This is a genomic window from Sphingomonas sp. BT-65 (genome assembly GCF_026107375.2).
Lineage (GTDB): Bacteria > Pseudomonadota > Alphaproteobacteria > Sphingomonadales > Sphingomonadaceae > Sphingomonas.
On sequence record NZ_JAPCIA010000002.1, the window covers coordinates 331837 to 444625 of the forward strand.

General features: G+C 67.8%; 111 protein-coding genes and 2 tRNA genes (2 of these 113 running past the window's edge). 64 read left to right on the top strand and 49 right to left on the bottom strand.

The annotated features are described in order from the left end of the window. Both OK349_RS16190 and OK349_RS16195 read left to right on the top strand, forming a co-directional pair. Positions 1 to 736, top strand: the 3' portion of a protein-coding gene (locus OK349_RS16190) for a LacI family DNA-binding transcriptional regulator (protein WP_265118943.1). Its footprint begins 269 nt before the window's first position; the window shows 736 of its 1005 coding nt (coding positions 270–1005); the start codon falls outside the window, past its left edge; the stop codon is at positions 734 to 736. A gap of 170 nt (positions 737 to 906) precedes the next feature. Beyond that, positions 907 to 3519, top strand: coding sequence for a TonB-dependent receptor (locus tag OK349_RS16195; RefSeq protein ID WP_265118944.1), 2613 nt, complete (start codon positions 907 to 909; stop codon positions 3517 to 3519). A 52-nt stretch (positions 3520 to 3571) separates the two neighbouring features. Here the strand turns inward: OK349_RS16195 and OK349_RS16200 are convergent, their stop codons facing one another. Beyond that, a complete protein-coding gene (locus OK349_RS16200; RefSeq protein ID WP_265118945.1) occupies positions 3572 to 4387 on the bottom strand; it encodes an aspartyl/asparaginyl beta-hydroxylase domain-containing protein in 816 nt (271 codons plus the stop codon). A gap of 181 nt (positions 4388 to 4568) precedes the next feature. Between OK349_RS16200 and OK349_RS16205 the strand changes: the two genes are divergently transcribed. Next, a complete protein-coding gene (locus OK349_RS16205) occupies positions 4569 to 7475 on the top strand; it encodes a M16 family metallopeptidase (protein ID WP_265118946.1) in 2907 nt (968 codons plus the stop codon). 29 nt (positions 7476 to 7504) lie between these two features. Here OK349_RS16205 and OK349_RS16210 read toward each other — a convergent pair whose 3' ends face one another. From OK349_RS16210 to OK349_RS16220, 3 genes are all read right to left on the bottom strand, one after another. Continuing rightward, positions 7505 to 8824, bottom strand: a complete 1320-nt coding sequence (locus OK349_RS16210; protein WP_265118947.1) for an NAD(P)/FAD-dependent oxidoreductase — start codon at positions 8822 to 8824, stop codon at positions 7505 to 7507. Positions 8825 to 8874: 50 nt separating this feature from the next. Further along, the gene (locus OK349_RS16215) at positions 8875 to 10674 is read right to left on the bottom strand and encodes an AMP-dependent synthetase/ligase (RefSeq protein ID WP_265118948.1); all 1800 of its coding nucleotides are present in this window, start codon (positions 10672 to 10674) and stop codon (positions 8875 to 8877) included. Positions 10675 to 10766: 92 nt separating this feature from the next. Continuing rightward, entirely contained in the window at positions 10767 to 11744 is a 978-nt protein-coding gene (locus OK349_RS16220; RefSeq protein WP_265118949.1) for a quinone-dependent dihydroorotate dehydrogenase, read from the bottom strand. Positions 11745 to 11985: 241 nt separating this feature from the next. Between OK349_RS16220 and OK349_RS16225 the strand changes: the two genes are divergently transcribed. From OK349_RS16225 to OK349_RS16270, 10 genes are all read left to right on the top strand, one after another. Then, on the top strand, positions 11986 to 12837 hold the full coding sequence (locus tag OK349_RS16225) for a helix-turn-helix domain-containing protein (RefSeq protein WP_265118950.1): 852 nt from the start codon (positions 11986 to 11988) through the stop codon (positions 12835 to 12837). A 112-nt stretch (positions 12838 to 12949) separates the two neighbouring features. Then, on the top strand, positions 12950 to 13369 hold the full coding sequence (locus OK349_RS16230; protein ID WP_265118951.1) for an SUF system Fe-S cluster assembly regulator: 420 nt from the start codon (positions 12950 to 12952) through the stop codon (positions 13367 to 13369). Beyond that, positions 13369 to 14832 (top strand): Fe-S cluster assembly protein SufB, encoded by a 1464-nt coding sequence (gene sufB, locus OK349_RS16235; RefSeq protein WP_265118952.1) that lies wholly within the window; start codon positions 13369 to 13371, stop codon positions 14830 to 14832. The genes OK349_RS16230 and sufB overlap by 1 nt, the downstream gene beginning before the upstream one ends. Positions 14833 to 14956: 124 nt before the next feature. Then, positions 14957 to 15319, top strand: coding sequence for a hypothetical protein (locus OK349_RS16240; RefSeq protein ID WP_265118953.1), 363 nt, complete (start codon positions 14957 to 14959; stop codon positions 15317 to 15319). A 44-nt stretch (positions 15320 to 15363) separates the two neighbouring features. Beyond that, a complete protein-coding gene (locus tag OK349_RS16245; protein ID WP_265118954.1) occupies positions 15364 to 15822 on the top strand; it encodes a hypothetical protein in 459 nt (152 codons plus the stop codon). A 37-nt stretch (positions 15823 to 15859) separates the two neighbouring features. Then, positions 15860 to 16603 (top strand): Fe-S cluster assembly ATPase SufC, encoded by a 744-nt coding sequence (gene sufC, locus OK349_RS16250; protein ID WP_265118955.1) that lies wholly within the window; start codon positions 15860 to 15862, stop codon positions 16601 to 16603. 4 nt (positions 16604 to 16607) lie between these two features. Then, positions 16608 to 17690: a SufB/SufD family protein gene (locus tag OK349_RS16255; RefSeq protein ID WP_265118956.1), complete on the top strand. Its 1083-nt coding sequence runs from the start codon at positions 16608 to 16610 to the stop codon at positions 17688 to 17690. Continuing rightward, positions 17687 to 18898 carry a cysteine desulfurase gene (locus tag OK349_RS16260; RefSeq protein WP_265118957.1) on the top strand — a complete coding sequence of 404 codons (1212 nt, stop codon included), beginning with the start codon at positions 17687 to 17689 and terminating at the stop codon, positions 18896 to 18898. Before OK349_RS16255 ends, OK349_RS16260 begins: the two co-directional genes overlap by 4 nt. Further along, a complete protein-coding gene (locus OK349_RS16265; protein ID WP_265118958.1) occupies positions 18895 to 19359 on the top strand; it encodes an SUF system Fe-S cluster assembly protein in 465 nt (154 codons plus the stop codon). The genes OK349_RS16260 and OK349_RS16265 overlap by 4 nt, the downstream gene beginning before the upstream one ends. Beyond that, positions 19359 to 19715: a HesB/IscA family protein gene (locus OK349_RS16270; protein WP_265118959.1), complete on the top strand. Its 357-nt coding sequence runs from the start codon at positions 19359 to 19361 to the stop codon at positions 19713 to 19715. Before OK349_RS16265 ends, OK349_RS16270 begins: the two co-directional genes overlap by 1 nt. Before the next feature lie 141 nt (positions 19716 to 19856). Here the strand turns inward: OK349_RS16270 and OK349_RS16275 are convergent, their stop codons facing one another. Together OK349_RS16275 and OK349_RS16280 are read right to left on the bottom strand one after the other, a co-directional pair. Continuing rightward, positions 19857 to 20276 (bottom strand): VOC family protein, encoded by a 420-nt coding sequence (locus tag OK349_RS16275; RefSeq protein ID WP_265118960.1) that lies wholly within the window; start codon positions 20274 to 20276, stop codon positions 19857 to 19859. After that, entirely contained in the window at positions 20276 to 21274 is a 999-nt protein-coding gene (locus OK349_RS16280; protein ID WP_265118961.1) for a 2-hydroxyacid dehydrogenase, read from the bottom strand. Before OK349_RS16280 ends, OK349_RS16275 begins: the two co-directional genes overlap by 1 nt. Positions 21275 to 21371: 97 nt before the next feature. Between OK349_RS16280 and OK349_RS16285 the strand changes: the two genes are divergently transcribed. Next, on the top strand, positions 21372 to 21860 hold the full coding sequence (locus OK349_RS16285; RefSeq protein ID WP_265118962.1) for an SH3 domain-containing protein: 489 nt from the start codon (positions 21372 to 21374) through the stop codon (positions 21858 to 21860). A 105-nt stretch (positions 21861 to 21965) separates the two neighbouring features. After that, the gene (locus OK349_RS16290) at positions 21966 to 24287 is read left to right on the top strand and encodes a glycoside hydrolase family 127 protein (protein ID WP_265118963.1); all 2322 of its coding nucleotides are present in this window, start codon (positions 21966 to 21968) and stop codon (positions 24285 to 24287) included. On the opposite strand, the gene OK349_RS16295 is transcribed toward OK349_RS16290, so the two are convergent. Further along, a complete protein-coding gene (locus tag OK349_RS16295) occupies positions 24284 to 25471 on the bottom strand; it encodes an acetyl-CoA C-acyltransferase (protein WP_265118964.1) in 1188 nt (395 codons plus the stop codon). The genes OK349_RS16290 and OK349_RS16295 overlap by 4 nt on opposite strands. Before the next feature lie 73 nt (positions 25472 to 25544). On the opposite strand from OK349_RS16295, the gene OK349_RS16300 reads away from it, so the two are divergent. From OK349_RS16300 to OK349_RS16310, 3 genes are all read left to right on the top strand, one after another. Beyond that, entirely contained in the window at positions 25545 to 25799 is a 255-nt protein-coding gene (locus tag OK349_RS16300; RefSeq protein WP_265118965.1) for a hypothetical protein, read from the top strand. A gap of 170 nt (positions 25800 to 25969) precedes the next feature. Beyond that, the gene (locus OK349_RS16305) at positions 25970 to 26713 is read left to right on the top strand and encodes a prepilin peptidase (RefSeq protein ID WP_265118966.1); all 744 of its coding nucleotides are present in this window, start codon (positions 25970 to 25972) and stop codon (positions 26711 to 26713) included. Between the two features lie 5 nt (positions 26714 to 26718). Beyond that, a complete protein-coding gene (locus OK349_RS16310; protein WP_265119303.1) occupies positions 26719 to 28125 on the top strand; it encodes a coniferyl aldehyde dehydrogenase in 1407 nt (468 codons plus the stop codon). Here the strand turns inward: OK349_RS16310 and OK349_RS16315 are convergent. From OK349_RS16315 to OK349_RS16325, 3 genes are all read right to left on the bottom strand, one after another. After that, on the bottom strand, positions 28122 to 28817 hold the full coding sequence (locus OK349_RS16315; protein WP_265118967.1) for a glutamine amidotransferase: 696 nt from the start codon (positions 28815 to 28817) through the stop codon (positions 28122 to 28124). The two genes, OK349_RS16310 and OK349_RS16315, sit on opposite strands and share 4 nt — an antisense overlap. Positions 28818 to 29012: 195 nt before the next feature. Then, complete coding sequence (locus tag OK349_RS16320; protein ID WP_265118968.1) at positions 29013 to 30416, bottom strand: NAD(P)H-dependent flavin oxidoreductase; 1404 nt, start codon at positions 30414 to 30416, stop codon at positions 29013 to 29015. Between the two features lie 61 nt (positions 30417 to 30477). Next, complete coding sequence (locus OK349_RS16325; RefSeq protein ID WP_265118969.1) at positions 30478 to 31608, bottom strand: glycosyltransferase; 1131 nt, start codon at positions 31606 to 31608, stop codon at positions 30478 to 30480. Positions 31609 to 31738: 130 nt separating this feature from the next. Between OK349_RS16325 and OK349_RS16330 the strand changes: the two genes are divergently transcribed. Beyond that, positions 31739 to 32428 (top strand): dihydrofolate reductase family protein, encoded by a 690-nt coding sequence (locus tag OK349_RS16330; RefSeq protein WP_265118970.1) that lies wholly within the window; start codon positions 31739 to 31741, stop codon positions 32426 to 32428. Between the two features lie 29 nt (positions 32429 to 32457). Here the strand turns inward: OK349_RS16330 and OK349_RS16335 are convergent, their stop codons facing one another. Beyond that, positions 32458 to 33333, bottom strand: coding sequence for an alpha/beta fold hydrolase (locus OK349_RS16335; RefSeq protein WP_372340580.1), 876 nt, complete (start codon positions 33331 to 33333; stop codon positions 32458 to 32460). 18 nt (positions 33334 to 33351) lie between these two features. On the opposite strand from OK349_RS16335, the gene OK349_RS16340 reads away from it, so the two are divergent. From OK349_RS16340 to OK349_RS16355, 4 genes are all read left to right on the top strand, one after another. Continuing rightward, positions 33352 to 34743, top strand: a complete 1392-nt coding sequence (locus tag OK349_RS16340) for a protein adenylyltransferase SelO family protein (protein WP_265118971.1) — start codon at positions 33352 to 33354, stop codon at positions 34741 to 34743. A 59-nt stretch (positions 34744 to 34802) separates the two neighbouring features. After that, positions 34803 to 36218: a succinylglutamate-semialdehyde dehydrogenase gene (gene astD, locus OK349_RS16345; protein ID WP_265118972.1), complete on the top strand. Its 1416-nt coding sequence runs from the start codon at positions 34803 to 34805 to the stop codon at positions 36216 to 36218. Positions 36219 to 36295: 77 nt separating this feature from the next. Next, positions 36296 to 36466 (top strand): hypothetical protein, encoded by a 171-nt coding sequence (locus tag OK349_RS16350; RefSeq protein ID WP_265118973.1) that lies wholly within the window; start codon positions 36296 to 36298, stop codon positions 36464 to 36466. Between the two features lie 103 nt (positions 36467 to 36569). Next, entirely contained in the window at positions 36570 to 36740 is a 171-nt protein-coding gene (locus tag OK349_RS16355) for a hypothetical protein (protein ID WP_265118974.1), read from the top strand. A gap of 272 nt (positions 36741 to 37012) precedes the next feature. Here the strand turns inward: OK349_RS16355 and OK349_RS16360 are convergent, their stop codons facing one another. Then, positions 37013 to 37984 carry a helix-turn-helix domain-containing protein gene (locus OK349_RS16360; protein WP_265118975.1) on the bottom strand — a complete coding sequence of 324 codons (972 nt, stop codon included), beginning with the start codon at positions 37982 to 37984 and terminating at the stop codon, positions 37013 to 37015. A 133-nt stretch (positions 37985 to 38117) separates the two neighbouring features. On the opposite strand from OK349_RS16360, the gene cobA reads away from it, so the two are divergent. Genes cobA through OK349_RS16385 form a run of 5 tightly spaced genes read left to right on the top strand, consistent with a single transcriptional unit; the run spans position 38118 to position 42046 of the window. Continuing rightward, complete coding sequence (gene cobA / locus OK349_RS16365) at positions 38118 to 38915, top strand: uroporphyrinogen-III C-methyltransferase (protein WP_265118976.1); 798 nt, start codon at positions 38118 to 38120, stop codon at positions 38913 to 38915. Beyond that, positions 38912 to 39208, top strand: a complete 297-nt coding sequence (locus OK349_RS16370) for a DUF2849 domain-containing protein (protein ID WP_265118977.1) — start codon at positions 38912 to 38914, stop codon at positions 39206 to 39208. The genes cobA and OK349_RS16370 overlap by 4 nt, the downstream gene beginning before the upstream one ends. A 1-nt stretch (position 39209) precedes the next feature. Then, positions 39210 to 40841, top strand: coding sequence for a nitrite/sulfite reductase (locus OK349_RS16375; protein WP_265118978.1), 1632 nt, complete (start codon positions 39210 to 39212; stop codon positions 40839 to 40841). Further along, positions 40834 to 41286: a DUF934 domain-containing protein gene (locus OK349_RS16380; protein ID WP_265118979.1), complete on the top strand. Its 453-nt coding sequence runs from the start codon at positions 40834 to 40836 to the stop codon at positions 41284 to 41286. The genes OK349_RS16375 and OK349_RS16380 overlap by 8 nt, the downstream gene beginning before the upstream one ends. Beyond that, the gene (locus OK349_RS16385) at positions 41279 to 42046 is read left to right on the top strand and encodes a phosphoadenylyl-sulfate reductase (RefSeq protein WP_265118980.1); all 768 of its coding nucleotides are present in this window, start codon (positions 41279 to 41281) and stop codon (positions 42044 to 42046) included. Before OK349_RS16380 ends, OK349_RS16385 begins: the two co-directional genes overlap by 8 nt. A 3-nt stretch (positions 42047 to 42049) precedes the next feature. Here OK349_RS16385 and OK349_RS16390 read toward each other — a convergent pair whose 3' ends face one another. Then, the gene (locus OK349_RS16390; RefSeq protein WP_265118981.1) at positions 42050 to 42718 is read right to left on the bottom strand and encodes a hypothetical protein; all 669 of its coding nucleotides are present in this window, start codon (positions 42716 to 42718) and stop codon (positions 42050 to 42052) included. A gap of 98 nt (positions 42719 to 42816) precedes the next feature. Between OK349_RS16390 and OK349_RS16395 the strand changes: the two genes are divergently transcribed. The 3 genes from OK349_RS16395 (at position 42817) to OK349_RS16405 (ending at position 45379) form a co-directional block, all read left to right on the top strand. After that, entirely contained in the window at positions 42817 to 43650 is an 834-nt protein-coding gene (locus OK349_RS16395; protein ID WP_265118982.1) for a hypothetical protein, read from the top strand. 143 nt (positions 43651 to 43793) lie between these two features. After that, positions 43794 to 44045 carry a hypothetical protein gene (locus tag OK349_RS16400; RefSeq protein WP_265118983.1) on the top strand — a complete coding sequence of 84 codons (252 nt, stop codon included), beginning with the start codon at positions 43794 to 43796 and terminating at the stop codon, positions 44043 to 44045. Positions 44046 to 44089: 44 nt separating this feature from the next. Further along, positions 44090 to 45379 carry a L,D-transpeptidase scaffold domain-containing protein gene (locus OK349_RS16405; RefSeq protein WP_265118984.1) on the top strand — a complete coding sequence of 430 codons (1290 nt, stop codon included), beginning with the start codon at positions 44090 to 44092 and terminating at the stop codon, positions 45377 to 45379. A 248-nt stretch (positions 45380 to 45627) separates the two neighbouring features. Here the strand turns inward: OK349_RS16405 and OK349_RS16410 are convergent, their stop codons facing one another. Next, entirely contained in the window at positions 45628 to 47142 is a 1515-nt protein-coding gene (locus tag OK349_RS16410) for a replicative DNA helicase (protein WP_265118985.1), read from the bottom strand. A 95-nt stretch (positions 47143 to 47237) separates the two neighbouring features. On the opposite strand from OK349_RS16410, the gene OK349_RS16415 reads away from it, so the two are divergent. The 5 genes from OK349_RS16415 to dcd are packed head-to-tail and all read left to right on the top strand — an operon-like array spanning position 47238 to position 49788. After that, complete coding sequence (locus tag OK349_RS16415) at positions 47238 to 47720, top strand: UPF0262 family protein (protein WP_265118986.1); 483 nt, start codon at positions 47238 to 47240, stop codon at positions 47718 to 47720. Positions 47721 to 47736: 16 nt separating this feature from the next. Further along, the gene (locus OK349_RS16420; RefSeq protein WP_265118987.1) at positions 47737 to 48411 is read left to right on the top strand and encodes a GH25 family lysozyme; all 675 of its coding nucleotides are present in this window, start codon (positions 47737 to 47739) and stop codon (positions 48409 to 48411) included. Then, positions 48408 to 48857, top strand: coding sequence for a cytidine deaminase (locus tag OK349_RS16425; RefSeq protein WP_265118988.1), 450 nt, complete (start codon positions 48408 to 48410; stop codon positions 48855 to 48857). The genes OK349_RS16420 and OK349_RS16425 overlap by 4 nt, the downstream gene beginning before the upstream one ends. Then, positions 48854 to 49219, top strand: a complete 366-nt coding sequence (locus tag OK349_RS16430; RefSeq protein ID WP_265118989.1) for a VOC family protein — start codon at positions 48854 to 48856, stop codon at positions 49217 to 49219. The genes OK349_RS16425 and OK349_RS16430 overlap by 4 nt, the downstream gene beginning before the upstream one ends. Before the next feature lie 14 nt (positions 49220 to 49233). Then, a complete protein-coding gene (dcd, locus tag OK349_RS16435) occupies positions 49234 to 49788 on the top strand; it encodes a dCTP deaminase (RefSeq protein ID WP_265118990.1) in 555 nt (184 codons plus the stop codon). A gap of 42 nt (positions 49789 to 49830) precedes the next feature. On the opposite strand, the gene OK349_RS16440 is transcribed toward dcd, so the two are convergent. The 5 genes from OK349_RS16440 to OK349_RS16460 all read right to left on the bottom strand — a co-directional run bounded on the left by OK349_RS16440 (position 49831) and on the right by OK349_RS16460 (position 52941). Further along, positions 49831 to 50193 (bottom strand): tetratricopeptide repeat protein, encoded by a 363-nt coding sequence (locus OK349_RS16440; RefSeq protein WP_265118991.1) that lies wholly within the window; start codon positions 50191 to 50193, stop codon positions 49831 to 49833. 206 nt (positions 50194 to 50399) lie between these two features. Then, on the bottom strand, positions 50400 to 50828 hold the full coding sequence (locus tag OK349_RS16445) for an ExbD/TolR family protein (RefSeq protein ID WP_265118992.1): 429 nt from the start codon (positions 50826 to 50828) through the stop codon (positions 50400 to 50402). A 24-nt stretch (positions 50829 to 50852) separates the two neighbouring features. Then, positions 50853 to 51332, bottom strand: coding sequence for an ExbD/TolR family protein (locus tag OK349_RS16450; protein ID WP_265118993.1), 480 nt, complete (start codon positions 51330 to 51332; stop codon positions 50853 to 50855). Positions 51333 to 51418: 86 nt separating this feature from the next. Continuing rightward, a complete protein-coding gene (locus OK349_RS16455) occupies positions 51419 to 52201 on the bottom strand; it encodes a MotA/TolQ/ExbB proton channel family protein (protein ID WP_265118994.1) in 783 nt (260 codons plus the stop codon). A 62-nt stretch (positions 52202 to 52263) separates the two neighbouring features. After that, positions 52264 to 52941 carry a TonB family protein gene (locus OK349_RS16460; RefSeq protein WP_265118995.1) on the bottom strand — a complete coding sequence of 226 codons (678 nt, stop codon included), beginning with the start codon at positions 52939 to 52941 and terminating at the stop codon, positions 52264 to 52266. A 308-nt stretch (positions 52942 to 53249) separates the two neighbouring features. Between OK349_RS16460 and OK349_RS16465 the strand changes: the two genes are divergently transcribed. Further along, on the top strand, positions 53250 to 54005 hold the full coding sequence (locus OK349_RS16465; RefSeq protein ID WP_265118996.1) for a hypothetical protein: 756 nt from the start codon (positions 53250 to 53252) through the stop codon (positions 54003 to 54005). 35 nt (positions 54006 to 54040) lie between these two features. After that, positions 54041 to 54439, top strand: coding sequence for a YbaY family lipoprotein (locus OK349_RS16470; protein ID WP_265118997.1), 399 nt, complete (start codon positions 54041 to 54043; stop codon positions 54437 to 54439). 18 nt (positions 54440 to 54457) lie between these two features. On the opposite strand, the gene OK349_RS16475 is transcribed toward OK349_RS16470, so the two are convergent. Then, entirely contained in the window at positions 54458 to 54829 is a 372-nt protein-coding gene (locus tag OK349_RS16475) for a dihydroneopterin aldolase (protein WP_265118998.1), read from the bottom strand. A 70-nt stretch (positions 54830 to 54899) separates the two neighbouring features. Beyond that, positions 54900 to 55532: a glutathione S-transferase family protein gene (locus OK349_RS16480; RefSeq protein WP_265118999.1), complete on the bottom strand. Its 633-nt coding sequence runs from the start codon at positions 55530 to 55532 to the stop codon at positions 54900 to 54902. Positions 55533 to 55631: 99 nt separating this feature from the next. Here OK349_RS16480 and OK349_RS16485 point away from each other — a divergent pair, with 99 nt between their 5' ends. The 4 genes from OK349_RS16485 to OK349_RS16500 are packed head-to-tail and all read left to right on the top strand — an operon-like array spanning position 55632 to position 58557. Further along, positions 55632 to 56165 carry a GNAT family N-acetyltransferase gene (locus tag OK349_RS16485; protein ID WP_265119305.1) on the top strand — a complete coding sequence of 178 codons (534 nt, stop codon included), beginning with the start codon at positions 55632 to 55634 and terminating at the stop codon, positions 56163 to 56165. A 12-nt stretch (positions 56166 to 56177) separates the two neighbouring features. Then, a complete protein-coding gene (locus OK349_RS16490; RefSeq protein WP_265119000.1) occupies positions 56178 to 56741 on the top strand; it encodes a DUF1285 domain-containing protein in 564 nt (187 codons plus the stop codon). Continuing rightward, complete coding sequence (locus OK349_RS16495; RefSeq protein ID WP_265119001.1) at positions 56738 to 57355, top strand: CoA pyrophosphatase; 618 nt, start codon at positions 56738 to 56740, stop codon at positions 57353 to 57355. The genes OK349_RS16490 and OK349_RS16495 overlap by 4 nt, the downstream gene beginning before the upstream one ends. Beyond that, positions 57355 to 58557 carry a CCA tRNA nucleotidyltransferase gene (locus tag OK349_RS16500; protein ID WP_265119002.1) on the top strand — a complete coding sequence of 401 codons (1203 nt, stop codon included), beginning with the start codon at positions 57355 to 57357 and terminating at the stop codon, positions 58555 to 58557. The genes OK349_RS16495 and OK349_RS16500 overlap by 1 nt, the downstream gene beginning before the upstream one ends. Here the strand turns inward: OK349_RS16500 and OK349_RS16505 are convergent. The 3 genes from OK349_RS16505 to OK349_RS16515 form a co-directional block, all read right to left on the bottom strand. Then, on the bottom strand, positions 58503 to 60242 hold the full coding sequence (locus tag OK349_RS16505; protein WP_265119003.1) for a putative bifunctional diguanylate cyclase/phosphodiesterase: 1740 nt from the start codon (positions 60240 to 60242) through the stop codon (positions 58503 to 58505). The genes OK349_RS16500 and OK349_RS16505 overlap by 55 nt on opposite strands. A gap of 65 nt (positions 60243 to 60307) precedes the next feature. After that, complete coding sequence (gene parC / locus OK349_RS16510) at positions 60308 to 62554, bottom strand: DNA topoisomerase IV subunit A (protein WP_265119004.1); 2247 nt, start codon at positions 62552 to 62554, stop codon at positions 60308 to 60310. 42 nt (positions 62555 to 62596) lie between these two features. Next, on the bottom strand, positions 62597 to 63520 hold the full coding sequence (locus OK349_RS16515; protein ID WP_265119005.1) for a LysR substrate-binding domain-containing protein: 924 nt from the start codon (positions 63518 to 63520) through the stop codon (positions 62597 to 62599). Between the two features lie 113 nt (positions 63521 to 63633). On the opposite strand from OK349_RS16515, the gene OK349_RS16520 reads away from it, so the two are divergent. The 4 genes from OK349_RS16520 to OK349_RS16535 all read left to right on the top strand — a co-directional run bounded on the left by OK349_RS16520 (position 63634) and on the right by OK349_RS16535 (position 68034). After that, entirely contained in the window at positions 63634 to 63813 is a 180-nt protein-coding gene (locus OK349_RS16520) for a hypothetical protein (protein WP_265119006.1), read from the top strand. A 431-nt stretch (positions 63814 to 64244) separates the two neighbouring features. Continuing rightward, a complete protein-coding gene (locus OK349_RS16525) occupies positions 64245 to 64916 on the top strand; it encodes a hypothetical protein (protein WP_265119007.1) in 672 nt (223 codons plus the stop codon). Positions 64917 to 65020: 104 nt separating this feature from the next. Continuing rightward, positions 65021 to 65800, top strand: a complete 780-nt coding sequence (purC, locus tag OK349_RS16530; protein ID WP_265119008.1) for a phosphoribosylaminoimidazolesuccinocarboxamide synthase — start codon at positions 65021 to 65023, stop codon at positions 65798 to 65800. Positions 65801 to 65961: 161 nt separating this feature from the next. Beyond that, positions 65962 to 68034 carry an amidohydrolase family protein gene (locus OK349_RS16535; protein ID WP_265119009.1) on the top strand — a complete coding sequence of 691 codons (2073 nt, stop codon included), beginning with the start codon at positions 65962 to 65964 and terminating at the stop codon, positions 68032 to 68034. 11 nt (positions 68035 to 68045) lie between these two features. Here the strand turns inward: OK349_RS16535 and OK349_RS16540 are convergent, their stop codons facing one another. After that, positions 68046 to 68195 (bottom strand): hypothetical protein, encoded by a 150-nt coding sequence (locus tag OK349_RS16540; RefSeq protein ID WP_265119010.1) that lies wholly within the window; start codon positions 68193 to 68195, stop codon positions 68046 to 68048. Positions 68196 to 68336: 141 nt separating this feature from the next. Here OK349_RS16540 and purS point away from each other — a divergent pair, with 141 nt between their 5' ends. Continuing rightward, positions 68337 to 68567 (top strand): phosphoribosylformylglycinamidine synthase subunit PurS, encoded by a 231-nt coding sequence (gene purS / locus OK349_RS16545; protein ID WP_265119011.1) that lies wholly within the window; start codon positions 68337 to 68339, stop codon positions 68565 to 68567. Further along, positions 68564 to 69229: a phosphoribosylformylglycinamidine synthase subunit PurQ gene (gene purQ / locus OK349_RS16550; protein WP_265119012.1), complete on the top strand. Its 666-nt coding sequence runs from the start codon at positions 68564 to 68566 to the stop codon at positions 69227 to 69229. Before purS ends, purQ begins: the two co-directional genes overlap by 4 nt. A 244-nt stretch (positions 69230 to 69473) precedes the next feature. On the opposite strand, the gene OK349_RS16555 is transcribed toward purQ, so the two are convergent. Beyond that, the gene (locus OK349_RS16555; RefSeq protein WP_265119013.1) at positions 69474 to 69806 is read right to left on the bottom strand and encodes a hypothetical protein; all 333 of its coding nucleotides are present in this window, start codon (positions 69804 to 69806) and stop codon (positions 69474 to 69476) included. Beyond that, entirely contained in the window at positions 69807 to 70529 is a 723-nt protein-coding gene (locus tag OK349_RS16560) for a queuosine precursor transporter (RefSeq protein ID WP_265119014.1), read from the bottom strand. A gap of 79 nt (positions 70530 to 70608) precedes the next feature. Between OK349_RS16560 and OK349_RS16565 the strand changes: the two genes are divergently transcribed. Beyond that, positions 70609 to 70685 (top strand) — tRNA-Arg (locus OK349_RS16565). A gap of 16 nt (positions 70686 to 70701) precedes the next feature. Here the strand turns inward: OK349_RS16565 and OK349_RS16570 are convergent. The 3 genes from OK349_RS16570 to OK349_RS16580 all read right to left on the bottom strand — a co-directional run bounded on the left by OK349_RS16570 (position 70702) and on the right by OK349_RS16580 (position 75335). After that, entirely contained in the window at positions 70702 to 73545 is a 2844-nt protein-coding gene (locus OK349_RS16570; protein WP_265119015.1) for a TonB-dependent receptor, read from the bottom strand. A 108-nt stretch (positions 73546 to 73653) separates the two neighbouring features. Next, complete coding sequence (locus OK349_RS16575) at positions 73654 to 74616, bottom strand: FecR family protein (RefSeq protein WP_265119016.1); 963 nt, start codon at positions 74614 to 74616, stop codon at positions 73654 to 73656. Positions 74617 to 74741: 125 nt separating this feature from the next. Next, positions 74742 to 75335 (bottom strand): RNA polymerase sigma factor, encoded by a 594-nt coding sequence (locus OK349_RS16580; protein WP_265119017.1) that lies wholly within the window; start codon positions 75333 to 75335, stop codon positions 74742 to 74744. A 259-nt stretch (positions 75336 to 75594) separates the two neighbouring features. Here OK349_RS16580 and OK349_RS16585 point away from each other — a divergent pair, with 259 nt between their 5' ends. From OK349_RS16585 to OK349_RS16600, 4 genes are all read left to right on the top strand, one after another. Next, positions 75595 to 76599 carry a phytase gene (locus OK349_RS16585; protein WP_265119018.1) on the top strand — a complete coding sequence of 335 codons (1005 nt, stop codon included), beginning with the start codon at positions 75595 to 75597 and terminating at the stop codon, positions 76597 to 76599. A 200-nt stretch (positions 76600 to 76799) separates the two neighbouring features. Further along, positions 76800 to 77465 carry an RBBP9/YdeN family alpha/beta hydrolase gene (locus tag OK349_RS16590; protein WP_265119019.1) on the top strand — a complete coding sequence of 222 codons (666 nt, stop codon included), beginning with the start codon at positions 76800 to 76802 and terminating at the stop codon, positions 77463 to 77465. 43 nt (positions 77466 to 77508) lie between these two features. After that, positions 77509 to 78342 (top strand): diacylglycerol/lipid kinase family protein, encoded by an 834-nt coding sequence (locus tag OK349_RS16595; RefSeq protein ID WP_265119020.1) that lies wholly within the window; start codon positions 77509 to 77511, stop codon positions 78340 to 78342. Beyond that, entirely contained in the window at positions 78339 to 79103 is a 765-nt protein-coding gene (locus OK349_RS16600) for a metallophosphoesterase family protein (protein ID WP_265119021.1), read from the top strand. Before OK349_RS16595 ends, OK349_RS16600 begins: the two co-directional genes overlap by 4 nt. Positions 79104 to 79161: 58 nt before the next feature. Here the strand turns inward: OK349_RS16600 and OK349_RS16605 are convergent, their stop codons facing one another. The 7 genes from OK349_RS16605 to OK349_RS16635 form a co-directional block, all read right to left on the bottom strand. Beyond that, on the bottom strand, positions 79162 to 82701 hold the full coding sequence (locus OK349_RS16605; RefSeq protein WP_265119022.1) for an autotransporter domain-containing protein: 3540 nt from the start codon (positions 82699 to 82701) through the stop codon (positions 79162 to 79164). A gap of 327 nt (positions 82702 to 83028) precedes the next feature. Beyond that, on the bottom strand, positions 83029 to 83562 hold the full coding sequence (gene rpsI / locus OK349_RS16610; protein WP_265119023.1) for a 30S ribosomal protein S9: 534 nt from the start codon (positions 83560 to 83562) through the stop codon (positions 83029 to 83031). Next, positions 83562 to 84041 (bottom strand): 50S ribosomal protein L13, encoded by a 480-nt coding sequence (rplM, locus tag OK349_RS16615; protein ID WP_265119024.1) that lies wholly within the window; start codon positions 84039 to 84041, stop codon positions 83562 to 83564. The genes rpsI and rplM overlap by 1 nt, the downstream gene beginning before the upstream one ends. Positions 84042 to 84168: 127 nt before the next feature. After that, positions 84169 to 85017 carry a hypothetical protein gene (locus tag OK349_RS16620; RefSeq protein WP_265119025.1) on the bottom strand — a complete coding sequence of 283 codons (849 nt, stop codon included), beginning with the start codon at positions 85015 to 85017 and terminating at the stop codon, positions 84169 to 84171. Beyond that, a complete protein-coding gene (gene cutA / locus OK349_RS16625) occupies positions 84993 to 85307 on the bottom strand; it encodes a divalent-cation tolerance protein CutA (protein WP_265119026.1) in 315 nt (104 codons plus the stop codon). Before cutA ends, OK349_RS16620 begins: the two co-directional genes overlap by 25 nt. Beyond that, positions 85304 to 86329, bottom strand: coding sequence for a COX15/CtaA family protein (locus OK349_RS16630; protein WP_265119027.1), 1026 nt, complete (start codon positions 86327 to 86329; stop codon positions 85304 to 85306). The genes cutA and OK349_RS16630 overlap by 4 nt, the downstream gene beginning before the upstream one ends. A 52-nt stretch (positions 86330 to 86381) precedes the next feature. Further along, the gene (locus tag OK349_RS16635; protein WP_265119028.1) at positions 86382 to 87158 is read right to left on the bottom strand and encodes a DUF3011 domain-containing protein; all 777 of its coding nucleotides are present in this window, start codon (positions 87156 to 87158) and stop codon (positions 86382 to 86384) included. Positions 87159 to 87287: 129 nt separating this feature from the next. Here OK349_RS16635 and OK349_RS16640 point away from each other — a divergent pair, with 129 nt between their 5' ends. Beyond that, positions 87288 to 87671, top strand: coding sequence for a MerC domain-containing protein (locus OK349_RS16640; RefSeq protein WP_265119029.1), 384 nt, complete (start codon positions 87288 to 87290; stop codon positions 87669 to 87671). A gap of 140 nt (positions 87672 to 87811) precedes the next feature. Beyond that, positions 87812 to 88285, top strand: a complete 474-nt coding sequence (locus tag OK349_RS16645; protein WP_265119030.1) for a Fur family transcriptional regulator — start codon at positions 87812 to 87814, stop codon at positions 88283 to 88285. Between the two features lie 7 nt (positions 88286 to 88292). Here OK349_RS16645 and OK349_RS16650 read toward each other — a convergent pair whose 3' ends face one another. Continuing rightward, the gene (locus OK349_RS16650) at positions 88293 to 88892 is read right to left on the bottom strand and encodes a TetR/AcrR family transcriptional regulator (RefSeq protein WP_265119031.1); all 600 of its coding nucleotides are present in this window, start codon (positions 88890 to 88892) and stop codon (positions 88293 to 88295) included. A gap of 76 nt (positions 88893 to 88968) precedes the next feature. On the opposite strand from OK349_RS16650, the gene OK349_RS16655 reads away from it, so the two are divergent. The 4 genes from OK349_RS16655 (at position 88969) to OK349_RS16670 (ending at position 95665) form a co-directional block, all read left to right on the top strand. Continuing rightward, on the top strand, positions 88969 to 89565 hold the full coding sequence (locus OK349_RS16655) for an NAD(P)H-dependent oxidoreductase (protein ID WP_265119032.1): 597 nt from the start codon (positions 88969 to 88971) through the stop codon (positions 89563 to 89565). A gap of 110 nt (positions 89566 to 89675) precedes the next feature. Continuing rightward, positions 89676 to 91601, top strand: coding sequence for a 1-deoxy-D-xylulose-5-phosphate synthase (dxs, locus tag OK349_RS16660; protein WP_265119033.1), 1926 nt, complete (start codon positions 89676 to 89678; stop codon positions 91599 to 91601). A gap of 92 nt (positions 91602 to 91693) precedes the next feature. After that, positions 91694 to 91951, top strand: a complete 258-nt coding sequence (locus OK349_RS16665) for a hypothetical protein (protein ID WP_265119034.1) — start codon at positions 91694 to 91696, stop codon at positions 91949 to 91951. 288 nt (positions 91952 to 92239) lie between these two features. Beyond that, positions 92240 to 95665, top strand: coding sequence for a YadA family autotransporter adhesin (locus OK349_RS16670; RefSeq protein WP_265119035.1), 3426 nt, complete (start codon positions 92240 to 92242; stop codon positions 95663 to 95665). A gap of 54 nt (positions 95666 to 95719) precedes the next feature. Here OK349_RS16670 and OK349_RS16675 read toward each other — a convergent pair. Next, positions 95720 to 95794 (bottom strand) — tRNA-Val (locus tag OK349_RS16675). Between the two features lie 202 nt (positions 95795 to 95996). Beyond that, positions 95997 to 96374: a cell cycle two-component system response regulator CpdR gene (cpdR, locus tag OK349_RS16680; RefSeq protein WP_265119036.1), complete on the bottom strand. Its 378-nt coding sequence runs from the start codon at positions 96372 to 96374 to the stop codon at positions 95997 to 95999. A gap of 147 nt (positions 96375 to 96521) precedes the next feature. Between cpdR and OK349_RS16685 the strand changes: the two genes are divergently transcribed. Continuing rightward, a complete protein-coding gene (locus tag OK349_RS16685; RefSeq protein ID WP_265119037.1) occupies positions 96522 to 97361 on the top strand; it encodes an N-formylglutamate amidohydrolase in 840 nt (279 codons plus the stop codon). A 318-nt stretch (positions 97362 to 97679) separates the two neighbouring features. Here the strand turns inward: OK349_RS16685 and OK349_RS16690 are convergent, their stop codons facing one another. Together OK349_RS16690 and OK349_RS16695 are read right to left on the bottom strand one after the other, a co-directional pair. Next, positions 97680 to 98462: a SapC family protein gene (locus OK349_RS16690; protein WP_265119038.1), complete on the bottom strand. Its 783-nt coding sequence runs from the start codon at positions 98460 to 98462 to the stop codon at positions 97680 to 97682. A 31-nt stretch (positions 98463 to 98493) separates the two neighbouring features. Further along, on the bottom strand, positions 98494 to 99939 hold the full coding sequence (locus OK349_RS16695) for an FAD-binding oxidoreductase (RefSeq protein ID WP_265119039.1): 1446 nt from the start codon (positions 99937 to 99939) through the stop codon (positions 98494 to 98496). A 78-nt stretch (positions 99940 to 100017) separates the two neighbouring features. On the opposite strand from OK349_RS16695, the gene OK349_RS16700 reads away from it, so the two are divergent. The 3 genes from OK349_RS16700 (at position 100018) to OK349_RS16710 (ending at position 102232) form a co-directional block, all read left to right on the top strand. Beyond that, positions 100018 to 100497 (top strand): hypothetical protein, encoded by a 480-nt coding sequence (locus tag OK349_RS16700; RefSeq protein ID WP_265119040.1) that lies wholly within the window; start codon positions 100018 to 100020, stop codon positions 100495 to 100497. Between the two features lie 89 nt (positions 100498 to 100586). After that, positions 100587 to 102032 (top strand): DEAD/DEAH box helicase, encoded by a 1446-nt coding sequence (locus OK349_RS16705; RefSeq protein ID WP_265119041.1) that lies wholly within the window; start codon positions 100587 to 100589, stop codon positions 102030 to 102032. Next, on the top strand, positions 102029 to 102232 hold the full coding sequence (locus tag OK349_RS16710; protein ID WP_265119042.1) for a DUF1289 domain-containing protein: 204 nt from the start codon (positions 102029 to 102031) through the stop codon (positions 102230 to 102232). The genes OK349_RS16705 and OK349_RS16710 overlap by 4 nt, the downstream gene beginning before the upstream one ends. Here OK349_RS16710 and OK349_RS16715 read toward each other — a convergent pair whose 3' ends face one another. Beyond that, positions 102233 to 103099, bottom strand: a complete 867-nt coding sequence (locus tag OK349_RS16715) for an S-methyl-5'-thioadenosine phosphorylase (protein ID WP_265119043.1) — start codon at positions 103097 to 103099, stop codon at positions 102233 to 102235. Beyond that, positions 103096 to 104508, bottom strand: coding sequence for an amino acid permease (locus OK349_RS16720; protein ID WP_265119044.1), 1413 nt, complete (start codon positions 104506 to 104508; stop codon positions 103096 to 103098). Before OK349_RS16720 ends, OK349_RS16715 begins: the two co-directional genes overlap by 4 nt. A 118-nt stretch (positions 104509 to 104626) precedes the next feature. Here OK349_RS16720 and OK349_RS16725 point away from each other — a divergent pair, with 118 nt between their 5' ends. After that, on the top strand, positions 104627 to 105139 hold the full coding sequence (locus tag OK349_RS16725) for a rhodanese-like domain-containing protein (RefSeq protein ID WP_265119045.1): 513 nt from the start codon (positions 104627 to 104629) through the stop codon (positions 105137 to 105139). Positions 105140 to 105313: 174 nt separating this feature from the next. Here the strand turns inward: OK349_RS16725 and OK349_RS16730 are convergent, their stop codons facing one another. From OK349_RS16730 to OK349_RS16750, 5 genes are all read right to left on the bottom strand, one after another. Further along, positions 105314 to 107371, bottom strand: coding sequence for a glycoside hydrolase family 97 protein (locus OK349_RS16730; RefSeq protein ID WP_265119046.1), 2058 nt, complete (start codon positions 107369 to 107371; stop codon positions 105314 to 105316). Positions 107372 to 107399: 28 nt separating this feature from the next. Then, positions 107400 to 109025 carry an alpha-amylase family glycosyl hydrolase gene (locus tag OK349_RS16735; protein ID WP_265119047.1) on the bottom strand — a complete coding sequence of 542 codons (1626 nt, stop codon included), beginning with the start codon at positions 109023 to 109025 and terminating at the stop codon, positions 107400 to 107402. Then, on the bottom strand, positions 109022 to 110827 hold the full coding sequence (locus OK349_RS16740; protein ID WP_265119048.1) for an alpha-amylase family glycosyl hydrolase: 1806 nt from the start codon (positions 110825 to 110827) through the stop codon (positions 109022 to 109024). The genes OK349_RS16735 and OK349_RS16740 overlap by 4 nt, the downstream gene beginning before the upstream one ends. Next, complete coding sequence (locus OK349_RS16745; RefSeq protein ID WP_265119049.1) at positions 110824 to 112350, bottom strand: tryptophan halogenase family protein; 1527 nt, start codon at positions 112348 to 112350, stop codon at positions 110824 to 110826. The genes OK349_RS16740 and OK349_RS16745 overlap by 4 nt, the downstream gene beginning before the upstream one ends. A 62-nt stretch (positions 112351 to 112412) precedes the next feature. Next, on the bottom strand, positions 112413 to 112789 hold the final stretch of the coding sequence (locus OK349_RS16750; RefSeq protein ID WP_265119050.1) for a TonB-dependent receptor. 2461 nt of this gene lie beyond the right edge of the window; only the last 377 of its 2838 coding nucleotides appear in the window; its start codon lies beyond the right edge, outside the window; its stop codon occupies positions 112413 to 112415.

Below are 112789 nucleotides of genomic sequence, written 5' to 3' on the forward strand. Positions count from 1 at the left end.
GCTCGGCTACCGGCTGCTGATCCAGCCGGTCGAGGCCGCCTCGCCCGACCTGGTGCAGGAAATCGCCGCGCTGATCGACGAGACGCATCTCGACGGCCTGATCCTGTCGCCGCCGGTCACCGAATCGGCCGAGCTGCTGGCCGAGCTCGATCGCCGCAACCTGCCCTATGTGCGGATCGAGCCGGGCTTCCGCCGCGAGGAGGGCCGCTCGACCACGATCGACGACGTCGCCGCCGCGCACGAGCTCACCAATCATCTCGCCGGTCTCGGTCACCGCGCGATCGCGTTCATCACCGGCCCCGAAACGCATATTTCGTCGGTCGAGCGTCTCGAAGGCTATCGCGCCGCGCTCGATGCGCACGGCGTCGCCTTCGATCCGGCGCTGGTCGTCGCAGGCGACTACAGCTTCCAGTCGGGGCGCGAGGCTGCGCGGCGGCTGCTCGCCGGCGCGTCGCGCCCGACCGCGATCTTCGCCGGCAACGACGACATGGCCGCGGGCGCGCTCGCGGTCGCGCATGAGCTCGACATCGGCGTGCCCGATGAGCTGTCGATCGCCGGGTTCGATGATTCCGATCTCGCCGCCGCGGTGTGGCCACCGCTCACCACCGTTCGCCAGCCGGTGCGCGAGCTCGCCTGGGCGGCTGCCGACCTGCTGCTCTCGGACTCGCGCCCCCGCGACCGGCTGACGCTCGATTATAGTCTCATCGTCCGCGCCAGCACCGGCCCGGCGCGCTAGTCTCCCGCCGCCGCCCGCCAGAGATGTTGTAGGACATCTCCTTGACACGCGCCGGGGTTTGTAGGACAACTCTGATGACACCGGTGTCTAAGCCGGGTTGAATCGGGCAAAGCCCGCGCGATAGCGTTCGCCTGTTGCGGCGGCTGCACGCGAAATTGGGGAGGAGACGCATGAACACCACCAAGCTGCTCAAGGCAGGCACCGCGGCACTCGCGCTGACGGCCGCTTTCGCCGTCACGGCGCCCGCCGCCGCGCAGCAGACCGCACCGTCGCCGCCTCCGGAGGAGGAAACCGAAGAGATCATCGTCAGCGGCATCCGCGCCTCGCTGCAGCAGGCCGCGGAGGTCAAGCGCGACGCGTCGCAGGTGATGGACGTGATCACCGCCGAGGATGTCGGCAAGCTCCCCGACGCCAACGTCGCCGAGGCGCTCCAGCGCGTCACCGGCGTGCAGATCACCCGCGTGTTCGGCGAAGGTCAGTCGGTCTCGGTGCGCGGCCTCCAGCAAGTCCGCGTCGAAGTCGATGGCCGCACCCTGCTCGGCTGGTCGGCGCGCCTGTCGCCGCCGGAGAATGACCAGCTCGGCCGCTCGTCGGGCCTCGATTCGGTCCCCTCCTCGCTGTTCGGCCGGCTCGAGGTGCGCAAGTCGCCGCTCGCCAGCCAGGCTGAGGGCGGGCTCGGCGGCACCGTCAATCTCGTTACCCCCAAGCCGCTGTCGTTCAAGGAACCGACCATCTCGGTACGGGCGCAGGGCGTCTATTCGGAGAATAGCGAAAAATTCGAGCCGGCGATCACCGGCTTCGCCACCACCAAGTTCCTCGACGGCCGGCTCGGCGTGATGATCGCGGGCGAGTATCAGAAGCGCACCTCGACCAACCAGACATTCGAACGCAACAACTTCCTCAACCGCACCTATACCGGCACCGGCGGCGGCGTGTTCGCGACCCCGGTGCTGCTCCAATATGAGCAGTTCGTGGTCGATCGCTCGCGGCTCGGCCTCAACGGCGCGGTGCAGTTCGAGGTGACGCCCGAGTTCACGCTCACCGCCGACGCGCTCTATTCGGAGCTCACCACTGGCCGCCGCCAGGACTTCTTCGCCTTCCGCCTGCCCACCGGCACCAACCCGGTCGCCAATCGCGTGGTCGAGAATGGCGCGGTGGTCGCGGGCACCGCCAACGGCACCGTCACCACCGCTGGCCAGATCCGCAACGAGCCCACCAAAAGCTATCTCTACGGCCTCAACGGCAAGTACGAGAAGGACGGGCTCAAGATCGAGGCCGACGGCTATTACAGCAAGGGCACGATCGACCAGACGATCCAGATCATCACGCTCCAAGCGACCGCTGCAGTGCCCGGCACCTTCGATTTCCGCGGCAACACCATTCCCTCGCTGACGCTCGGCGGCACCTTCAACCCGACCAGCTATGCCTCCTATAACCCGGCGAACAACGGCGTGCGCAGCAACCGGCTGATCGGCCTGCTCGAGGAATGGACCGGCAAGCTCGATCTCTCCTACGAGTTCGACAGCGGGGTCACACTGGCGATGGGCGTGCGCTACACCGACCTGCACGCGCGCTCGAACGCCTATCGCAGTCAGGTGACGCCGACCCGCGCCGAGATCGAACCCTTTCTGCGGACGATCGGCACGGGCGAGTTCCTGCCTGACATCCCGGGCAGCTTCCCGCGCAGCTTCCTCACCACCGCGCCGACCTTCGACTATGTCTTCACCCGCGCGCAGGCGGCCGAGCCCAATCCCAATCCCAACGACCGCTCGGCGCTGCTGCCCAATCTGCAGCGCGACTATGACTTCAGCGAGCGGACGCTGGCGGGCTACCTCATGCTTTCGGGCGAGGGTGAGATCGCCGGCATCCCCTATCGCGCCAATGCCGGCGTGCGCATCGCGAGCACGCGGCTGTCGGTCGATTCCTATGTCAATGTCGGCACGGTCAGCACGCTGCGGACCGACAAGAACCGCTATACAAACGTGCTGCCCAGCGCGAACATCGCGTTCAATGTCACCGACGATTTCCTGATCCGCATCTCGGGCTCGCAAACGATGCAGCGTGCGTCGATCGCCGATCTCGCGCCGTCGACCTTCTTCAACGCCACCAACCTGTCGGTCACTGGCGGCAACGTCAATCTCGAGCCGCCGATCTCGACTCAGGCCGATATCAGCTTCGAATATTATACCGGCAAGAGCTCGCTGATCTCGGGTGCGCTGTTCTACAAGGACGTCAAGGACTTCATCGCCAGCTTCGTCACCACCGGCGTCGACCTGACGCTCGACCCGCAGGGCCGCGAGCTGGTCTTCTCGCGCCCCGAGAACCTCGCCAGCGCGAAGATCAAGGGCTTCGAGGTCGGCATCCAGCAATTCTTCGACTTCCTGCCTTCGCCGCTCGATGGGCTCGGCATCATCGCCAACTACACCTATTCGGACTCGCAGGATAACGCCGGCTTCCCGCTCGTGGCGGTGTCGAAGAACAGCTACAATCTCGTCGGCTTGTTCGAGAAGGGTCCGATCTCGGCGCGCGTCGCCTATAATTACCGCGACGAGGCGGTGTTCGAATTCTCGGAAGGCCGGCCGAGCTTCATCGGCCCGCGCTCGCAGCTCGACGCGCAGATCGGCGTCGATCTGACCAAGAACATCGCGCTTTCGTTCCAGGCGCAGAATTTGATCCCGGACGACTCGGCAACCACCGAGTACAGCGCGGCGGGGCCCGTGGCGCTCAACAGCTATGCACTGTCGGAGCGGCGCTATTCGATCGGCGTTCGCGCCAAGTTCTGACGGCGGAGGCAGGCCGCCCGGGCTTGGGAACCGGGCGGCCACCCCACCGCAACTACATCTCCCGCGCCCTCATCGCCGCGTTCCAGCGCATCACGTTCGCGCGCGCCTCCTGCACGAAGGCCGAGCGGCGGACGATGCCGAGAAAGGCGTCGGCGACCCATTTGCCCGGCTGGCGCAGCGGGCGGCGCACCTGGACCAGCAGCACCACGCGCGTGCCCGGCGTGTCGTTCCACACCTCATGGTCATAGGTGTCGTCGAACAGCAGCGTCTCGCCCTCCGCCCAGCGCACGATACGGTTCCGCACGCGCATCCGCGCGTCGCCGTCGCGCGGCACGCTGAGGCCGAGATGGCAGGTCAGCAGTCCCTTGGTTACCCCGCGATGCGCCGGGATGTGGGTGCCCGGGGCGAGGATCGAGAAGAAGGCGCTGTTGAGCTCGGGGATCTGCGCGACCACCGATCGCGTCACCGGGCAGCGGTCGAGATTCTCCTCGATCGAATAGCCATAGCCCCACAGGAAGAAGGAACGCCACTTGTTCACCGGCGCGATCGCGCGGTGGTCGGGCGAGATGCTCGCGAGCGCGGGCGATCTGCCCTCGCAGGCCAGCGCCTCGTCGCGGATCGCCTCCCAATTGTCGCGCAGCAGCTCGGTCCAGCCGAACTCGCGCACGTCGAGCACCGGCGCGTTCGAGACCAGCGAGGACGCGCCGATGATCCGGTCGAAGACACCGCGCAGCTGCTTGCCGACGCGGATCAGCAGCGGGCGCTTGATGGCGTCGGCGAACACGGCGCCAGCCGGAGCGACGCCGAAATCCGGCACGCGCACCGCTTCCGCGGTCTCGTCACGCCTGATCGCTACGCCTTCCCGCACGCCACACCTCGACCCCATATTTGCCACCGGCCGGGACTCGCCGGACCGCGCGACGATCCGGCTAGCCGGCGCTTGGGCCCAAATCGTGGCGAAACCGGGCCAAAGCCGTGCAGTCGCTCAAGAATTGCGGCGTGATCACCGCGGCTGGCGATGAACCGCGAAGCACGCTAAATAGCACGCGATGGCCCTGTACCCGCGCGTCAAGCAACTCGCCCTTCCTCTCCTCGTCGCCGCAGCCGCCGTGCCTGCCCTGGCACAGGTCGCTGCCCCGGCGCCCCAGAACGCACCCGCGCCGGTCGCGGTCGACAAGGCGCCTTGGCTCTATAAGGGCAGCGATGTCCCGCAGGACCCCGAATGGCGCTTCGGCACGCTGCCCAACGGCCTGCGCTACGCCGTGCGCAAGAATGGCGTGCCGCCCGGCCAGGTCTCGATCCGCCTGCGCATGGATGTCGGCGCGCAGATGGAGCGCGAGTCGGAAATGGGCTTCGCGCATTTGCTCGAGCACCTCTCGTTCCGCGGCTCGGCCAAGGTGCCCGACGGCGAATCGAAGCGTGAGTGGCAGCGGCTCGGCGTCACCTTCGGCTCGGACAGCAACGCCAGCACCACGCCGGTCTCGACCACCTACAAGCTCGACCTGCCCGACGCGAAGGAAGCGAGCCTCGATCGATCGATGATGATCCTCGCCGACATGATGTCGGCGCCGAGCCTGACGCCCGAGGCGCTCAATGCCGAGCGCCCCGTGGTGCTCGCCGAACAGCGCGAGCGGCTACGCCCGCAGACGCGGTTCGAGGATGCGCAGCGCCAGCTGTTCTTCGCCGGCCAGCTCTTCGCCGAGCGCCCGGTGATCGGCACGGTCGAGACGCTCAATGGCGCCACTGCGGAGGCCGTCCGTACGTTCCATCAGCGCTGGTACCGACCCGAACGCGCAACGCTCGTGATCGTCGGCGACATGGACCCCGCCTTGTTCGAAGCGCAGATCGCCAAGCATTTCGCGGCATGGCAGGGCGTCGGGCCCAACCCGGTGACGCCCAGTTTCGGCAAGCCCGATCCGGCCAAGCCCAAGAGCGCGGCGATCGTCGAACCGACGCTCCCGCCCGTGGTCTCGATGGCGGTGCTGCGGCCCTGGACGGTGTTCCAGGACACGGTGAAGTTCAACCAGGAGCGGATGGTCGATTTCGTCGCGGTCCGCATCATCAACCGCCGCCTCGAAAGCCGCGCGCGCGCTGGCTCCTCCTATATCGGGGCGAGCGCCGACCTGTCGGACGCGGTGCGTTCGGCCAACGTCACCTCGATCCAGGTGCTGCCGATCGGCGAGGACTGGGAGAGCGCGGTCAAGGAAGTGCGCGCGGTGATCGCCGACGCGCTCACCACCGCGCCGACTCAGGTCGAGATCGACCGCGAGGTCGCCGAGATTGACGCACAGATGCGCAATTCGGTCGCCACTGCGCCGGTCCAGGCCGGCTCGCGCCGCGCCGACAATCTGGTCGAGGCGGTCGACATCAACGAGGTGACGACCAGCGAGCAGGAGAGCTACAACATCTTCAAGGGCGCGGTTGACGCGAAGATGTTCACCTCGGACCGCGTGCTCGCCGCGACCAAGCGCATCCTGCAGGGCGACGCCACCCGCGCGATCGTCACCACCCGCACCCCCGACGACAATGTCCAGACCAAGCTCGCCGCCGCGCTCGAGGCCGATGTCTCGGGCCTCGCCGGCAAGCGCAACGCCGCGCGCAACGTCACCTTCGATTCGCTGCCCAAGCTCGGTGCGCCGGGCAAGGTGGTCGAGCGCGTCGTCGCCGTCGCCGACCCCAAGATCGAGCGCGTGCGCTTCGCCAATGGCGTCAACCTGATCCTCTTCCAGAACCCCGGCGAGGTCGGCCGCGCCTATGTCTCGGTGCGCTTCGGCCGCGGCATGCAGGGCATCCCCGCGGGCAGGCAAACCCCTGCCTGGGCGGCCGACATGGCGCTCGTCGCCAGCGGCATCGGCAAGCTCGGCCAGGAGGAGATCGACCAGCTCACCGGCAACCGCCAGATCGGGCTCAGCTTCGGTATCGGCGACGACGCCTTCACCTTCGCCGGCCAGACCTCGCCCGGCGACCTTCACGACCAGCTCAAGCTGATCGCGACCAAGCTCCAGTCGCCCGGCTGGGACCCCAAGCCGATCGCGCGCGCCCGCGCGGTCGCGGTGTCGGGCTATGCCGCGATGTCGTCCTCGCCCGACGCGGTGATCGGCCGCGACCTCGAACGGCTGCTCCACGACGGCGATCCGCGCTGGGGCATGCCCGACCTCAAGGGGATCGAGGCGCTCAATCCCAAGGACTTCCGCGCCTTCTGGGAACCGTTGCTCGCCAGCGGTCCGATCGAGGTGCAGATCTTCGGCGACATCGACGTCGAGAAGGCGATCGAGGCGGCGCGCGTCACCTTCGGCGCGATGAAGCCGCGTCAGCCCGCACCGGTGATCTCGCCCGACATGCGCTTCCCGTCGCACACCCCCCGGCCGATGGCGCTCACCCATACCGGCCAGCCGGACCAGGCCGCGGCGGCGATCGCGTGGCAGGCCGGCGGCGGCGCGGACAATATCAGCGAGGGCCGCAAACTCGAGATTCTCGCCGCGATCATGCGCGACCGCATCCTCGACCGCATCCGCTCGGCCGAGGGCGCGAGCTATTCGCCGACGGTGATCAGCCAGTGGCCGGTCGGGCAGCCCGGCGGCGGGCGCATCATGGCGATCACGCTGATCCCGCCCGACCGCACCGAGCTGTTCTTCCGCGTCGCGCGCGAGATCGCCGCGGACCTCATCGCCAAGCCGGTCGACACCGACGAACTGCGCCGCGCGCTGGTGCCAACCGCGCAGATGGTCGTGCGCCGGTCGAGCGGCAATCCGTTCTGGATGCAGCAGACCGAGGGCGGCACGCTCGATCCCCGGCGCTTCGCCGCGATCAACACGATCGCGCGCGACTATGGCGGCACCACGCCAACGGAGATCCAGATGCTGGCGGCGAAGTACCTCGCCCCGCAGAAGGACTGGTCGCTGGTGGTGCTGCCCGACGCAAAGCCGGCTGCGACGACCCAGGCCGGCGGGAGGTAGCTTCCGCCCGGCCTGGCCAGACCACAACGTCAGTGAAGCTTGAGCCGGGGCCGGATGATCGCGTTCACCCGGCCCAGCAGGATCAGCGCCGATCCCTTGAGCCAGCCATGGATCGCGATCAGGTGCATGCGGTAGAGCGAGGTATAGACGAAGCGCGCCAACCGCCCTTCGATCGCCATGCGCCCGCCGACCAGATTGCCCATCAGGCTGCCCACGGTCGAGAAGCGGCTGAGCGACACCAGCGAGCCATGATCGTGATAGACGAAGTCGCGTAGCGGCTTTCCCGCCTGGATCGCCACCAGGTTGCGGAACACCGCCGAGGCCATCTGGTGCGCCGATTGCGCGCGTGGCGGCACCGGCTGAGTCGCGCCGGGCAGGACGCACCAGGCGCAGTCGCCGATCGCAAAGATGCGGTCGTCCGTGACGGTCTGGAGCGTCGGGCGGACGATGAGCTGGCCGTTCGGCGCGCGCTCCAACCCGTCATCCACGGCGGCGAGCGGCGCGGCCTTCACCCCGGCCGCCCACACGCGCAGGTCGGCGGGAATGCGCGCGCCTGACGCGAGCAGCATCGCATCCCCCGTCACCTCGGTCACGCGCGTATCGGTGAGCACGGTGACGCCCAGCGCCTCCAGCTCGCGGTGCGCCGCCTCCGCCAATCGCTCGGGGAGCGCGGGCAGGATGCGCGGCCCCGCCTCGATCAACGTCACGCGCAGCCTTTGCTCGTCGAACACTTCCAGCCCATAATGCCGCAGCGCGCCCGCGGCATTGAACAGCTCGGCGGCGAGCTCGACCCCCGTGGCGCCGCCTCCGACGATCGCGATGTCGACATGCGCGTCGCTTGCCGGATCGTCGACCATCGCGCGCGACACGCGCAGGCAGTGATTGAGCAACTTGTTGCGGAAACGGTCGGCCTGGGGCCGCTCGTCGAGGAAGATGCAATGCTCGCGCGCGCCCGGCGTGCCGAAATCATTGCCCACCGATCCGATCGCGAGCACCAGATAGTCGAAGCGCAGCCGGTGCCGCGCGATCAGCTCGCTGCCGTCCTCGTCGAGCAGCGGCGCGATGACGATCTCGCGCGCGCCGGGATCGATTCGCTCGAGCGTGCCGAAGAAGAAGCGATAGCCCCAGCGGTGGCAGTGGCTGCGATAGCCGACCTCGTCGAGATTGGCGTCGAGCGAGCCGGCCGCGACCTCGTGCAGCAGCGGCTTCCAGACATGCGTGCGGTTCTTCTCGACCAGGATGATGTCATGGTCGCGGCGGCCATAGCGCGCGCCGATCCGCCGCGCGAGCTCGAGCCCGCCCGCGCCCCCGCCCACGATCACGATCTGGGTCTTGCGCGTCGCCGTCATCGTCGCCCCCGGATGCCATCGCCGTGGCCGCCCGTGCGGGCCGCGCCGGCCTAGTTCTTGTACAGCGCGTCGAGCCGCTCGCCATAGACGCGCTTGAGCACGTGCCGCCGGATCTTGAGGCTCGGCGTCAGCTGCTCGTTCTCGATCGAGAAGGGCTCGTCGGCCAGGATGAAGCGGCGGATGCGCTCGATCACCGACAGGTCCTTGTTGACCCGCTCGACCGCGGCGCCCACCGCGGCGCGATAGTCATGGTCCTGGCGCAGCGCGGCGAGGTCGCACCGGGCCGCGTTCTTCGCGCACCATTCCTGGGTCCATTCGGGATCGGGCACGATCACCGCGGTCATATATGGCTTGCGGTCGCCCGCGATCATCGCCTGCATGATCTCGGGCTGGAGGGTCAGCATGCCCTCCACCTTCTGCGGCGCGACATTGTCGCCCTTGTCGTTGACGATGATGTCCTTCTTGCGGTCAGTGATCTTGATCCGGCCCTTCTCGTCGATCATGCCGATGTCGCCGGTGTGCAACCACCCGTCCTTGAGGACGCGGTCGGTCTCCTCCTGGTTGCGCCAGTAGCCGTGCATCACCAGCTCGCCGCGGACCAGGATCTCGCCGTCCTCGGCGATCTTCAATTCGACGCCTTCCAGCGGCGGCCCCACCGTGTCGTGCTTGAGGCCGACCTTGGGCCGGTTGCAACTGATCACCGGCGCCGCCTCGGTCTGACCATAGCCCTGCAGGAAGGTGAGCCCGAGGCTCTCGAAGAATACCCCCACTTCGGGGTTGAGCGGCGCGCCGCCCGATACCATCGCCTTGATCCGCCCCCCGAAGCGCTTGGCGAGCTTGGGCTTGAGCGTCGCCTTCAGGAACAGGTTCATCGGCTGGTCCCAGATCGGCACCCCGCCCGCCGCCTTCTTGCCGCCGATCGAGACCGCTCGGTCGAGCAGGAAGTTGGCGAACTTGCCCTGCTTCTCGACCTGCTTGGTGATCCGCGTGCGCAGCACCTCGAACAGCCGCGGCACCACCACCATGATCGTCGGGCGTACCTCCTCGATGTTCGAGGCAAGCTTGTCGAGGCCCTCGGAGTAATAGATCTCCGCGCCCAGCCCGATCGGGAAATGCTGGCCGCCGGTATGTTCATAGGCATGGCTCAGCGGCAGGAACGACAGGAACACCTCGTCTCCCCAGCCGAAATCCTCGCTGATCAGCGAACAGCAGCCCTCGCAATTGGTGAGGATCGCGCCGTGATGCTGCATCACGCCGCGCGGGCTTCCCCCCGTGCCGCTGGTGTAGATAATGCAGGCGAGATCGCCGCGCTGCGCCTTGTCTGCTTCCGCAGCCGCGACCGTCACATCGGCCGCATTGTCCGCGATCAGCGTCTTCCAGTCGTGGAACTCGATCGCGCCGGGCTGGCCGATGCGCATCTCCTCGATCCCGATCACGGTATGGCTGTGGCTGCCGGTCGCGCGCAGCACTGCGGGCAGCAGCGTCTTGGCCAGCTTCCCGCTCGACACGATCGTCATCGACGCGGCGGAATTGTCGAGGATGTGCTGGTGATCGCGCTCGGTATTGGTGGTGTAGGTCGGTACGGTCACCCCGCCCGCCGCCATGATCGCGAGATCGCTGATGCACCATTCGGGGCGGTTCTCGCTCACCAGCATCACCCGGTCGCCCGGCTTCAGCCCGAGCTTACGCAGCGCCGCCGCCAGCGCCGCCACCTGGCGCGCCGTCTCGGCCCAGCTGGTGGACACCCATTTGCCGCCCGATTTGGCCCACAGGAACGGCGCATCGCCCTTCTCGCGCGCCCGCGCGAAGAACATCTGCACCAGATTGTCGAACCGTTCGAGCTTGCGCATCCCTGTCCCCAACTCCCCAGCCGCGGGTTCGTGCCCGCGCGCGTTTGAAGCGAGAGCCTAGCGGCCCCGCGGACAAGCGCAATGCCGCTACGTTACAGCCGCTTGAGGATGCGCCGCACCAACCCGGGCCCTTCATAGACCAGCGCCGAATAGAGCTGCACCAGCGCCGCCCCCGCCTCGAGCCGCGCCAGCGCCTCCTCCGGTGAGTCGATCCCGCCCACCGCGATCACCGGCAGCTGCCCGCCGCTCGATGCCAGCGCCTCGGCGAGCTTCGTCCGCGCCAGCGCTTTGAGCGGCGCGCCCGACAGTCCGCCCGTCTGCGTCGCCTGTGCCGAGCGCAGCGTAGCGGGCCGCGAGATCGTGGTATTGCCCACGATCAGCGCGTCGATCCCATTGTCGATTGCTGCGCGCACCGCGTCGTCGAACCCCTGCGTGTCGAGGTCAGGCGCGACCTTGAGGAACAATGGCACCCGTCGGCCTTCCACCATCCGCGCCACATTCGACGCAGCCAGCAACTCGTCGAGCGCTGGCCGTGATTGCAGGTCGCGCAAACCCGGCGTGTTGGGCGAGCTGACGTTGATCGTCACATAATCCGCAACTCGCGCCGCCTTGCCCACGCCCAGCGCATAGTCCGCCACGCGATCGTCGCTGTCCTTGTTCGCGCCGACATTGATGCCGAGCACGCCCGCACGCCTGGCCTTCTTCACCCGCTCCAGCGCCGCGTCGATCCCGCCATTGTTGAACCCCATGCGGTTCACCACCGCGCGATCCTCGGCCAGCCGGAACAGCCGCGGCTTGGGGTTGCCGCTCTGCGGCCGCGGGGTCAGAGATCCGATCTCGACCGCGCCGAAGCCAAGGCCGAACAGCCCCGCAATCGCTTCCCCATCCTTGTCCATCCCCGCCGCGAGCCCCACCGGATTGGGGAATTCGATCCCCGCGATCGTCACCGGCCGCACCCGCGGCACCGCGCCCATGCCCCCGGCGATCGTCAGCGCGCGAATCGTCAGCCGGTGCGCGCGTTCGGGGTCGATCGCGAACAGCGCCGGACGCAGCAGGCCGTAAGCACTCATCAGATTATTCTGCATTGCAATATTTGCATGTTAAAACCTTGTAGCAATGTCGAATTTCTCCAAGACCGAATCGGCGCGCCGAGTCTAGAAGATCCATGCGACCTGAGGAGCTTCAACAGGGGCTTCTGATACTAAGCTCGGCGGGAGTCACCTCCCGCCGAGTATTTTCCCCTGTTCTTTAGGCGCTTCCCCTTGCGAAGGAACGAGCGTACCCTGCGACTGCCGCAGTTGGGGACGTTCGATGACAGCGGTTCAACTTGAATACGCAGTGCCGACGGCTGGGATCGCCGATCTGATCACGCTGTTCTATCACTTCCGTGCGGATGTCCCCGTGCTGGAGGACACCGAGCGCGCGGACCATGCCCAACTCCGCTTCCGCATCTCGGAGGGCGCCACCGAATACCGCATGCCCGACGGCAGCACGCAGGTCGCGCCGCCGATCCATGTCATCGGCCCGACCAGCGGCGCGATGCAGGTCAAGGTGGTCGGCCCGGTCCACGCCTTTGGCTGCGGAATCACACCGGCGGGCTGGGCGGCGCTGATCGGCAACGACGCATCGACCATGTTGAACTGCGTGTTCGACGCCCGCGACCTGTTCGGCCCCGCCGTCGACGACACGCTGGCCCGGATCGCGCGCGCGCCCGATACGCAGGCGATGGTCGCCATCGCGGAAGAGCTGATCGCGAGCCTGGCGCGCGCGGATTCGCCCGACGCCGCCTTCGTGCGGCTGGTGGACACTTGGCTGGCCGCATGCGCCTCGCCCGAGATCGACGCCCTGACCGCCGTCACGGGCCTCTCGCACCGCCAGGTCGAGCGCAAGTGCAAGGCGCTCTACGGCGCGCCGCCCAAGCTGCTCGCGCGCAAATATCGCGCGCTCAAGGCGGCGGTGGCGTTCGCCGAACGCAAGGCGACGCTCGACGAACTCCTCCAGCGCGGCTTCTACGACCAATCGCACCTCATCAACGAGATGAAGCAGTTCACCGGCTGCACCCCGCGCCAGCTCCAGGAGCAGCCCGGGCTGCTCGCACAGCTCACCATCTCGCAGCGCAGCGCCCTGCAGGGCCAGGTCAATCCGCTGATCAGCGACACCTGAACTTGCCCGGTCCACCAGCAAAGCGCGGGTTGACGCCGCGGGTCGCCGCGCCCACATGGCAATCGGAACGAATCATTCCGATTTGAGAATTGTTCGCAACTGCGAAGGACGAATGCGACTCTCGGCCCAGACAGATTACGCCGTCGTGATGCTATCCGCCGCCGCACGGCATTGCGGCGTCAGCGGGCGGCTCAACGCGACGCTGCTGGCCGACGAGACCGGCTTGCCGCTGCCGACAGTGCAGAAGCTGGTCAGCCGCCTCTCCGCCGCGGGCCTCATCGAATCCGCGCGCGGCACTGGCGGCGGCTTCCGCCTCGCGCGTCCGCCCGCCGCGATCAGCCTTGCCGACATCGTCGAAGCGATCGAGGGGCCGATCACCCTCACCGCCTGCGTCGATCACGGCCGCCACGATTGCTGCATCGAGCAGAGCTGCCGCGTGAAGCCGCACTGGAACGCGGTCAACGGCGCGGTCCGCTCGACGCTCGCCGGCGTCACCCTCGCCACCCTCTCGACCCAGCCGGAACCCGCCTGATGGCCACCAAGAATGCCGAGGCGCTCGCCGCCGCCAACAAGAAGTACGAATGGGGCTTCAGCTCGGACATCGAGCAGGAGTTCGCCCCCAAGGGGCTGTCCGAGGATACAGTCCGCTTCATCTCGGCCAAGAAGGGCGAGCCCGAATGGATGCTGGAGTGGCGGCTCAAGGCCTATCGCCACTGGCTGACGATGACCCCGCCCGACTGGGCCAAGCTCAACATCCCGCCGATCGACTATCAGGACGCCTATTATTACGCCGAGCCCAAGGCAAAGCCCAAGCTCGGCAGCCTCGACGAGGTCGATCCCGAGATCCTGCGCGTCTATGAAAAGCTCGGCATCCCGATCGAGGAGCAGAAGGTGCTCGCGGGCGTCGAAGGCTCGCGGAAGGTCGCGGTCGACGCGGTGTTCGACAGCGTCAGCGTCGCCACCACCTTCCGCGAGGAATTGAAGGCCGCGGGCGTCATCTTCCTCTCGATCAGCGAAGCGATCCGCGAATATCCCGAGCTGGTGAAGAAATGGCTCGGCAAGGTCGTGCCGCAGCACGACAACTACTTCGCCACGCTCAACAGCGCGGTCTTTTCCGACGGCACCTTCGTCTACATCCCGGAGGGCGTGCGCTGCCCGATGGAGCTGTCGACCTATTTCCGCATCAATGCCGAGAATACCGGCCAGTTCGAACGCACGCTGATCGTCGCCGACAAAGGCGCGTACGTCTCGTACCTCGAAGGCTGCACCGCGCCGATGCGCGACGAGAACCAGCTGCACGCCGCCGTGGTGGAACTGGTCGCGCTCGACGATGCCGAGATCAAATATTCGACCGTCCAGAACTGGTATCCGGGCGACGAGAACGGCGTCGGCGGCATCTATAATTTCGTGACCAAGCGCGCGCTCTGCCAGGGCAAGAACTCAAAGGTCAGCTGGACCCAGGTCGAGACCGGCAGCGCGATCACCTGGAAATATCCGTCCTGCGTGCTCGCGGGCGAGAACAGCGTCGGCGAATTCTATTCGGTCGCGGTGACCAACAACCGCCAGCAGGCCGATACCGGCACCAAGATGATCCATCTCGGCAAGAACAGCCGCTCGACGATCATCTCCAAGGGCATCAGCGCGGGCCGCAGCGACAACACCTATCGCGGCCTCGTCCGCGTCGGCCCGACGGCGGAGAATGTCCGCAACTTCACCCAGTGCGACAGCCTGCTGCTCGGCGACCAGTGCGGTGCCCACACCGTGCCCTATATCGAGGTGCGCAACCCCTCGGCCCAGATCGAGCATGAGGCGACCACCAGCAAGATCAGCGAGGACCAGCTCTACTACGCGATGCAGCGCGGGCTAGATCAGGAGGCCGCGGTCGCGCTGATCGTCAACGGCTTCGCCAAGGAGGTGCTCCAGCAGCTCCCGATGGAGTTCGCGGTCGAGGCGCAGAAGCTGCTCGGCATCAGCCTCGAAGGGAGCGTGGGGTGATGCACACCCCTCCCTTCACCCGTCACCCCGGACTTGTTCCGGGGTCCAGCTTTCCTTGCTCGATGCTGTCGCCCGTGGCGCACTGCACCCCGGAACAAGTCCGGGGTGACGCGTGGGGGACGTGATGCTTGCGCTCCTGCTCCTCCTCGCCGTTCCCCAAGCGTTTGCGATGACGCCGCTTCCTGCCGAGATGGAGCCGCATCTCGAGCGATATGGACGTTGCCTTCAGGACGCGATGGAGAGCAGGCAGGCGGAATTGCACCCGGATTCGCAACCCTCTCGCGCGGCCGCGCTCTTCGGTCAGGCGAGGGCGTCATGCGCGCAAGTTCGCAGCGAGGCGATCGAGGGCTCGTTGAAGGGGTTGGCCAGCAATGTGGCCTTCGCCGATGCCGCTAAGCGCAAGGCGTTCGTGATCGAGCGTTTCGATGGTGCCGAGGCATTGCTGAAAGCGAGTTATGCCGGGGAGTTCGACCCCGACAAATGGTAGCTTCAATCACTTCGCTGCCGCTGTTGCTGTTTGGTCTTCAAACTGTGTCAGCTACCGCGCCCCCTGCGGCCGAAGAATATGAGGAAGTGGTCGTCACCGCGACCGCGGGGCGTGTCGCGCTCGTGTTCGACAAGGCCACCGACGGTCGCCTGATCAACTGCCGCGTGTTCAAGTCGAGCGGCGTCGCCACGGTCGATGCCCGCGCCTGCACCGCGCTGCCCGACTGCGTGACCTCGACCAAGGGCCAGCAATTCTGCGGCAAGGGCAACATCGCGCTGGTCGCGGTCGAACCCAAGGCGAAGCCGGACGAACCCAAGCTCGGCCTCGGCGCCACGCTGAGGCCCGAGCCGCCCAAGACGCCAGCCGTCGGCCCGCTGGTCGCCGGCCAGACGGACGACGACGCCAACCGCCTCGGCAAGCTCCCGCCCCCGCCGCGCGACAACACCACCGAACCCTCGATCCGCTTCGGGGCACCCGCGGCGACCGAAGACAAGCCGCAATGATCCCCGCCGATCCAATTTCCGGAAAGCACGACCGCACATGCTCGTAATCGACAACCTCCACGCCGAAGTCGACGGCAAGCCGATCCTCAAGGGCCTCTCGCTCAGCGTGAACGCGGGCGAGGTGCATGCGATCATGGGCCCCAATGGCGCGGGCAAGTCCACGCTCGGTTATGTCCTCGGCGGCCGCCCCGGCTACGAGGTCACTGAGGGTTCGGTCAGCTTCGACGGTCAGGACCTGCTCGAGCTCGAACCCCACGCGCGCGCCGCCGCCGGCCTGTTCCTCGGCTTCCAGTATCCGGTCGAGATCCCCGGCGTGTCCAACGTCCAGTTCCTGCGTGAGAGCCTCAACAGCCAGCGCCGCGCGCGCGGCGAGGCGCCGCTGTCGGGCGGCGATTTCCTCAAACTCGCCCGCGCCCAGGCCGCGGCGCTGGAAATGGACGCCGAGATGCTCAAGCGCCCGGTCAATGTCGGCTTTTCGGGCGGCGAGAAGAAGCGCAACGAGATGGTCCAGATGGGCATCCTCAACCCGCGCTTCGCGGTGCTCGACGAGACCGATTCCGGCCTCGACATCGATGCGCTGCGCATCGTCGGCGAGGGCATCAACCGCATCATGCGCGCGCCCGACAAGGCGGTGCTGCTGATCACCCATTATCAGCGCCTGCTCGATTACGTGAAGCCCGACGCGGTGCACATCCTCGCCGACGGCCGCATCGTGAAGACCGGCGGTCCCGAACTCGCGCACGAGCTGGAGCGCGAGGGTTACGCGCAGGTGGCGGCCTGAGGCGATGAGCACGCTCACCCTTCCCTCCCCGCGCGAGGAAGCGTGGCGCTGGAGCGACCTCGACACGCTCCGCGCCGCCGCCGAGACTGCGCCCGCCGCGACCGGAATCGACCCCGCCGCGCTGTTCCTCGACATCGCGGGCCCGCGCTTGCTGTTCGTCGACGGTGCGTTCGAGCCAGCCCATTCGCGTCCCGGCCCGGTCCAGCTCACCCGGCTCGCGATGACCGGCGATCATCCGCTCGGCCAGCTCGCGCAGGGTGAAGGCTGGGTGCTGCGCCTCGATACCACCGCCGCGACCGACCCCATCCAGATCGTCCATCTCGGCACCGGCGGCGAGAACCATCTCCCCGCCCGCATCGACATGGCTGACGACGCCGTCGCCACCGTGGTCGAGACCTATGCCGGCCATGGCTGGGCCAACCGCCTGCTCCACGCCTCGCTCGGCAAAGGCGCACGCCTGATGCGCGCCGTCCGCCTGCTGCAGGACGAAGGCTTCGTCTCGATCCGCGACGAAGCGCAGATCGGCGAGGCGGCGAGCTATGTCTCCACCTTCCTCGGCGCCGGCGGCATGGGCAGCCGCATCGACGGCTTCCTCCGCCTCGACGGCATCGGCGCCTATGCCGAGATGGGCGGCGCCCTCCTCACCCGCGCCGAGCAGAAGCAGGAAGCGGCCGTCGCGGTCCACCACGCCGCGCCCGAGGGCACCAGCCGCCAGGTCTGGCGCGCGGTCGCCGCCGACGCCTCGACCGCCAGCCTCGCCGCCCGCGCCGAGGTCGCGCGCCATGCGCAGAAGACCGACGGCGAACAGTCGCTGCGCGGCCTGCTGCTCAAGCGCACCGCGACCGTGAACCTGAAGCCTGAGCTCGAGATCTTCGCCGACGACGTGAAATGCGCGCACGGCGCCACTGTCGGCGAGCTCGACGCCAGGGCGCTGTTCTACATGCAGTCGCGCGGCATCCCCGAGCCGCAGGCCAAGGCGCTGCTCACCCGCGCCTTCGTCGCCGACGCGCTCGACCGGATCGGCGACGAAGCGGTGCGTGAGGCCTTCGCTGCCGACGCGGAAACCTGGCTGGAGGCAGCATCGTGACCGTCGCCACCGACACCCGCCCGCTCGACCTGCTCGCCGATTTCCCGGCGATCCCGCAGGGCTGGGCCTATCTCGACACCGCCGCGACCTCGCAAAAGCCGCAGCCGGTGATCGACGCGATCACCCGCGCCTATGACACGACCTACGCCACCGTGCATCGCGGCGTGTACCAGCGCTCGGCCGACATGACCCTCGCCTACGAGGCCGCGCGCCGCCGTGTCGCGCGCTTCATCGGCGGCCAGGAGAACGAGATCGTGTTCGTGCGCGGCGCGACCGAGGGCATCAACCTCGTCGCGCAAAGCTGGGCGGGCACCAATCTCGAGCCCGGCGACCGCATCCTGCTCAGTCAGCTCGAGCATCACAGCAACATCGTCCCCTGGCAGATGGTCGCCGAGCGCACCGGCGCCGCGATCGACGTCGTCCCGCTCACCGCAGACCACCGCATCGATCTCGACGCGATGGCGGCGATGCTCACGCCGCAGCACAAGCTGGTCGCGCTCGCCCATGTCTCGAACGTGCTCGGCTCCGTCCTCGATGCAAAGCGCGCCGCCGCGATCGCGCATGGCGTCGGCGCGAAGCTTCTCCTCGACGGCTGCCAGGCGGTGCCGCGCCTGCCTGTGAACGTCGCCGAGCTCGACTGCGACTTCTACGTTTTCTCGGGGCACAAGCTCTACGGCCCGACCGGCATCGGGGTGCTGTGGGGCCGCTACGACCTGCTCGACGCGATGCCCCCCTATCAGGGCGGCGGCTCGATGATCGACCGGGTGACCTTCGCCAGGACCACCTACGCCCCGCCCCCCGGCCGGTTCGAGGCGGGCACGCCGCACATCGTGGGCGTCGTCGGGCTCCACGCCGCGATCGACTATGTCGACTCGATCGGCCTCGATCGCATCCATACGCACGAAACCGCATTGGTCGCAAAGACCCGCGAGGCGCTCACCGGACTCAACAGCGTCCGCGTGTTCGGCCCGCACGACAGCGCCGGCATCGTCAGCTTCGAGGTCGAGGGGGTGCATCCCCACGACGTCGCCACCATATTGGACGAAGGCGATGTCGCGATCCGCGCTGGCCATCACTGCGCGCAGCCGCTGATGGAGGCGCTGGGAGTGACGGCCACCGCGCGCGCCAGCTTCGGCGTCTACAATGGCGCGGCGGACATCGACGCATTGGTCAAGGGTATCGAACGAGTGACGAGGATCTTCGGGTGAACGAGGCAGGCAAGATCGAGGTCGAGGAAGTGTCGGCGGTCACCCCGCCGCCAAAGGCGCGCGTGGAAGACGTGCGCGAGACCTTCGAGCGCAAGCGTGACTATCTCGACGGCTTCCTCTCGCAGAAGCCCGCGAACCTCCCCGCCGGCGAGCCCGGCGGCGCGACCTACGACGCGATCATCGATGCGCTCAAGGAGATCTACGATCCCGAGATCCCGGTGAACATCTACGACCTCGGCCTGATCTACAATGTCGAGGTGACGAACGACGGCCATGCGGTGGTGACGATGACCCTCACCACCCCGCACTGCCCGGTCGCCGAATCGATGCCGGGCGAGGTCGAGCTGCGCGTCGGCGCCGTCCCCGGCGTCGGCCATGCCGAGGTCAACCTTGTCTGGGATCCGCCCTGGGACCCGCAGAAGATGAGCGACGAGGCCAGGCTCGAACTGGGGATGCTGTGATGACCGATGTGAAGACCCGCGCCCGCCCCGCCGCGATCCTGCTGACCCCGGCCGCGGAAGCGCGCATCACCGACCTCATGTCGCGCGCGCCGGCGGACGCGATTGGCGTCAAGCTCTCCACCCCGCGCCGCGGCTGCTCGGGCCTCGCCTATTCGGTCGACTATGTGACGGCCGCCAACCCGATGGACGAGCGCATCGACACCCCGGGCGGCACGCTGTTCGTCGACGGCGGCTCGGTACTCTACCTGATCGGCTCGACGATGGACTGGGTCGAGGACGATTTCGCCGCCGGCTTCGTGTTCGAGAACCCGAACGCCAAGGGCGCATGCGGCTGCGGCGAGAGCTTCACTGTCTGAAGACGCTCCCAAGTCCACTGCAGCACGCAACGCGGCAATCACCGCCGCGGTGCTGCTCGTGCCCGGCGGCTTCATCCTCGGCGGCCTGCTGGTCGCGCGTGCGCTGAAGAAACGGCGCGAGGCGAAGGACGGCCAAGCGACTTAGGTCGCGAACAATTGCCCGATATCGCGGAACGCCTTGAACTCCAGCGCATTGCCCGCGGGATCGAAGAAGAACATCGTCGCCTGCTCGCCGGGTTTCCCCTCGAAGCGGATATGCGGCTCGATCACGAACTCGGTCCCAGCGCTACGCAGCCGATCCGCCAGCGCGTGCCACTCGTCCCAATCGAGGACCAGCCCGAAATGCGGCACCGGCACCGCGTCGCCATCGACCGCGTTGCGCGTCCGCACACCCGCACCCTCACCCTTGTGAAGCACCAGCTGGTGCCCGCGCAGGTCGAAGTCGATCCAGTGCCCCGGATCCTCGCGCCCCTGCGGGCAGCCGAGCAGCTCACCATAGAAGGCGCGGCCCGCTTCCAGATCATCGACGGGGATCGCGAGGTGGAACAAGGGCGTCGTCATCACATCCATCCTTCCAGCACCTGATCGGGCGGACGATGGCCGTCGGCCCAGAAGCGGATATTGGCGATCACCTTCTCGCCCGTCGCCTGGCGCCCCTCATAGGTCGCCGAGCCCATATGCGGGGTCATCACGACATTGGGCAGCGCCAGCAGCCGCGGGTCGATCTGCGGCTCGAACCGCCACACGTCGAGCCCCGCCCCGGCCAGCCGCCCCGCCTCGAGCGCATCGACCATCGCCTCCTCGTCGACGATCCCGCCGCGCGAGGCGTTGATGAGATAGACCTGGGGCCCGAGCAGCCCGATCCGCCGCGCGTCGATCAGGTCGCGGCTCTCGTCGTTGAGCGGCGTGTGGATCGTCAGGATATCGATCGCCGCCAGCATTGCATCGAGGTCATCGTGCCAGGTCGCCTCGAACTCGGCCTCGACCATTTCGGGCAGTCGGTGACGGTTGTGATAGTGGATCGACAGCCCGAACGCCCGCGCGCGCCGCGCCACCGCCTGGCCGATCCGCCCCATGCCGACGATGCCGAGCCTCTTGCCGCCAATGCGGTGGCCGAGCATCCCGCCCGGCGACCAGCCCTTCCACTGGCCCGACCGCACCAGCTTCTCGCCCTCCGCCAGCCGCCGCGGCACCGCAACGATCAGCGCCATCACCATGTCGGCGGTGTCCTCGGTCAGTACGCCCGGGGTGTTGGTGACGACGATTCCCCGCGCCCGCGCCGCCTTGAGGTCGATATGGTTCACGCCCGCGCCGAAATTGGCGATCAGCTTCAATCGCTCGCCCGCGCCCGCGATCAGTTCGGCATCGATCTGGTCGGTCACGGTCGGCACCAGCACGTCGCAGTCCGCCAGCGCCGCCGCAAGGCTCGCGCGGTCCATCGCCGCGTCCGACTGGTTGAGCTGCGTATCGAACAGTTCGCCCATCCGCGCCGCGATCGCATCGGGCAGTTCGCGGGTGACGATCACCCGGGGCCGGGCGGGTCGGGACGGCTGTGCCATGCCGGTTCGATTGGCCCGCGTGGCCGCGCCAGTCAACGGTTGATGCGGCGCACGCCCCGGCCCTAGAGTGACGTCACGAAGTTCAGCGGGGGAAATGATGCGGTTGCGGACGGTGCTCGGAATGGTGATCGCGATGACGCTCGGCGTCGGCGCCATTGCCGAGGCATGGGCCCAGCAGCGCAAGCCGCCCTATTTCGCCTCGATCAGCGCCGGCAAGGCCTATATGCGCACCGGCCCCGGCCGCAACTATCCCGCCAGCTGGCTCTACCAGCGCGCCGATCTGCCGGTGAAGGTGGTCGAGGTCTATAACGACTGGCGCAAGGTCGAGGACCCGGACGGCACCCAAGGCTGGGTGCTCGCCACGCTGCTCTCCGCCCAGCGCACGGCGATCGTGGTCGGCGCGGTGGTCGAGATGCGCGACGATCCGCGCTTCAACGCCCGCATCAACTGGCGCGCCGCGCCCGGCGTGGTCGGCCGCATCAGCCGGTGCCAGCGCGGCTGGTGCTGGTTCGACGTCAAGGGCCGCGGCGGCTATGTCGAGCAGAACCGCATCTGGGGCACCGATCCGGGCGAAGAGGTGCCCTAGCACTTATTTACTCCGACAAATAGTTGCAGCAACGCTTCCATGCAGCTAGCCTGATTCTCGCGCGGCCGTCCGCAATCAAGGGGGCGCAGCAGGAGCAGGGTGCATATGATCGATGGCTGGACTCGGCGGCGCGCGCTCGGCGCCGGTGTCGCGCTGGGCTTCGTACCGGCGGCCGCGCGGGGAGCGGAAAGCCAGGCGGTTCACGCGGAACCGTTCCCGCTTCGCCAGGTCCGCCTCAAGCCATCGGTCTTCCGGACCGCGGTCGAAGCCAACCAGCGCTATCTCCTTTCGCTCGATCCCGATCGTTTCCTTCACAATTTCCGCGTCGGGGCGGGATTGCCTCCGAAAGGGGCAGTCTATGGCGGCTGGGAGGCGCGCGGCATCGCCGGTCATTCGCTCGGCCATTACCTGAGCGCGCTCGCCCTCACTTATGCCCAGACCGGCGACGCGCGGTTCCGCGATCGCGCCACCTATGTCCTGGCCGAGCTGCGCGCGGTCCAGGCGCGCCACGGCGACGGCTATGCCGGCGGCACCACCGTCGAGCGCGACGGCAAGATGGTCGATGGCAAGATCGTCTATGAGGAGCTGCGCCGCGGCGAGATCCGCTCGACCGGCTTCGCGCTGAACGACGGCTGGGTTCCGCTCTATACCTATCACAAGGTGTTCGCGGGGGCGCTCGACGCGCATTTGCACGCCGGGGTCGCCGACGGCCTGCATGTTGCGATCGGGCTCGGCGACTATCTCGGCAGGATCGTCGAGGGTCTGGACGACGCACAGGTCCAGACGATCCTCGCCACCGAGCATGGCGGCCTGGTCGAATCCTATGCCGAGCTCTACCGGGGCACCAACGACCGCCGCTGGCTGAGGCTGGCGGAGCGGATGCGGCACCGCGCGATCGTCGACCCGCTGGAGGCCAGCCGCGACGAGCTCGCCGGCAAGCACGCCAACACCCAGATCCCCAAGATCGTCGGCGAGGCGCGGCTGCATGAGCTGACCGGTGCGCTCGGCCCCGGACGCGCCGCGCGATTCTTTTGGGACACCGTCACGCGCGACCACAGCTATGTGATCGGCGGCAATTCGGATCACGAGCATTTCGGACCGCCGCGCAAGCTCGCCGGCCGGCTCGACCAGCAGACCTGCGAGGCTTGCAACAGCTACAACATGCTGCGCCTCACCCGGCATCTCTATGGCTGGAACGGCGATGCGGCCTATTTCGACTTTTACGAGCGCGCGCACCTCAACCACATCATGAGCCAGCAGGATCCCGCGACAGGGATGTTCACCTATTTCACCGCGCTCGCGCCGGGGATGGGCCGGGTTCATTCCAGCCCGACCGAGGATTTCTGGTGCTGCGTCGGCTCGGGCATGGAGAGTCATGCCAAGCATGGCGAGAGCATCTACTGGAAGCGCGGCGGCGCGGTCGCGATCAACCTCTATTACGCCTCGACCCTGCGCGCGCCGGAAGCACATCTCGACATCGACACCGCCTTTCCGCTGGACGACGCGGTACGGATCACCGTGGTGAAGCCGCCGGCCAAGCTCGCCCTGCGCGTACCCGGCTGGTGCCGCGCACCGCGCTGCCGCGTCAACGGTCGTGCGGCCGGGGTGCGCGAGGACGGCTATCTGATGCTCGCCGGCCTCGAGGCAGGCGACCGGATCGATCTCTCGCTGCGGATGCCGCTCCGCGTCGAAGCGATGCCCGACGATGCGAACCTTGTCGCATTCCTGAGCGGCCCGCTCGTGCTCGCCGGCAATGTCGGGCCAACCACGGCGCCATGGGAGGGAGTGGATCCGGCGCTGGTCACCGACCGTGCGCAGCCCGATCTGGTTCACCGCGGCGAACTGCACTCCTATCGGCTCGGTAGCCAGGGCCGGCCGGGCGACCTCGTCCTCACGCCCTTCTTCGCGCAGCATCACAACCGCACCGTCGTCTATTTCCGCCGCTTCAGCACCGCCGGATGGCCAGCGCAGGCGGCCGTCTGGGAGCAGGTCGCGCGCGAACGCGCCGAGCTCGCGGCGCGCACGGTCGACATCATCCGGCTTGGCGAGCAGCAGCCCGAAATCGACCACGGTTTCGCCGACAATGGCGGATCGGGAACCGTGCCCCATATCACCGAGCGCCACCGCCGGGTGAACAAGGGCGGGTTCGAGTTCGATCTCGCGACCGCGCCGGGGCCGCTCGCGCTCCAGGTCACCTATGGCGGACGCCAGCGTGACAAGGATTTCCGCATCCTGGTGGACGGCCGCCTGCTCGCGCGGGAACGGTTGCCCGGCGAACCGACCGTCGCGCGCAACCTCAAGACCTATACGCTGCCCGCGGACCTCGTGCACGGCAAGCAGAAGTTGCGCGTGCGGTTCGAGGCCGATTCCTGGGATCAGGCCGAAGTCTATAGCGTCCGCCTGATGCGCGTGCGCGATCCGGCCTAGTTCAGCAGCTCCACCGCCATCGCCGTCGCCTCGCCGCCGCCGATGCACAGCGAGGCGAGCCCGCGCTTCTGCCCGCCATTCTGCAGCGCCGCGAGCAGGGTCGCGAGGATCCGCGCCCCGCTCGCCCCGATCGGATGCCCCAGCGCGCACGCCCCGCCATTGACGTTGAGCACGTCGTGCGGGATCGACAGGTCGCGCATCGCGATCATCGCCACCGCCGCGAACGCCTCGTTGACCTCGAACAGGTCGACATCGCCGATGCTCCAGCCGGCCTTGTCGAGCGCCTTCTGCATCGCGAACACCGGCGCGGTGGTGAAGCGTGCAGGGAGATGCGCGTGCGCCGCATGCGACACGATCCGCGCCACAGGGTCGAGGCCAAGCTTCTCGGCGACCGACAGCCGCGTCAGCACCAAAGCCGCGGCGCCGTCGGAGATCGACGAGGCATTGGCCGCGGTGATCGTGCCGTCCTTGGCGAAGGCGGGCTTGAGCGTCGGGATCTTGGCGGGATCGGCCTTGGCCGGCTGCTCGTCCTTGTCCACCGTCACCACGCCCTTGCGGGTCTTGATCTCGACCGGAACAATCTCGCGGTCGAACCCGCCCGATTGCTGCGCCTTCTGCGCGCGCATCAGGCTGGCGATCGCGAAGTCGTCCTGCGCCTCGCGGGTGAACTGATATTCGGTCGCGATCTCCTCGGCATAGGTGCCCATCGCGCGGCCCGGCTCATAGGCATCCTCGAGCCCGTCGAGGAACATATGGTCGAACAACCGGTCATGCCCGATCCGCGCCCCGCTGCGGTGGCGCAGCGACAGGTAGGGCGCGTTGGTCATACTCTCGAGCCCGCCCGCGACGAGCAGGTCGACCGACCCCGCGGCGAGCGCCTCGGCACCCATGATCGCGGCCTGCATGCCCGATCCGCACATCTTGTTGACCGTGGTCGCCTCGACATGGTCGGGCAGCCCGGCCTTGCGCGCCGCCTGCCGCGCCGGGGCCTGGCCGAGACCCGCCGGCAGCACGCAGCCCATGTAAATGCGCTCGACCGCCTCGCCCTTGAGGCCCGCGCGCTCGACCGCCGCGCCCACCGCCGCGGCGCCGAGATCGATCGCGCTCGCATCCGACAGCGCGCCCTGCATGCTCCCCATCGGGGTGCGGGCGTAGGAGACGATGACGACAGGATCGGTGGACATGAAAGCCTCTCCGCGAGTTTGACGTTGGCCGCGATCTAGGCGCGGGATACCGCAAATGCAAAAAGGAGGCGACATGCCGCTATTCGACATCCTCAGCTGGTTTGCCTCGATCACCGGCATCGTCGCCGCATTCATGGTCGCGCTCGACAGCGGCCGCCGCATCACCGGCTGGGGGTTCGCGCTGTTCGTCCTGTCCAGCATCGCCTGGATCGGCGGCGCGCTGATGAGCGACGACGAGCCGCTGCTGTCACAGAACCTGGTGATGTTCGGGATCAACATCTTCGGCGTCTATCGCTACCTGATCCGCAAGAAGCCGGTTGATGCGTGATGCCGTCCCTCTTCGTCACCCCGGACTTGTTCCGGGGTCCACCGGTCGGCAGGCACAACCGGTGAGCATCTCGCGAAACCCGATCCGCGAAAATCTCAGGACGATGGACGAGCGGAGAAGTGGACCCCGGAACAGGTCCGGGGTGACAGAAGCCACGCGAGTGTGTGCCGATGCCTGACTGGGCCTGGCCGCTCACCCTCGCCATCCTCGGCCTGATCTTCGGCAGTTTCATCGCGACCGTCGCGCTGCGCTGGCCCGGAGGACGCAGCGCCTTGCGTGGGCGTTCTGAATGCGATTCCTGCCGCAAACCGCTGCGCGCGCACGAGCTGGTGCCGCTGCTCAGCTTCGCGCTCCAGCGCGGCCAGTGCCGGGCGTGCGGAGCCGCGATCCATCCGGGGCATGTCGCGGTCGAGCTCGCCGGCATGCTGGTGGGCGTCGCGGCGGGACTGGTCGCGCCGGGCTGGGAGGGCGTCGCGGGCGCGGTATTCGGCTGGCTGCTGCTCGCGCTCGCCGCGCTCGATCTCGCCGCCTTCTGGCTGCCCAACGCGCTCACCGGCCTGCTCGCGCTGGCGGGAATCGTCGACGGCCTGTTCTTCGATCCCGGCTGGGTCGACCGCATCCTGGGCGGGCTGATCGGCATCGGCCTGCTCTACCTCGTCGCCTTCACCTATCGTCACATCCGTGGGCGCGAAGGGCTGGGCGGCGGCGACCCCAAGATGTTCGGCGGCATCGGCCTGTGGCTCGGCGCGACGATGCTCGCCCCGGTGCTGCTCGCCGCCAGCCTCACCGGCCTCGCGGTCGCGCTGGCGGTGCGCATCTCGGGCCGCGAAATAAGGATGACGAGCCGCCTCCCCCTCGGCACATTGCTCGCGATCGCCGCCTTCCCGGCGTGGCTCTATCAGGTGGGACTATGAGCGAGATGCGCGAGATCCTCGACCGCCAGCGCGCGGCGTTCATGGCCGAGCTTCCCGTCTCGATCGCGACCCGCAAGGACCGCCTCCGCCGCGCCGCGGCGATGCTCAAGGACAATGCTGCCCGCTTCTGCGACGCGCTCAGCGAGGATTTCGGCCATCGCAGCCCGCGCCAGTCGATGATCACCGATATCGTCGCCTCGACCTCCCCGCTCCGCCACGCCGAAAAGATGGTCGCGCGCTGGGCGAAGCGCGAGAAGAAGCCGGTGCTGTTCCCGCTCGGCCTGCTCGGCGCGCGCGCCTGGGTCGAGTATCAGCCCAAGGGCGTGGTCGGCATCATCTCGCCATGGAACTTCCCGGTGAACCTGGTGATGTCGCCACTCGCCGGGGTGTTCGCTGCGGGCAACCGCGCGATGGTCAAGACCAGCGAGTTCACCCCCGCCACCGCGGCTTTGTTCGAGGAACTGGCACCGAAGTTCTTCGACGCGACCGAGCTCGCCTTCATCAGCGGCGGCCCGGACGTCGGCAAGGCCTTCTCCGCCCTCCCCTTCGACCATCTCCTGTTCACCGGCGCGACCGGGATCGGCCGCCACATTCTCCACGCCGCCGCCGACAATCTGACCCCGGTGACGCTCGAGCTCGGCGGCAAGTCCCCCGCAATCCTCGGCCGCTCGGCCAATCTCGCGCAAGCGACCGAGCGCGTGGCGATGGGCAAGATGCTCAACGCCGGCCAGATCTGCATCGCGCCCGATTACCTCATGGTCCCCGCCGAGCAGGAGGCCGCTGCGGTCGACGGCCTCGTCCGCGCCGCCTCGGCGATGTACCCCAGCCTGCTGGCCAACCCCGACTATACCGCGATCGTCAACGACCGCCATTTCGAGCGCCTCACCGCTGCGATCGACGACGCCCGCGCCAAGGGCGCCGAGGTGATCGCGGTCAACCCGGCCAACGAGGACTTCGCCGCCTCCAACGCGCGCAAACTCCCGCTCCACATCATCCGCAACCCCACCGACGAGATGATTGTGATGCAGGAAGAGATTTTCGGCCCGGTCCTCCCGGTCCGCAAATATGACAGCATCGACGGCGCGATCGCCGAGGTGAACCGCCGCGACCGCCCGCTCGCGCTCTACTATTTCGGGTCGGACGAGACCGAACGCCGCCGCGTGCTCGACCGGACGATCTCGGGCGGAGTCAGTCTCGACGACACGATCTTCCATGTCAGCATGGAGGAGCTGCCGTTCGGTGGGATCGGCCCGTCGGGCATGGGCGCCTATCACGGCGAGCCGGGCTTCCGCACCTTCAGCCATGCCAAATCGGTGTTCAAACAGTCGAAGCTCGACGTCGCCAAGCTCGGCGGTCTCAAGCCGCCCTACGGCAAGCGAACCGACGCCGCGATCAAGCGCCAGCTCGGCTAGAGCCCGCGCAGCCACTCCGCGATCATCGCCCGCCCCGCCGCCACCGCATCCGGCCCGAGCCGGTCGTGCTGGCCGCGCAGCTCGCCGACCGTCAGCCCGGCCTGCCCGACATAGTCGTCGGCGCCGTCGAGCCACTCCTCGAACCGCGGATCCTCGCCCATCTCGGCGTGGAACTGGAGCGCGAGCAGCTCGGGCCCGCGCCGGAACGCCTGGTGTGCATAGCTGGTGGTCGACGCGAGCAACTCGGTTCCCCCGGGCAGCGGGAAGGTATCGCCGTGCCAGTGGAGCATCGGCACGTCCGCGACATGCCGCAGCGGTGATTCCGCGCCCGCCGCGTTCAGCGCGACCGGCGCGAAGCCCACCTCCTTGACCGGCCCGGCATGGACCTTGGCGCCCATCGCCGCCGCGATCATCTGCGCGCCGAGGCACACGCCGATCGTTGGCAGCCCGAGCGAGATGCGGCTCGCCAGCCGGTCGACCTCGCAGTCGATCCACGGATGCGCGTCGCGTTCGTATACACCCATCGGCCCGCCCATCAGGATCAGTAAATCGGGCGTGTTGAAGTTGACGCGCGCGAAGTCCGGATCGGTCACGTCGATCCGGTCGAGCACATAGCCCGCCTCCTCCACCGGCTGGCGGAACCCGGCGATGCCCTCATAGGGCGTGTGGCGGATGATGAGTCCCTTCTTCATGCCGCCAGCCTAGCCAGCGTCACGAATGTCCGGAACCCAATCCCTGCTTTAGCCGCCGAAATCTCAACCCTCTCCCGTCACCTCGGCCCTGTGCCGGGGTCCACCGGGCGGCAAGCGATGGACGAGAGGCTCACGCGCATCATGCGCGGCATCGTGGACCCCGGCACAGGGCCGGGGTGACGAAACGAGTGCGGATCAGTCCCCGGTGAGGATGCGGTCGACCAGCTGCTTCACCGTCGGCACGAAGCCGTTCGAATAGAAGGGGTCGCGCTTGAAATTATACGCGGAATGCCCCGCGAACATCAGGTTCCGGTCGGTGTCGCCGCCATGTGCGATGTCCTGCAGCGTCTTCTGGATGCAGAAGCTGCGCGGATCGGCGAGGCGCCCGGTCGAGTTGGTCTCGGTATCCGCCCAGGACGAGAAGCTGCACTGGCTGAGGCAGCCCATGCAATCGGCCTGGTCCTTGCGGATCACCTGGCGCTCGTCGGTGTTGACGAAGATCAGCGTATTGTCGGGCGTCTTGAGCGCTTCGGTATAGCCGAGCCCGACCCATTCGCGCGCGCGCAGCAGGTCGTTGCGCGTCACCCAGAAATTCCTGCCCTTCACCCCGGCATCGAGCTGGAACGTATGGTCGCCCGCTTCCTCGGTCGAATAGGGGATCTGGCGCTCGGAGCGGGATTCGAGGTTGCGCAGGAACGGGTTGCGCACCGCCGAGGAATAGAAGCCGGTCGGCGAGAAGCGGTGGAGGAGCACGTCACCCTCCTCGATCTCCATCAGCTTGGCCTTCCAACCCTCGGGGATCGGGCTCTCCCGCGTCAGCAGCGGCCGCGTGCCGAACTGGAAGGCGATCGTGCCGAGCTCGGGATTGTCGATCCAGTCGTTCCAGTCGCGCAGATACCAGACGCCGCCCGCCATCACGATCGGCACGTCGTCGCTGATCCCGCCCTCGCGCATCACCGCGCGCAGCTCCTTCACGCGGGGATACGGATCCTGCGGCGCGCGCGGATCCTCGGCGTTGGACAGGCCGTTATGCCCGCCCGCCAGCCACGGGTCCTCATAGACCACCGCCGCCAGCCACTCGCTCGCCTTCGAATAGGCCCGCTTCCACAGCGCGCGGAAGGCGCGACCCGAGCTCACGATCGGGAGATAGTTGACGCCATAGGACGCAGCGATCTCCGAAAGCTTGTAGGGCATGCCCGCACCGCAAGTGACGCCCGCGACCATGCCGCGCGTCCGCTCGAGCACGCCGTGCAGCACGCGCTGCGCGCCGCCCATCTCCCACAGCACATTGATGTTGATCGCGCCCTTGCCACCCGCAATCTCGAACGCGCGCTTGACCTGCTGCACCGCGCCTTCGACGGCGTAGGCGATCAGCTCCTCGTGCCGCTCGCGCCGGTTCAGCGCCTTGTAGACTTGCGGGATGATCTTGCCCTCGGCGTCATAGCTGTCGGCATTGACCGCGCTCACCGTGCCGATCCCGCCCGCCGCTGCCCAGGCGCCGGCCGAGGCGTGATTGGTCGCCGCGACCCCCTTGCCGCCCTCCACGAGAGGCCAGACTTCCTGACCATTGTAGATGATCGGCTTCAAACCCTTGAACAACGCGTCCCTCCGGAAAAATTCGCGCGACTCTAGCCGCGATACCCCCGCTTAGCGAGGAGAATCAGCCCAACGCCCCTGGGCGTCCCACGGCGCCGGCATAGAGCGCGGCATAGGCGGCGATCATCGCCTTCTCGTCGAACAACGCACGAGCACGCGCCTGGTTCGCCTTGCCGACGATCGCGCGCGCCTCGGGATGCGCGGCGAGCGTCTCGATCCGGTCGCGCAGATGCACCGGATTCCAGTCGTCGGCGATCGCCGGGAGGTTCTCCGGCGCGATCATCTGCGCGACGTCGCCGACCGGGGTCGAGGCGATCGGCAGCCCCGCCGCCATCGCCTCCATCACCGCGATCGGCTGCTGCTCGCTCTTGGACGACAGCGCGAAGATGTCGAACAATCCCATGTAGCGGTGCGGATCGGGCAGGAAGCCCGGCAGCAGCACGGTCTTCTCCATTCCCATATTGTCGATCGTGTCCTGGATCGCCCCGCGCTCCGGCCCCTCGCCGACGATCACGAGCTGCGCGCGGCTCTTCATCCCGCCCATCGCGCGCACCAGCATCGGCAGGTCCTTGACCTCGCGCAGCCCTGCGAGCGTGCCGACCACCGTGTGCCCCGGCAGCCGCTTGAACCCCGGGATCGCGCGCGTGTCGGGCTTCTTCGCATAGGCCGCGACGTCGATGCCGTTGGAGATGCGGTGGATGCGCTCGCGCGGCTGCTTCCACGCCTTGACTGCGACGCGCTCGAGCAGATGCGAGGGCACGACCAGCGCCTGCGCCGCGCCGAGTGCGATACGGCGATACATGTTGCGCACCGGATTGAGGCGCATCGCCTCGTCGGCGTTGAACCCGTCCTCGTGATGGATCACCGGCGGCAAATTCTTGGCGAACACGCGCTTCGCCATCACTCCGTCGATCGCGCCCCAATTATAGGTCAGGACGAGGTCGAACTTGGCCATGAACCGGGCGATCGCCTCGTAGCGCGCGACCGAAGGCTTGCCGGTCAGCGGCGGCGGGTTCTGCGCGATCTCGTAACGGATGCCTTTGGCGATCGCGTCGCGCGCGCCATAGGCGCCGTCGACGCCCGAGACGATGACGTGGCTCGCGCGATCGCCGAACGCGTTCATCAGCCGGACGGCGCGCGCTTCCTTGCCGCCCAGGTCGAAGCTCGAATGGAGATGGAGGATACGGATGGCCATGCTGGGCGCGCTGCTTAGCGCCCAAATCCGCGCTGCGCGAAAATTTTTTGCGGCCGTGTCGATTCCGCCGCGCCCCGCTCGTCGTCAAGGTGACAGCGCATCATGGCGCTGGTGACCAAGGAGAAGAACCATGCGCAAGATCATTGCAGCCGCCTTTGTCAGCCTCGATGGGGTGATGCAGGCACCGGGCGCACCGGAGGAAGACCCGACCAGCGGCTTCGAGCATGGCGGCTGGCTGGTGCCGCATTTCGACGAGACCACCGGCGCGGCGGTGGACGAGATGTTCGCGCGCCCGTTCGACCTGCTGCTCGGCCGCAAGACCTATGACATCTTCGCCGCGCACTGGCCGCACTTCCCGACCGATCCGGACGCGGAAGGCTATGACGAATTGAACGCAGCGATCGCCCTACGCTTCGACGCGATCACCAAATATGTCGCCAGCCGCTCACAGCCGGCGCTCGACTGGCAGAACAGCGAGCTGCTCGGCCCCGACGTCCCGGCCGCGCTGCGCGAACTCAAGCGGCAGGACGGTCCCGACCTGCTGACCCAGGGTTCGAGCGAGCTGCTCCAGACCCTGCTCGCCGAGGACCTGGTCGACGAGCTGCGCCTGATGATCTTCCCGATCGTGCTCGGCAAGGGCAAGCGGATGTTCGGCGAAGGCGCGCAGCCGGCGGGTTTCCGCCTCGTCAAGTCGGCCGTATCGCCGAGCGGTGTGATCATCGCCGCCTATGAACGCGCCGGTGCAGTGGAGACCGGCTCCTTCGCCATGGAAGAGCCGACGCAGGCCGAGCTCGAGCGCCGCGCGAAGCTGGAGGACTGACCGATGGAGGGGCGGGAGTTCCTGCCCCTTCAGCTCACCTTGGCGAGCAGCCGATCGATCCCCGCCACGGCCTCGGGCTCGCCGAGGCTGGGCGCGTGACCGGTCTCCGGCACCGTCACCAGATCGCATGCCTTGGCCCGCTTACGCATCGCGTCGGCGGTAGCGGCGGAGAGGATGTCGGAGCGGTCGCCGCGCACTACCAGCAGCGGCTTGTCCTTGAGCCCGTCGAACGCCCGCCACATGTCCGGACCCGCCTCGTTGCCCGGCACGCGGAACGGCTCGGCGATCTTCATGTCATAGTCGAGCACGATGCGCCCGGCACTGGTCAGCCGATAGAGGCGCTTGGCCATCGCCAGCCAGTCCTCGATGTCATAGCCGGGATAGACGTCGCCATTCGCCTCGGCCAGCGCGCGCGCGGCGTGCATCCAGGTCGGGTGCCAGTTCGCCTTGCCGACATAGCCGCGGATGCGCCCGAGCCCGAGCGGGTCGATCTCCGGCCCGACATCGTTGAGCACCGCGCCCGCGATCCGTTCGGGATGAGTCGAGGCCATCAGCATCGTCAATATGCCGCCGAGCGAGGTCCCCACCGCGACGAACCGCTCGAGCTTGAGCTCCACGACCAGCGCCTCCAGATCCTGGAGATAGGTCAGCGGCACATAGGTCATCGGATCCTTGGCATAAGCGCTCTCGCCGCGACCGCGCAGATCGACCGCGATCACGCGCCATTCGCCCGCGAGCCGGTCCGCCAGCGCCGCATAGTCGCGCGCATTGCGCGTGAGGCCGGGGATGCAGAGCAAAGGCGGCTTGCCGTCCCCGCCGGGATAGTCGCGATAATGCAGCCGCAGGCCGTCGCCCGACCACCAGTAACCGTCGGTATAGTCGGGCAGGTTGCGCGCGGTCGCCATCGCCCCCCATATCGCGCCATGGCCGATTTCCCGCAAGCGCCGTCCTACCGGCCGGATCCCGCGATCCTGAAACTCGGCGAAACCTTCTACGACCCGGTCACAGCGGCAGACTTCCCGCAGACCCGCCTGCGCTTCCGCAACGACCGCGCCGCCGCGGAAATCGGACTGGACCAGCTCGACGACGCGGCTTGGCTCCGCCACTTCGCCCGGTTCGAGCCGCTGCCCGGCAACCTGCCCCAGCCGCTGGCGCTGCGCTATCACGGCCACCAGTTCCGCGTGTACAATCCCGAGATCGGCGACGGCCGCGGCTTCACCTTCGCGCAGATGCGGCGCGGCGACGGCGCGCTGCTCGAGCTCGGCACCAAGGGATCGGGCCAGACCCCCTACAGCCGCTTCGGCGATGGCCGGCTGACACTCAAGGGCGGGGTGCGCGAGGTGCTCGCGACCGAGATGCTCGAGGCGCTCGGCGTCGAGACCTCGCGCAGCTTCTCGCTCATCGAGACCGGCGAGGCGCTGCAGCGCAACGACGAGCCCTCGCCCACCCGCTCGGCCGTGCTGGTGCGGATGAGCCGCAGCCATATCCGCATCGGCACCTTCCAGCGGCTCGCTTATTTCAGCGACGCGGCGAGCATGCGCCGGCTGGTCGACTGGTGCCTCGCCGAGCTGTTCGGCGTCGAACCCGCGGCGAACCCGGTCGCGCAGTTCTTCGGACTGGTGGTCGAACGCACGGCCCGCCTCGCCGCCAGCTACATGGCCGCCGGCTTCGTCCATGGCGTGCTCAACACCGACAATATCAACGTCACCGGGGAGAGCTTCGACTATGGCCCGTGGCGCTTCGCCCCCAGCTTCGATCCCGCCTTCACCGCCGCCTATTTCGACCATGCCGGGCTCTACGCCTTCAGCCGCCAGCCCGACGCGATCCTGTGGAACTGCGCCCAGCTCGCGGTATCGCTGCGCCTGATCAGCGAGGCGCCACCGCTGATCGAGCGGCTGGAGCAGTTCGAGCAGCATTATCGCGAGGCCTATCCCCCTCCACTCCTGCGCCGGCTCGGCCTCCGCATGCGCGATGGCGAGGCCGGATGGCGGCTCAAGGACGCGATCGACGAGGCGCTGATCGCGACACAATGGTCGATCGACCGCTTCTTCTTCGACGCCTTTGGCGGCGCGCTGCCTGCAAGCTACGGCGCTGAATGGGACGGGGTGCGCGACGCCCTCGCCGAGCACGATCCCGTCCCGCAAGGCCGCAGCCACCCCTATTTCGCCGGCGGCGAGCCCTGTTCGATGCTGATCGACGAAGTCGAGGCGATCTGGTCGGCGATCGACCGCGACGACGATTGGCGCCCGTTCAACACCAAGATCGCGGCGATACGGCAGATGGGCGGAGCCCTCGATACGGGTAAGGTGGAATAGTCGCGTTACTTGGTGCTAGAGCGTGCCCCATCTCAGGGGGCCAGCCAAAGAAAGAACGAATGCCCGCATCGGAAATCATCTCGACCGAGCCCGCCACCGGCGCGGTGCTGTGGCGGAGGGAAATCGGCGACGTCGATGCCGAGGTCGCCAAGGCGCGCGAAAGCTGGGCCGACTGGGCCGCGCGCCCGCTCACCTACCGCATCGAGGCGCTGCGCCGCTTCGCCAATGTCGTCCGCCAGAAGTCCGACGCCTTCACCGACGTGATCGCGCGCGAGACCGGCAAACCGATCTGGGAGGCGCGCAGCGAGGTCGACACGGTGATCGCCAAGGTCGACATCTCGGTCTCGGCCTTTTCCGAACGCACCGGCCAGCGCCGCATCGACGCGCCGATGAACACCCGCCTCGCGCTGCGCCACAAGCCGCACGGCGTGCTCGCAGTGCTCGGGCCGTACAACTTCCCCGCACATCTGCCCAACGGCCACATCGTCCCCGCGCTGCTCGCCGGCAACGCGGTGGTGTTCAAGCCGTCGGAGAAGACCCCCGCCACTGGCGCCTTCCTGGTCGAATGCTTCCACGCCGCGGGCATTCCCGAAGGGTGCATCCGCCTGCTGATCGGCGGCCCGGACGAGGGCAAGGCGCTCGCCTCGCATGACGGGATCGACGGACTGTTGTTCACCGGCTCGGCGCGCACCGGCATCGCGCTCAACCGCGCCTTCGCCTCCAAGCCCGAGAAGATCCTCGCGCTCGAAATGGGCGGCAACAACCCGATCCTCGTATGGTCGACCCCCGACATCTACTCGGCCGCGGTACTGGTGGTGCAGTCCGCCTTCACCACCGCCGGCCAGCGCTGCACCGCCGCGCGCCGCCTGATCGTCGACCAGAAGCTCTACGACCCGCTGATCGAGGAAGTGAACAAGCTGATCGGCCGCCTCATCATCGGCGAGCCGCATGCCGACCCCGCGCCGTTCATGGGCCCGGTGATCGACAACGACACCGCCGACCTCCTGACCGAAAGCTTCCTCGAGCTCTCCTTCCTCGGCGGCCGTCCGCTGCGCCATATGGAGCGCCCGATCGACGGCCGCCCCTTCGTCACCCCGGCGCTGATCGACATGACCGAGGCGAAGGAAAAGCCCGATGTCGAGCTGTTCGGCCCGATCCTGCAGGTGATCCGCGCCAACACCTTCGAGGAGGCGATCGCCGAGGCGAACAACACGCGCTACGGCCTCTCCGCCAGCCTGGTGAGCCAGGACCCCAAGCTCTACGACCAGTTCTGGGCGAACATCCGCGCCGGCATCGTCAACTGGAACCGCCCGACCAACGGCGCCAGCTCCGCGGCGCCGTTCGGCGGCATCGGCTGGTCGGGCAACCACCGGCCCAGCGCCTATTACGCCGCGGACTATTGCGCCTATCCGGTGGTGTCGAGCGAGGCCGAGCAGGCGCGGGTGAGCATCGGCATCGGCCTGCGCGAAGGCTGAGCGGCCGCCGGGACGCACTGATCCTCCCGTTGCGACGAGCCGCGGAACCGGCAGGGGCCATGCGGATTATTCGCCCCGTGAAACCCCCCGCGTACGAATCCCCCCGCCCCACCCGCGCCGAACGGCTTCGCCGCGAAGCCAGCAACTGCCTTGCCATCGCGGTGGCGCAGAAGGACCTCGCGTTCGCCGCCGAGCTGATCGACGAGGCGCTCCGTCTCGCCGGCCGCGCCCGCGAGCTGGCGAGCTGAACCCGGCAGACAAGCCGATGGAACAGCTGCAATAGGTTCGCGGCTTATCCGCACGGACTGCGCCCGCTACATCGCCTCCGGGGAAATGGAGGGGATGGCATCAATGTGGCAGCTGATCTGTCTGATTGCAGGACACCGGCGCATCCGGCGCGACGTTCGGAGTCGCGGCGACCGCTACCGCACCAATTGCGCGCGTTGCGGCCGTCCGATCGCCAAGGATCCTCGCACCGGCAACTGGGTCAACGACCGGGAAGCCGCGCACCAGCAAAATTAGACTGTATCGACATTCAATCATTCCTCCCCCCGGAGGAGTGTCGGGTCGGATCGTCCCCCGGACGATCCTTGACCATGCGGGGCATGGTCAACCCGACACTGGGGACCAGCGCAGCTGGTGGAGGGGTAGTCTCCACAAGCGGGCTGGTCAGCTTGGGGCCACCTACCCCCCACCACCGCTTCGCGGCGGTCCCCCTCCCCCTCAGGGGGAGGAATGAACTCGCCTCGATCCTGAATGTCGATACGGCCTAGGCTGCGCCCGCCCGGCTCGGCTCACGCCGCGCGAAGCGCGCGCCGCATCGCCCGATACTCGCCCGGCGTCATGCCGTAAGCTGCGCGGAACAGCCGGCCGAAATGCGCCGCGTCGCAGAATCCCCAGCGTTCGGCCAGCACCGCGATCGGTTCGCTCGTCGTCGACTGGCCAAGCAGTTGATGGACATGCTCCAGCCGCCGCTGGCGGATGCATGCATTGACCCCACCGTCGGCGCCGAACAGCCGGTAGAGCGTTGACCGCGATACCCCCAGAGATCGAGCCAGCGATGCCGGGTTGAGCTGCGCCGATCCCAACCGCGCGTCGATGATCGCCAGCGCGCGCTGGCGCACGGCGCCGTCGAACGCGTCGGCGGTCGGCGCGACGGGGCGCCCCTCCATCGAGAGCGAGACCGCGATCAGGTCGAGCAATACCCCGGACATGCGCTCGCCCTGCGCGGCGGGAATGTCGTGCACCGATTGCTGCAGCTGCCGCAGATGCGTGCGCAGCAGCGCGGAACCGCTGGGCGAGATCACCGCGCCATGCAGGCTCCGCACCGGTCCAAACACCGACTCGGCCAGTGCGCGCGGGATCATCAGCAGCGCGGTGTCCGACCGCTCCGAGAAATGGCTGCCCGGCTGGGCCAGATCCACCATGATCGTGCCGCCCGTCGGCACGGCGAAGTCGGCAAGCTCGCTATCGCCGCGGGCCGCACCGGCAAAGCGGACATTGACGGTCAGCCAGTCGACATCGTCGGCGCGGGCCATCGCGGTGGTGCGTGTCCAGGTCTGCGAGCAGAAGGTGGAGAAGCCGACCTGGATCGATCCCAGGCTGAAGAAGCTCGACCTGGTGTCGAACGCTTCATGCGGCACGGTCTCGAACAGGCGCCCGAAGGACGAAGGGCGTTCGCGCCACGCGTCATGACGCTCGCGCGCCTCGATCCCGCAGGTCGAGAAGCGATGAACGCTGATCGCCGGATAAATATTTGCCCCCACCACGCCTTCCTAGCCGGAATGCGCATAACCAACAACGCGTCATCCAGGATTGTCGGATTCGGCAAAGTTCGGCTTCCGCCCCCCCAAGCAACCATCGGTTGCCGCGAACGTCACCGGGGACCATCTGCCATCCATGGCTTCCCTGCTCGATCCTTCCGCGCGCGGGCGCGTGATTCTGGTCGGTGCCGGTCCGGGCGATCCGGGCCTGCTGACCGTGCGTGCCGTCGAGGCGCTGAAGGCGGCCGACGTGCTCGTCCATGACGGGCTGGTCGATCCGCGCGTGCTCGACCTCGCGCCGCAGGCGCATCGCATCTCGGTCGCCAAGCGCCGCTCGAAGCACACCGTGCCCCAGGAAGGCATCAACGCCCTCATCATTGCGCATGTGAAGACCGGCGCGATCGTCGTGCGCCTCAAGGGCGGCGACCCGTTCATCTTCGGCCGCGGCGGCGAGGAAGTGGAGGCGGTGCGCGCCGCCGGCCTGCCCGTCGAGGTGATCCCGGGCGTCAGCGCCGCACTCGGCGGCGCGGCCGAGGCGATGCTCCCGCTCACCCATCGCGACTGGTCGAGCGCGGTCAGCTTCGTCGCTGGCCAGTGCAAGGGCCTCAGCGAGCAGGACTGGTCTGGCCTCGCCGGCAAGGGCCGCACGCTGGTCATCTACATGGGCGTGCAAACCTGCCCCGACATCGCCGAGAAGTTGATGCGCGACGGCGTCGCCCCCGACATGCCCGTCGCGGTGCTCGAGCGCGCGACGCTCGAAGGCAGCCGCGCGATGAAGACGCTGCTCGCCGATTTGGGTCCCATGGTCGAGCGCGAGAAGGTCCAGAGCCCCGCGATCATCGTCGTCGGCGAGGTGGTCGCGCTGTCCGACGCGCAGGACAAGCTCGCCGGCTGGGCGAAGAAGGCCGAACTCATGCACGGATTCGACTTGTGAAGCTGCTCACCGGAAACGACCTGCCCACGGGCGACGTCACTTGGTGGACCGGCGAGGGCTGGTCGCGCCATGTCGAGGACGCCGTCGATGTCGGCGACCAGGGCGAGGCGATCGCGCATGCCGAGGAAGGCGCGCGCCGCGTCAACGGTCCCTATGTGATCGACGCCACCGAAACCCCCGAGGGACCGCGCCCCGCGCACATCAAGGACCGCATCCGCGCGCTCGGCCCGACCGTGCGCCCGGACCTGACACTCAAACCCGCCGACCCCAATGCCGGCAGCTGGGTGATCTGAGATGTACAAATACGACGAATATGACCACTCGATCGTCGCGTCCCGCGTCGAGGAATTCCGCGACCAGGTGCAGCGCCGCCTCGCCGGCCAGATCACCGAGGACCAGTTCAAGCCGCTGCGGCTGATGAACGGCCTCTACCTCCAGCTCCACGCCTATATGCTGCGCGTCGCGGTGCCCTATGGTACGCTCGACAGCCGCCAGATGCGCATGCTCGCGCACATCGCGCGCAAGTATGACCGCGACTATGGCCATTTCACCACGCGCCAGAACATCCAGTATAACTGGATCAAGCTCGAGGACGCGCCCGACATCCTCGCCGATCTCGCGACGGTCGAGATGCATGCCATCCAGACCAGCGGCAACTGCATCCGCAACATCAGCAGCGATCAATATGCCGGCGCCGCGGCGGACGAACTGACCGATCCGCGCCCCTGGGCCGAGCTGCTGCGCCAGTGGAGCACCTTCCACCCCGAATTCAGCTACCTGCCGCGCAAGTTCAAGATCGCGGTAATCGCCGCGAACGAGGATCGCGCGGCGATGCGCCTCCACGATATCGGCCTGCAGATCGTCGAGAAGGACGGCGCGCTCGGCGTCGCCGTCTATGTCGGCGGCGGCATGGGCCGCACCCCGATGATCGCGCCGCTGATCAAGGACTTCGTGCCGTTCGACGATTTCATCAGCTACATGGAAGCCTGCCTGCGCGTCTACAATCGCTATGGCCGCCGCGACAATATCTACAAGGCGCGGATCAAGATCCTCGTCCACGAGATCGGCGCGGACAAGTACCGCGAAGAAGTCGAGGCCGAGTTCGCCGAGGTCAAGAAGCTCGGCATCGACCCGCCGCGCGCCGAGTTCGACCGCATCGCCGCCCATTTCGCCGACCCGGCGTTCGAGACCGGCCTGTCGGACGACATCGATCGCAGCGATCCCGACTTCACGCTCTGGCTCGACCAGAATGTCGCCGCGCACAAGCAGCCCGGCTACGCCATCGTCAATATCAGCCTCAAGCCCACCGGCGGCATCCCCGGCGACGCCAGCTCGGCGCAGATCGACCTCATGGCCGATCTCGCCGAGAAGCACAGCTTCGACGAGCTGCGCGTCACCCACGCGCAGAACATCGTGCTGCCGCATGTCCGCAAGGCCGATCTCTACGCCATCTGGCAGCAGCTCGCCGACGCTGGCCTCGCCGAAGCCAATCTCGACCTGATCAGCGACATCATCGCCTGCCCGGGCCTCGATTACTGCTCACTCGCCAACGCCCGCTCGATCCCCGTCGCGCAGAAGATCGCCAACCGCTTCGCCGATCTCGGCCGCCAGCGCGAACTCGGCGAGCTCAAGCTCAAGATCAGCGGCTGCATCAACGCCTGCGGCCATCATCACGCCGGCCACATCGGCATCCTCGGCGTCGACCGGAAGGGCGTCGAGAACTACCAGCTCTCGCTCGGCGGTTCGGGCGCGGAAGACGTGTCGCTGGGCCAGATCACCGGCCCCGGCTTCAGCGAGGACGGGATCGTCAATGCGGTGGAGAAGGCGACCGACGTCTATCTCGCCCAGCGCGAACAGGGCGAGCGCTTCCTCGACACCTATCGCCGCATCGGCATGGCCCCGTTCAAGGAGGCGATCTATGGGTGACACCAGCGATTTGCCGGCGAACGCCGGCGGGCTCCGCTTCCGCGACGACGAGGCGCATGACGAGCCCGCCGTCACGCTCGATTCGTTCCTCGGCCAGTCCAACGCCACCGCCGTCCGCATCGAGAGCGGCGAGGACGCCCGCGCGCTCCTCCCCCATCTCGATCGCCTCTCGCTGGTCGAAGTGAGCTTCCCCAAGTTCCGCGACGGCCGCGGCTACAGCTCCGCGCGCATCCTGCGCGAGGCAGGCTACATCGGCGAACTGCGCGCGCAGGGCGACGTGCTGGTCGACCAGATCCCGTTCATGCGCCGCTGCGGCTTCGACAGCTTCGCCCCCGAAGCGCCGGTGGACGAGGCGGTGCTCGCCGCGAGCCTCGCGCGCTACGACCATGTCTATCAGATCGCCGCGGACGGCCATGTCCCGGTGTGGAAACGGCGGCATGGCTAGCGTGGCGCGCCCGATCGACCGCATCGATACGGCTCCGGCCTTCACGGAGCGCGACGCGCTGCGCCTCAACAACCTGTTCCGCGGCGCGTCGACGCAGGAGATGCTGCGCACCATGCTCGCCGAGCAGATGGCGGGCGAGGTCGCGATCGTCTCCTCCTTCGGCGCGGAATCGGCGGTGCTGCTGCATCTCGTCGCCTCGATCGACTCGTCGGTGCCGGTGATCTTCCTCGACACCGGCAAGCATTTTCCCGAGACGCTCGCCTATCGCGACCAGCTCGCGGCCAAGCTCGGCCTCACCAACCTGCGCATCGTCACCCCCGACGCCGAGACGATCGCCAGGAAGGACGAGACCGGCCTGCGCTGGTCCTACGATCCCGACGGCTGCTGCGAGATCCGCAAGGTGATCCCGCTCGAAAAGGCGATGGCCGGGTTCGACGCCAGCATCACCGGGCGCAAGGCGTTCCAGGCCTCGACCCGCAACGCCCTCCCCCGCTTCGAGGTGGACGCCGCCGGCAAGCTCAAGATCAACCCGCTCGCCGACTGGACCAAGGCCGATCTCGACGCCTATTTCGAGGCGCACGACCTGCCGCGCCACCCGCTCGAGGCCGAGGGCTATCTCTCGATCGGCTGCGCACCTTGCACCCACAAGGTGAAGCCCGGCGAGGATCCGCGCTCGGGCCGCTGGGCCGGCTGGGACAAGACCGAATGCGGCATCCACACCCCGGTCGCGGACGGCGATCCCGATCTGCCGGTGTTCTGACCTTCAGGTGAAGAGCGGCGAGGTCAGCAGGACCAGCACGAGACTTCCGACCATCGCGAGCGAAGCATGGCCGAACCCGGCGGAGAGGCTGCGATTCAGGCGCTGGGCGAACCAGCGCGCCTGCACCAGCCCGAAGACGAGCAGCGCCAGCGCGCCGAGGACCAATCCGGCGATCTGAACCCCCAGCCAGTCGATCTGGATCAGGATCCCCGCGACGCTCATCGCCAGCGCGAACGGCGCCACCGCATAGCATTGCGCGTAGAAGGGACGGCGCAGCGTATCCCGCGTCAGCTCGGTGTGCTGGGCCCGCACCATTTGCGTCGCGAAGACGAGCGGAAAGATGCTGAACACCACCAGCCGCATGATCAGCAGCGAGGTGTCGTCATGCACCAGCGCGGCGAGCCCGCGCTTGCTCTCGATCAGCGGGCTGTCGCCCACCACGACCAGCTCGAGCCCATGCGCGAGCAGCAGCGATACGAGCAGGAACAGAGGCGGGGGCAGCGTGTCGGCATATTGCTGCGTTTCCGTCTGGCCGAGCTCGTGGTCCGAATAGTCCATCATCTGCAGCGGCCGCGTCAGCGTGCGCCACAGCGTGATCGGAAAGAAGATCAGCCACGACATCACTTCGTAGAGAAGCTCGTCGAGCGATTTCAGCAGCCCCATGAAATGCATCGCGGCCGATCCTTTCGTGCATGCTAGGATGATCATGCGTCGCCACGCCGCGACTCGACAAGGTTCAAGCGTTCGTTCTCGCACAGGGGAGAGTTCCGATGGGCCGTTTCAAGTTGTTCTCCGTCCTCGCCACCGCTTCCGCGGGAGCGATCGCATCGCCCGCCTCCGCACAGGACATCCCCTACGACCTGCGCGACATGGTCAACGCCCGCGCCGGTCAGGCGGAGGGCGAGCTGCAGCGGCGCGGCTATACCTATGTGCGCGGCGAGGGCGGCGGCGACCGTGCCTGGGCCTATTGGTGGAGCGCCGAGCGCCGCCAGTGCGTCAGCATCGCGACCACCAACGGCCGCTTCGCCTCGATCATCACCACGCCCCCGGCCGATTGCCGCCAGTCCGGCGGATGGCGCCCCGATCGGCCCGGCCGCCCGGATCGGCCGGACCGCCCCGGCCGTCCCGACCGGCCCGACTGGGACGATCGCCCCGGCGGCGGCTGGCCCGGCGGCCGGCCGATCTCCTTGGGCCTGATCTGTTTCGGTGAGGGGCAGCGGCCCGGCGTCGCCAACCGTTATGGCTGGCAGTGGAACTGGAACACCGACCGCTATGATTTCGGTAACCGCACCGAGCTGACGAACCAGCAGTTCGACGCATCGGTGATGATCCAGATCTGGGACGGCGGCGGGCGCATCCGCCTGCCGCGCTCGCTGATCCCGCCGATCCATTCGGGCGGCACCCGCCGCGACGGCTGGTGGGACCTGCGCGACGTTTCCAGCGATCGCTATCAGATCCGCGCCAGCTATCGCCTCAACGGCGCCAACCAGCCGCGCGTGACGATCGATCGGCGCAGCGGGCGGATCACCATCCAGGGCATTTACGGCTCCGGTTTCCGCGGCAGCTGCGACACGATCGACGGGGCGCGTCACCAGCGTTTCTGATTGCAGTTTCCGCAAGTCACCGCGCTGACCGCACCATTTGTCGCGGCTTGGTGGGATGCGCGGAAGCGAAACGAACCCTTGGCCGTTGGCAGCCAGCCGACGCGTGCGGGAACTCCCCTGCACGCCGGAAAAAGGGACGTATCATGCGTAAATCCACCCTCGTGCTGGCAGGCCTCGCCGCGCTGACGCTGGCCGCCTGCTCGAAGAATGAGGACGTCGTCGCGTCCGCACCGCCGCCGCCCCCCGGCGCGGTCGCCGGATCAGTCGCCGCCGATCGCGATGGCGACGGCATCATCGACGGCTATTACAGCGCCGACGGCATCTATCATCCCAACGCGCCCGCCGCGCCGCCGCCGCCCCCGCCGGGCCCGACGCGGCTGGGGGAGAAGGGCTGATCGCCAGGCTTGGGGGAATGCGGCGTCTCCGCATTCCCCACTCTTTGCTCGCCGTCACGCTCTGCGCCGCCGCGGCGAGCCCGCTCCCGGCGCTCGCCCAGCAGGATCGTCCCGCCGCCGCTGCCGCCCGGATGGGGCCGGTCGCCGCGGCGATCCGCGAACATGCCGACGGGAAGCTCCGCAAATTCTACGCCGCGCGCGGCTTCCGCCCGCTCTGGGCCCGTTCCGGCAAGATCGGGGCAGAGGCGGAGGTGCTCATCGGCTATCTGCGCTCGGCCGAGCTCGATGGGCTCGACCCCTCCGACTATGAGGTCGGCAAGCTGCGCGACGCGCTCGCCGCGGCCAGGGCCGGGTCGCCCGACGATGTCGCACGCGCCGAACTCGCACTGTCCGAAGCGTTTGCCAGCTACGTCCGCGACCAGCGCCGCCCGGGCGAGGCGGAGATGACCTTCGCCGACAAGAAGCTCCGGCCGCGCAAGCTCTCGGAAGACGCGGTGCTGCGCGCCGCCGCCTTTCCCAAGGATTTCGCTCGCTATGTCCGCGACATGGGCTGGATGAGCGAGCATTATGTCCGCCTGCGCGAGCTCGCGGGCCGCGCCCGCGCGAGCGGCGCATCGCGCGACACGCTCGACCGGCTTGCGCGCAACCTCGATCGCGCGCGCCTGCTGCCCGGTCCGGCCGTGCGCCACATCGTCGTCGACGCCTCGTCGGGCCGGCTGTGGTATTATCAGGCGGGCAAGCAGGTCGGCACGATGCGCGTCGTGGTCGGCGCGGCCGAGACGCAGACGCCGATGCTCGCCGGCATGCTGCAATGGGCGATCCTCAACCCCTATTGGAACGTGCCCGACTATCTCGTCCGCGACGATGTCGCGCCCAAGGTGCTGGCCGGGCGCTCGCTCGCCGCGCAGAAGATGGAGGCGCTCGATGGCTGGGGCGCGGGCGCGCAACGCATCGCGCCCGCCAGCATCGACTGGACCGCCGTCGCGGCGGGCAGGAGCATCCCGCGTGTGCGTGAGCTGCCCTGGGCGGGCAATTCGATGGGCAAGGCCAAGTTCCTGTTCCCCAACAAGCTCGGCATCTACCTCCACGACACCCCCAAGCGCGACCTGCTGCGCAAGGACGACCGCCATTTCAGCAATGGCTGCATCCGGCTCGAGGACGCCGCGACACTGGGCCGCTGGCTCCTCCAGAAGCCGCTGCGCGCACCGTCAAAGGCGCCCGAGCAGGCGGTCCCGCTGCCGGTGCAGGTGCCCGTCTACCTCACCTATCTCACCCCGGTCGCCACCAAGGCGGGGGTGAGCTTCCGCAAGGACGTCTACGGCCGCGACGGCTAGGGTAGGCATTCAGGTTGAGGCGAGTTCATTCCTCCCCCGGAGGGGGAGGAATTACGAAACTCGGCCCGAACCCTACTTGCAATGTTGGAATTCGCCTGCTGCACTTCCGCCGCCGGAACGCCGGCCGCTCCTTGAACCGTCGATCAGCCCAAGTTGACACCCGTCGCGCGAAGCACGTCGAATCTATCAACTTCGTCAACCTCCCCGCGCGCGTGGCAGTGTGACTTTTGGGACGTTTCGCGCCGCGATCAGTCCCCGTACGGCCCGCTCACGTCGCCGGCATAGTCGCTGAACCGCGTGATGTTGGGCTCGAACTTGAGCGTCACCTTGCCGGTCGCGCCGTGGCGCTGCTTGGCGATGATCAGCTCGGCGAGGCCGAACACGCGCTCCATCTCGAGCGCCCATTTCGCGTGATCCTCGAACGTCTTGGGATCGTCGCCCTCGCGCGGCCGTTTGGGTTCGCGCGCCGCGACATAATAGTCCTCGCGGAACACGAACCACACCATGTCGGCGTCCTGCTCGATCGAGCCCGATTCGCGCAGGTCCGACAGCATCGGGCGCTTGTCCTCGCGGCTCTCGACCGCGCGGCTCAGCTGCGACAGCGCGATCACCGGGACGTTGATGTCCTTGGCCAGCGTCTTCAATCCACGGCTGATCTCGGAAATTTCCTGCACGCGGTTGCCGTCGCGATTGTTGCCGCTGCCCTGGAGCAGCTGGAGATAGTCGACGATCACCAGCCCCAACTCACCGTCATGCTTGGACTGGAGGCGGCGGACGCGACTGTGCAGCGCGCTGATCGAGAGGCCCGCGGTATCGTCGATATAGAGCGGCAGTTGCTCCAGATCGGCGGCGGCGGCGGCGAGCGCACCGAACTCCGCCTTGCTGATATTGCCCATGCGCAGCGCTTCGGAGGCGATCTTCGACTGTTCCGACAGGATGCGCAGCGCGAGCTGGTCGGCCGACATTTCGAGGCTGAAGAAGGCGACCTTCGCCCCGATCGACTCCTTCGGGCTGATGCCCAGCCGGATATCGTCCATCAGCCGCCGCGCGGCGTTATAGGCGATGTTGGTGGCGAGCGAGGTCTTGCCCATGCCCGGACGGCCGGCAAGGATGATCAAGTCCGAATGATGCAGGCCGCCGACGCGGCCGTTGATCGAGTTGAATCCGGTGGTCACGCCCGCCACGCCGCCGCCCGCGCTTTGCGCGCGCTTGGCGTTCTCGAGCGCGATCTTGGTCGCCTCGTTGAACGACTTGACCGTGTTGGCGGTGCCGCCGTCGGCCGCGACCTTGAACAGCGCCTCTTCGGCCTTGTCGATCTGCTCGCGCGGATTGACGTCCTCGCTGGTGTCGAGCGCCTTCTCGACCATGTCGCGGCCAACCACGATCAGTTCGCGCAGCAGCGCGAGGTCATAGATTTGCCGCGCGAACTGCCGCGCGCCGATCAGCCCGGCGCCCGATCCGGTGAGCTGCGCGAGATACGCCGGCCCGCCCAGCTGCGCCATGCCCTCGTCCTTTTCGAACAGGGGCTTCAACGTCACCGGTGTCGCCAGCATGTCGTTCTTGCGTAGCGTCTTGATCGCCTTGAAGATTCGCCCGTGCACTGGCTCGAAGAAATGCTGGTCCTGGATCACCTCGACGATGTCGTCGGCGAGGCGGTTGTCGATCATCATCGCGCCGAGCAGCGCCGCCTCGGCCTCGACATTCTGGGGCAGCCGCGGGGCGGCATCCGTCGAAGCGGGGGGAAGCTGTGCAAGCGTGGCCATGCGCGCCTTATCCGCCTGTGTTGTCCCCGGCTCAAGCCGCCCGACGCTGTTTATCATGTGGACGAGTCCCGGGCGACGACCCTAGATGGCACAGCATGGCCGATCACCGGATCATCGACGTCACGCTGGACGAGCGCACGATCCTGTGGCGGTCGGCTGATATCGAGCAGGAGCGGCGAATCGCGATCTTCGACCTGATCGAGGAGAACAGCTTCGCCCCGCAACGCGCCTATCCCGACGGCTATGCCGGACCCTACCGCATCCATCTCTCGGTGCAGGAAGGCCGGCTCGGCATCGAGATCAAGCGCGCCGACGACACCCCGCTCGAGACGCTGATCCTCGGCCTCGCCCGCTTCCGCCGTCCGATCCGCGACTATTTCGCGATCTGCGACAGCTATTTCCAGGCGATCCGCAACGCGACCCCGGCGCAGATCGAGACGATCGACATGGCGCGGCGCGGCATCCATGACGATGCGGCGCGAACGCTGATCGAGCGGCTCGAGGGCAAGATCGAGATCGATTTTGCCACCGCGCGACGGCTGTTCACGCTGGTCTGCGTGCTGCATATCAAGGCGTGAATCAGGGGGGATTGACGTGCAGCGGGGGCTGATCTGGGCCGGACTGGTGCTGTCTCTGGCCGCGGCCGGAGGGGCGATGTGGAAATACGCGACCACGTGGACGCCTTCGCGCACGACCTATGCCGTGCAGGGAATCGATGTCGCCGAGGGCAATGGCGCGATCGACTGGGCGATGGTCAAGGCGCGCGACGTCGACTTCGCCTATGCCCAGGCGACGCGCGGAGCCGAGGCACGCGACACGCGCTTCGCCGCGAACTGGGCGGGAATCGCGGAAGCGGGCATCCGGCGCGGCGCGATCCATGTCTTTTCTCTGTGCAATGCCGCGTCCGTGCAGGCGGGCGCCTTCGTCGCGACCGTGCCGCGCGATCCGGGCGCGTTGCCGGCCGTCATCGACCTGAGCTTCGACGAAGCCTGCCCCGCCCGCCCGGCACGCGATGTGGTGATCGAGGAGATCCGCCGCGTCGCCGCGGTGATCGAGACGCATAGCGGCAAGCCCGCGATCCTGCGCATCGCCCCCGAGTTCGAGGCGCAGTACCAGGTGAGCGGCGCGATCACGCGTCCGCTCTGGGCGAGCCGCTTCTTCCTCGCGCCGGATTATTTCGCGCGGCCCTGGGCGATGTGGCAGAGCAGCACGATCCGCCGAATCGACGGGGTCGAGGGTCCCGTGAACTGGAACGTAGTGGCGCCATGAGTGACGAGATTGCCCCGACCCTGATCGCCGCAGCGCGCGAGGCGGCGCGCAACGCCCACGCCCCCTATTCGAACTTCGCGGTCGGTGCGGCGCTGCTGCTGACCGACGGCCAGATCGTCACCGGCACCAATTTCGAGAATGCGAGCTACGGCCTGTCGCTCTGCGCCGAGACGGTCGCAGTCGCCCGCGCCAATACGGAAGGGAAGCTGCGCGAGATCGTATCCGTGGGGATCGTCGGCGGCATGATGCGGGGCGGCATCGCGCACGGGACCGACCCGATCCGCCCGTGCGGCCGCTGCCGCCAGATCCTCAACGAAGCCGCGCAGATGGGCGGCCGCGACCTCGCTATCTATTGCGCGGGCGCGGAGGGCGAGGCGTATGAAACGCACCGGCTGTCGGAGCTGCTGCCCCACGCCTTCGGCCCGGCCGATCTCGGCATCCGATGACGCTCGCGAGCCTCAAGATTCGAACCTTCGTCCCCGGCGGCAAGGATTTCGCCGCGTCGAAGACCTTTTACGCCGCGCTCGGCTTCGAGCAGCTGTTCGATGCCGGCGACGTCGTCGGTTACCGGCATGGCGCGGGCGAGTTCCTGCTCCAGGATTTCTGGAGCGAGGACTATGCCAACAACTTCATGATGCAGCTGATCGTCGCGGATCTCGACGCCTGGTGGCGCCATCTCGAATCGCTCGACCTGCCCGCGCGCTTCGGCGTGCGACCGCCGCGCGCGCCCGAGATGATGCCCTGGGGGCTGCGCGAGATCCATCTGATCGGGCCGGGCGGCGAACTCTGGCATATCGTCCAGGCCTGACTACAGGAGCCACAATGAGCATTCTTTCCGACCGTTGGATTCGCGAACAGGCCACGCAGCACGGCATGATCGAGCCGTTCGTCGAGGCGCAGCGGCGCGAGGGGTGCATCAGCTATGGCCTCTCCTCCTACGGCTATGACGCGCGCGTCGCCGACGAGTTCAAGATCTTCACCAATGTCGACAGCGCGGTGGTCGATCCCAAGGACTTCGCGGCGAACAGCTTCGTCGACCGCCAGACCAATGTCTGCGTGATCCCGCCCAACAGCTTCGCGCTGGCGCGGACGGTCGAGTATTTCCGGGTGCCGCGCGACGTGCTGGTGATCTGCCTCGGCAAATCCACCTATGCGCGCTGCGGGATCATCGTCAACGTGACCCCGCTCGAGCCGGAATGGGAAGGGCATGTGACGCTCGAATTCTCGAACACCACCCCACTGCCCGCGAAGATCTACGCGAACGAGGGCGCGTGCCAGTTCCTGTTTCTCAAGGGGAACGAGCCGTGCGAGACGAGCTATGCCGATCGCGCTGGCAAATATATGGGGCAACGCGGCGTCACCCTGCCCCGTCTGTGATATCCGGACGGGCGGACTGCGATCCGCCCGTTCCCCTGACTCTCAGCGCGACGCCTGGCGCGCGCTGTCAAGGATGCGCAGCCCGCGGGCCGCGACGAGATGCGACGCCACGACCTGGCCGTCGGCGACGTCCATCGCGACCGGATCGAGCGCAAGCACGCGGTTGTAGATCGCGCGCGCCTCGGCATGGCGGCCGGTCTTGGTGTAAATCGCCGCGAGATTGAGCAGCACCTCGGGCTTGGCCGGGAAGACTCTTTGCTCGGCGAGCAGCTTGCGCTCCGCCAGTTCATAGTCGCCGGTCTGGATCTCGGTGGTGGCGTTGCGATCCTCGCGGACCTGCGCCTGCGCCGCCGGCATGAGCGCCAGCGGCGCTGCGAGGACAATTGAGGCGAGAACAACACGCATGACATCTTCTCCTGTTTGTTACAATTCAATGACACAAAAGTGTCACTGATATTTCAAACAGGCAAGTGTGTTTATTGCACTTTTATGACGCCCCTGACGAAGGGCTGTGCCGCAAGGCATGCACCCGTGTAACGTCTTGGTAGTGCACGCAAAAAGAAGGGGCGGCCGAAGCCGCCCCTGATCAATTTCGACCGGGAAACCCGCGATCAGAAGTCGTTGCGATACTGCTCGTTGCCGACGAAGCCGAGCTTCGTGACGTTCGACCGCTTGATCTGGGCCAGCACCTCATCGACCACCTCGTACCGCGCCTGCGGATCGGGCTGGAAATGCAGCTCGGGCTCCGGCTGGATCTGGAGGCTCTGGTCGAGATACTGGCGCAGCGTGACCAGATCGATCTGGCTGCCGTTCCAGAACAGATTGCCCTGCGGATCGATGGTGATCTTGTTCTTCTGGGGCTCCACCGGCGGCGGCGTGTTCTGCCCGGTATTCTGGGGCAGGTCGACCTTCACCGCATGGGTCTGCGCAGGGATGGTGACGATCAGCATGATGAGGAGCACGAGCATGACGTCGATCAGCGGCGTCGTGTTCATCTCCATCATCGGCTGGCCGTCGTCTTTGCCGGCGCTCATTGCCATGGATTTATCTCCTGAACTCTAGTCTTACTGCGCCGGCACGCCCGGCGTCGGCTGCGAAACGAAGCCCACCTTGACGAACCCGGCATTCTGCATCGTGTAGATCACGCCACCGATGCAGCGGTAGGGCGTGTTCACGTCGCCGCGGATATGCACTTCGGGGATATCCTCAGGCGTGATGTTGTCGCCGAGCCGGTCGACCACCGCCTTGAGCTTGTCGCTGCCTTTCTTGAGCAGGTCGCCGCTGTTGATCGGCGCCATGCCCCAGAAGACTTCGCAATTGCCGCTGGTGGGGCTGCCGCGCACCGCGAGCAGCACGTTCTCCGGCTTGGTCTCGTTCGGCTCATAGAGCACCTTGGGCAGGGTCAGCTCGACCGACTGGATCGCCACCGGGATCGCGATCAGGAAGATGATAAGGAGCACCAGCATGACGTCCACGAGGGGCGTCGTGTTGATGTCCGACATCGGTTTTTCTTCGGCGGAGTCTCCGCCTACACTCATCGCCATTGGCGCAATCCTATCTTTCGCATCCTGTCCCCGGACCTGGGTCCGGAAGGCGGCCGCGCGGTATCACCGCGCGGCCGTCAGTCGAGTCAGGCCTTGGCAGTGGTGGTCGCGACCGGCGGAGCCTTCGGCGCCGCGGCCGAGGCCTTGCCCTTGATCGTCGGGCGGACACGGCCGTCCGAAGCCAGGTAGCCGAGCACGTCGTTCGCGAAGCCGCTCATCTGCTCCTGGATCGCCTTGTTGCGGCGCTGCAGCCAGTTGTAGGCGAGCACGGCCGGAACCGCGACGACGAGACCGAGCGCGGTCATGATCAGCGCCTCGCCGACCGGGCCGGCAACGGTGCCGATCGAGGCGTCACCCGCCGCGCCGATCTTGATCAGCGCGCGGAAGATGCCGACGACGGTGCCGAACAGGCCGATGAACGGCGCGGTCGAACCCACGGTGGCGAGGAACGCCAGGCCGCCGTTGAGCTGCGAGTTGATCGAATCCTCCGAACGCTTGAGCGAGCCGTGCAGCCAGTCATGCGCTTCGATCGGATCGGTCAGCTCCTTATACTGGTCCTGCGCCTGCAGCGCGTCGTCGACCAGCTGGCGATAGGCCGAATCCTTCTCGAGCTTCGCCGCGCCCTCGCGCAGGCTGGCGTTGTTCCAGAAGGTCGCGCGGACGCGCTTGTACTGGTTGAGGATCTTCTGCTGCTCGAACACCTTGGTGAACAGGATGTAGAGCGAGAAGAACAGCATGACCGTCAGGATGGTGGCAGTGCCCCAGGCGATCACGCCGCCTTCGTTCATCGCGTGCAGGATGTCGAAGTTGGTGGGCGGCGGGGCGGCAGGGGCGGCGGCGGCTCCAGCGGTGAGAATGGTCGTCAGCATGTCAGTTCTTTCCCTTGCAAGAATGTTGGTCAGCGGCGCGGCCGACCGGATTCAGGTTCAGCTTACTCTTGGATCTGCCACCGGAAGCGGAGCGACTTGCGCCCGCCATGGACGGGGTTACCCGCGGCGTCGAGCGCCGGTGAATAGCGCCCGCGGCGCTCCACCAGGCGGCACGTGGCCTGATCGAGTGCGGACGATCCCGACGACGACGTGACCGAGCAGCCTTCGATTCGGCCCTGTGCGTTCACGGCGAACGAGATGCCGACCGACCCCTGCTCGCCGGCGCGCAGCGCGGACGGCGGATAGTCGTCGTTGGTGACCCACGACCCGGGATTGCCGCGCGCGGCGGCGGCCTTGCTGATCGCAGGCGGCGGCGGCGGGGGCGGGGGCGCGGGCGGTGCCGGCGGCGCGGGCGGCGTCGGCGGCTGGCTCGGCGGGATGACGTTGCTCAGGTTGATGTTGGGCGCGGGCGCCGGGACCTGAACGATCGGCTTCTGCACGACGACCGTGGTCGGCGGCGGGGGAACCGGGCTGTCGGGGGGAGGAGGCGGCGGAGGCACTTCCTCGGGCGGGGGCGGCGGTTCTTCGATGTCGAAGGTCGACATCTCTTCCGCCTTCTTCTTGATATATTGGTAAGCGAGGCCGGTTACGAACACGTAACCCAATGCCGCCAGGATAATCGCCACGATCACGCTCGCGACGATACGGCTGCCTCCTACATCACGATCTGCGTAGGCCATTCAGCAACATAACTCCTTCATTCGGCCGCGCCGTTGCCCGGCACCTTGGCATCTTTCCGGCGTGGCTCGACCGTGCGGTCGTGATACGACCACCGGCAGAGGCGCGAGTCCTATCGCGGCGATTTGCGTGACGCAAACGCTTTGTCGGACGCAATAAACGTATAATCCGTAGGTGGCAGAAATATTTCTGTATGGCTGGCGCCCGTTCGCCTAGACTCCACGCCATGCTCCGGACCTGCCTGTTTTCGCTTTCCGCCGCAATTGCCGCAACTTCGCCGCAATTGTTAACGCCCGCTACAGCCCAGGCCGTGGCGCAGTCCGCAGCCCCCCTGCCCGGCTATGCCGAGGTCGCGGATCTGGTGCTGGGCTCGCCCGTCCTGCTCGATGCGCAGGTCCGCAGCGCGGTGCGAATCAAGGGTGCGGAGGCCGCGAACGTCGCCCAGGGCCGAATCCGATTCTATGTCGAGGCCGATGTTCTCGCCCTGATTCGCGCGCCCGGGGCGATGCCGACCCGTGTCGGTTACGTCGTCGACGTACCGGTCGATGCGCGCGGCCGCCCGCCCAAGCTCAACAAGCGGCGCGTGCTGCTGTTCGCGCGTCCCGTTTCGGGCCAGGCCGCGATGATCCAGCTCACCACGCTCGATTCCCAGCGCGACTGGTCCGCCGATCTCGACGCGCTCGTCCGTCGCGTGGGGCGTGAGGTCGTGGTGCCCGGCGCACCACCCGCGGTCACCGGGCTCGGCAACGCCTTCCACGTCCCGGGCACGCTCCCGGACGAGGGCGAGACCCAGATATTCGTCCAGACCGCGACCGGCGCGCCGATCTCACTGTCGATCCTGCGCCGGCCGGGCGAGCAGCGCCGCTGGGCGGTCGCGCTCGGCGAGATCGTCGACGATGCCGCCGCCGCGCCGCAACGCGACACGCTGTTGTGGTACCGCCTCGCCTGTGGGCTGCCGCGCGCGTTGCCCCCGGGGAGCACGGCGAACGAGGATCCCGCCAATGCCGCGATCGCCCGCGAGGACTATCAGTTCGTGCTGGAGCAGCTCGGTCCCTGCCGCGGGTGAAGTGCGCCGGTTCGGGCATAGAAGGAGACGGTCAGATGCGCTTGCTGCCACTCGTACCGCTGCTCGCCGGCCTTGCCGCGTGCGCGACCGTGCCTGAGCCCGGCGCCGCGACGCTGACCGGCACGGTCACCTATCGCGAGCGGATCGCGCTGCCGCCCGATTCGCGCGTGATCGTGACGATCAGCGACGTCAGCCTCGCCGACGCGCCCTCGGTCACGATCGCGCAGAATCAGATCGTCACGGCGGGCCAGCAGGTGCCGATCTCCTTCGCGCTGAGCTACGATCGCGCGCGGATCGAGCCGGGGCGCAGCTATGCCGTTTCGGCACGCATCCTCGACGGGCGGGGCCGGCTCGCCTGGATCACCGACACGCGCAACGCGCTGCCGCCGCCGGGACAGAGCATCGAGTTGTGGCTGGTGCAGGCCCGCCGCTAGGGCAAACTCGCCCGGTCCTCAGCGCCGGTGGCGGACCAAGGTGATGCCGATCTTCTCGTCCGCCTCGGCGATGGCGAGCTTGACGATCTCGACCTGCACGCGCCGCACCCGCGCGTCGGCGAGAAACAGCGTGTCGGCGATGTGATCGGCCACCCCCTCGATCAGCGTGAAGTGGACGCCGGGCGGCAGCGCGGTCGATGCGGCATGCTTGAGGTCGAGATAACTTTTCGAGGCGCTCAGCGGCGTATCGGGCGCGAAATGCTCGGGCGGCATCAGATCGACGGTGATCGAGATGCGCAGCGGCTGCGGCAGGTGCGTCTCCTCGGAATAGACGCCAGTGAGGACCTGGACCTCGAAATCGCGAACCTGGAGCTGGAGAAGATCGTGCAACGAAGCATGCCCTGAACAGATGGTCCGCGGCGCCATAGCAGAACATGCGGCGGCGGAAAGGCTCTTGGCCTCAGGCGCTCGCGCTGGGCCGCGCAGACGCCGCTTCATGCCAGCGGCGCAGATGCGTCAGTTCCCCGGGCACGACGAGCTTGGCGGCGCGCGCGAAATCGATCGTCACCAGCGCGGTGATGTCGGCGAAGCTATAGGCGCCGCCCGCGATCCACTCGCGGTCCGCGAGGCGCGCGTCGAGCGCCTCGGTGAATGCCTCCCACATCAGCGTGCCACGCGCCGCCAGTTCCGGGATCTGCACGGCGGCGAGCCCCGCACCGGGGATCGCCCGGTCCTTGAAGGCGGGGACGGTGTTGCGCAGCACATAGACCGCGGCGGCATAGCCGTCGCCCTCGATCCGCCGGGTCCAGCTCTCGATCCGCCCGATCTCGAGCGGGGCGGTGCCGAACAGCGGCGGCTCCGGATTCAGTGCCTCGAAATAACGGCAGATCGCCGCCGATTCGCACAGCACCTCGCCGTCGTCGAGCTCGAGCGCGGGGACCGCGCCGCGCGGATTGATGCGCAGATAGGCGTCGCCGAGATGCTCGCCGGTGCGCAGGTCGATCGCCTCGCATGGCACCTCCAGCCCCTTCTCCGCGAGGAAGATGCGCACACGGCGCGGGCTCGGCGCCCAGGGCGCATCATAGAGCTTCATCGCGGGCCTCCTTTCGGAATCGCTTTGAGTCCTTGGGCTATCGCGGCTAAAGGCGCGCGCCCCCGGCGTCCACCCCCGGGCGTGCTGGAGATTTACCGCGTGTTCGATCTGGTGCCGCTCGCCGATGCGCCCGCCGAGGCGGTCGAGACGCTGCTCGATGCAGCGTTCGGCGCGGATCGTCACGGCCGCACCGCCTATCGCGTGCGCGAAGGCATGGCGCCGATCCCCGAGCTGAGCTTCGCCGCGCTCGAGCAGAGCGCACTGGTGGGCAGCATCCAGTGCTGGCCGGTCGCGCTCGCCTGCGACGGCGGCGGCGCGGTGCCGATGGTGATGGTCGGCCCGGTCGCCGTCTCGCCCGAGCGGCAGAATGTCGGGATCGGCCGCGCGCTGATGTGGAAGGCGATCCGCGTGGCGGAGGGCGGCGGCGTCCCCGGCGGCGATGCGCTGATGCTGGTCGGCGATCCCGAATATTACGCCCAGTTCGGCTTCGATGCGACCGCGACCGGGCAATGGCGCCTCCCCGGCCCGTTCGAGGCGCGACGTCTGCTGGCGCGGGGCAGCGCGGTGCCGGATCGCGCCGGGATGGTCGGTCCGCGGGTGCAGGCCTTTACCGGGGCAATCAAAAGCGCCTAACGGCATTGGACGATGCCGATGCCTGCCCAACCCGATCTCGCCAGCCTGTCGCTCGCCGAGATCGCGCGGCTGGCCGAGGCGCAGAAGCTGCCCCCCGTCGCGAGCTGGAACCCGGAGCATTGCGGGCACAGCGACATGCGCATCGCGCGCGACGGCACCTGGTATCACCAGGGGTCGCCGATCGGCCGCCCGGCGATGGTGCGGCTCTTCTCGACCATCCTGCGCCGCGAGCCCGATGGCGGCCATGTCCTGGTCACCCCGGTGGAGAAGCTCGACATCGATGTCGAGGATGCGCCCTTCGTCGCGGTCGAGATGAAGGTCGAGGGCGACGGCGCGGACGCGGAGATCGCCTTCCGGCTCAACACCGGCGATCTCATCCCCGCGGGCCCAGACCACCCGATCCGCTTCGAGGAACGCGGCGACGGCCCGCATCCCTATCTGCACGTGCGTGGCGAGCTTGAGGCGCTGATCGCCCGGCCGGTCTATTACGAGATCGCCGCGCTCGCACTCGACAACGGCTCCAGCCCGCCCGGCATCTGGAGCCACGGCGCCTTCTTCCCGGTCGAGCCGGCATGACGCTCCCCGCCACTTCACTTGCCGACCGCCTCCGAACCGCGCTCGCCGCCGAGCATGACGAGACGCCGGTGCTGCTCGCCGGCGATCTGCGCGACGACCCCGCCCAAGCCGATGGCGTGCCCACCCCCGCCGCGGTGCTCGTCGCCGTCACCGATCGGCCCGCGCCCGGCGTGATCCTCACCCAGCGCACCGATTCGCTGCGCCGCCACGCCGGCCAGATCGCCTTCCCCGGCGGCCGCATCGACGCCGCCGACGCCGACGCCACCGCCGCCGCGTTGCGCGAGGCGCGTGAGGAGATCGGGCTTGCGCCGGAATCGGTCGAGCTGGTCGGCCTCGCCGATCGTTACCGCACCGTCACCGGGTTCGAGGTGCAGCCCGTCGTCGGCGTGATCGCCCCCGATCTGCGCTTCGTTCCCCAGCCCGAGGAGGTTGCCGCGGTGTTCGAGGTGCCGCTCGATTTCGTGCTCGACCCCGCCAACCATGTCGAGACCAGCGTCGAATGGCTGGGCCGCGACCGGCATTATTATGAGATCGCGTGGCGCAGCCATCGCATCTGGGGCGCGACCGCGGCGATGCTCGTCAACCTGTCGCGGCGCCTGAGATGGACCAGCTGATGGACCGGATAATCCTGCCCGATGCGCCCTGGCGGCACCGGCCCGGCCTCGATCGCCTCGCCGCCGCGCTGGGCCAAGGGACTGCGCGCTATGTCGGCGGCGCGGTGCGCGACACGCTGCTCGGCATCGACGTCACCGATATCGACATCGCGACGACTCATGCCCCGGATCAAGTCGTCGAACTGCTCCAGCACGCGGGCATCAAGGTGATCCCCACCGGCATCGCGCACGGCACCGTCACCGCGGTGAGCAGCGGCACCGTGGTCGAGGTCACCACGCTGCGCCGCGACGTCTCGACCGACGGCCGCCGCGCCACCGTCGCCTTTACCGACGACTGGCGCGAGGACGCGGCGCGGCGCGATTTCACGATCAACGCGCTCTACGCCGATCCCGTGAGCGGCGAGCTGTTCGACTATTTCGGCGGGCTCGCCGACCTGGAGGCGCGCCACATCCGCTTCATCGGCGATCCGCTGCAGCGCATCGCCGAGGACCATCTGCGCATCCTGCGTTTCTTCCGCTTCCTCGCCCGCTTTGGCGACACCCCCGATCCGGCGGCGCTCGATGCCTGCACCGCGCGCGCCAACGACCTGATGGCCTTGTCGCGCGAGCGGATCCGCGACGAGTTGCTCAAGCTGCTCGTCGCGGCGGACGCGGTGCGCGTGATGCGGCTGGTGGTCGCGCGCGGCATCCTGAAGCCGGTGCTGCCCGAGATCGGCGCGGCCGGGGTCGAGCGCTTGGCCGCGCTCGCTGCGCGGGAAACCGAAGCAGGTCTGCCCGCCGAACCGATCCGCCGCCTCGCCGCCGTGCTTCCGCCCGATCCCGCGACCAACGACGTGGCCGGCGCGCGGCTCAAGCTGTCCAACGCCGAGCGCCAGGCGCTGGCCAGCGCGATTCAGTCCGATCTTGCCGAAGGCCCCCTGCCGCTCGCCTATCGCATCGGCCCCGAGCGCGCCGCCGACCGGCTGCTGCTGGCGGGCGACGCCGCGGGCGCGCGCGATGCGGCGGGCTGGATGCCGCCGCGCCTGCCCGTCACCGGCGGCGCGCTGATCGAACGCGGTCTGTCGAAAGGGCCCGAGGTCGCCAAGGCATTGCGCCGGATCGAGGACCGCTGGATCGCCGAGGGCTTCCCCGGCGCAGCGCGTGCCGCTCAGATCGCCGATGCGGTGGTCGCCGAATTACTGTCCAGCGACAGCAGCGCATAGGCGTCGTCCGGCACCAGCGGACGCGCATAGAGATAGCCCTGGCCATAGGTGCAGCCGAGCGCGGCGAGCGTCTGGGCGAGCTCGTTGGTCTCGACGCCTTCCGCGGTGGTCCGCATGCCCAGCGCCTGGGCGAGGCTCAGGATCGCGCGCACGATCGCGATCTTGTCGCGGTCGGCGAGCATGCCCGTCACGAAGCTGCGGTCGATCTTGAGCACGTCGATCGGCAGCTTCTGGAGATAGGCGAGGTTCGAATAGCCGGTGCCGAAATCGTCCATCGCCAACGTCGTGCCGAGCGCCTTCAGCGCCTGCATCGTCCGCGCGATGTGATCGGGATCGGTGACCAGCGCGCTCTCGGTCAGCTCGAGCGTGATCCGCCGCCCGTCGATCGCATTCGCCGCGAGCGCCGCCTCCACCATCGGCGCGATCTGGTCGCGCTGGAGCTGGATCGCCGACAGGTTGACCGCGACATTGACCTGGCAGTCGCCGCCCGCCGCGGCATCCCATTGCGCGACCGTGCGCGCCGCCTCGTGCATCGCCCAGCGCCCGAGCGGGACGATCAGCCCCGATTCCTCGGCCACCGGGATGAACTCGGTGGGCGGCACGATCTCGCCGCTCTCGGTGGTCCAGCGCGCCAGCGCCTCGAACGAGACGATGCGCCCGGTGGCGAGATCGCAGATCGGCTGGAAGTTCAGCGACAGCGCGCCATTGTCGATCGCGCGGCGCAGCTCGGTCTCGATGCTGAATTGCTGGCGCGCAAGGTCGAACGCCTGGGTGTGGTAGATTTCGGTGCGCCCGCTCTTCTTGGCGCGCTTCATCGCGAACTGGGCGTGACGGATCAGGTCCTCGGCGTCCCCGACCGTCTCGTCGCCCACCGCGATGCCGATCGAGCAATCGACCCGGATCTCGAAGTCGGATAGCCGAAACGGGGTGGTCAGCGCGTTCTGGATGCGCCTGGCGACGTGGAGCGCGTCGCTCGCGCCCTCGTCCAATGCGAGCTGGATCGCGAATTCGTCGCCGCCGGTGCGCGCCAGCACGTCATGCGCGCGGAGCGCACCCTTCACGCGTCGCGCCACCGAGATCAGCAATTCGTCGCCCGAAAGACCGCCCAGACAAGCGTTGACGCGGCTGAACCGGTCGAGGTTGATCACCAGCACCGCGAAACTGTCCATCCCGCCGCGTCCGATCTCCTCCTCCAGCCGCTCGGCGAAACCGGAACGGTTGGGAAGGCCGGTCAGGCTGTCGCTGAGCATCTCGCGGCGAAGGCTGCGCTGGGTGCGCAGCTCGGAGGTGTGGTCGATCAGCGTCACCAGGCAACGGCCGCTGCCCTTTTCCGAAGGGCGGCGTGCGATCTTGACGCGGAAGCTGCGGCAATCGACCGCGTCGCCCAGCTCCCAGTTCATCTCCTGTTCGGTCGCATCCGATTCGACAAAGGCAATGATCTTGTCGCCCAGCAGGCGGATCAGCGGCGACTGATCGGCGACGGTTCCAAGGCCGGCGATGCGGAAGAGGCGATTGACCGCCTCGAACGCGAAGCGCCCGTCCTTCCATTCGACCACCGCCGCGGGGACCGGGAGCAGGTTCAGGACCTGCGCCGCGCCACTCGGCCCAAGGAGGCGCGCCTCGTCACCCTCGACCTGGATCGGGGCACGAACGGTCTTGTCCTTGCTTCGGCGGGACAGCAGCATCACTATGTGGGGCTACCGCGATTTGGTTAAGAGCCGCTAAAGGCGCCGGATCAAAAACATCCGATTCAGAAACGGTTGTCGCGCGGAAAGCCGGTCGGCGGCAGTTGCCCGGCGGCGCCGCGGGCGGCGCGCCAGCGCATCAGATCGGTCTCCGTCCGGGTGCGCCCCTGCTCGCCACCCATCGTCCAAGAGAGACCGTCGGCGAAGCGGAAGGTGACCGCGTCCGACAGCCCGCCGTCGCGATAGCGCTGGAGCTGCACCCCCTGCCCGCGCGCCAGCTCGGCGAGCTCGCTCATCGGGAACACCACCAGCTTGCGGTTGTCGCCGATCGCCGCGACATAGTCGTCCTCGGGCTTGACCGGCTTGACCCGCTTGAGCAGCGCGCCGGGCCGCGGCGTCATCACCTGCTTGCCCTTGCGCGTCTCGGCGATCACGTCCTCGGTCTTGACCAGGAAGCCGCGCCCGTCGCTCGCCGCGACCAGCAGCTTCTCCGCCGCGCTCGCGGGCAGCAGCCCGACGATTCCGGTGCCGCCGTCGAGGTCGATCATCAGCCGCACCGGCTCGCCGAACCCGCGCCCGCCCGGCAGCTTGTCGCCCGCCAGCGTGTAGAAGCGGCCATTCTCCGCCGCGAGCAGCAGCTTGTCGGTCGTCTGCGCATGGAAGGCGAGGAACGGGCCGTCACCCTCCTTGAATTTCAAGGTCTCGGCCGACGCCAGCTCGCCATGCCCCTTCATCGCGCGGATCCAGCCGCGCTGCGAGAGGATCACGGTGATCGGCTCGCGCTCGATCATCGCCTCGAGCGGAATCTCGCGCGCCGGCGCCGCCTCCGCCACCAGCGTCCGCCGCGCGCCGAGCGCGGTCTCCGGCCCGTAGCGCTCGCGGATCCTGGCGAGGTCGCGCTTCATCCGCGTGCGCTGGCGCGCGTCGCTCGACAGCAGCGCCTCGAGCTCGCCCTGCTCCTTCTCGAGCGCATCGCGCTCCTTCTTGATCTCCATCTCCTCGAGCCGCCGCAGCGCGCGCAGCCGCATGTTGAGGATCGCCTCGGCCTGGCGGTCGGTCAGCCCGAACTCGTCCATCATCACCGGCTTGGGTTCGTCCTCGGTGCGGATGATCTGGATCACCCGGTCGAGATTGAGATAGGCGATCAGATAGCCGTCGAGCAGCTCGATCCGGTCGGCGATCTTCGCGAGGCGATGCTCGGACCGCCGCCGCAGCACGATGAACTGGTGGTCGACCCAGGCGGAGAGCGCCTGGCGCAAGCTCATCACCCGCGGCGTGCGCGTGTGATCGAGCACATTGAGGTTGAGCGGCACCCGCGTCTCGAGGTCCGACAGGCGGAACAGGCTCTCGATCAGCGTCTCGGGATCGACGGTGCGCGCGCGCGGTTCGAGCACGATGCGGATCTCGGCGTCGGATTCGTCGCGCACGTCCGCCAGGATCGGCAGCTTCTTGTCGTTGATCAGCGCCGCGATCTGCTCGATCAGCTTGCCCTTCTGGATGCCATAGGGAATCTCGCTGACGACGATCTGCCATGTCCCCCGGCCTTGGTCCTCAAGTGCCCATTTCGCCCGCACGCGGAAGCCGCCGCGGCCCGTCGCATAGGCCTCGGCGATCGCCGCGGGACTGTCGACGACGATGCCGCCGGTCGGGAAGTCCGGTCCCTTGACCAGCTCCAGCACCGCCGCGTCCTCCGCCTTGGGCTGGTCGATCAGCAGGATCGCCGCGTCGATCAGCTCGGCGGCGTTGTGCGGCGGGATGCTCGTCGCCATGCCCACCGCGATCCCGCTGGCGCCGTTGGCGAGCAAATTGGGGAACAGCCCCGGGAACAGCTCGGGCTCGTTCTCCTCGCCGTTGTAGGTCGGCTTGAAATCGACCGAATCCTCGTCGAGCCCATCCATCAGGTCGATCGCGACCTGGGTCAGCCGCGCCTCGGTGTAGCGATAGGCCGCGGCGTTATCGCCGTCGATGTTGCCGAAATTGCCCTGCCCGTCGACCAGCGGGTAGCGCAACGCGAAAGTCTGCGCGAGCCGCACCATCGCGTCATAGACCGACTGGTCGCCATGCGGGTGATATTTGCCGATCACGTCGCCGACGACGCGCGCGCATTTCTTGTAGCCCTGGCTCGGGTCGAGCCGCAGCAGCCGCATCGCCCAGAGCAGGCGGCGGTGCACCGGCTTCAGCCCATCGCGCACGTCCGGCAGCGAGCGCGCGGTGATCGTCGACATCGCATAGACGAGGTAGCGTTCGCTCAGCGCGCTATCGAAGGGAGCATCAACAATCTGGTCGAAAGGATCGGAAAGGTCGGTCGTCATCCGGGGGCGATAGCAGGGGCCTGCGCGGCTTGCGAGAGCCCCTTACACCTCCGGCGGCACCAGCGCGCTGTAGGGATCGTCTCCCAGCGACGTGCGCACCTCGGCCATCAGCCAGTCGCGAAACGCGCGGATCTTGGGCGTGTGGCGCTTGCTCTCGGGATAGACCAGCCAGAAGCTGTTCCGGTAATTCACCACCTGCGGCAGCACCTGCACCAGCTGCCCCGCAGCGAGCGCGGGCAACCACATCGCCGGCGACAGCACTGCCAGGCCGTGCCCGGCGATCGCTGCGCTGCCCATATGCACCTGGGAATCGAAACCGACACCGGGCTGCGAGATCTCGACCGCATCCTCGAGCACCGATTCGAACCACAACTCCCACCAGCGGTCGTCGGGTGAGACGCGCGGCAGGCGCAGCAGGTCGGCGGGCGTGCGGATCGGCGGGTGCGCGGCGAGGAAGGCCGGGCTCGCCAGCACCGTGAACGGCATGCGCATCAGGAAATGCGAGACCATCCCCGGCCAGGGCCGCTGCGCGCCGCGGATCGCGACGTCGGCGTCCCCGGCGGCAAGGTCGACCACCGCGTCCGAAACCCGCACCCGCACCGCGAGCTCGGGACGGGAAACCTGAAAGCTGCCCAGTCGCGCCGCCAGCCAGTTCGCGGCGAAGGTGGTGGGCGCGGAGATGGTGATGACCGAATCATCCTCCGCGCGCGCCGCGGCGAAGGCTTCGGCGAGCCCGTCGAACGCCGCGCTCACCTGCGGCGCGATGCGCTCGCCGAGCGGGGTCAGCGCGACGCCCCGCCCCTCCTTGCGGAACAGCGGGATGCCCAATCGTTCTTCGAGCAGCTTCACCTGGTTGCTGACCGCCGCCTGGGCCATGCCCAGCTCCTCGGCGGCACGCGTGAAATTTCCACGACGCGCCGCGGCCTCGAACACGCGGACGGCGGCGAGTGGCGGCAGGTTGCGCATGCCGATCTATAATCACAGCTGATGAATGACGTCGATCCTTTTGTTGGTCCTGCGCAACGAATTCTCCCATTTGGAGCACACCGCAATCCGGCGGCTGAACATGGAGCAGGACGATGCGCAACGAATTGGACGACCGCTTCTGGGCGGAGAATCATCAGGTGCTGAGCGACGGGATCGATCGCGGACTCCGGCGCCTCCGGGACGCGGCGGTGAAGGCCGTGCGGCGCGTGAGCGCCTATTTCGCGCCCGATAAGAGCGAGGAGGCGTGCAAGCGCAACTATTGCATCGGCTGAACGCCGCGTACCAACATCAACCTTATGATTTCTTGCAAGATTTCCTTTCGATGAAATGTGGCCGAAAAGAGGCATTGCCGAACACCCTCTAATGTGATGTTCTATCACTGCACGACGAATCGTGCATTGTGAGCGACGAACGGACATCTCTGGAGAGGAGTTACACCATGCGGTGGACATCAGGTTCGGCACTTCTGGTTCTGGTATTGGGAACCGCAGCATGCGGTCCGGCACCCCAAGGCGAGCACGAATCCGCATCCGGGCAAAGCTACGAGCCCAGCGAACCGCGGGGGTCCGCACCTAGCGAACCTCAGCGGTCCGTAGCCACACAGGAGGTAGCGGCGGACGTCGCCGGAGCCCCGGCCGGGATCGCGGTCACTGCGGCACCTGGGGTCGCATTTAATTATCGATACGCCTTCAGCTTGCCCGCCGTGCGGATCGCCGCCGCGCAGGAGGAGCATGCCGCCGCGTGCGAGAAGCTCGGCATCGCGCGCTGCCGCATCACCGGCATGCGCTACCAGCTGCTCGGCGAGGACCGGGTCATGGCGATGCTCGCCTTCAAGCTGGATCCCACGCTCGCCCGCGAATTCGGCAAGCAGGGCATCGCCGCGATCCAGAAGGCCGAAGGCACTTTGGTCGATGCCGAGATCACCGGCACCGATGCCGGCGCGGAGATCAACCGCCTCGCCACCGAACGCGCCCGCCTGGCTGAGGAGCTCGCCCGGATCGACCGCGAGCTTGCGCGCACCAACATCCCCGCCAGCGAACGCGCCGAGCTGCAGCGCCAGCGCGCCGAGATCGCGCAGCGGATCGAGACGGTGCGCACGAGCAGCGGCGAGCAGCGCGAATCGCTCGCCAACACCCCGATGACCTTCGACTATCGCTCGGGCCGGGCGGTGCGCGGCTTCGACGCCGGCGCGCCGCTCACCAGCTCGCTCGACCTGCTCGCCGCCTCGGCGCAGGCGACGCTCGCCTTCGTGCTCGGCGCGATCGCGGTGCTGGGACCGCCCGCCCTGCTGCTGCTGATCGGCATGCTCGTCTGGCGCCGCTTCCGCCCGCGGCTGCGCCGCGCCAAACCGGCCGAAACCACCGCCAGCGATTGATTGCACGCGGGGCCTGCTTCCGATATAGGCCCCGCGTTGAAGCCCCGGCGTCAGCGCTCCCAAGCGCCGCCGGGGCACCGCGTTTCTGAAGGACCCCGCAAGCCATGGCACGCCGCCGCCAGATCTACGAGGGCAAGGCCAAGATCCTCTACGAAGGCCCCGAACCCGGCACGCTGATCCAGTATTTCAAGGACGATGCGACCGCGTTCAACGCCCAGAAGAAAGGCACGATCAGCGGCAAGGGCGTGCTCAACAACCGGATCAGCGAGCACATCTTCACGCTGCTCGGCGGCATCGGCATCCCGACTCACTTCATCCGTCGCCTCAACATGCGCGAGCAGCTGATCCGCCAGGTCGAGATCGTCCCGATCGAGGTGGTGGTGCGCAACGTCGTCGCCGGATCGCTGGCGAAGAAGCTCGGGATCGAGGAAGGCACGCAGCTGCCCCGCACGATCATCGAATATTATTTCAAGGACGACGCGCTCGGCGACCCGATGGTCACCGACGAGCATATCCTGTGCTTCGGCTGGGCAAGCCAGGAGGAGCTGCACGACATGGCCGACATGGCGATCCGGGTGAACGACTTCATGTCGGGCCTGTTCGCCGGGATCGGCATCCGTCTGGTGGACTTCAAGCTCGAGTTCGGCCGGATCTGGGACAATGACTATGCCCGGATCATCCTGGCCGACGAAATCAGCCCGGACGGCTGCCGGCTGTGGGACATGGTCTCGGGCGAGAAGCTCGACAAGGACCGTTTCCGCCGCGATCTCGGCGGCGAGGTCGAGGCCTATCAGGAAGTGGCACGCCGCCTGGGCCTGCTGCCCGAGGGCGCCGACTCGGCAGTGCTCGACCTCGAGACGCATCGGAAGCGCCGGGGGAAGTAAGCGGGCGGGCCTGCGCGGAACGCAGCGCCTCGCGTCATCCCGGCCTTGAGCCGGATACTTCTTCACCCGATCGGCAGACGCACGCCGCGCATGGCGGATTGCTTCGGGCGGCCAATTGCCCTTACCTCCCCTGATTGAACCCGTGGTCGATTGGGGGATGGATGATGCGCCTGGTTTTGATTGCGGCACTGCTCGCGTCCGCTGCTGCGGGCCGTGTCTATGCCCACGAGGAGCCCGCGCCTGCGCAAGCGTCGAAGCCGGTCCCGAAGGAGGATCTGCTGAAGCCGCCCGCCGACGCGGTTCACTATGTCGTCGTGTCCGAAGCCGGCAAGCACGGAAGCCAGTGGCGCTGGCAGCTGCCCGACGGCCGCACCGCCTATCGCTGGTCCCAGGAGTTGCGCGGCTGGATCACCGAAATGGATCAGGTGACCAGCTTCGGGCGCGGCGGCACGATCGAGGCCCTGACCGTCCGGGGCGTCACCATGTCGGGCGACGCTGCCGAGGAGTTTCGCGTCGCGAACGGCCGCGCCACCTGGAAGACCGCCACCGATTCCGGCGAAGCCCGTGCCGGGGGCTGGTATATTCCGGCGGGCGGCGTCGGCATCGCCGGCGCGCCGCTGATCGAGGCGCTCGCCAGGGCGGGCGATGCCGGCGTCGATTTCCTGCCGAGCGGCAAGGGCAAGATGACCCTCGGTCCGACGCAGACCATTCAGGGTCCTGACGGTCCCAAGCCGGTCCAGCTCGCCTTCATCAGCGGCATTCTCCCTTCGCCGCTTCCCGTATGGCTCGATGAAGACAAGCGCTATTTCGCCGACATCAGTTTCATCTCGGTGATCCCGGCCGGGTATGAGGGCGCGCTCAAGCAGCTTCGCGACGCGCAGGACGCCGCCACCGCGCAAGCCGTTGCCGGTATCGCGAAACACTTCCTTTCGCCCGCCGCGAGAGCCCCGGTCCTGTTCGACAACGTCCAGCTTTTCGACGCCGACAAGGGGGTGTTCCTCGCCGGCCGGGCGGTGCTCGCGCGCGATGGCAGGATCGCGGCCATCGGCGCTGCGGGATCGTTGAAGGCACCGGCCGGCGTGCGGGTCATCGATGGCCGCGGCAAGACGCTGGTCCCGGGCATCTGGGACAGCCACCTCCATATCGGCGACGATTGGAACGTGCTGTCCAACATCGCCAACGGGATCACCAGCTTCCGCAGCCCGGGCACCAATTTCGATCGCGCGATCGATGCGACCAGGCGCCGGGCGGCCGGCGAGCTGCTGATGGGCGAGCCGTTCATCTCGGTCATCATCGACAAGAAGGATCCGCTTGCCGCACAGGGGGCCGAGGTGGTCAGCAGCGCGGAGGAGGCCGTGGCGGTCGTGCGCCGGGTCAAGGCCGCCGGACTGTGGGGCGTGAAATTCTATACCTCGATGAATCCGGCCTGGATCGCGCCCGCCGCGGCCGAAGCGCACCGGCTCGGCCTTCATGTGCACGGCCATGTGCCGGCCACGATGAAACCGAGCGAGGCCGTCGCCGCCGGCTATGACGAGCTCACCCACCTCAATTTCGTCGTCATGGAATCGATGCCCCGGGCGGTGATCGACAAGGCGAACACGCGGCAGCGGATGGAAGGGCCGGCGCGCTACTTCAAGGATGTCGATCTCGACGCTCCCCTGATGTCGGGCTTCGTCGCGGACCTCGCCCGCCGCAAGACGCTGGTCGATCCGACGATCGTCATCTTCGAAGGCATGCTCACGCAAGACGGGGGAAAGCCGCATCCGGCCTATGCGCCCTATATGGGGATCATCTCCCCCGTCATCGAACGCTCGGCATTCACCAGCGGCGGCTATCCGCTCGTCGAAGGGCTGACGCGCGACGACTATCGCAAGAGCTACGCGAAGATGGTCGAACTGGTCGGCAGGCTCCACAAGGCCGGCGTTCCGATCGTCGCCGGCACCGACGGCTGGGGGATCGAGCTCGTCCGCGAACTGGAAATCTATCGCCAGGCAGGTTTCACCGCTGCCGAGGCGCTGCAGAGCGCGACCATCATTCCCGCCCGGGTGGTCGGGGCCGACAAACGCACCGGCTCGATCGCAATGGGCAAGGAAGCCGATATGATCCTGGTGGACGGCGATCCCTCGACGGACCTTGGCGCGCTGCGCCGCGTCGTGACGGTCGTCAGCGACGGCTATGTCATGGACGCGGCGGAACTGAGGAAAGCCGCCGGCTATAGCGGCGCTCCCAAATAGGGGCGTGGGCCCTACCCCCGCGCCTTCATCCCTGCGATGATCCCGAACACGAACGAGCAGATCAGCGCCATCGTCACCATCCCGCCGGGATCGCTCCAGCCGAAATAGTCGCGGCCGAACGCCACCAGCACGACAAACATCGCGATTGCCAGAAACGCCATTTCACGCACTCCCCCTCGTCGCGCCCCCGCGGCCGCGACTCGGCGGAGCCGAGCGTGGCAGCAGCAGGTAAATGACCGATGAAGCCTTGCGATGCGATGCGCGTCGGCCCATAGGGCGCGGCAAATCCCCGGAGGCAACATATGAAGCTGCGCATCGTCGTCACCCTCAAGAACGGCGTGCTCGATCCGCAGGGCAAGGCGATCGAGCACGCGCTGGGTTCGCTCGGCTTCTCGGGCGTAGGCGAGGTTCGCGTCGGCAAGCTGATCGAGCTCGACGTCGCCGACGGCACCAGCGACGCGGACATCGACGCGATGTGCCAGAAGCTGCTCGCCAACACCGTGATCGAGAACTACCGGGTAGAGAAGCAATGAAGACCGCGGTCATCGTCTTTCCGGGCTCCAACTGCGACCGCGATCTCGCCGTCGCGCTGGAGAGCGTCACGGGCACCAAGCCGCACATGGTGTGGCACGGCGAGAGCGAGCTGCCCCAGGGCCTCGGCCTGATCGCGCTGCCCGGAGGCTTCTCCTATGGCGATTACCTGCGCTGCGGCGCGATCGCGGCGCGCTCCCCGGTGGTGCGCGCGGTGGTCGAGGCGGCCGAGCGCGGCACCCCGGTGATCGGAGTGTGCAACGGCTTCCAGGTGCTGACCGAGACCGGGCTGCTGCCCGGCGCGCTGATGCGCAACGAGGGGCTCAACTTCGTGTGCCGCGACGTCGCGCTGACCGTCGACAACAGCCAGACGATCTTCACCAGCCGCTATGCCGCGGGCGAGACGCTGTCGGTCCCGGTGGCGCATCACGACGGCAACTATTTCGCCGACACCGCAACGCTCGACCGGCTCGAGGGCGAAGGCCGCATCGCCTTCCGCTATGGCGAGGAGGTCAACGGCTCGGCGCGCAAGATCGCGGGCATCGTCAACGCCGGGGGCAATGTGCTCGGCATGATGCCGCACCCCGAGCGCAAGATCGAGGCTGCGCATGGCGGCATCGACGGCCGGCGGCTGTTCGAGGGATTGCTCGAAGCGGTCGCCTGAACGGGCGCCGCCCGGCGGATCGGTCCGATCGCTTCCACTTCGCCACCCGCAGCATGGACATGCGAGGGGCGGATTTCATGTGCGCCGGGCGTGGCAATGTTCCACTTGCCCCACCGCCTCGCGGACACGCGATTCCGGCGAAAGCCAACTTCGGCGTCGACTTGTTCCGCGTCCCTCACCGTCCACCCCGCACCGCCGGGGACGCCAAAGCCCCTTGACCTTGGCACAAAAATAACCTATATGGTTACCTCGATGCGCGGGTGTGGAACAATTTGGTGGTGCGCGCCAGCAGCAGGATCGCGGTCGGCCAGAGCATCGCGTTCCACACATCCTGCCAGTTCGCCGCGGGCAGGATCGGGCGCCCGTCGGCTAGCGAGTCCCAGATGTCCCATGCCTCGCCCGCAAGCGCGGCGACGAGCACCACCAGCCACGGCTTCCAACTCCTGAGCGGCCAGCGCAGCAGCAGCGCACTGCTGAAGAACAAGGCGAGCGCGATGTGGACGTGGAGCGCGTCCTTGGCGAGGCCGGTCGAATCGATCAGCCAGAACTTGGCTGCCTGGAAGATGCCGTCGCTCATTCAAACCCGCGTGCGGAAGGGGGTGAAATCGGTGCCCTCGTCATACACGTCCACGCCCTCGCGCCGCTTGAGGAAACCGACCACGGCATAGGTGACGGGCGTGAGCAGCACTTCCCACAAGACTTTGAGCCCCCAATTGGTGAGCATCACTGTGATCACCTGTCCAGTCGTCCAGACGCCGAGAAAGGCGAGCGGGTAGAAAATCAGGCTGTCGACCCCCTGGCCGAACACGGTCGAACCGATCGTGCGGCTCCACAAATGCCTGCCACTGGTGAGGATCTTCATCCGGGCGAGGACATAGGAATTGACGAACTCGCCCGCCCAGAACGCGATCACGGAGGCGCCGACGATCCGCCACACCTGGCCGAACGCGGCCTCGTACACCTCCTGCCCGCCCCAGCCTGGCGCCGGCGGCATGACGACGATGACCCAGCACATGACGGCGGCAAAGATCGTCGCGCCGAACCCCGCCCAGATCACCCGCCGCGCGCGGGCGTAGCCATAGATTTCGGTCAGCACGTCGCCCAGCACATAGGAGAGCGGAAAGAACAGGATGCCCGCGCCGAACGTCAGTCCGCCCAGCGTCGCCACCTTCGCCGCGCCAACCACGTTGGAGAGGACAAGGATGACGCAGAACGCCGCCATCACATAATCATAATAGCGGAAATGCCCGCCCGCGACCTGGCCCGCATTGATCCGCACCGGTGCCGCTTCGCCGTCCATCGCCACTCCCCCTGTTGAGGCCGCGAATTATGATCGCGGTTCCCCGCCCGCGCAATCCGCGCTAACGCAGGCGCCGCGCGCGCCCGTAGCTCAGCTGGATAGAGCACGAGCCTTCTAAGCTTGGGGCCGCAGGTTCGAATCCTGCCGGGCGCGCCAAATACAAAACGGCTGGTCAGTAACGAAGGCGCAGGCCGAGGCCGGCCGTGGTGCCGAACGATTCCCAGCTGATCAGGCGGTTGCGCTCGCCCGAATAGGTGATGGCGGTGCTGTTGGTGATGTTGCGCCATTCGGCGAACAGCTGGAGCCGCTCGCTCAGATTGTAGCTCGCGCTCAGGTCGAGCGTGGTGCGGTCGGAGATGATCTCGTCATAGCCGGGGCCGTCGTCGGACATGCCGCCATCGTCGATGCTGTCTCCGGTGTAGGAGAGGCTGAGCCGCGCGAAGACCGGTCCCTTGGCATAGACGAGTCCGGCGTTGAAGATGTCCTCGGGCTGCTCGGCGAGCGGCGGGCGATCGGGGCGCGGCGCGAAGAGCAGCGTCGAATCGATATGCGCATAGTTGAGCTCGAGGCCGAAGCCGCCGAGAAGTCCGGGCAGCTTGTCGAACTGATGGCGAAAGGCGGCCTCGAACCCCTCGATCTTGCCGCTCGCGCCGGCCTGGGTGGTGAACTGCGCGTAGAGCTCGCCGTCGATGGTGACGTTGCTCTGGGTGACCAGTGGATAGTTGTCGATGTTCTTCTTGAACGCGCCGATCGAGACATAGCCCAGCGGCCCGAAATACCAGTCGAGCGAGGCGTCGAAATTCTCGGACGTCAGCGGTTCGAGGCCGGGGTTGGGGCGCGTGATCGTGCGCGCGACGTCGTCACGCGATTCATTGGCGTAGACATTCTCCGGGTCCGGACGCGCAGTGGTGTTGGACCAGCTCGCGCGGGCGACGAGTTCGGGGGTGATGTCGTAGCGCAGGTGGACCGACGGCAGGAAGTGCGAGGACGAGCCCTCGAAGCGTTGCAGGCCGATGCCGGCATCCTCGCCCAGCCGCTCGAAGCGCGTCTTGGCGGTCTCGAAGCGCCCGCCGCCGATTACCGTGAAGGGGCCGTGGCGCCAGGTCGCCATGCCGTAATAGGCCTGGATGGTGACGTCGGCGGCGAAGTCCGCCGCGACGTCGACGCCGCGGGTGTAGAATATCTGCGCCGGCCCGAACTTGCTCTGGTTGTCGGCGAGCAGCGAATGCGCCTGATCGAAGCTGGAGAGCGATCCGAAATAGATGCCGTCGCGCACCATCGCCGGGCTGTCCGTCATGAACTCGCCGAAGCTGACCGACTGGCCCGCCAGCACCGTCCAGCGCGTGGCGACATTGTCGCTGCCCTGATCGATGAAGCGCAGATAGGTGCCCGCCTTCAGCTCGAGTTTGTCGCCGTTGCCCAGCTCGATCTGCTTGCGCAGGTTGGCATAAACGGTCTGCTCGCTCTGGTCGTCGAAGCGCCCGCCGCGCTGGTAGAAGGTGACCCCGACACTGCCCGGCTGCAGCGCGCCGGGAAGCGTGCCGCTGAACGGACCGAGCGAGGCGCGGTCGCTCGCGATCTGCAGCGGCAGACCGGTGAAGTCCGCTTCCGTGCTGCGGATGTCGAGGCGATTGGGATAATGCTCGCGCGCCTGCTGGAAGGAGTGACCGAGATCGAGCGACCAGCCGCTGCCGAGGTCGGCGTCCATTGTCGTCTGCACGCCGTAGAGCGCGAGGTTCCATTCCTTGTACGAGAGGCTGCGGCTGATCGAGCCGTCGACCAGGCCGCCGTCCGCATCGAAATCGGTCGGCACGCCGCCGGTCTCGGCGGGCTCGACGCTCTGCGTGAGGCTGTTCTCGGTGCCCGGCAGGTTGGAGAGGCTGTAGAAGCCGCGGATCTGGAAGCGCAGATTGTCGAACGAGCCGCCGAACGCCGCGTCGACGCCGACGCTGCGCTGCTTGAACTCGCCGGCGGTCTGGCTGATCTCGGAGGGTGCCCAGACCTCGCCGCCATTGCTCGACGGAACCTGCTGCCAGTCCTCGGGCTCGCTGATATAGGCGCGGCGCTCGTTCTGGCGGAAGCTGCCGGTGAGCGAGAAGCCGAACTGGCCCTCGGGGCCGAAACGGTCGGCAATGTAGCCGTCGGCGCGGATCTCCGAGCCGTGATATTGCTGGACGCCGCCATAGAGCGAGGCGCCGGCGGTCAGCTTCCTGATCTCGGCCGGGTTGCGGGCGACGATGTTGACCGAGCCGCCAATGCCTTCGCCGGGCAGGTCGGGGGTCATCGTCTTGTTGACCTCGATCCGCTCGATCAGCGTGTTGGGGATGGTCTGCAGGTCCACGCGGTGCGATTCGCTGTCGGCGGTCGGCACGGTGAAGCCGTTGAACATCGTGCCGTTATAGTTGGGCCGCGCGCCGCGGATCGAGATGAAGCGGCCTTCGCCATGATCCTCGACCATCGAGATGCCGGGCAGGCGGCGCAGCGATTCCGCGGCGTTGAAATCGGGCAGCTTGGCGAAATCGTCGCTCGAGACGACATTCTTGACCGTGGTCGCCGCCTTCTGGCGCGCGATCGAGGTGGCGACGCCCGAGAGCGCACCGGTGACGACGACTTCCTGTTCCTCCTCGGCGGGGTTCGCATCGGCGGATTGCGCGCTGGCGCCATTAGCGGCGGCGGTCCTGGCCGGAGCTGCATTGCGCAGTAGGACGAGCGCGCCGCCGCCGCGCTCGGTCACACGCAGGCCGGTGCCGGCGACGAGCCGCCGCGCAGCGTCAGCCGCGGTGAAGCGCCCGCGCAGGGGCGCGCTGCGGCGTCCCGCGACCGCTTCGGAGGGAAAGGCGATGGTGATGGCGGCCTGGCGCCCAAGTTCATTGAGCGCCGCGCCGAGATCCTGCGCCGGGATGTTGAACTCGATCGACTGTTGCGCGACCACCGGGCGGGCCTGTGCCGGGACCGCGAGCGCGCCGCAAAGCGTGAGGATGCTTGCACCCAGGAGGATGGGACGAAGTGCCGGCATTGTGGTTTCCCCCAGTAGCGGTCGGTTGCGCCGGAAGCGGCGTGCCGTTCGCCAGTCCGGATGCGCGAGCCGAGAGGAACCGCTAAGACAGGTCGAAGTTTTCTTGGATCAGCCCCGCGTCAGCCGGATGCGGTCGGGCTCCACCCGGGCCGCGATGCCATAGATTTCACGGAGTGCCTGGCAGAATTCGGTCGGGTCGGTGGCCGAGAAGCGCCCGCCGAGGCGGACTTGCCGGATCGCCGGATCGGCGATCACGATCGGGCGCGGCAGGTAGCGATTATATTCCGCGACCGCCGCTTCGAGATTCTCGCCGTTGAAATGGAGCTGCCCCTGCTGCCAGGCGGTGACCGCACCGGCTTCGATCGGCGAGAGCGCTGACAGCGCGGGCAGTGTGCCGTCGGCGATCGTCGCCTTGCGCAGGGGCGGAAGGGGGATCGCGCCGCTCGGGCCCGGCGTCCGCAACGACGCCCCGCCCTCGAGCACGGACACCGCGACGCCACTTCGCGCGAACCGCGCGTTGATCCGCGCGCCGGCCGCCACGTCGACCTCCGATCGCCCGCAATGCAACCGGCACGATTCGCTGCCTGCCGCACGCTCGACCATCACTTCGCCCCGCAACAAGCGAATGTCGTAGAGCCGATCGCCATGCCGCCACTCGACGCGGCTGTCGGTGTTGAGCTCGATCGCAATGCCCTTGGCGAGCACGATGCGGCGCCGCTCGCCGACCGCGGTCTCGGCCGTGTGGGCGGCCGCCGCGATCGACCAGCCGAGGCCACCGAGCCCGGCCGCGACCACGCCGATTCCGCCGATCGTCAGCAGCCTGCGGCGGCCAAGGGCGGGCGGAGCGGGCGGGGTCTCGTCCACGAGGGGGCGTTCGCCGAGCCCGCTCTCGCGCAGATAGCTGAGCTCCGCATCGACCTGCGACAGGCGGATGAAGGCGAGGGCATGCGCCGGGTCGCTCGACCGCCACCGCTCGAAGGCCTGACGATCGGCCGTCCCGCACTCGATCGCGGCGTGCCAGTCAGCTGCTTCGGCGTCGATCCGTTCCTGTGTGCCTGTCACCCTGCCCATCGCAGCCGCCCCATATCGCAGAGAGATACATGGAACGACCAAAACCGCTATTATGGATTGTCCTGACGGACTTTTTTCCTGGCTGGAAGGCGGATTCCGGCGATGCGAAGCGGCGCAGCGTCCGCCTATGCCTGGCGCGGGCGGGCCGTGGGACCGGACTCCTCGCCGGGATCGACCGGTACCGGCGGCATGACCGGCATCTGCGACGTACGACGACGCCAGTGCATCAACTGCTGCATCCCGCGCGCAAGATGGGTCTCGACGGTGGAGACGCTGATCCCCAGCTCGAGCGCGATCTCCCGCGGCGCGCGGTCCTCGAACTTGCGCATCCGGATCACGCGGCGGCAGACCGGAGGCAAGCGTTCGACCTCGGCAAGCAGGTCGACCAGCGCCTGGCGCTCGGCAACCGCCTCGAACACGCCCGGGGCCTCGTCGCGCGTCTCGGCGAGGCTGGGGGCGGGAATGTCCACGATCGCGACGATCTGCTCACGGCGCACCCGCTGGAGGACGAGGTTGCGAATCGTGGTCACGGTATAGGAACGGGGCGTGCGGACCGCCGCCCAATCGTCCATCTGGAGGAGCCTGAGATAGGCCTCCTGGACCAGGTCCGCGGCCTCTTCGCGGCTCCGCGACCAGCGGCGCGCCTGCCTTAGATAATGCGCCTCATAGGGCAGGACCTGCTCGCGGAACCAGATATCGATCGGACGGAGCCAGCTCACGACACTTCCCCCAACAGCCGGGGGCGCGACTATCGGGGCTGATTGACTCCTTGATGACAGGCCGGCGCGAGGCGTCCGATTAGCGGTTTCGGCGATTCCGCGCATCCGGGATGCGAGGCGCCGCTCGTGCGCCGGATTGCGACGTCACCATTGAAAGGAAGCGTGAATGGCTCGGTATCATGGTGTTCTTCTTGCCCTTCTCGTTTCAGGATGCGCCGGAACCGGCGGAACGCCACCCCGAACCGGCGCGGATCCGGCGATGCCGACGCTCACTACCGTGCGCGAGACGGCTCCGGTTCTCTCGCCGGGGGATGCCGCGGACGATCCGGCGGTGTGGCGCAACCCGGCGGACCCCGCCCGGAGCCTGATCGTCGGAACCGACAAGGAATGGGGCCTCAACGTCTATGACCTCTCGGGCGCGCTGCGCGCGTCGGCACCGGCGGGGCTGGTCAACAATGTCGACCTGCGCGCGGACGTGCTGATCCGCAACGCGTCCGGCGTGCTCGTCGCCGCCAGCGACCGCACCGAGGATCCGAAGGGAAGGATCGCGCTCTACGTGCTCGAAACCGCGCCGGTCGGGCTGCGTCATTTGGCGCATGTGCCCGTCGAGAGCGACGGGGTCGGCAACGTCTATGGCTTTTGCCTGTGGCGGCGCGCGGCGGACGACGTCCACGCCTTCATCCCGTTCAACAACGGCGACGTGCGCCAATATGCGATCGACCTTTCGGGACCTGCGCCGCGGGCCCGGTTCATCCGCTCGATCAAGCTCGGCAGCCAAACCGAGGGCTGCGTCGTCGATGACCGGACGGGCATTCTCTATGTCGGCGAGGAGCAGCGCGGTGTGTGGCGCATCGACGCCGCGCCGGAGCGCAAGGCGGTGCCGAAACTGTTCGCGCGGGTGGACGGGGTGCGGCTGATCCCCGACGTCGAGGGACTCGCGATCGTCCCGCGGGGCGCGCGGGGCGGGTATCTGCTCGTCTCCAGCCAGGCCGACAACCCCGCTCCCGGATCCGTCCGGCCGGGCAATGCCTATGTCGCGTACGACCTGGAGAGCGGCCGTTATGTGCGGCGCTTCGGGATCGCCGGATCGGGCGAGGTCGACGGCACCAGCGACACCGACGGGCTGGAGTTCGCCCCCGGCGATTTCGGCGCGCCGTTCGAAGGGGGCATCCTGGTCGTCCAGGACGGCGACAACGCCCCGCAGAACCAGAATTTCAAGATGGTGCCCGGAAGCGCGCTCAAGGCATTGCTCGAGCGGAAATAGTTAGACCAGGCCGATCCGCCGAGACCGCATAGCCCGCCTCGGCGGCGAGGTGCCAGCGCGCTACCGACCGGAGCTTCGCGCGCCTTTCTCCATGCGAGCGATCAATCGCAGCCAGGGGTCGGCCCAACGCAATGTTTATTGCCTACTAAACTAATGGGATTATCTTGCGGGGCATGGAGCCGTCATATGGAGACATGGCCATGTCCATCTTCTCGCCGCATGACGTGAATTCGCCGATCGTCCTGACCGTGCCGGGCCTGGGCGGCTCGGGCCCTTCGCACTGGCAGAGCCTGTGGGAGGATTCGCGTCCCGATACCCGCCGGGTGGAGCTCGGCATGTGGAGCACCCCGCACCGCAACAGCTGGGTCACCAAGCTCGACCAGGCGATCCGCGAGGCGCAGGCGCCGGTGGTGCTCGCCGCCCACAGCCTGGGCTGCCTCGCCGTCGCGTGGTGGGCCGAGCTCGCAGGGCAACCCTATGGCTGGCCGGTGGCGGGCGCGCTGCTCGTCGCGCCGGCGGACGTCGACAAGGGTTCGCACGAGGCGTTGCGCGCCTTCGCCCCCTCCCCTGCCAAGCCGCTGCCCTTCCCATCGATCCTGGTCGCGAGCACCGACGATCCCTGGGTGCATATCGACCATGCCCGCAACCTCGCCGCCAACTGGGGCAGCGTGTTCGTCGACGCGGGGCCGCAAGGTCATCTCAACGCCGATAGCGAGCTCGGCTGGTGGCACGATGGCCAGGTGCTGCTCGATCGCGTGCTCGACGCGGCGAGCGACCGGCGCGGACGCACCCGGCGCGTCGAGCAGCACAGCGTGCTGGCGATCAACGCGACCGACGCAGCGCAACGGCATTATCTGGGGAGCTAGGAACGCATGAGGCAGGATCCGTGCTCATGCGTTAGCAGGTGGCATGGAGCGACTATGGTTCATCACGAATCCGCAATCGGGGTCGGCGACGCGCGAGAAGTGCGCGGCGCTGGAGGCCGTGTTCGAGGAACGCGGGCTCGTGCTCGCCGGCCGGACGGGATTCCCGGATGAACCGATCCCCAGCGAGGACGAACTGGTGGCGGCAAGGATCGACACCGTCGTGCTGTTCGCCGGGGACGGCACGATCAACGCCGCCTTGTGTGCGCTGGCGGATTGGGACGGCGCGTTCCTGATCCTGCCGGGCGGGACGATGAACCTGCTCGCCAGGGCGCTGCACGGCGACGCCGAGCCCCCCGACATCATCCACGCCGCGCATGACGGCGGGCGCAAGGTCGCGCTGCCCTATGTCGAGGCTGGGCCGCACCGCGCGTTCGTCGGCCTGATCCTGGGGCCGGCGGCGCATTGGGCGCGGGCGCGGGAGGCGGCGCGCAAGGGGCGCGTGGCACGCGTGCTCGGCGCGATGCGCACCGCGTGGCGGCGCACCTTCGGCAAGGGCATCCGCGTCGCCGGCGTGCCGGGGATGCGAGAGCGTTATCAGGCAGTGTTCGTCGCGCCCGGCGCGAACGGCCTGGAGGTCGCGGCGATCGACGCGCGCGACTGGGCATCGATCGCCGAGCTCGGCTGGAACTGGCTGACTGGGGATTGGGTCGCCGCGCGCGCCGTGACCGACCGGCGGGCCGAGCGGCTGCGCGTGCTGCGCCGCCGGCCGGTGCTTGCGCTGTTCGACGGCGAGCCGGTGACGCTCGCGCCCAACACCGAGGTCACCGGCGGCATGACGCGGCCAGCCTTCATCGCCACATTGCAGGACGCCGCATGATCCGCCTGTTCCACGTCAGCGACATCCATTTCGGCGCGGAGGATCGCGCCGCGCTCGACTGGTTCGCAGGGCTGGTGCGGGACGAAGCGCCCGACGCGGTGGTGGTGACCGGCGATCTCACGATGCGCGCCCGCCACCGCGAGTTCGAGGCGGCGGCGAAATGGCTCGAGGGGCTGGGCCGGCCGGTGACGGTCGAAGTCGGCAATCACGACCTGCCCTATTTCAACCTGTGGGCGCGCTTCGTCACCCCCTATCGCCGCTACCGCGCGCTCGAGCGGATGATCGAGCGCCCGCTCGACCTGCCGGGCGTGACGATCGTCCCGCTCAAGACCACCGCGCGCTTCCAGTGGCGGCTCGACTGGTCGAAGGGCCATGTCAGCACGCGCGCGTTGCAACAGGCGCTGGCGCTGGTCGAGGCGGCGCCGGCGGGGCACCGCATCTTCGTCGCCTGTCATCATCCGCTGGTCGAGGCCGGGACGCGCAGCACCTCGCGCACGCGCGGCGGGCGGGGCGCGCTCGCGGCGCTGTCGCAGGCCGGAGCCGATGCGGTGCTGACCGGCCATGTCCACGACCCGTTCGACATACGGCATCCGAGCGGCGGCGGGACGGTGCGGCTGATCGGCGCCGGAACCCTGTCGGAGCGCGTGCGTGAGAGCCCGCCCTCGTTCAACGAGGTCCGCATCGCCGAGACCGGGATCGAGACGATCGCCCGAATCATGGGCGCGACGCCCGACCAGTCGCTGTCGCCACCCGCGGCGTGACACGAACGAAAAAGGCCGCCCCCGGAGGGACGGCCTCTTCGTTGGATCCGCCGCTCGATCAGAAGCGGAAGGTGACCGATCCGCGATAGGTCTGGACCGACAGGTCGGTGCGCTCGATCGTGGTGTCCGCCGCGATCGAGAGGTCGACCGAGCCGGTCTTGAGCGTCAGCCCGCCGCTGATCTCCGCCCAGTCCTTGTCCTCGCCGTTGAGCGCGAACAGCACGCCGCCGCTCGCGCCGCCGATCAGGTCTGCGGTGACGAAGTCCGGCTGGTCCGCGAACTCGTGGACATAGGTGCCGGTGACGAACGGCCGCACCTTGGCCGACTTGCCGCCGAAGGTGACACCCGCCCGGCCCTGATAGCTGGTGAAGGCGTGCCGGCGCAGGTCAAGCGCCATCGGTCCGCCGCTCTCCCGTGCGCTGCCGAAGCCGATATGGGTGGCGCGGCCGGCGATGCGCGGCGTGATCTCCAGCGAATCGCCGCCGAGGTCCTTACCCAGCCCGAGCTCGCTGCTGAGCACCAGCGCCGAATCCGAGGCGCGCAGCGTGAACGGCGTGCCGAGGAAGTTGACTGAGCGCTCGCTGCGCGAGGTGATCGCGCCGGCGATCACCAGGCCGTCGACGGTGAGACCGTTCGGGCTCACCATCTTGGCGTAGAGCGTGCCCTGGAAAGCCTCGTTCTTGACCGTCTGGCCGGCGAACGACGGCGTCCCTTCGAGGTCGGTATAGCTCAGCGCAAAGCCGACCAGGCCGTTGTCGCCTGCCGCGACCTCGATGCCGCCGCCGACATACCAGCCGTCGAGGTCGTCGCGCCCGCCGATCCCGGTCATCGCGCGGCCGTCGCCGGTGAGGTAGCCGCCGGAGATGAAGCCGCTCATATTGTCGGGCAATGCACCTTCCTGGAGCAGCGTCGGCGCCGCCATGTCGCTGGCGATGGTCGTGTTGCCGGCGGGCGACAGGCCGAGCGCCGCGACCTGCACCGGCCGGCCATAATGCGCCAGCGTGCCCCCTAGGTTCGCCGGGTCGAGACCCTGGAGACGCGTGCGGATGAAGTTCGAGTTCGAATCCACCACCGCGAAGCCCAGCGTCTGCACCGTCGATTCGCTCGCCGGGGCAAGGCTGGCCAGCGTCGTGCGGATCGTCGCCGCGTTCTGCAGATCGAGCGGGCCGTAGAGCGCGTCATAGTTCGCCGCATTGGCGCGGTTCGCGTCGAGCAGCAGCGCATAGGCGTAGCCGATCGGGTCACTCGACGGGACGACATTGGTATAGCTGCCCGCGACGATGTTCAGCAGCACCGAGTTCGCGGTGTAGCTGAGCCTCGGCGTCAGGATCGCGCTGAGCGCGGTCGGCGCGTTGAACGTGCCGGTGACGCCGCCTTGCGCGGTGAGGATCGTGTAGCTGCTGCCGCCGCGCAGCGTGGTCGGCGAGAAGGACAGCATCACGTTGCCGCCGAGCGTCGCCAGGCCGTTGGTCGGCGTAGTGCCGGTGAACGTCGTGGCGGTGAGCAGGATCCGGTCCGACACCCCGTTGGCGCCGACATCGACCAGATAGTTCGACCCCGACGAGAGGACGAGATTGCCGGCGAAGGTCAGCGTGCCCGGCGTGGTCAGCGTGCCCGGCGCGATGCTGCCCATCACGCTGGTGGTGAACGGCGCGCGGACAGTGCCGGTGCCGGTCAGCAGGCCCGAGAGCAGCAGATAGTCGCCCGGCGAGGTGAGCGTGCCGTTGTTCTGGATCGTGCCGGTGAGCTGGCGGATCTCGATCAGGCTGTTGAGCGTCGCGCCGCTGGCGATGTTGAGTTGCGAGGTCGCGCCCACGATCGAGAAGCGGTCGATGGTGACCGAGGAGTTCAGCGTCACTACGCCGGTGTTGCGCAGCGTGACGTCGTAATAGCGCCCCATCTGCCCGGTCGCGCGCACGCCGTCGACATTGTTCGGCGTGAAGTTGGTCGCCCCCGGCAGGCCGTTGGCGATCGTCGGCGCCGGACGCACCGTGTCCGAATAGCCGGGGTCGGCCTGCGCGGTCTCGACCGGCATGGTCAGGCCCGAATTGCCGGTGATGTCCGCGACCAGCGGCGCGCTCGACTCGGTCGCGCCGTTGGGCACGTTGTTGCGCTCCTGGCCGGTGGCAATGTTCACGCACTCGTTGGTCGCGGGGTTGGCCGAGTTGCTCGGCGACTGGAAGCACATCTCGCCGAATTCGGGCGCGATGCCGAGCGCGCCGCCGAGGTTGGTCGGCAGGCCGTTCACGAGCTGGCCGTTGACGATGATCTGGAAATTGGGATCGAGCTCGGTCACCCAGGCAGTCTGGTCTTCCCAGTTGCGATTGCCCGCCACCGCGGTGACGTAGCGATACGGGCTGTTGGCGACGATCCAGTCCCAATAGAGGAACAGCGGCTGGTAGAAGCTCTGCGTGCCGTAGCTGCCGCCGGGCTGTCCCCCGAAGAAGGTCGAGCCGCCGGAAAGCGTGCCGATCACCACCGGCTTAGAGAAGGCGCGGTCGAGGATCAGCGGGCCGCCCGAGTCGCCCGGCCCGGTCAGGCCCTCGCGCGGCAGCGCATTGTCGCGGAAGCCGTTGAAGTCCTCCGGATCGGCGCCGGTCTGTCCGCGGCGGGGATCGTCGAAGTCGAGGAAATAGAGCGCCTGCGGCCGCGAGGGACTTCCGGTGGTGCCGAACAGGAACAGGTTGCGGTTGTTGAGCGAGACCAGCGCGCCGAGCATGTTCTCGGCGGCGCGGCGGCGGAAATCGCTGCCCGAGGCCGCGCCGGTCGTGCCCGTACCGAAGCTGCCATAGCCCTGCATCTCGACATGATAGCCGGTGCCGGTCGCCGTATTGATGCTGCCCGGCGTCGGGAGCGGCGAGAACAGCAGCGCCCAGGTCGGGATGTTGCGGGTCGGAGTGTCGAGCACCGCGGTCGCGACGTCCGCCTCGAGGAAGCACGAGGTGGGGTTGGTGCACGATGCCGGTGCCTGCGAACGCGGATCGTAGAAGACCTGGTTGATATTGTAGAAGGCCTGAGCCTGATTGGTCTGATACTGCCCGGCACCGCCGGTACCGCCGAACAGCCAGCGGACGAGCTCGTCGGTCTGGCCCGCGGCGTTGGCGCGCGTGTTGTTCTCGAAGCCGACACCGATGCCGACGCCGCCCGATCCCGCGCCATAGGCGGTCGCCGCGCGCGTGTTCACGCAGTGCGCCGCGAACAGGATGGTGCGCGGATTGATCAGCGTGCCGGTGCACAGGCCGACAAAGCCGCCGCCGGAGTCGGTGATCACCTGGCCGATGCCCGTGATGAGGTTCGGGTCGCGGGCCTGGGTGGGCGTGAAGTTGTTGTTGATCGTGATGTTGGGGGTCTCGATCGCTTCGTTGGGCAACACGAAACCGCTCTGCGCAGCCGGCGCGACGCTGACCGGCTGTGTGCCGGAATGGGGCACCTCGACCAGATCCGTGAGCCGGACGCTTGTATGCGGGCTGTCGACGACATCGGCCGCGCTCAACGATTGCGCGCTGGCGACGCCCGGCGCGGTCAGCGCAAGGCTCAGGCCGGCAGCCGAAAGAAAAAGCGATGCGCGCACGCGCCACTGGTGACAAGCGATTGTCATGAGAGCCCCCTGCGTTGACCCGGCCGCCCCCGGCCGGGTTCAATCGAGCGAGGCTATGCTGATGGGGGGTGACGTCAAGTCCCAGTCGTTACAATTGCGCCTATTTTACGCGCCGATAGATGCGTCGAAGCCACAGTTGTAACCGATTCGGGTATGGGATTGAACCGCAACGAAAAAGTCGCCTGACCTGCACTGGCAATCTGGCAACCGGTGTCAGCACGGCGGTGCGCTGTCGCCCAAAACCGCCGCGCAACGAAAAAGGCGGCCCATTTCTGGACCGCCCCTTCGAGGTCGCGATGCCGCTCCCCGCTTCCGCGGGGACAAGGCTTAGCGCTTCGAGAACTGGAAGCTGCGGCGGGCCTTGGCCTTGCCGTACTTCTTGCGCTCGACCGCGCGGCTGTCGCGGGTCAGGAAGCCGGCCGCCTTGACCGGCGCGCGCAGCACCGGCTCATACTTGGTCAGCGCCTGGGCGATGCCGTGCTTGACCGCGCCGGCCTGGCCCGAAAGCCCGCCGCCCTTGACGGTGCAGACCACGTCATACTGACCGTCGCGCTCGGCAACACCGAACGGCTGGTTGATGACGAGACGCAGCGTCGGGCGCGCGAAATAGACTTCCTGGTCGCGGCCGTTGATCGTGATCTTGCCCGAGCCGGGCTTGATCCACACGCGCGCGACGGCGTCCTTGCGGCGGCCGGTCGCATAGGCGCGGCCGAACTTATCGAGCTCCTGCTGGCGCAGCGGCATGGTCTCAACGACCGGGGCACCGGCCAGATAGGCCTCGGCGGCGACCACCTCAGCACCCTCGGGCGCACCGGCGGCGATGTTACCGAGATCGGAAAGGGACTGGCGATTGTCGGACATTATGCGCCCACCTTGTTCTTGCGGTTCATCGCCGCGATATCCAGGACTTCGGGATTCTGCGCCTCATGCGGATGCTCGGCGCCCTTGTAGATGCGCAGGTTGCGCATCTGCTGGCGGCCCAGGGGCCCACGCGGGATCATGCGCTCGATCGCCTTCTCCAGCACGCGCTCGGGGAAGCGACCTTCCAGCACCTTGGCGGCGGTGATTTCCTTGATTCCGCCGGCATAGCCGGTGTGCTTGTAATAGACTTTGTCGGCCAGCTTCTTGCCGGTGAACCGCACCTTGTCCGCGTTGATCACGATGACATTGTCACCGCAATCGACATGCGGGGTGAAGCTGGTCTTGTGCTTGCCGCGCAGGACATTGGCGATCACCACCGCCGCGCGGCCGACGACCAGGCCGTCGGCATCGACGATATGCCACTTCTTCTCCACCTCGGCCGGCTTCACCGACTTGGTGGTCTTCATCAGCGCCTTCATGGGGCCAGACCTCGTGTTAAAATGCATGACGCCGCCCACAAAGGACGGCGCGAACGGCGGCCATCTGGCGAAAGAGGCGCCGAAAGTCAAGCAAATCGCGGCTTTGCTGGCGGGTATTATGATACCTTCAACTCTCGAGCCGGCTCACCGACGTGCGCTCGGCCGCCACTGACCCGTCCGCCGCGAGCGTGCGCACCTTCTCGTGGCTTTCCAGGACCAGGCCGGTCGCGGGGTCGATCACACGCTGCGTTTCGAGCGTGACGCGTGCACGCGCCGCGCCGTCCGACCCGGGAACTGCGATGTCGCCCTGCGCGGTGACGCTCAGCTCGACCCGGCCGCGCGCCATCCGGCTCACGCGGATCCCTTGCAGCTCGGCCATGCCATAGGGGGAAGCCGCGGGCACGCGGACCGGGCGAGGCGGACCTCCCCCGCCCGCCGCATCGGCTGCGATCAGCGGTTCGACCAGCGAGGCGAGGGTCTCGCGCTGCCGGTCCACGGGCATCGCCGCCAGCGCGCCGACGATCGCGCGGACGCGGCCGGCACGCTTGCGATCAAGCGCATCGCTTCCGTCCGGCGCTTGCGCGGCAAAGCCGTCGAGCATCGCCTGCCACACCGCCGCATGATCCTCGACCGCGGTAACCTGCCCCGTAGGGTCGAGCCGGAAAATGATCGTGCGCCCCGCGATATGCGCAAACCCTGCGCGCGCCATTGCGGCGGGATCGTCGCTTGGACCGGTCGGCTCCGAGCCTTCGATCGTGACCTCGGCGCGTAGCTGCGCATCGGCGCGCCGGAAGACGACGCGGCGCGCATTGACGAAGCGGCGGGTGACGCCGCCATCGGTGCGGATGGACTCGGTCACCACCCGCAGCGGCTTGTCGAGCGGCGGATCGAAGCGGACGGCAATCGCCTGACCGGCGACGGCGATCAGGATCGCGGAAGCGGCCGCGACGATCACCGCGTCGCTTCGTCGACCCAATCGGCGACGGCATCGCCGGCCGCGGCGGGCCAGATCTCGATCGCGGGCAGATCGTAGCTGTGCAGCGCCGCAATCCGGTCGGCGAGCTCGCGCGCCAGCTGCGGCGTGGTCTTGAACAAGGCGCGATATTCGGCCGCGGTCTCGACGAGACCTTGCCAGCGATAGATCGAACTGCACGGTCCGAGCAGGTTGACGCAGGCGGCGAGCTTCTCCTCGACCATCAGCCGGCCGGTTCGCTCGGCCTCCTCCGCTGTGGCGAAGGTCACGTGCAGCAGTGCGATGTCGCTCAACGCCGTCTCCCCACCGAATGCGCGCCCCATGCGGTCGCCGCGACGACCAGCGCGCCGACGATCTGGTGCAGCGCGGCGACATGGATATCGACGCCGGTCCACACGGTGGCGATGCCGAGCAGGATCTGCGTGCCGAACGCGGCATGGATCGCGACCGACGCCATTCGGTCGCCCGCCGCCCTCGCGCGCCGCGCCAGCACGATCAGCGCCGCGACCGTCACCCATGCCCACCAGCGATGGACCCAGTGGATCATCGCGGGATCGTTGAGCAGCGCATCGAAGAAGGGACGCACCGCCAGCACCTCAGACGGAAAGAACTTGCCGTTCATCAGCGGCCATTCATTGGTCACCAGACCGGCATTGAGCCCGGCGGTGAACGCCCCGAACATAAGCTGGACGAACAGGATGAGGCCGGTCCACGCCGCGACCGTGGTCAGCCGCGCGGGCCGGTAGCCTGGATCGCGTTCCAGTCCGCGCAGGTCGAGCGCGGTCCACACCAGCAGCGCAAGGATCAGCAGCGCGAGCAGCAGGTGCGCGGCGAGGCGGAAATGGCTGACATCGGTGCGCTCGGCGAGGCCCGAGGTCACCATCCACCAGCCGATCACGCCCTGCAGCCCGCCGAGGATCAGCAGCCCGACCAGCCGCCAGCCATAGCCGCGCGGGATCGCCCGCCGGATCGCGAACCAGGCGAGCGGCAGCGCGAAGGCGACTCCGATCAGCCGGCCGAGCAGCCGGTGCAGATACTCCCAGAAATAGATGCCCTTGAACGCCGCCAGGCTCATCCCCGCATTGATCTGCTGGTATTCGGGGATCTGCTTGTACTTCTCGAACTCGGCGAGCCACGCCGCTTCGCTCAGCGGCGGCAGGATGCCGGTGACCAGCTTCCATTCGGTGATCGACAGCCCCGACTCAGTCAGGCGGGTGATGCCGCCGACGGCAATCATCAGGACGATCAGCGCGGCGACGGCGTAGAGCCAGTTGGCGATCGCGCGCGGGCGGATGGTGTAGGTAAACTGCGACACCTGCGCCGTTTATGCGCTGCTCACCATAAATGCCAGCGGGCGGAACGGGGAATCAGAGCCCCGATCCGAGCATCACATTGGCGCGCCGGCCGTTCCACACACACAGGAACTTCATCGTGCCGCTCCCGCCCGCCGCGCTGACATTGACCTCGCCCTCGACATGATAGCCGTCCGAATCGGGATATTGGTCGATGATCCGCCCGATGCGGGGGTTGCGCCCAACCGACCGGGCGCGCTCGACCGCCGCATCAGCGCAGCGCTCGATCCCGTCGGTCGAGAGGTCCGCCGAGCTGGACTGGCGGTCGGGATTGTCGACCAGGCAACCGCTGCCATGGCATCCGTCATAGCCGCTGTCACGCGGGCGATCAGGGTTGTCGACCAGGCAGCCATTGCCGTGGCACCCGTCATAGGGTTGAGGGTGACGGTTGCTCGTGCTGTGGTTGCCGCTTTCGATCGCGCCGACCAGCAATGCACCGAGCACGGCACCGGCGATCGCGCCGCCATCGCGCCCATGCGGGTCATAATGCCGCGCACCCTGATCGTGGGTGTTCGCCTGGCCGTGATGATAGCCGCCGGGATCGGCGAACACGCCCGCACACCCTTCGCTCACCCAGAGATAGCCCGTGCGGCGGTTGAATCCCCAGGTGCGGTTGACGATGCAGGGCGCGCTCGAAATCTGGTAGACGAGCTGGGGCGCGTCGAGCGGCGCGCGGCATTCGGCATATTCGCGATTGTGCGACACGCACTCGACCGTCGTCTGCGCCGAAGCGGGTGTCGCAAAGAAGAGCGTCGCGACCAACGCGACGAGCAGAGCGGCGGCATATTTCATGGAAATACCCCCTTATCTGTTGTCCGGACATCATAGCCCTCGGCCGCGATGGAGTCGAGGCGCGCGTCCCGATGCCGGGTCGCACGATGTTATGTTGTAACTTAGCTGGCACGCTTCTATATGCCGGCCATGGCCACCGTGCTTGCCCCGCGATTCTGGGAACAGGTCGATTCGCGGTTCGATCGTCTTGCGATCGGACTGTCGAGCCTGTGCCTGGCGCATTGCGTCGCGAGCACGGTGCTGCTCGCGCTCGCGTCCGCGGCGGGTGCGTTCCTACATCCGGCGATTCACGAGATCGGGCTGGTGCTCGCGATCCTGTTCGGGCTGGTCGCGCTGGGCCGTGGCATCTGGAAGCATGGCTATATGCTCCCCTCCGCGGTCGGCGCCTTCGGCCTCGGCATGATGGCGGGCGCGCTGACGCTCCCGCATGGCGGGCAGGAGATTCTCTGGACCGTGCTCGGCGTCGCGGTGCTCGCGCTCGGCCACGACCTCAACCGGCGGGCGACTTATTAGTTAGAGCGCGGCACCGGCCCGCTCCCCACCCGGCCACCCATATGATACTGGCGTTGGGTGGCCGGGTGGGGGAGCGGGCCGGTGCCGCCACTAAACCAGCAAGCCTTGCTGCGAGGCGCTCGCAGGCTTACATTCACATCATGCACGCGCAGGATCATCACGGCCACAGGCATCACGAGCACGAGGGCGCCGACCTCGCCCGCGCGGCGCAGGCTGCGCTGGAAAAGGCCGGCGAGCAGTGGACCAGCATGCGCGCGTCGATCTTCGACGCGCTGGCCGGGTTCGACAAGCCGGCCTCGGCCTATGACATCGCCGAGGCGGTGTCGAAGGCGGAGGGCCGTCGTGTTGCCGCCAACAGCGTCTATCGCATCCTCGACCTGTTCGTCAGCGCCAACCTTGCCCGCCGGGTCGAGAGCGCCAACGCCTATGTCGCCAATGCGCATCCCGATTGCCTGCACGACTGCATCTTCCTCGTCTGCGATTCGTGCGGCCAGACCACACATATCGACGACGATACGATCACCAAGTCGGTCCGCTCGGCCGCGCGGGGCGCGGGCTTCTCGCCCGTCCGCCCGGTGATCGAAGTGCGCGGCAAGTGCGCCGACTGCGACTGAACGCGCGCTAGCGCATCTCCACCATCGCCCGGATCGAACGGTCGAGCTCCGCAATGGCGTCATCGCGCGTCACCGCTCCGCTCGCAGCGGCATGCGACAGCGACTGTGCCGCGCCCAGCATGCTCCATAGCCCGGCGGGCGAAATGTCGCCCGATGGCGCGAAGGGCGCTAGCAGGACGCGGCATTTCTCCATGAACTCGGCATGGAACTCGCGCTTGATGCGCTCCATTTCGGGCGAGCCCTCGAGCGCCGCGACCACCCCGGGAAGCTCGCGGCCCTGCGTGAACACGCAATCGACATAGGATGAGGCGATCGCGTGCGCGCGATCGGCCAGCGTCGGCTTGCTGCGTTCGAGCGCCGCATCCATCAATTCGGTCTGGCGCGCGTCGAACCGGCGGAACAGGGTCGCGAGCAGCCCCGCGCGGGTGCCGAAATGGCTGTACACCACGGGCTTGGTGACCCCGGCGCGCGCCGCGAGATGGCCGAGCGTGAGCGCGTCCGTCCCTTCCTCGCGCACGATCCTCCACGCCAGGTCGAGCAACTGCGTCAGCCGGTCGCCCCGCGCCATGCGCACACGCTTGTCGCTCGTTTCAGAGCTGCTTGACATTTCTATATACCATTAGTAACTTACTATTAGTATATAGACTCGATGGCCGAGATGCCAGCCCATTCGGAGGTGTTTGATGCGTAACCTTGTCGTGATTTCCCACCCCGATCCGGATTCGCTGACGCATGCCATCGCAGACGCATTTGCGGGCGGGCTTCGCGAATCCGATCCGGCGGTGCGCGTCGAGATCGCCGACCTTGCGGCCGAAGGCTTCGATCCGCGCCAGACCGCCCGTGACCTTGCCGCGCACTTGCTGACGGCGACTCCGGCGGCGGACATCCTCGCCGAGCAGGCGCGGATCGACCGCGCCGACCGGCTGGTGCTCGTCTATCCCGTATATTGGTGGTCCTTCCCCGCGCTGCTCAAGGGCTGGATCGACCGCGTGTTCACCAATGGCTGGGCCTATGGGTACACGGAGGATGACGGGCGCAAGAAGCTCGGCCGGCTCGAGGTCGTGCTGGTCGCGGTCGCCGGTACCGATGCCGGCACCTATGCGCGCCACGGCTATTTCGGTGCGATGCGCACGCAGATCGACCATGGCATCTTCGACTATTGCGGCGCGCGCGTGGTGCGGCACGAACTGCTGCTCGAATCGCATGGCGCCGACCAACAGCCCAATCTCGATGCCGCACGGCGACTCGGGCGGAACTTGGCGATGCGCCAAGCCGCCTGAGGCGGCCGCACGCGTTTTTCAGCGACTGCTCATCTTTCGCTCATGACGATGCATCCCTCGCCGCTGCAGGGGCGTTGGACACCATCATGACGCTGGAGTAGATGCGGTAAATGGCCGAACTTCCCACGACGCCGTTGCTCGACACCGTCGACACGCCGACCGATCTCCGCACGCTCAAGCCCGCCCAACTCCGCCAGCTCGCCGACGAGCTGCGCGCCGAGACGATCTCGGCCGTCGGCACCACCGGCGGGCATCTCGGCTCAGGACTCGGCGTGGTCGAGCTCACCGTCGCGATCCATTATGTGTTCAACACGCCCGAGGACCGGCTGGTCTGGGACGTCGGGCACCAATGCTATCCGCACAAGATCCTGACCGGGCGGCGCGACCGCATCCGCACGCTGCGCCAGGGCGGCGGCCTCAGCGGCTTCACCAAGCGCAGCGAAAGCGAATACGATCCGTTCGGCGCGGCGCATAGCTCGACGTCGATCTCCGCCGCGCTCGGCTTCGCGGTCGCCAACAAGCTCGCCGGCACGCCCGGCCGCGGCATCGCGGTGATCGGCGACGGCGCGATGAGCGCGGGCATGGCCTATGAGGCGATGAACAATGCCGAACAGGCCGGCAATCGCCTGATCGTCATCCTCAACGACAACGACATGTCAATCGCCCCGCCCGTCGGCGGCCTCTCGGCCTATCTCGCGCGCGTCGTCTCCTCGTCCGAATATCTGGGGCTGCGCAGCCTTGCGAGCCGGATGGTCAAGAAGCTGTCGCGGCGCGTCCACCAGTCGCTCGGCAAGACCGAGGAATATGCCCGTGGTCTCGTCACAGGCGGCACTTTGTTCGAGGAACTGGGCTTCTATTATGTCGGCCCGGTCGACGGCCATAATCTCGATCACCTGATCCCGGTGCTCGAGAATGTCCGCGATGCCCGCGAAGGGCCCGTGCTGGTCCATGTCGTGACCAAGAAGGGCAAGGGCTATGCCCCCGCCGAAGCCTCGGCCGACAAATATCACGGCGTGCAGAAGTTCGACGTGATCACCGGCGCGCAGGCCAAGGCGCCGCCGGGGCCGCCCGCCTATCAGAATGTGTTCGGCGAGACGCTCGCCAAGCTCGCCGAGACCGACGAGCGGATCGTCGCGATCACCGCGGCGATGCCCTCGGGCACCGGGGTCGACAAGTTCGCCAAGGCGCACCCGGCGCGCGCTTTCGACGTCGGCATCGCCGAGCAACATGCGGTCACCTTCGCCGCCGGCCTCGCCGCGCAGGGCATGCGGCCGTTCTGCGCGATCTATTCGACCTTCCTCCAGCGCGCCTATGACCAGGTGGTCCACGACGTCGCGATCCAGAACCTGCCGGTGCGCTTCGCGATCGACCGCGCCGGCCTGGTCGGCGCCGACGGCGCGACGCATGCGGGCAGCTTCGACGTCACCTATCTCGCCACCTTGCCCAATTTCGTGGTGATGGCGCCCGCCGACGAGGCCGAGCTGGTGCACATGACTCGCACCGCCGCCGAATATGACGCAGGCCCGATCGCACTTCGCTATCCGCGCGGAAGCGGCATCGGCATTCCGCTGCCCGAAGCGCCGGAGCTGCTCGAGATCGGCAAGGGCCGCATCGTGCGCGAGGGCAAGAAGGTCGCGATCCTCTCGCTCGGCACGCGTCTCGCCGAGGCGCTCAAGGCCGCGGACACGCTCGAGGCCAAGGGGCTCTCGACCACCGTCGCCGACCTGCGCTTCGCCAAGCCGCTCGACGAGGCGCTGATCCGCCGCCTGCTCACGACGCACGAAGTGGCGGTGACGATCGAGGAGAATTCGGTCGGCGGCTTCGGCGCGCACGTCCTGACCATGGCGAGCGACGAAGGGCTGATCGACAATGGCCTGAAGCTCCGCACCATGCGGCTTCCGGATGTCTTCCAGGACCAAGACAAGCCCGAGCTGCAATATGACGAAGCCGGGCTCAACGCCCCGCATATCGTCGAGACGGTGCTGAAGGCGCTGCGCTGGAACGAGAGCGAGGTCGAGACCGGCGCGCGGGCCTGAACGCGCGCGCCGCGCTTCGGCTCAAAAGCAAGAAGAAGGGGCCGCGCGGGCCCCTTCCAATTTCCGGTTCCGGACGAAGCGGGTCAGCGGTCTTGCCGGCCCTGGTCCTCGTCACGATCCATCTTGTCACGCCGCTGGCGATCCTGCTCGCCGCCATCCTGCTGGCGCTGGGGTTGCTGGTTCTGCTGCTTGTCCATCTTCTGGTCGCGCTGCTGTTGCTGCTGGCCGCCCGGCTTGCGGTTCTGGTCCTGATCGCGCTGGTTCATTGCATCCTCCAGATGCCCCGCTCCGTCATTGAACGTGCGCGCACGCCGAACGATCCTCTCTTCATCGCATTCCAATTGGCGTAGATGACTCGCACTTCGTCAACGGGCTTCTTTCCAAGGCTACATGACCTGCAAAAGCGGGCGGTCATATGCGCCGAGCATACCCAACCATGATCATAGTTGGTAACTACACCATTATCTGTATTTGATTTGATCCAGTATATATATGATCGCCACCAACAGCCCCACATTTGAAAATGTATAGCCAATGAAAGGTAATTTCCGAGGGAAGCGTCCCTGACAGAACTTGCACCTTCGTGACCGGCGTTTCCCGCTTTTGACGACCAAGTCGTAGCGTGAAGGAGAGGTACCATGTCGCGTGCTCGTTCAGTTTCAGACCTCCGTGTCTTTCTCGATAGCTCGGCCCTCGTCGCCCCGCCCGCGTGGCGGCGCACGCGACACCGGGTCCCGCTCCTCGCGATCCTGCTCAGCTCCCTCGCAACGCCGGCGTTCGCGCAGGTGGCGGTCAATCCCGAAGTCCCGCCGCCGACGCCAGCCTGCCCGGCCAACCCGCCGGCCGTAGTCAATAATGGCGGCGCGACCAATGGCGGGGTTGCGGTAAGCGGAAATCCCGATTGCCCGGCGGGAACCACGCCCGCGGCCGAAGTGACCGACAATGGCGGCATCGCGATCGGCAACAGTCGCGCGACACCAACGCGGACCGCGGGCACCGGCAACTCGATCGCGATCGGCAATGGCGCGCAGGCCGGCAGTGCCGGCGCGGGCAATGCCACGGCGATCGGCGCCGGAGCCATTGCAAGCGGCAACAATGCCTCGGCATTCGGTACGGGCGCGCGTGCGGAGGGCGCAGGCAGCGTCGCGCAGGGCAATGGCGCGCTCGCCACCAGTGCCAACGGGATCGCGATCGGCAACGGCGCGCAGGCCGGCGACACGGTCGACCTGACTCGCGTCAACACCGTCGCGATCGGCAATGGCGCGCGGGCGACCGCGCAGAACTCGACCGCGATCGGCGATGGCGCATCGGCGATCCAGGTCCAGTCGACCGCGGTCGGATCGGGCGCGGTGGCGGGAACCAACGGCACCGCCGTCGGCCGCTCGGCCAATGCCGGCAACTCGTCGGTGGCCTATGGCGTCAATGCGGCGGCGGGGTTGCGCGCCACCGCGCTCGGCCAGGGCGCGGTCTCCTCGGCTGCCGACAGCATGGCGGTCGGCAGCTTCGCCTCGGCGACGGCGGCCGAGAGCGTAGCGCTCGGCCGCCAGTCGAGCGTCACCGTCGCGAACAGCGTCGCGCTCGGCCGCTCCTCCGTCGCGAGCAGGGGGGCGCTGGCCGGCTATACCGCGACCGGGCTGACCGCGCCGCAGACCTCGATCGGCGAAGTGTCGATCGGCACTGCCGCAGGGCAGCGCCAGCTGACCGGCGTCGCGGCGGGGTCGGACGCGACCGATGCGGTCAACGTGTCCCAGCTCCAGGGCATCGACGCGCAGGCCGATGCGCTCGGCGCGGGGGTGGCGGCCAGCCTGGGCGGCGGCGCAACCTATGACCCCGCGACGGGTACCCTCACCCAGCCGAGCTATGCGGTCCAGGGCGGCGCATTCACCAATGTCGGCGCGGCGCTGAGCGCGCTCGATACGCAGGTCACCGCCAATACCGGCGCAATCACGACGATCGACGGCCGCGTGACGACCGCCGAGACGAACATCGCCGGCAACACCGCGGCAATCAACGCGCTGGCCGGCAGCATCGGCAACGGCACAGTCGGCCTCGTCCAGCAAGCCAACGCCACCGCGCCGGTGACGGTCGCGGCGGCGAGCGGCGGCACGCGCGTCGATTTCACCGGAACCGCCGGCGCGCGGCAGCTCGCCGGCGTGGCCAACGGCCAGATCGCGGCGGGCTCGACCGAGGCGGTCAATGGCGGGCAGATCCATGCCAGCAACGGCAGCATCGCCGCCGCGCTGGGCGGCGGGGCGGGCGTCAACCCCGACGGGACGCTCGCCGCGCCGAGCTACCTGATCCAGGGCGCCGCGCGCACCAATGTCGGCGACGCGCTGACGGCGCTCGACACCCAGACTACCGACAACACCGATGACATCACCGATCTCGATCAGCGGGTGACCGCCAACACCACCGGCATCGCGAACAACAGCAGCGCGATCGCCGCGCTGTCGAACGGCACGCTCGGCCTGGTGCAGCAGGCGGGTCCGGGCGCGGTGATCACCGTGGCGATGAACAGCGGTGGCACCGTGGTCAACTTCACCGGCACCGCGGGCGACCGGCAGCTGGCCGGCGTCGCCCCCGGCACGGTGAACGCGACGTCCAACCACGCGGTGAACGGAAGCCAGCTCCACGGCGCCGGCCAGAGCGTGGCCAATGCGCTTGGCGGCGGCGCGAGCGTCGATGCCAACGGGGCCGTGACCGCGCCGTCCTATAGCGTTCAGGGCGCGAACCAGACCAGCGTCGGCGGCGCGATCACCGCGCTCGACGGCGCGATCACCGCCACCAATGGCGCGGTGAGCGCGTTGCAGGGCCAGACCAACGCCAATAGCGGCGCGATCACCAACCTGCAGACCCAGGTCACGTCCAACACCTCGAACATCACCACCCTGCAGGGCCAGGTCGCCACCAACACCAATGCGATCGCCGCGAATACCGGCGCGATCACCCAACTGCAGGGCCAGACCGCGGCGAATACCGGCGCGATCAACAATCTGCAGACTCAGGTGACGACCAACACCGCCGACATCACCACGCTTCAGGGTCAGGTCGGGGCAAGCAACACGGCGATCACCAATCTGCAAGGCGCGGTGAACGCCAACACCACCGCGATCGGCGACCTCACCGATGCGGTGAGCGCCGGCACGATCGGGCTGGTGCAACAGGCAGCGCCCGGCGCCGGGCTCACTGTGGGTGCGCAGACCGACGGCGGCACGGTGAATTTCGCCGGCACCGGCGGCAACCGGCAGCTGACCGGCGTCGCGGCGGGGGCGCTGGACGCCGTCTCGACCGACGCGGTGAACGGGTCACAGCTCGCCGCGACCAATGTGCGCGTCCAGGCGATCATCGACGGGATCATCGGCCAGCAGTTCGGCGGCTTCACCTCGGACAACGCCCTGGGCGCCAACCTGCCCGTCGCGAGCGGCTCGAATGCCTCGGCGGGAGGCGGAGGGGCCGTCGCCTCCGGCGCCTGGGCCACCGCGGTCGGGAACGCGTCACAGGCCTCCGCGCAGAATGCGACCGCGCTCGGCAGCACCGCACAGGCCACCGCGCAGAATGCGACGGCGGTCGGCAGCGGCGCGCAGGCAACCGGCACCAATTCGGTGGCGATCGGCGCCAATGCCAGCGATGACGGCATGTCCGACGTCGTGTCGGTCGGCTCGTCGACCGCCACCCGGCGCGTCGTCTATGTCTCGGCGGGCGTCGCCCCCACCGACGCGGCCAATGTCGGCCAGCTCCAGTCCGGCATGGCGCAGACGCTGGCCTCCGCCAACGAATATACCGATGGCCGCGTCGCCGCGCTCGGCTTCGACCTCAGCGAGGTGCGCGAGGATTCGCGGCGCGGGATCGCCGCGGTCGCCGCGCTAGGCTATGCGCCGATGCCGTCGGAGCCGGGCCGGACGAGCTATTCGGTCAATGGCGCGTTCTTCCGCGGCTATCAGGCGATCGGCGGGTCGGTCGCGCATCGCCTCAACACCGAAGTCCCGCTCGCGGCCACCGCCGGCTTCGCCTATGGCGGCAACGGCAACAACATCGTGCGGGTCGGCGTCGCCGGGGAGTTTTGAGGGACCAGCGCGTAAAAAAGCCGGCCGCCCCCTGGGGCAGCCGGCTTTTTGAAATGGTGGGCGCGGCAAGGATTGAACTTGCGACCCCTGCGATGTCAACACAGTGCTCTACCACTGAGCTACGCGCCCGATTGCCTTGCGGCGAATCTCGGGAAGCGGCGCTTTAGCGGGGGGCGTCCCCCCTTGCAAGCGCCGGAGCGTTCGGTTTGAGATTCAGCTACGCTGAATGCGGCACCGGCCCACTCCCCCACCCGGCCACCCACGCCAGTGTATTTTATGGGTGGCCGGGTGGGGGAGTGGGCCGGTGCCGCCTCCGCGCACGCGGAGTACACTAGTTGCTGCTCGGGACCTGCTCCATCTCGAACAACCGGTCCACCTCGAGCACCAGGTCGCGCAAGTGGAACGGCTTGGACAGCACGCGCGCCGACGGAATCTGCTTGCCCGCCTTGAGCGTGACCGCGGCGAAACCGGTGATGAACATGACGCGCATGTCGGGGGCGATCTCGCCCGCCTTCTGCGCGAGCTCGATCCCGTCCATCTCGGGCATGACGATGTCGCTCAGCAGCAAATCGAAGCGTTCGGTCTCGAGCAGCGGCAACGCCGCGGTGCCGCGGTCGACCGCGGTCACGGCATAGCCCGAACGCTCGAGCGCGCGCGCGAGATACTCGCGCATCACCCGATCGTCCTCAGCCAGAAGAATCCTGATCATCCAAACCCCATTGCCGCGCCCGGCGCGGCGCACCCGCCGCGCGAATCCGGGCCGCCCGCGAGGCCATAGACTATGCGCGAAGGGTTTAAGATTTTCCAGCCGTCCCGCCCGTTGCCCTGCCCGCCCCGCGCGCATAGGCTTGCACGCGTGAGCGTGCCCCCCTCCTTCGACCGCCATGGCCCGGAAACGCCGGTGTCGCCGGTGGTGCTCTCGGTCCCCCATGCCGGGCGCGATTATCCGCTGCCGCTGCGCGCCGCGTTGCGCGTGCCGCTCGCCAGCCTGCTCCCGCTCGAGGACCGGCACGCCGACACGCTGACGATCGCCGCGCGCGGGGCGGAAACGCTGTTCGTCGCCAACCGGGCGCGCGCCTGGATCGACCTCAACCGCGCCGAGCACGAGCGCGATCCGCGCATCGACGAAGGCGCGGCGCCGATGCCGGAGGGCGCGATGTCGCTCAAGCTCAAGAGCGGGCTCGGCCTCGTGCCCCGCCGCGCGAGCGCGGTCGATCTATGGCGCCGCCGCTTCGCGGACGAGGAGGTGCGTGAGCGGATCGAGCGCGATCATCGGCCCTATCACGCCGCGCTCGCCGCGGCGCTGGCGGCGGCGCGCGACCGCTTCGGGGTCGCGGTGCTGCTCGACATCCACTCGATGCCGCCGCTCGCGGCGGGCGCCGCGCGAATCGTGATCGGCGATCGCTTCGGCCGATCGGCGGCAGCGCGCTTCGTCGGCCGGATCGAGGGCGCGATCCACGCCGCGGGCGTGCGCAGCGCGGTCAACACGCCCTATGCCGGCGGCCATGTCCTAGATCGCCACGCCGACGCCGCAGCCGGCATCCACGCGATCCAGGTCGAGGTCGACCGCACCCTCTATCTCGACCGGCGCCGCGAAACGCCCGGCGCCGGTTTCGATGCCACCGCAACGCTGCTGCGCCGGATCATCGAGACGGTGGCGGACGAGGCGCTCCCTCTCGCGGCGGCAGCGCAATAAAAAAACCGCCCGGTGTTGCCACCGGGCGGCCAAGGTTCAGGGAGGAGACACGCCCGAGGGCGTGCCGCACGGCTCCGCGAAAGGGGGGACACGGAACCGTACTCAACGAGATATAGGGGGGCTTGACCGTGGCTTCAAGGCCACAATCGGAAATGCGACGAATTGAGGAGGAATGGCCTGCAAACCGCTCGTTTCAGGCGGAATCCTGCCGGAAGCGTGCCTGCCGGATATCGGATGTCGCGGGGCCCGCGACAAGGGTATGAGGGGCGCGCACGACGCTCCCGGCCGTTACGGTCACGGCCGGGAGCGTGCATGTCCTCAGGCCGCCGGCACCGGCTGCGGCGCCACGCCGCCCTGCTGCAGCTGGCGCGCGAAGATCTCGCGCATCAGGCCGAGCGAGAAGAGATGGGCGTAGATCAGCGGCAGCATGCCGTTCTGCGCCATCTTGCGCAGCTGGTCGCCGCGCAGGTCGTTGAGCTTGTTCTCGTCGACCATGCGGAAGCCGCGATAGATATAGGGCTGCGCTGCGCCCTCGGGCTGGATCGCGACCTCGCCGTCCATCAGCAGCTCGAGGTCGTTGAGCTCCTTGATGAAGGCATTGGTCTTCTGGCCGGCGATCTCGAACTCTTCGTTGAACTTGAGGATCTGCTGGACCAGCTCGGTCGGCTTGCCGTCCTCGAACAGCGCATCGCCCTCGTCGAATGCACCGATCGTGTCGGAGGTCGGGTCGAAGCAGAGCGAGAGCTCCTCGGCATCCGGACGCAGCCGGGCGAGCATATAGGGGTAACGGCGGACATAGGCAGGAACGTAGATGTTCTCGCCCTCACGGATCTTGCCATTCTCGTCGAAGAAGACGTTGGCGCCCTCATTGAGGCCCATCAGCCCGAGCGGCACCGCCTCGTCACCGATCGAGAAGACGATCGGCATGTGGCGCTGGACGAGCGGGAACTCCTCCACCGTCAGCGGGATCGCATGCTGCTTGGCGAGGAACGGCGCCGCGTCCGCGCGGCGGATGCGGAAATTGCCGTGAATCTCGCTCGAGAGCGGCTGGAGGTCGTTGTAGAAAAGCGGAAGACCCTGTGCTTGCGGCGCGCTGGCCATGAAACTCTCCTGGATTCGGGACTGGCGCGGTCTATTGGCCGCGACGCTCCGGCGCAAGGGAAACGAGCTTCCCTGGGTTGAACAGGTTCAGCGGATCGATTGCGTGCTTGATCGCGGCGAGCGCACGCATCCGCGCGGGCGAGGAAAGCCGGGCGAGTTCGTCGCGCTTCATCTGACCGATGCCGTGCTCGGCCGAAATCGACCCGCCCGCCGCGACGACCAGATCGTGGACGAACGGGCTCACGACTTCCGCGTTACGTGCCGCCCAGTCCGCCGGACTTCCGGCGGGCGCGCGGACATGGAAATGGACATTGCCATCGCCGAGATGCCCGAACGCCCCCGCGCTCGTCCCCGGAAACCGCGCCTCGACCGCGCGCGCACCCTCGATCATGAAATCGGGCATTGCCGCCACCGGCACCGAGATGTCGTGCTGAAGCGCCGGGCCGCTGGCGCGTTCGGCCTCCGAGATCGAATCGCGCAGCTTCCAGAACGCCTCGGCCTGCCCCTCGCTCGCGGCGATCGCCGCATCCGCCGCCAGACCGGATTCGAGCGCCTGGCCGAGCAGCCGTTCGAGCAGCGCCGCGGGCGCCTCCTGCGCCGGGCTTGTCGTCACCGCCTCGATCAGCACATGCCAGGGATGCTCGCCCGCGAGCGGCGCGCGCGTACCGGGAACGTGCCTCAGCACCGCGCCCAGCGACTGCGCCGGGACGATCTCGAAGCTCTCGATCGCGTCGGTCGCCGCCGCGGCCATCCGCAGCAGATCGAGCGCAGCGTGGGGCGAGGCGAGCCCGACCCACGCCACCGCGCGGGCATGGACGGCCGGCACCAGCTTCAGGCTCGCCGCGGTGACCACGCCGAGTGTTCCTTCCGCGCCGATCAGCAGCTGGTTGAGGTCGTAGCCGCGATTGTCCTTCTTGAGCGCCGCGAGGCCGTCGTGGACGCTGCCATCGGGCAACACCGCCTCGAGCCCCAGCACCAGCCCGCGCATCGTGCCGAAGCGCAGCACCTGCGTGCCGCCGGCGTTGGTCGAGACCAGCCCGCCCACCGTCGCGCTGCCCTTCGCGCCGAGCGTCAGCGGGAAACGCCGCCCTTGTGCCAGCGCCGCATCATGCAGGTGGGCGAGGATCACCCCCGCTTCCGCCTCGATCAGGTTCGCCGCCGCGTCGATCCGGCGCACGCGGTCCATGCGCCGCAGCGACAGGATCAGCGCCGATCCGTCGGCCGGTGGCGTCGCGCCGCCGACCATCGAGGTGTTGCCGCCCTGCGGCACCAGTGCCACGCCCAGCTGCGCCGCGAGGCGCACCGTCTCCGCCACCGCCTCGACCGAATCGGGCTGCAAGATCGCGGCCGCGGCACCGCGATAGCGGCCGCGCCAATCGTCGAGCCACGGCGCGATCGCCTGGCGGTCGGTGATCACCGCCTTGGGGCCGAAGCGCGCCGCGACGGCCTCGACCAGTTGCGCTTGTGCCGGCGTCATTTCCGCGCCGCTACCATCCGCCGCACCAGGGAGCAATTCATCCACTGTTCAAGCCCACTCGCTATGGGGCAGGATGAGATGGTGAATTTGTTGCTTGCTGCCAGTGCTGCGCTGTTGCTGCCGCTCGCCCCGCCAGGCGAGACGCGCAAGGCCGCGTCCAAGGCGAACACCGGCGTGACACGGGTGGCGCAGGTGCGCATCCAGCAGCATTTCGTGATTCGCGTGCCGCGCGCCGATGCGGTGCGCCGCGTCTCCGCCCCCGCCGCGCCGCTTCCGCCGATCGCCTGGGTCGAGAAGGACGCCGACAAATGCGTCAAGATGCAGAGCCTGGCCGGCGCCACGATCACGCGTCCCGACAGCGTCGACCTGTTCCTCGCCGGCGGCAAGCGGCTGCGCGCCAAGCTCGGCAACGAATGCCCCGCGCTCGATTTCTATTCGGGCTTCTACGTCAAGCCGACCAAGGACGGCATGATCTGCGCCAAGCGCGACATGTTCCGCTCGCGCTCGGGCGGCGAATGCCGGATCAAGGCATTTCGTACCCTGATCCCCGCACGCTGACTTGAACTTATCTTGACTTTGCGCGCCATTTCCCCAATGCGCGCGGCTTAATTAATGCGGGCCTGCGCCCCTTCTTTCCGGACATCTGGATGAGCTTCGCCGATCTCGGCCTCTCTGACGAATTGCTGAAGGCCGTCACAGAGGCCGGCTATACCGATCCCACTCCGATCCAGCGCCAGGCGATCCCCTCGGTGCTGATGATGCGCGACCTGATCGGCATCGCCCAGACCGGCACCGGCAAGACCGCGAGCTTCGTGCTGCCGATGATCGACATCCTGGCGCAGGGCCGCAGCCGCGCGCGCATGCCGCGCAGCCTGATCCTCGAGCCGACGCGCGAGCTAGCCGCGCAGGTCGCAGAGAATTTCGAGAAATACGGGACACATCACAAGCTCAGCATGGCCCTCCTCATCGGCGGCGTGCAGATGGGCGACCAGGTCAAGGCGCTGGAAAAGGGCGTCGACGTGCTCATCGCCACGCCGGGCCGTCTGATGGACCTGTTCGAGCGCGGCAAGATCCTGCTCACCGGCTGCAACCTGCTGGTGATCGACGAGGCGGACCGGATGCTCGACATGGGGTTCATCCCCGATATCGAGAATATCTGCACCAAGCTTCCCGCGAACCGCCAGACCCTGCTGTTCTCAGCGACGATGCCGCCGCCGATCAAGAAGCTGGCCGACAAGTTCCTGTCGAACCCCAAGACGATCGAGGTCGCCCGTCCCGCCTCGACCAACACCAACATTACTCAGCGGCTGGTGCCGGTGGCGAACAGCGCGTTCGCCAAGCGCGAGGCGCTGCGCAAGCTGCTCGAGCGCGAGGACGTCCGCACCGCGATCATCTTCTGCAACCGCAAGACCACGGTGCGCGAGCTCAACAAGAGCCTCAAGCAGCACGGCTATCGCTCGGCCGAGATCCATGGCGACATGGACCAGTCGTCGCGCATCGCCGAGCTCGACCGGTTCAAGGCAGGCGACGTCAACATCCTGGTGGCGTCCGACGTCGCCGCGCGCGGGCTCGACATCAAGGGTGTGAGCCACGTCTTCAACTTCGACGCGCCGTGGCATCCGGACGATTATGTCCACCGCATCGGCCGCACCGGCCGCGCGGGCGCCACCGGCACCGCCTATACGCTGGTGACCTCCTCGGACGCCGAAGCAATCGACAATATCGAGAAGCTGCAGGGCACCAAGATCGAGCGCATCGGCGAGCTGCCGGCCGGCGACGCGCCGGTGGAAGCGAAGCAGGGCCGCGGCCGGAAGCAGGCCAAGGGCAAGCCCGAGGCCAAACCGCGCGACGAGAAGCCGCGCGAGAAAAAGGCCGAGGCGCCGCGCGAGACGCGCGAGGACGAACCCCGGGAAGCGCGCCGCGAGGAACGCCGCCCCGAGCCGCGCGAACCGCGCCGCCCCGAGCCGCACCGGGACGATCGCCCGCGCCGCGAGCGCGACCGCAATCGCCGCCGCGACGAGCAGGACGACGGTCCCGACGAGGGCTGGAACGGCCCCATCCCCGACTTCCTCAACTTCACCATCCCCGCGTGAACGCAAGCGAAGACGAGGACGATTTCCTCGACTTCACGCCCCTGCCAGCGGTCGAAAGCCCCTGCGTCAGCATCTGCCGCATGGTCGATGGCTATTGCGAGGGATGCGGCCGTACGCTCGGCGAGATCGCCGAATGGTCGAGCGCGAGCGACGAGCGGCGGCGCGCGATCCTCGCACGGATCGCAGCGGACGCGCGCTAGCTACGCGATCGCCCGCCCCGCCACCGCGTCGAGCTTTGCCAGCAACTCGGGATCGCGGGCATGCGGCGCAGTGATCAGTGCGGTGTCGAGGCAAGTGTCGATCGGGGATGGCTCGCGCACCTCCGGCAGGTCGCGCAGGAGGTTGACCACCATCGCGCGCGCCTTTTCCGCATTGGCAGAGAGCTGGGCAATCACCTGCGCCACGTCCACCGCCGCCTCTTCCTCGCGCCAGCAGTCATAATCGGTGACCATGCCGACCAGCGCATAAGGCAGCTCGGCCTCGCGCGCGAGCTTGGCCTCGGGCATCGCGGTCATGCCGATCACATGGCAGCCCCAACTGCGGTAGAGATGGCTTTCCGCGCGAGTCGAGAATTGCGGACCTTCCATCGCGAGATAGGTGCCGCCTTCGTGCACTTCCGCGCCCGCTGCGCGCGCCGCGTCGACAGCCAGGTGCGACAGGCGCGGGCACACCGGATCGGCCATCGAGACATGCGCGACCATGCCGGTGCCGTAGAAGCTCGACGGCCGCCCCTTGGTGCGGTCGATGAACTGATCGACCACGCTGAACGTGCCCGGCGCGCGCATCTCCTGCAGGCTGCCGACCGACGAGACCGCGAGCACGTCGGTGACGCCGAGCCGCTTCAAGCAATCGATATTGGCGCGGCTGTTGAGCTCCGAGGGCGAAATGCGATGTCCGCGCCCGTGCCGCGGCAGGAACGAGACGCGCGCGGCGCCCATCCGGCCGGTGAAGATCGCGTCCGACGGCGCACCCCAGGGCGAGGCAACGCTCACCCATTCGCCACCCTCGATCCCCTCGACGTCGTAAAGCCCGGATCCGCCGATGATCCCGATATGCCAGCCGCTCACTCGACCCCTTTCGCAGTCACTTTGGGCCGCGCGTAGGCGAAGTAGATGACAATGCCGAGTGCGTTCCACGCAAGGAACCACAGCTGGGTCTTGGCCGGCAGGCTGAAGAACAGATAGATGCAGCCGAGCACCGCGCCCGCCCCCACCAGCCACCAGAGCGGCGTGCGGAACATCCGCGGCGCATCGGGCGCACGGCGGCGCAGCACCATCATGCATACCGCCACCGAGGTGAACGCAGCGAGCGTTCCGGCATTGGCGAGCGCCGCGATCTCGTCGATCGGCAGCAGCCCCGCGATCACCGCGACGATCGCCGCGGTGAACAGGGTGATGCGCACCGGCGAGCCGCGGCGCGAGACCTTGGCGAGGCCCACGGGAAGCATCCCGTCGCGCGCCATGGTGAAGAAGATGCGGCTCTGCCCGAACAGGAAGCCGAGCAGCACCGTCGGCAGCGCGATCACCGCCGACACGGCGAGGAAGGTCGCGAAGCCCGGCCGCCCCAGCTCGCGCAGGATCAGCGCGAGCGGCTCGGGGCTGTTGGCGAAGCTCGTGAACGGCGCCGCGCCGACCGCCGCGACCGCGACAAGCATGTAGATCGCGACGCACGCGATCATCGATCCGACGATGCCGATGGCAAGGTCGCGGCCGGGGTTCTTGGTCTCCTCCGCTGCAGTCGAGATCGCGTCGAAGCCGTAAAAGGCGAAGAAGATGATCGCCGCCGCGGCCATCACCCCGCGCTCGACACCGTCGGGCGAGATCGTCTTGGCGAAACCGAACGGTGCGAACGGCTCGAGATTGGCGCCGTTGAAGTAAGGCAGCGCCACCGCGACGAACACCGCGAGCGCGATGATCTTGACCACCACCAAAGCCGCGTTGAGCGTCGCGCTTTCCTTGGTGCCGAAGCACAGCAGCCCGGCGACCACGGCGATGATGAAGATCGCGGGCAGGTTGACGATGCCGTCGGCATGCGGCCCGGCCATCAGCTCCATCGGCATGCCCGCCCAGGCATTGAGCAACGGCGCGGCATAGCCCGACCAGCCCACCGCCACGGTGCTCACCACCAGCGAATATTCGAGGATCAGCGACCAGCCGACCACCCAGGCGATCAGCTCGCCGAGCACGGCATAGCTATAGGTGTAGGCGCTGCCCGAGGCGGGCATCATCGTCGCCATCTCGGCATAAGCGAGCGCGGCGCAGGCGCAGATCGCGCCGGCGATGACGAAGGACAGGATCACCGCCGGTCCGGCCTTGCCCGCGCCGACGCCGATCAGCGTGAGGATGCCAGTACCGACGATCGCGCCGACGCCGAGCGCGACGAGATGCGGCCAGCTGAGCGTGGCGGCGAGGCGGTGCTCGGGCGCATGCTCGGCCGCTCCCTTCACCGTCTTGGTACGAAACAGTCCGCCGGCCATGCGCTCCCCCTTTGTTGCAGGTGAGACGGTGCGCCGCGGCCCGCGCGGCGTCAACGGTTCATGCGACGGAAAGCCACGGGAGCGCAGGTTCGTTACGCCCACATCACGGAGCAGCAAGATGGACCGCCGCCTGTTCCTCTCCTTCGTCGGCCTCGGCGCCGCAACGCCCGCGCTCAGCCAGTCCCGCGTCGACGAATCCCGCAACCCGCAGATCGACTATCCCGGCTTCCAGCAACTGACCGGCGACGTCCGCGCGCTGCGCGCCGAACGCCTGTTGCCCTTCGACCGGTTCAAGGCGGAAGCCGCCTCGCCCGGCACGCTGCTGCTCGACGCACGCTCGGAGACCGCCTTCCGCGAGGGGCATATCAAGGGCGCGGTCAACCTGGCGCTGCCCGATTTCAACGCGGAGTCGCTCGCCGAGACGGTGGGGCCGAACGTGCACCGCCGCATCCTGATCTACTGCAACAACAATTTCTCGAACCGCACGCGCCCGGTGCCGATGAAGGCGCGGCCGCTGGCGCTCAACATCCAGACCTTCATCAACCTGGTCGGCTATGGCTATCGCAATGTCTGGGAACTCGCCGACGTGATCGACTTCAACGATCCCAAGGTCGAGTGGATCACGGCGTAGGAACGGCGTCCACCTCCGCCCCCCACCGTCACCCTGAACTTGTTTCAGGGTCCATTTCTCCACGGGCGACTGAGCCGCCTGTCGCACGATGGATGCTGAAACAAGTTCAGCATGACGGAAAAGGGAGGATCAAGCGTAACGCAGCGGCACCGCCATTCCAGGGCACCGCTACCCTCACCGCGCCGCGAAGCGGATCGCCTGCCCGCCGCCCGGCGCGAGCGTCAGCATGAGCTTGTCGCCGCGCCTCACCTTCCTGCTCTCGATCACGTATTTGTGCCGCGTCTCGGTGTCGTAGCGCGTGTCCGGCGCGTCGCGATAGATCTGCGCGGTATAGGTCTTGCCCGGATCGAGGAAGTCGAGCGTGACCTCGAGATTGCGGCCGCTCTCGTCGGTGACCGCGCCCAGATACCAGTCGGCGCCGTTGCGGTCCTTGCGCACGATCGTCACATAATCGCCGACCTCGCCGTTGAGTACGCGCGTGTCCGACCAGTCGACGGGCACATCCTTGATGAACTGGAACGCGTCCATCAGCTTGGCGTAGACCTCGGGCTCGTCGGCCGCCATCTGCACCGGCGAGTAGATCACGACATATTGCGCGAGCTGCTTGGCGATGGTCGAGGGAATGTCGCTGTCCTTCTCGCCCTTGAGGCTGAGGATGCCGGGCGTAAAGTCCATCGGCCCCGACAGCATCCGGGTGAACACAAGATTGGCCTCATGCTCGGGCGGGTTCTTGCCCACCCAGGCCATATATTCCTGCCCCCGCGCCCCTTCGCGCGCGAGCCAGTTGGGATAGGTGCGGCGTAGCCCCGTGTCCTTGATCGGCTCGTGCGGATCGACGCTCACCTTATGCTTCGCCGCGGCCAGCACGACGCGCAGATGGTGGTTCGACATCCACTGGCCGTCATGCCATTCGCGATGCTCGGAACCGTCGGGATCGACCCGGCCGATCTGCCCGGCATCGGCGACATAGCCGGTCTTCACCACCTTCTGCCCATGCGCGGCCGACCAGGCAAAGGCCTTGTCGAGCTGCTTGTCGTAATGGCTGGCCGAACCGCCGGTCTCGTGGTGACCGACCAGCGCGGTGCCCTTGGACTTGGCATAGGCGGCAAGCGCCTCGGCATCGAAATCCTCGGTCGGGCCTGAGAAATCCATGTCGGTGCCGTTGCCGAACCAGTCGCCGTCCCAGCCGATATTCCAGCCCTCCACCAGCACCCCCGGGATGCCGTTCGCCCCGGCGAAGTCGATATAGCGCTTCACATTCGCCGTCGTCGCGCCGTGCTGGGGGCCGCGCGCCCAGGTCCACTTGCCCTTGATCATGTTCCACCACACGCCGACGAACTTGCCGGGCTTCACCCAGCTGACGTCGCCGAGCTTGTTGGGCTCGTTGAGATTGAGCGTCATGCGGCTGCCGGTGTAGAGGCCGGCGGCATTGTCGGCGATCACCATCGTCCGCCACGGCGTGGTGAACGGCCCCTGCTTGACCACCTTGGCCGGGCCTGCGCCTGGCGAAAGCTGCGCCTTGAGCCGGGTGCCGGTCACGCGCCGCAGCCACATGCTCGAATAATCGACCAAGGCCGCCTCGTGAAACGCGATGTGCGTGCCGTCCTCCAGCTTCACCGTGATCGGCGTATGCGCCTGCCCGACCTCGGAAATCTTGGTGCGGTTGTAGAGATATTCGTAGCGGTTCCACTCGCCCGCCGGGATCCACCAAGCGGTGCCGTTGCCGGCGATGCCGAACTCGGTCAGTTCGTCGGCGATGTTGGCATGCTTGAGATTGGGCTGGTCAGGGAATTCATAGCGGAAGCCGACGCCGTCGTCGAAGATGCGGAACACCACGTCCATCACCCGGGCGAGCGCAGTCGATTCCTTGAGGCGCACGCGGAACTCGGTGTGGCGGTCGCGGATCGTCTTCCACTCGCCCCAGGGCTGTTCCCATGTGGAATCGGCGGAGGTCGTCGCCTGGCTCTCGATCGCGAAGCGGCGCTCGAGCTTGGGCGCGTCGGTAAGCAGGAAGCCGAGCCGCGAGGGTTCGATCAGCGCCTTGCCGTTGCGCGTGACGGCATAATGCGGCCGCCCGTCGCCATCGACGGTGACTGTGACGCGGAGCTTGCCGTCGGGCGACGCCGCGCTCGCGCCGCCAGCCTGCAGAGCGGTATTCTGCACCACGCCCTGCGCCAGCGCCGGCAACGCCGCCACCGAAGTCAACGCTGTCAGCGCCATCAGCATCCGCATCACACTCTCCTGCCACGCCGTCATCTTCTCAGGCGATTTGTTCGAGCACCAGCCCCGAATAGGGCGGCAGCGATCCCGGCGCGGCGCCATTCACCGCCGCCAGCACCCGGAATCGGTCCGGCTGCGCTGGATGCCATGCCAGCGGTGTCTTGCCCAGATTGAACGCGCAGGTCAGCGCCTGCTCGTCGGCGACACGCGTGAAGACGAGCAGCGCCTCGTCCGCCGTCAGCACTTCCATCGCGCCCGTGCGCAGCGCCGGATTTGCCGCCCGCAATGCGATCAGCCCGCGCGTCAGGTTGAGCAGCGAGCTGTTTTCGCTGGTCTGCCGGTCCACCGCCTTGTCGGCGTGGTCGGGGCCGAGCGGCAGCCACGGCTTGCCCGCGGTGAAGCCGAGATTGGCGGCATCCGCCCGCCACGGCATCGGCGTGCGCACGCCGTCGCGGCTCAAGGTCAGCGGCCAGTTGGCGATCGCCTCGGGATCCTGAAGCTGGTCGAAGCCGATCTCGACCTGGGTCAGCCCCAGTTCCTCGCCCTGGAACAGGATGGCGTTGCCGCGCAGGCACATCAGCAGCAGCATCTTCATCGCCGCGAACGCATCGCGATGCTCGGCATCCGCCCAGCGCGACACGGCGCGCGGCGCATCGTGATTCTCGAACGCCCAGCTCGGCCAGCCGGTGCCCGGCGCATCGGGCCAAGTCTCGACCGCCTTCTTCACCAGCGCGGGGGTCAGCTTGTTCGCATAGAGGAAGTCGAAGCCATAGGCGCTGTTGAGCCGCCCCTGCCCTTGCGTGAAGGCGTGCATCTCGGCCTCGGGCGTCGGCCCACCGACCTCGGCGACGGTGAAGCGCCCGCCATAGCTGTCGGTCAGTTCGCGGTGCCGCTCGAGGAAGCCGACGATGTCGGGGTGGCTCTGGTTGTAGATGTGCTGCTGGAAATCGAACGGCCGGGTGCGCGGCGCGCCGGTGTCGGGCGCCGGCGGATTGTCGCGCAGCAGCGGGTCGTGCATCGAGAAGTTGATCGCATCGACGCGGAAGCCGTCGACCCCGCGGTCGAGCCAGAATTTCGCCGCCGCCAGCGCCGCGTCCTGCACCTGCGGGTTGTGCAGATTGAGGTCGGGCTGCTCGCTCAGGAAATTGTGGAAATAATATTGGCCGCGCCGCGCGTCCCAGGTCCAGGCCGGACCGCCGAACACCGACTGCCAATTGGTAGGCGGCGAGCCGTCCGCCTTGGCATCGGCCCAGACATACCAGTCGGCCTTGGGGTTGTCGCGGCTCGCCCGGCTTTCCTTGAACCATTCATGCTGGTCCGAGGTGTGCGAATAGACCTGGTCGATGATCACCTTGAGGCCCAGCGCATGCGCCTTTTCAATCACCGCATCGAAATCGGCGAGCGTGCCGAACACCGGGTCGACGCCGCAATAATCGGCGATGTCGTAGCCGAAATCGCGCATCGGCGAGGTGAAGAAGGGCGACAGCCAGATCGCGTCGGCGCCGAGCGACGCGACATGCTCGAGATGCGCAGCCACGCCGGGCAGGTCGCCGATGCCGTCGCCGTTCGTATCGGCAAAGCTGCGCGGATAGATCTGGTAGATCACGGCGCCACGCCACCAGTCGCGGGTCGCCTGTGCCGCGGGCACGCGCGAAGGCTCGCTCACTTGGCGCCTCCCGCGGCGCAGGCGACATAGCCGAAGGGCGGCAGCGTCACGGTGACGCTGCCCGGTGCGGTGGCGGCGGGCGCACATTGGCCGACAAGTGCCGTGAAGGTGGTGGCGCCGACCCCGACCTCCACCTGTCGCGTGATCGCCCTGCCGCTGGTGTTGAACGCGACCAACACCTCGGCGCCCGTCACCGGATCGAAGCGCGAGACCGCGAACAGCCCCGGCTTCTCGTCATAGGCGCGCGTCACCTGCCGCCCGCGCGACAGCGCGGGGGTCGTCTTGCGCAGCGCGGCGAGCCTGGCGATCTCGGCGTAGAGCGGATGGCCGGTGTCGAAGTTCGACTCCGCGGTGGTCTTGCTCGTGCCGAGCAGCTTGTTGTCGTTGTAGATCGCGACCTTGCTCGGGAACATGTCCTCGCGCGCGTCCTGGTCGTTGCCGTCGCCGACAAAGCCCTGCTCGTCCCCGGCATAGATGGTCGGCACGCCGCGCAGCAGTAGCAGCATCGCATGGCCGAGCTTCACCCGCGCCAGCACCTCGTCGTCGCTCGCCTTGGGGAAGGCCTTGCGCACATCGGTCGAGAAGCGGCCGTGATCGTGGTTGGAGATGAAGGTCGGCAACCGCAGCGCCGCCTCGGCGCCGCCCTCGTAGAGCGCATCGCGGTCGAACATCGCGGCGAGCACGTCCGGCCCCTTCTCGCCCGCGACCGTATGCTGGACCGCGGCGCGAAAGCCGAAATCGAGCACGCTCGGCAGCTGGTGCACGCGGGTGTGGAGCGCGAGGTCGCCGACATCGCCGTCGTTCGCCACTTCGCCGAAGATATGGAAATTGGGGATGCCCTTCGCCTTCGCCCGATCGATCATCGCCTTGGAAAAGCCCTGCCAGAACTCCGGATTGACGTGGCGGGCGGTATCGATCCGGAAGCCGTCGATCCCGAACTGGTCGATCCACGCGCCATAGATGTCGATGAACCCCTGCAGCACGCGCGGGCTTTCGGTCATGAGGTCGTCGAGCCCGACGAAGTCGCCCATGGTCGAGCTTTCGTTGCGGAAAGTGGTGTTGCCGCGGTTGTGATAGTGGATCGGGTCGTTGAGCCAGGCTGGGACCTTCACGCCCTTCTCGGCGACGGGCACGAACGGCGTGTAGGCATAGTTCGGATCGGTCAGCCTGGCGAAATTCTCCGGCGTCTGCACGCCGTCGCCGGCGAAGCCCGGGTTGATCGCGGCGCCCTTGACCCCGCCCTTGCGCTGATAGGGATAGTCGGCGCGACTGCGATAGTCGCACGCGCCGCACTCGCGATACCGGATGACGTCGGCGGTGTGGTTGGTGATGATGTCGAGATAGACCTTGATTCCGCGGGCGTGCGCCGCTTCGACGAACGCCTTCATCTCGGCGTTGGTGCCGAAATGCGGGTCGACGCGGGTGAAGTCGGTGATCCAATAGCCGTGATAACCGGCGGATTCCTCCCCCTTCGGGCCCTGGACCGGCTTGTTCTTGTAGATCGGCCCGAGCCAGATCGCGGTGGCGCCGAGCGACTGGATATAGTCGAGCCGCTGGACCAGCCCCTTGAGGTCGCCGCCGTGGAAGAAACCCTTACTCGCAGGATCATAGCCGGTGGCGAGGCGATCCCCCTTGAGGCCGCCCTGGTCGTTCGCCGGATCGCCATTCTCGAACCGGTCGGGAAGCAGGAAGTAGAGCACTTCCATCTCGGGCGCGCGGGCGCGCAGGTCGGCCGGAGCGGCGGTCTGCGCGGTCGCGGAGGTGCCGGCGAGCAGGGCAAAAGCGAGGGCGAGGGTTCTCATGCGATACTCGACTGGCTGAGGGTGGACGGAGCGCCGCAGAAGCGCGCGAGATAGTCGGCATGGCCCGGCAGACGCGCGGTATCGCGCTGATAGGCCTGGGCCACGGTGGAGAGGAACTGGTCGAGCTGCGTGTCGTCGAGCGTGTCGGCGAGCGGGTGCCAGCGCTCGGGCACGATGCCCTGCCCGATCATCACCTGCACCCAGCCAGGAACGTCGAACAGCTCGTCCTGGTCGCGGATGATCCGGCCGGTCGAACGGAACATGTCGATACGGAAGTTGAGTTTCTCCGGAAGTCGCATTCCGCGTTGCGCCTTCCAGAACGGATCATGTCGACAGTTGGCGAAATAATGGAGGATCACGAAGTCGCGAATCCGCTCGATCTCGAAATCCGTGAGACGGTTATAGGCGTCCCGCTCGACATCGGTCACCGGCCCCGCGGGCAGGAAGTCGAGCAGCCGGGTGATGCCCGTCTGGATCAGGTGGATGCTGGTCGATTCGAGCGGCTCGATGAACCCCGCCGCGAGCCCGAGCGCGACGACGTTGCGGTTCCACGCCTTGCGCCTTTTGCCGGTGCGGAACTTGAGCAGCCGGGGATCGGCCTGCGGCGCGCCGTCGAGATTGGCGAGCAAAGTCGCCGCCGCCTCGTCCTCGCCGATATGCGCCGAGGAGAATACATAGCCGTTGCCGGTGCGGTGCTGGAGCGGGATGCGCCATTGCCAGCCCGCGGCGCGCGCGGTGGCGCGGGTATAGGGGATCAGCGGCTCGGCGCGCTCACACGGCACCGCGAGTGCACTGTCGCAGGGCAGCCAATGGCCCCAATCCTCGAACCCGGTCTCGAGCGCACCCTCGATCAGCAGCCCGCGAAAGCCCGAGCAATCGACGAACAGCTCGCCGGCGACGCGCACGCCGCTGGCCAGCACCAATGCCCCGACATCGCCGTTCTCGCCGTCGCGCTCGACCTGCTCGATCCGGCCTTCGGTGCGCACCACGCCGCGCGCCTCGGCATAACGGCGCAAATAGGCGGCGTAGAGCCCGGCATCGAAATGGAAGGCATAGGGCATCGCCGGCAGCGCGCTGTCCGCCGCACGCTCGACATGCGCGAAGCGGTTCGCCTTGGCCGCGACCGCGTTGAGCACATAGTTGCCGAGCGGCCCCGCGCGCCCCGCGGCGCGCGCGCGCAGCCAATAGGGATGGAAGGGCAGCAGCCCGAGCCCCCGCCCCACCACGCCGAACGCATGCATGTAGCGCTCGCCCGGCGCGCCCCAGCCGTCGAACTCGATGCCGAGCTTCCAGGTGCCGTGCGTCTCGCGCAGGAACTCGGCCTCGTCGATGCCGAGCGCCTGGTTGAACAGGCGGATCATCGGGATCGTCGCCTCGCCCACCCCGACGGTGCCGATCTCCTCGGACTCGACCAGGGTGATGCGCCAGCCCGGCCCGCAGAAGCGCGCGAGTGCGGCGGCCGCCATCCAGCCCGCGGTACCGCCGCCCGCGATCACGATATTGCGCGGCGTTGGATCGGTCATCCTTGCCATCCTCAAAACTTCCCCGCCACGGGCACGCCGCGGCGGGGAGGCGGGGGGAATGGTCAGAGCTTGTAGCTCAGCCCGAGCAGATAGCGGACTCCGTAGCGCTGATAGTCGATCGTCAGGCTCTCGTTCGCCGCTTCATGCGTGATGAACGGCTCGTCGGTCAGGTTCTGCGCCTGCGCCAGGATGCCGAGCCCCTTGAGCGGCCCGTTCTGGAATTCGTAGCCGATCTGCGCATCGACGATCGTCTCGGCCTTGGCGAGCCGCTGGATGCGCTCGGTGCCGATGCCGCTCAGCTCGGCGAGGAAGCTCGACCGGTGCCGCACGCTGGCGCGCGCCGAGAAGCCCCATTTCTCGAAATAGACCGTGCCGTTCGCGACCCATTTGGAGAGGCCGGGCAGCGGCTGCGACGGATTGCCCGGATTGGGCGTGATCG

Excerpts from the sequence above, each read along its gene's own strand:
- OK349_RS16195 (WP_265118944.1), top strand. The coding sequence starts at position 907 with ATGAACACCACCAAGCTGCTCAAGGCAGGCACCGCGGCACTCGCGCTG.
- OK349_RS16205 (WP_265118946.1), top strand. The coding sequence starts at position 4,569 with ATGGCCCTGTACCCGCGCGTCAAGCAACTCGCCCTTCCTCTCCTCGTC.
- OK349_RS16210 (WP_265118947.1), bottom strand. The coding sequence starts at position 8,824 with ATGACGGCGACGCGCAAGACCCAGATCGTGATCGTGGGCGGGGGCGCG.
- OK349_RS16215 (WP_265118948.1), bottom strand. The coding sequence starts at position 10,674 with ATGCGCAAGCTCGAACGGTTCGACAATCTGGTGCAGATGTTCTTCGCG.
- OK349_RS16220 (WP_265118949.1), bottom strand. The coding sequence starts at position 11,744 with ATGAGTGCTTACGGCCTGCTGCGTCCGGCGCTGTTCGCGATCGACCCC.
- OK349_RS16225 (WP_265118950.1), top strand. The coding sequence starts at position 11,986 with ATGACAGCGGTTCAACTTGAATACGCAGTGCCGACGGCTGGGATCGCC.
- OK349_RS16230 (WP_265118951.1), top strand. The coding sequence starts at position 12,950 with ATGCGACTCTCGGCCCAGACAGATTACGCCGTCGTGATGCTATCCGCC.
- sufB (WP_265118952.1), top strand. The coding sequence starts at position 13,369 with ATGGCCACCAAGAATGCCGAGGCGCTCGCCGCCGCCAACAAGAAGTAC.
- OK349_RS16240 (WP_265118953.1), top strand. The coding sequence starts at position 14,957 with ATGCTTGCGCTCCTGCTCCTCCTCGCCGTTCCCCAAGCGTTTGCGATG.
- sufC (WP_265118955.1), top strand. The coding sequence starts at position 15,860 with ATGCTCGTAATCGACAACCTCCACGCCGAAGTCGACGGCAAGCCGATC.
- OK349_RS16255 (WP_265118956.1), top strand. The coding sequence starts at position 16,608 with ATGAGCACGCTCACCCTTCCCTCCCCGCGCGAGGAAGCGTGGCGCTGG.
- OK349_RS16270 (WP_265118959.1), top strand. The coding sequence starts at position 19,359 with ATGACCGATGTGAAGACCCGCGCCCGCCCCGCCGCGATCCTGCTGACC.
- OK349_RS16275 (WP_265118960.1), bottom strand. The coding sequence starts at position 20,276 with ATGACGACGCCCTTGTTCCACCTCGCGATCCCCGTCGATGATCTGGAA.
- OK349_RS16280 (WP_265118961.1), bottom strand. The coding sequence starts at position 21,274 with ATGGCACAGCCGTCCCGACCCGCCCGGCCCCGGGTGATCGTCACCCGC.
- OK349_RS16285 (WP_265118962.1), top strand. The coding sequence starts at position 21,372 with ATGCGGTTGCGGACGGTGCTCGGAATGGTGATCGCGATGACGCTCGGC.
- OK349_RS16290 (WP_265118963.1), top strand. The coding sequence starts at position 21,966 with ATGATCGATGGCTGGACTCGGCGGCGCGCGCTCGGCGCCGGTGTCGCG.
- OK349_RS16295 (WP_265118964.1), bottom strand. The coding sequence starts at position 25,471 with ATGTCCACCGATCCTGTCGTCATCGTCTCCTACGCCCGCACCCCGATG.
- OK349_RS16300 (WP_265118965.1), top strand. The coding sequence starts at position 25,545 with ATGCCGCTATTCGACATCCTCAGCTGGTTTGCCTCGATCACCGGCATC.
- OK349_RS16305 (WP_265118966.1), top strand. The coding sequence starts at position 25,970 with ATGCCTGACTGGGCCTGGCCGCTCACCCTCGCCATCCTCGGCCTGATC.
- OK349_RS16310 (WP_265119303.1), top strand. The coding sequence starts at position 26,719 with ATGCGCGAGATCCTCGACCGCCAGCGCGCGGCGTTCATGGCCGAGCTT.
- OK349_RS16315 (WP_265118967.1), bottom strand. The coding sequence starts at position 28,817 with ATGAAGAAGGGACTCATCATCCGCCACACGCCCTATGAGGGCATCGCC.
- OK349_RS16325 (WP_265118969.1), bottom strand. The coding sequence starts at position 31,608 with ATGGCCATCCGTATCCTCCATCTCCATTCGAGCTTCGACCTGGGCGGC.
- OK349_RS16330 (WP_265118970.1), top strand. The coding sequence starts at position 31,739 with ATGCGCAAGATCATTGCAGCCGCCTTTGTCAGCCTCGATGGGGTGATG.
- OK349_RS16335 (WP_372340580.1), bottom strand. The coding sequence starts at position 33,333 with ATGGCGACCGCGCGCAACCTGCCCGACTATACCGACGGTTACTGGTGG.
- OK349_RS16340 (WP_265118971.1), top strand. The coding sequence starts at position 33,352 with ATGGCCGATTTCCCGCAAGCGCCGTCCTACCGGCCGGATCCCGCGATC.
- astD (WP_265118972.1), top strand. The coding sequence starts at position 34,803 with ATGCCCGCATCGGAAATCATCTCGACCGAGCCCGCCACCGGCGCGGTG.
- OK349_RS16355 (WP_265118974.1), top strand. The coding sequence starts at position 36,570 with ATGTGGCAGCTGATCTGTCTGATTGCAGGACACCGGCGCATCCGGCGC.
- cobA (WP_265118976.1), top strand. The coding sequence starts at position 38,118 with ATGGCTTCCCTGCTCGATCCTTCCGCGCGCGGGCGCGTGATTCTGGTC.
- OK349_RS16375 (WP_265118978.1), top strand. The coding sequence starts at position 39,210 with ATGTACAAATACGACGAATATGACCACTCGATCGTCGCGTCCCGCGTC.
- OK349_RS16380 (WP_265118979.1), top strand. The coding sequence starts at position 40,834 with ATGGGTGACACCAGCGATTTGCCGGCGAACGCCGGCGGGCTCCGCTTC.
- OK349_RS16385 (WP_265118980.1), top strand. The coding sequence starts at position 41,279 with ATGGCTAGCGTGGCGCGCCCGATCGACCGCATCGATACGGCTCCGGCC.
- OK349_RS16390 (WP_265118981.1), bottom strand. The coding sequence starts at position 42,718 with ATGCATTTCATGGGGCTGCTGAAATCGCTCGACGAGCTTCTCTACGAA.
- OK349_RS16395 (WP_265118982.1), top strand. The coding sequence starts at position 42,817 with ATGGGCCGTTTCAAGTTGTTCTCCGTCCTCGCCACCGCTTCCGCGGGA.
- OK349_RS16400 (WP_265118983.1), top strand. The coding sequence starts at position 43,794 with ATGCGTAAATCCACCCTCGTGCTGGCAGGCCTCGCCGCGCTGACGCTG.
- OK349_RS16410 (WP_265118985.1), bottom strand. The coding sequence starts at position 47,142 with ATGGCCACGCTTGCACAGCTTCCCCCCGCTTCGACGGATGCCGCCCCG.
- OK349_RS16415 (WP_265118986.1), top strand. The coding sequence starts at position 47,238 with ATGGCCGATCACCGGATCATCGACGTCACGCTGGACGAGCGCACGATC.
- OK349_RS16425 (WP_265118988.1), top strand. The coding sequence starts at position 48,408 with ATGAGTGACGAGATTGCCCCGACCCTGATCGCCGCAGCGCGCGAGGCG.
- OK349_RS16430 (WP_265118989.1), top strand. The coding sequence starts at position 48,854 with ATGACGCTCGCGAGCCTCAAGATTCGAACCTTCGTCCCCGGCGGCAAG.
- dcd (WP_265118990.1), top strand. The coding sequence starts at position 49,234 with ATGAGCATTCTTTCCGACCGTTGGATTCGCGAACAGGCCACGCAGCAC.
- OK349_RS16440 (WP_265118991.1), bottom strand. The coding sequence starts at position 50,193 with ATGCGTGTTGTTCTCGCCTCAATTGTCCTCGCAGCGCCGCTGGCGCTC.
- OK349_RS16445 (WP_265118992.1), bottom strand. The coding sequence starts at position 50,828 with ATGGCAATGAGCGCCGGCAAAGACGACGGCCAGCCGATGATGGAGATG.
- OK349_RS16450 (WP_265118993.1), bottom strand. The coding sequence starts at position 51,332 with ATGGCGATGAGTGTAGGCGGAGACTCCGCCGAAGAAAAACCGATGTCG.
- OK349_RS16455 (WP_265118994.1), bottom strand. The coding sequence starts at position 52,201 with ATGCTGACGACCATTCTCACCGCTGGAGCCGCCGCCGCCCCTGCCGCC.
- OK349_RS16460 (WP_265118995.1), bottom strand. The coding sequence starts at position 52,941 with ATGGCCTACGCAGATCGTGATGTAGGAGGCAGCCGTATCGTCGCGAGC.
- OK349_RS16470 (WP_265118997.1), top strand. The coding sequence starts at position 54,041 with ATGCGCTTGCTGCCACTCGTACCGCTGCTCGCCGGCCTTGCCGCGTGC.
- OK349_RS16480 (WP_265118999.1), bottom strand. The coding sequence starts at position 55,532 with ATGAAGCTCTATGATGCGCCCTGGGCGCCGAGCCCGCGCCGTGTGCGC.
- OK349_RS16490 (WP_265119000.1), top strand. The coding sequence starts at position 56,178 with ATGCCGATGCCTGCCCAACCCGATCTCGCCAGCCTGTCGCTCGCCGAG.
- OK349_RS16495 (WP_265119001.1), top strand. The coding sequence starts at position 56,738 with ATGACGCTCCCCGCCACTTCACTTGCCGACCGCCTCCGAACCGCGCTC.
- OK349_RS16500 (WP_265119002.1), top strand. The coding sequence starts at position 57,355 with ATGGACCGGATAATCCTGCCCGATGCGCCCTGGCGGCACCGGCCCGGC.
- OK349_RS16505 (WP_265119003.1), bottom strand. The coding sequence starts at position 60,242 with ATGCTGCTGTCCCGCCGAAGCAAGGACAAGACCGTTCGTGCCCCGATC.
- parC (WP_265119004.1), bottom strand. The coding sequence starts at position 62,554 with ATGACGACCGACCTTTCCGATCCTTTCGACCAGATTGTTGATGCTCCC.
- OK349_RS16515 (WP_265119005.1), bottom strand. The coding sequence starts at position 63,520 with ATGCGCAACCTGCCGCCACTCGCCGCCGTCCGCGTGTTCGAGGCCGCG.
- OK349_RS16520 (WP_265119006.1), top strand. The coding sequence starts at position 63,634 with ATGCGCAACGAATTGGACGACCGCTTCTGGGCGGAGAATCATCAGGTG.
- purC (WP_265119008.1), top strand. The coding sequence starts at position 65,021 with ATGGCACGCCGCCGCCAGATCTACGAGGGCAAGGCCAAGATCCTCTAC.
- OK349_RS16535 (WP_265119009.1), top strand. The coding sequence starts at position 65,962 with ATGATGCGCCTGGTTTTGATTGCGGCACTGCTCGCGTCCGCTGCTGCG.
- OK349_RS16540 (WP_265119010.1), bottom strand. The coding sequence starts at position 68,195 with ATGGCGTTTCTGGCAATCGCGATGTTTGTCGTGCTGGTGGCGTTCGGC.
- purS (WP_265119011.1), top strand. The coding sequence starts at position 68,337 with ATGAAGCTGCGCATCGTCGTCACCCTCAAGAACGGCGTGCTCGATCCG.
- purQ (WP_265119012.1), top strand. The coding sequence starts at position 68,564 with ATGAAGACCGCGGTCATCGTCTTTCCGGGCTCCAACTGCGACCGCGAT.
- OK349_RS16555 (WP_265119013.1), bottom strand. The coding sequence starts at position 69,806 with ATGAGCGACGGCATCTTCCAGGCAGCCAAGTTCTGGCTGATCGATTCG.
- OK349_RS16560 (WP_265119014.1), bottom strand. The coding sequence starts at position 70,529 with ATGGACGGCGAAGCGGCACCGGTGCGGATCAATGCGGGCCAGGTCGCG.
- OK349_RS16570 (WP_265119015.1), bottom strand. The coding sequence starts at position 73,545 with ATGCCGGCACTTCGTCCCATCCTCCTGGGTGCAAGCATCCTCACGCTT.
- OK349_RS16575 (WP_265119016.1), bottom strand. The coding sequence starts at position 74,616 with ATGGGCAGGGTGACAGGCACACAGGAACGGATCGACGCCGAAGCAGCT.
- OK349_RS16585 (WP_265119018.1), top strand. The coding sequence starts at position 75,595 with ATGCCGACGCTCACTACCGTGCGCGAGACGGCTCCGGTTCTCTCGCCG.
- OK349_RS16590 (WP_265119019.1), top strand. The coding sequence starts at position 76,800 with ATGTCCATCTTCTCGCCGCATGACGTGAATTCGCCGATCGTCCTGACC.
- OK349_RS16595 (WP_265119020.1), top strand. The coding sequence starts at position 77,509 with ATGGAGCGACTATGGTTCATCACGAATCCGCAATCGGGGTCGGCGACG.
- OK349_RS16600 (WP_265119021.1), top strand. The coding sequence starts at position 78,339 with ATGATCCGCCTGTTCCACGTCAGCGACATCCATTTCGGCGCGGAGGAT.
- OK349_RS16605 (WP_265119022.1), bottom strand. The coding sequence starts at position 82,701 with ATGACAATCGCTTGTCACCAGTGGCGCGTGCGCGCATCGCTTTTTCTT.
- rpsI (WP_265119023.1), bottom strand. The coding sequence starts at position 83,562 with ATGTCCGACAATCGCCAGTCCCTTTCCGATCTCGGTAACATCGCCGCC.
- rplM (WP_265119024.1), bottom strand. The coding sequence starts at position 84,041 with ATGAAGGCGCTGATGAAGACCACCAAGTCGGTGAAGCCGGCCGAGGTG.
- OK349_RS16635 (WP_265119028.1), bottom strand. The coding sequence starts at position 87,158 with ATGAAATATGCCGCCGCTCTGCTCGTCGCGTTGGTCGCGACGCTCTTC.
- OK349_RS16640 (WP_265119029.1), top strand. The coding sequence starts at position 87,288 with ATGGCCACCGTGCTTGCCCCGCGATTCTGGGAACAGGTCGATTCGCGG.
- OK349_RS16645 (WP_265119030.1), top strand. The coding sequence starts at position 87,812 with ATGCACGCGCAGGATCATCACGGCCACAGGCATCACGAGCACGAGGGC.
- OK349_RS16650 (WP_265119031.1), bottom strand. The coding sequence starts at position 88,892 with ATGTCAAGCAGCTCTGAAACGAGCGACAAGCGTGTGCGCATGGCGCGG.
- OK349_RS16655 (WP_265119032.1), top strand. The coding sequence starts at position 88,969 with ATGCGTAACCTTGTCGTGATTTCCCACCCCGATCCGGATTCGCTGACG.
- dxs (WP_265119033.1), top strand. The coding sequence starts at position 89,676 with ATGGCCGAACTTCCCACGACGCCGTTGCTCGACACCGTCGACACGCCG.
- OK349_RS16670 (WP_265119035.1), top strand. The coding sequence starts at position 92,240 with ATGTCGCGTGCTCGTTCAGTTTCAGACCTCCGTGTCTTTCTCGATAGC.
- cpdR (WP_265119036.1), bottom strand. The coding sequence starts at position 96,374 with ATGATCAGGATTCTTCTGGCTGAGGACGATCGGGTGATGCGCGAGTAT.
- OK349_RS16690 (WP_265119038.1), bottom strand. The coding sequence starts at position 98,462 with ATGGCCAGCGCGCCGCAAGCACAGGGTCTTCCGCTTTTCTACAACGAC.
- OK349_RS16695 (WP_265119039.1), bottom strand. The coding sequence starts at position 99,939 with ATGACGCCGGCACAAGCGCAACTGGTCGAGGCCGTCGCGGCGCGCTTC.
- OK349_RS16700 (WP_265119040.1), top strand. The coding sequence starts at position 100,018 with ATGGTGAATTTGTTGCTTGCTGCCAGTGCTGCGCTGTTGCTGCCGCTC.
- OK349_RS16705 (WP_265119041.1), top strand. The coding sequence starts at position 100,587 with ATGAGCTTCGCCGATCTCGGCCTCTCTGACGAATTGCTGAAGGCCGTC.
- OK349_RS16720 (WP_265119044.1), bottom strand. The coding sequence starts at position 104,508 with ATGGCCGGCGGACTGTTTCGTACCAAGACGGTGAAGGGAGCGGCCGAG.
- OK349_RS16725 (WP_265119045.1), top strand. The coding sequence starts at position 104,627 with ATGGACCGCCGCCTGTTCCTCTCCTTCGTCGGCCTCGGCGCCGCAACG.
- OK349_RS16730 (WP_265119046.1), bottom strand. The coding sequence starts at position 107,371 with ATGCGGATGCTGATGGCGCTGACAGCGTTGACTTCGGTGGCGGCGTTG.
- OK349_RS16740 (WP_265119048.1), bottom strand. The coding sequence starts at position 110,827 with ATGAGAACCCTCGCCCTCGCTTTTGCCCTGCTCGCCGGCACCTCCGCG.
- OK349_RS16745 (WP_265119049.1), bottom strand. The coding sequence starts at position 112,350 with ATGACCGATCCAACGCCGCGCAATATCGTGATCGCGGGCGGCGGTACC.